The sequence below is a fragment of the Dyadobacter sp. Leaf189 genome, from assembly GCF_001424405.1.
Lineage (GTDB): Bacteria > Bacteroidota > Bacteroidia > Cytophagales > Spirosomataceae > Dyadobacter.
Genome location: NZ_LMPS01000007.1, coordinates 173,014 through 288,356 on the forward strand (window position 1 = coordinate 173,014; position 115,343 = coordinate 288,356).

A 115,343-nucleotide genomic window follows, 5' to 3' on the forward strand; every position below is an offset into this window, starting at 1 on the left:
TTAACCTGGTAACAATGCTATTGTTGAGGGCTTTCCGAAAGGGGAAAGCCTTTTTTTTATAACTTCTTTTCAAGCATGCGCAGGATCTTGCCAAGTCCGTCTGCATCTGCCTCGCTGAAATTATCCAGCTCGTCGCTATCAACATCCAAAACCATTGCCACGGTGCCGTTTCGATGAAATACAGGCAATACAATCTCGGATTTTGACGCAGAGCTGCAAGCAATATGTCCTGGAAACTGCTCTACATCGGGGACAATGATCGTTTCTTTTCTAGAATAACTGGCTCCGCAAACGCCTTTGTGAAAAGGAATACGGGTGCAGGCAATTGGCCCCTGATAAGGACCGAGTACGAGCTGTCCTTCTTTCGCAATGTAAAATCCAACCCAGAAAAACCCGAAAGTTTGTTTTAATGCGCCTGCAATGTTCGCGAGGTTGGCAACCAGGTCACTTTCGTCATCTATAAGTCCGGCAATTTGCGGAATGAGCGCTTCGTAAGCACCGGCGCGGTCGGAATCAGCTGGTATAATCAGTTCTTCTGCCATTGAATATTGAATTATGGAAATTAGCTAACAGAAATTTTCAGATATTGGTTACCGGATTAGACAGTAAACAAAGCTAAATGATTCAAAAACATATTCTTTTAATGGACGGCCCTGATCATAAAGGGTTGATTTACCAGGTAACACGCATTCTTTTTACACATAATCAGAATATCATACGAAATGACGAATATGTGAGCCCGTCGAGGTACTTCTTCATGAGGACAGAATTTGAAGGTGAAACGGACGTAAACGAACTTTTAAAAATATTGCAGAGCGAGTTGCCTGCCGGTCTGAACCTAAGGATCAATCCCAAGAAGAAGAAAGATATCGTTATTTTAGTGACTAAGGAGCATCACTGTCTGGGCGAGCTGCTGATCCGGTATGCATTCGATGAGCTGGATGCAAATATCCTCGCAGTAGTGAGTAACTACAATAAGTTACAGCCGCTTGTTGGCAAATTTGGCATTCCATTTCACTTTATCTCTCACGAGGATAAAACAAGGGAGGAGCATGAAGAAGCAATACTGAGAACTCTCGATGTATACCGGCCGGAGTTTCTCGTTCTTGCCAAGTATATGCGCATTATTACACCCGCATTTGTGGATCACTTCCCTAATAAAATTATCAATATCCACCATTCTTTTCTTCCTGCATTCGTGGGAGCAAATCCGTACAGGCAGGCTTATGAACGTGGTGTAAAAATCATCGGGGCGACCGCCCATTTTGTGAATAGCGATCTTGACGAGGGGCCTATTATTGCGCAGGATGTAAAATCAGTGGATCACCGACAAACGGCTGCTGATATGGCTACTTTGGGGAGGGATACTGAAAAAGCGGTTTTATCGAAGGCGCTGAAACTCGTTTTTAACGACCGCGTTTTCATTCACAACAACCGCACCATTATCCTTTAAACAAGAAAAAAGCCCTTAGTCAGAATCACCGAGGGCTTTTTGCAATCTGATGGATGTTATTGAATATGTAACATTACAAAAATTTCTTTAAAACATCAAATTCAGATTCAAGGAGTTAAGCATTTCTAAGCATATTCTAATCAAGCCGGAATAGCAGTTTTTGCTAAATCAACCAGGTCAGCGTCATTTACCTCTTTTTTCAAATCAGCGACTTCAAGAAAACGCGTATATAGTTCATCCAGGCTTGATTTTTCAAAACTGAAACCCAGGAGCTCAAAACGATGCTTTAATGCATGACGTCCGCTTCTTGCCGTTAAGACGATGTCCGACTTATCTACTCCCACGTCCTGCGGGCTCATGATTTCGTAAGTCAGGTTATTTTTAAGAAAACCATCCTGGTGAATTCCCGATGAATGCGCGAATGCATTGCGACCGACAATCGCCTTGTTAGCCTGCACGGGCATACGCATCATTTTTGAAACCAGCTGACTTGTCGGGTAAATAAACTGCGTGTTAATGCCAGTTTCCAAGCCGAGCTCATCCTGGTGGACACGCATTGCCATAACAACCTCTTCGAGCGAAGTATTACCGGCGCGCTCGCCTATTCCATTGATCGTGACTTCTACCTGCCGGGCGCCTGCGGAAATTCCGGCAAGGGAATTGGCAGTGGCAAGACCAAGGTCATTGTGACAATGGATCGAGATAGTAGCTTTATGAATATTGGAAACGTGTTCAAAGATGTACTTGATTTTGCCGCCGTATTGCTCAGGAAGACAATATCCTGTTGTATCAGGAATGTTGACAACGGTCGCGCCTGCTCCAATTACTGCTTCAACGAGCTGCGAGAGGAAAACCAAATCCGCGCGGCCTGCATCTTCGCAGTAAAATTCTACGTCTTCAACCTTGGATTTGGCGTATTTCGTAGCTGCTACTGCTCTTTCCAGGATCTTCTCGCGCGTCGTATTGAATTTGTGCTGAATGTGAATGTCCGAAGAGCCGATGCCGGTGTGAATGCGTCCGCGTTTTGCATATTGCAATGCATTTGCCGCTGCATCAATGTCACCTTGTACTGCCCGCGACAATGCGCAGATAATCGGTTCGCGAACTGCTTTTGAAATTTCTACCACAGAGCGAAAGTCGCCAGGGCTTGATACAGGAAATCCGGCCTCAATAATATCTACTCCCAGCTTCTCGAGTTGACTCGCTACAACAATCTTTTCTTCGGTGGTCAATTGGCTGCCGGGTACCTGCTCGCCGTCTCTCAAAGTTGTGTCGAAGATCTGAACTCGATTACTCATTGGTGGGAATTAAAAATTAATGGATACGAATTTAATAATTTTTAAGCAATATAAAACCCCTTCCTAAGCAGGAAAGGGTTCGAAATGAAATCACAACATAACCTTTTCCCGTGTCACGGAACTATCTGAATGAGAAGATTTGAATTTCTTTGAAGTGCGTTCATTAGTACCTGGCGAAAATTCGCTGACAACTGGTTTATATTGCAAAGAAAGCAGAAGTTTTGATTGCAACAAATATTCTTTGGCAAAACTTCGGTTAGTTTATAATCTTTTCAAAAGTTCAACTCCTGCCGCCTGCGTATTCAGGATTTTGTCTGCTGCGGTAGTTGAATCAGCAATATCTTTGGTCCTGAACCCGTCTTTAAGCAACTGGTCCACAGCCGCAATGATCGAATCCGATTCTTCTTTCAACCCGAAAGAGATATCCAGGAGCAATGCTGCTGACAATACGGATGCAAGCGGATTGGCAATTCCTTTACCGGTAATGTCATGTGCGGAACCATGAATCGGTTCGTAAACACCGGTACTGTCACCAACCGAAGCCGATGCAAGCATACCCATTGAACCCGCAATCTGGCTTGCCTCGTCTGTTAGTATATCACCAAACAAATTGGCAGTTACCACCACGTCGAAACGGCGCGGATCTTTGATAAGCATCATCGCAGCAGAATCCACAAACTGGTGCTCTACTTCGATATCAGGATACTCAGGAGCAAGTGCCTGCACAACCTCTCTCCAAAGGCGGCTGGTTTCCAATACGTTCGCTTTATCTACCGAGCAAAGCTTCTTTCTTCTTGTGCGCGCAGCCTCAAATGCCTTACGGGCAATTCTTTCTACTTCATAGCGGCTGTATTCAGCGATATCATAAGCAGTATCATTGTCGTTTTTACGCCCTTTTTCGCCAAAATATATATCTCCAGTCAACTCACGGAAGAAGAGAATGTCTGATCCTTTTAGAATTTCAGGCTTAATGGAAGACGCGCCCAGCAGCTCGTCAAACAATTTAATAGGGCGCAAATTGGCGTACAAACCCAGCTCTTTACGCATTTTCAGCAGACCTTGTTCCGGGCGGACTTTGGCTGTCGGATCATTATCATATTTGGGGTGACCTACTGCGCCGAAAAGGATTGCATCCGAAGCGCGCATTTTGGAAAGTGTTTCGTCAGGAAGCGGGTTACCTGTCGCTTCAATTGCAGCGTGGCCCATTAATGCTTCGTCGTAAATGAATTCATGCCCAAACTTCTCCGCTATCTTCACCAGGACACTCTTTCCAACCTCAGTAACTTCCTGCCCGATTCCATCACCGGGTACAATAAGGATATTTTTTTTCATTAAAGTATTTAATTGATAATCAGTATAATATTGGATTTAATTTTGAAAGAAGCTGTGGAAGGTCTTCCTGAACAGTCGCAAAAATACTAGCAGGTGAAATCCCGAAATATTCGTGGATCAGCTTATTACGCATTAATTTCATCAGTCTCCATTCGACTGCGGGATGTTCTTTTTTAAACTGTTCAGAAACCTTTGAAGCCGCCTCACCTATTATTTCAAATCGCCTGTAAACAGCATCTTGTAATAGTAAGCTTCCTTCAAAATCCTGTTCAGTTTTGCCTTCTAAATGCTCCTGTATTATTTGTATGGATTGAATTATATCTTCAATATATACTTTGTCATCACGAATCATATCAGTTGGACGACATGTTGGAAAACATGCTGCCTGATAGAAGGTTTAATAGCTTTGTATTCCACCAGATCTATTTTTCTATTATAAATTGATCCTAATTCGTCTTCAATGCGAAGTATATCAAACATGGTCAGGTTTTCACCTTCGATAAGTAGGTCGATATCACTATCGTCGCGCTCTTCATTTCGCGCGAACGAACCGAATACAGCAGCTTTTACTATCTTTTTTTGCAGGAGATAGCTTTTCAGATGATGATATAAACTCGACTTGTCCATACTTCAAATCTACGCATTTAATCCAGAGGAGAAACTAATGGGACATTGACCGGCACACCAAGCAAATTCAGCATTTTCTGAGTAGCCATAATGGCGGAGAATGTCTGGTCAGAATCGAGCCCCCTGGTTTTTACTTCTTTTCCATTGATCTCCCAGGTAATGATTGTCTCGCAAAGCGCATCGGTTTTTCCGCCTGGCGGAATGCGTACCGTATAGTCAGTCAGCATTGGTAAGCTGATCCCTTTTTGGCAATATATCTTTTTTAACGCATTCATAAATGCATCGTACTGCCCGTCTCCCTGCGCATTTTCTTCAAAAACCTCTTCTCCAAACTTGATTTGCAGTGTTGCCGAAGGTTTCAGGTTTTTCGAATGCGTGAGAACATAATTCACAATCACTACTTTCTCTTCAATCGCATTGCTGTCGAGGATATCAGAAATGATGTAGGGCAAATCCTCCGGTGTTACCGCCTCTTTCCTGTCGCCAAGCTCGATAATCCGCTGAGTTACTTTTTTAAGATCAGCGTCGGAAAGTGTAATGCCCAGGTCACGCAGATTGTTTTCGATGTTCGCCTTACCAGAGGTTTTTCCCAAAGCATACAGCCGCTGGCGACCGAATCTCTCGGGCATTAACTTGCTGAAATACAAGTTGTTCTTTTTATCTCCGTCAGCGTGAATCCCCGCAGTTTGGGTAAAAACACTTTCACCGACTATCGGCTTGTTGGAAGGAATGCGGATCCCTGAGAAGGTTTCGACAATCTTACTTATTGTATAAAGCGACCTTTCATTTACCGAAGTTTTGTATTCCGGCATCAAATCATTCAAAACAGCAATGGTACTTGCAAGAGGCGCATTGCCGGTGCGTTCTCCCATTCCATTCACAGTTAAATGCAACCCGTGAGCGCCTGCGCGCAGTGCCTCCATTACGTTGGCGATACTCAGGTCATAATCATTATGTGCATGGAATTCAAAGTGCTGCTTTGGATAGCGATCGACGATTTGTTTAACAAAATTGTACGATTCAGCAGGCGTGAGAATGCCCAGCGTATCGGGTAGCAAAATCCGCCTGACAGGCTGTGTGGAAAGGAAATCCAGCGATTGGAAAACGTATTCTGGAGAACTTCGCATTCCGTTACTCCAGTCTTCCAGGTACACATTGCATTCAATGCCCTTTGATTCGGCAAGCTCAATGACGGCCCTGATATCTTCAAAATGAGCGGCAGGTGATTTTTTGAGCTGGTGGGTTAAATGGTTGAGCGAACCTTTGGTAAGAAGGTTCATCACCTTCGCGCCGGCTTGCAGCATCCAGTTGATAGAAGCGTCGCCATCGACAAAAGTGAGTACTTCTATTTTGTCAAGAAAACCGTGTGCCTTCGCCCAGTTTGTGATCTGTTTGACTGCCTGAAATTCCCCCTCAGACACGCGTGCCGAGGCGATTTCAATGCGATCGACCTTTACTTCCTGAAGTAGGACCTGGGCAATGGTCAGCTTTTCTGACGCAGAAAACGACACGCCGCTGGTTTGCTCACCATCGCGCAGTGTCGTATCCATTATTTCTATGTAGCGACTATCCATATTTGGCTGTCGGCATTCGGCCGTCAGCTATCGGCCAATCAAAAGTATGATAGCCGAAAGCCGAAAGCTGATAGCCCGTTAATACATTCTTTCGAGCTCAAAACCTCTGATTTCTTCCTTCATAGCCTGCAGATAATCAATATCGTCGAAGCCATTCGTCAGATTATGTTTTTTGTAGCCGTTTATGTCAAAGGATTCCTGTTCTCCGGTTGCGACGATCGTGATCGTTTGTTCAGGAAGGTTAACTTCCAGTTCAGCTTTTGGATCGGCTTCGATTGCAAGGAAGATTTTGTTTAAAAAGCCTTCACTTACCTGAACTGGCAAAATGCCGATGTTTAGTGAATTACCTTTGAAAATATCAGCGAAAAAGCTGGATACTATGCAACGGAACCCGTAATCGTAAATCGCCCAGGCAGCATGTTCGCGGCTGGATCCGCTTCCGAAGTTACGTCCGCCAACCAGGATTTTTCCTGAGTAAATTGGGTTGTTGAGGATAAAGTCTTCTTTTGGCGTATCATCGCCATTGTACCGCCAGTCGCGGAAAAGGTTATCGCCAAATCCCTCTCTTTTCGTCGCTTTCAAAAAGCGCGCAGGGATAATCTGGTCGGTATCAACGTTCTCAATCGGCAGGGGAACTGCGGAGCTTCTCAGTATGGTAAATTTGTCGTAAGCCATTTTATTATATGCTGTTGTCTTATCAGTACTTCAGCTATTAAGTTTTCGATTTGATTTTATGACACAGAGTTTAGAAGAGAGAATGGAGAGCCACGGAGGTTTATTTTACGAATCTTTTTAGTCCGTTTTTTAAGATCAGAACATAGAAGTTGATGAGTAGTCCAATTTTCTTTTCCGCGAATTTCATATAAGTCAAGATCTGGGCTTCGTGAATTGGATTAAGTGTTTCGACACTTTTTAATTCAACTACCACTGTATTCTCGACTACAAAGTCCATTCGATAGCCATATTCCAAATACACTTCTTTATAATGAACAGGTACTGGTTTCTGCCTTTCGAAAAACAACCCAGCCCTCTTTAACTCGTAAGCCAGGCATTCTTCATAAGCAGATTCCAACAACCCTGGCCCAAGCTCGCGATGGATCTCGATGCAACAGCCAATAATCTTTCCCGTCACATCACTTAACTCCATTCTCCGTGGTTCTCCTTTTAAAACTCAGTGCGTCTCCGTGTAATTCCTTTCATTGCATCAACTCCCGAGGATCCGTAACGACCCCCATCACCGCCGCCGCAGCAGCCACGAGTGGGCTGGCGAGTAAGGTACGGGCTCCCGGTCCCTGACGGCCTTCGAAGTTTCTGTTGGAAGTACTTACTGCGTATTTTCCTGCAGGTATCTTGTCATCGTTCATCGCCAGACAAGCTGAGCAGCCAGGCTGACGGAGTTCAAAACCCGCATCAGTCAGAATATCCAGGATACCTTCTTCTTTGATCTGAGATTCAACGATATGTGAACCTGGCACAATCCAGGCGGTAACATTATCAGCCTTTTTACGTCCTTTTACGATAGAGGCAAATGCACGAAAATCTTCAATGCGGCCATTCGTACAGCTGCCGATGAATACGTAATCAATTTTCTTGCCGATCATCGATTCATTTTCATGGAAGCCCATGTAATTCAATGACTTGTCGAAAGTTGCTTTGCCGCCTTCCACCTGATCAGCAGTCGGGATTGTTTTGGAAATACCTTGTCCCATTCCAGGGTTGGTACCATATGTGATCATCGGCTCAATTTCCGACGCACTAAAAGTATATTCTTTATCAAAAACAGCGTCCGCATCAGTTTTGAGCGTTTTCCAATACGCCAGCGCTTTGTCCCATTTCTCGCCTTTTGGTGCCTGCTCACGACCTTCGATATAATCAAAAGTTGTCTGGTCAGGAGCGATCATACCGCCGCGCGCACCCATTTCGATGCTCATGTTGCAAACGGTCATGCGACCTTCCATACTCATGTTTTCAAAGACATCACCTGCATACTCCACGAAATAGCCCGTAGCGCCAGCAGTTGTCAATTTTGAAATAATAAACAGGGTAACATCTTTCGGGGTAACTCCCTTGCCCAAAGTTCCATTTACGTTTACACGCATTTTCTTTGGCTTAGGCTGCATAATGCATTGCGAAGAAAGTACCATTTCTACTTCGGAAGTACCAATTCCAAAAGCAATGGCGCCAAACGCACCGTGGGTTGAGGTATGCGAATCGCCACAAACAATCGTCATTCCCGGCAGTGTAATCCCGTTTTCCGGACCAACTACGTGTACAATACCGTTTCGTGCATTGCCTAATCCCCAGTGAGAAATGCCATATTTGGCAGAGTTCGTTTCGAGTGCTTTCAACTGGTTTGCAGAAAGCGGATCGGCAACTGGAAGATGCTGGTTGATCGTCGGGGTATTATGGTCTGCTGTCGCAAACGTGCGCTCAGGATACATAACACCGATATTTCGGGTTTCGAGTCCGAGAAATGCAACCGGGCTGGTTACTTCGTGGATAAAGTGACGGTCGATGAAAAATACATCCGGGCCATCTTCGATTTTGCGGACAACGTGTGCATCCCACACTTTGTCAAACAAGGTAGTTGCTTGGTTACTCATTTTGATAGATTGAAATTTCGCCTATTCAACACTGGCATTAAAGAACAAACTATGGTCGTAGCCACTTCTTTAAGGGAGAATTGATATTACAAATTACCACATATTCAAACGAATAATGATAACGGTAAAGGGTCAAAAAGTAATGATTTTAGTTTGAAGGCGCGATTTGAGCGGAAATCTTTATTTGCTTACCTTGCAGAACATGTACCGGTAAATTATCCTGTCTGGAAAAAGGGATATTTCCAGCTTCAAGAAGGCAATTACTGCTTGTTCCTAAGCTTTTGACGGATATACATGCAGAGTTTCAATGGTGTGTAAGTTCAGTTAAAACATATATAATAAAATTGATTGAGATCGGCGAGGGCTCAAATCATCCCTGCTTCTTCGGAGTTACCCCGTATTTCTCCTTGTAGGTCTTTATAAAATGGGAAACGCTTTCGTAACCAATTTCCGTACTGATTTCAGAGACATTCTTTGTACTGTTTCGCAGCAGGAAATCTGCGTAATCCAAACGCTTATTTTTAAGCCAAAGCGCGGGAGAGGTATGGAATTCATCCTGGAAATCGCGTTTGAAAGCCGAAAGACTTCTTCCCGATAGCCGGGCAAGTTCGTCTAAAGTCAGTGGTTTGAGATAGTAACTGTTCATCAGAAATGGCAGATCAACCTTCTCGCCTTTGTATAAACTGTACAAAATCGCCCTCAACTGCCTGGAATGATCCAGTTCAAGCAAATGCAAAAGCAACTCCTGAAATTTAAGTCTGAGGAAATGATTTTTTAACTCTGTACGTGAACGGAAATAGGGAAAAACAGACTGAATGAACTTCTCAAAGTTTTCATCTGACTTCAACAGCAGAATGGGATTTTCAAAAACGGTTTTTTGCTCCTGACTATCAAACAGCTCGGGATGTAAACCCACAAATTCTTTCAACAATTTCTCGTCAAAAAAGAAAACCAGGCTCTTGTAAGACTCATTAATAGACTCGGACATTAAATAAAAACCTCGCTGTACAAACAGGATATCCCCTTTTTCAACATGAACTTCCTGGCTCGGGCTAGTGAATTTTTTCTCCCCTTCCAGGACTACAATCACGGCGTGCTCCTCGAAGAACACGTCGTATTTGGACGGATATACTTCATTGCGGTAAGCAACAAAAGTCATATCCTGAATTTTCAGGGACTCAAATTCGGAGGAACTGATATCAGAAGGAACGCGGAGCATATCTAAACCATAAACTGAAACAAATCCGGCTGATCATTGAGGTATTCGTACACAACCCTGTTCGCGTCCATTCGTTCGATGAGCGGCGCAAAATCTTCGCGGTTCTTCAATTCAATTCCTACCAATGCAGGGCCCTGCTCCCGGTTGGTTTTCTTTACGTACTCAAAACGCGCAATGTCGTCATTGGGTCCTAGGACATTCAAAAATTCACGGAATGCACCGGAACGTTGTGGGAAACGGATGATGAAGTAATGCTTTAATCCTTCAAACAAAAGTGATCTTTCCTTGATCTCTTCCGTTCGCGTAATATCATTATTGCCGCCGCTGATCAGTAAAACCACATTCTTACCTTTTATCTCTTCCCTGATCAGGTCGAGTGCCGCTACGGTCAGTGCGCCCGCAGGCTCAGCTACGATTGCTTCCTCATTATAAAGCTGCAAAATGGAGGAGCAAACTTTGCCCTCAGGAATAAGCAGGATTTTGTCCAGGCTATCGCGACATATTTGGAAAGTCAGATCACCTGCCCGACGCACAGCAGCGCCGTCGACAAACTTATCAATATGGTCCAAAGTCACGACCTGGCCTTCCTCGATGGACCTTTTCATGGTGGGAGAACCTTCGGGTTCGACGCCGATCAGCTGCGTTTTGGGAGATAATTGTTTAAAAACAGTCGAAATGCCGGAAGCCAGGCCGCCGCCTCCGATTGCCATTAACAGATAATCTATTTTAAAATCCGCATCCTTGAAAATTTCCAGCCCTACGGTCCCCTGGCCTTCAATCACCTGTAAGTCGTCAAATGGATGCACGAAGACTGCATTGTTGGTTGTCTGATAATCTTTGGAAGCGTAGTAAGCATCATCGTAAGTATCGCCTACCAGGTGAATTTCTATCCATTCTTTACCAAAAAGTCTTACCTGTTTGATCTTCTGTGCGGGCGTTGTAGTAGGCATGAAAATCGCGCCTTTTACTTCCATTTTCCGGCAGGCATAAGCAACTCCCTGGGCGTGGTTACCTGCGCTTGCGCACACAATCCCATTCGCCAGCTCAGCAGCAGACAAGCTTGCCATTTTGTTATATGCACCGCGAATTTTGTATGAGCGTACCGTTTGCAGATCTTCCCGTTTGAGGTAAATATTAGCCTCATACTGCTCCGACAAATGTGCATTATACAATATTGGTGTGTGATTAATGATCCCGCGCAACCTTTCGGCAGCCAGAAATATATTATCTAGTGTAGGAGTTGAATGCACTGTTTCCATTGCTTGTAAAGAAAAAAGCCTTGCAATCGCAAAGCTCTTGTTTTTTCGGTACCGCCGGCTAGAAGCCAACGGTAATTGATCTCGTTTAATCAATTGCCGGCGGCTTCAGCCGCCGGTTCTCGATTGAGTTTTGATTAGTTATTTTCTGGGCGCAGGCTGCGAACAGTTGTGCCGGCTTTCCACATTTCAGATTCGCGAAGCTCAGCCAATTCCTCTTCCAGTTTCACGCGGTAATCTGGTTGAGAGTTACGTGTGATGGAAATATTAGCTTGCTCGCCGCTTTTTACCGAGTTGTAAAGTTGCTCGAAAACAGGCTTGGTAGCGTCACGGAAAGGTTTCCACCAGTCCAATGCACCGCGTTGCGCGGTAGTTGAGCAGTTGGCATACATCCAGTCCATTCCATTTTCAGCAACAAGCGGCATCAATGATTGTGTCAATTCTTCAACTGTTTCGTTGAATGCTTCTGATGGAGTGTGTCCATTGGAACGAAGTACCTCATACTGAGCAGCGAAGATACCCTGAATAGCACCCATTAAAGTACCACGCTCGCCAGTAAGGTCGGATGTTACTTCACGGTAGAAATCAGTTTCAAACAAATATCCTGAACCTACACCGATACCCATTGCGATGCATTTCTCACGCGCTTTGCCGGTTGCATCCTGGAATACAGCGAAAGAAGAGTTCAAGCCTTTGCCTTCTACAAACAGGCGGCGAAGTGAAGTACCTGATCCTTTTGGAGCAACAAGGTAAACATCCACATCAGCAGGAGGAATAATGCCAGTCTGATCTTTGTAAGTAACACCGAAGCCGTGTGAGAAATAAAGTGATTTTCCCGGAGTCAGGTGCTTTTTAACAGTTGGCCAAAGTTCAATCTGAGCGGCGTCAGAAAGCAGGTAGCAAATGATAGTTCCTTTTGAAAGCGCTTCTTCGATATCGAAAAGAGTTTCACCAGGCACCCAGCCGTCAGCAACAGCTTTGTCCCATGATTTACCACCCTGGCGCTGACCAACGATTACATTGAAACCGTTATCACGCATATTCAGGCTTTGGCCCGGACCTTGTACACCGTAACCGATTACAGCTATAGTTTCACTAGAAAGTACTTCACGCGCTTTTTCAAGAGGAAATTCTTCACGGGTTACTACTTCTTCTTCGACCCCGCCAAAATTTAATTTTGCCATTGATTATTGGTTAAATTGATTTATTACGATTAAAAAAGGATAATTATAAAGAGGTAATGCTATTGGTAATACTCCCACTCCGCCTCCGGAAGATAATCCACCAGCGTCTGAGGTGATTTACTTACCGCTACTCTGCCGGATCTTACAAATTCAAGAATCTCATGCGGTTTGATGTAGTCGAAGAATTCAAATATTTCTTCCTCGGTACCGGTTTTCTGAATGATTACATAGGTAAGGTGCCAGTAAACAACCCACGCTTTGTAAACCTTGTTAATGGTTTCTATATCAATGGGTTTTGCCCCAATCGGTGTAGAAACCTTGAACAATGCGATTTCATTATAAGCGATATCATCGTTCAAATATCCGAAAACAGCGAGTACTTCTACTACTTTCCGGATCTGGCGGACGAGCTTTTCAACAGCTTCTCTCGAATCATGCCGGATAACGATAGTAAAGCGGGAGATACCCTTTCGTTCTGTCTCAGAAACAGTTAAACTGTCGATGTTGATCCGCCTGCGTGTTAGGATAGTGGTAATCTTGTTAAGAATACCAATCGTATTTTCCGTGAAAACGCAAATGGTGTATGTTGTCATAGTTGCGATATTTTCCTGTTTATTCTAATCTGATATCCGACACACAGGCACCGGTAGGTACCATAGGAAACACATTTTCTTCATTTTCAACAATCACCTCCAGAAGATAAGGTTTGTCAGAAGCGAGCAGTGTATCCAGTGAATCCTGCAGGTTGTCGCGGCTGCTGCATGTATGTCCATTTATTCCAAAACCTTTTGCAATGGTGATGAAATCCGGGTTTTGCAGCTCTACGAATGAGTATCTTTTCTGATGGAAAAGCTGCTGCCACTGGCGTACCATTCCAAGGAAATTATTATTCAGAATGATAATCTTCACAGGAAGTCCGCTTTGCGCAATGGTACCCAGCTCCTGGATTGTCATCTGGAAACACCCGTCACCAATGAATGCAACGACCTCACGATCAGGAGCTCCCACCTTCGCTCCGAATGCGGCTGGTAATGCATAACCCATTGTACCCAAACCGCCCGAGGTAATAAACGAATTCGGCTTTTTGAATTGGTAGTATCTAGCAGTCATCATCTGATGCTGGCCCACATCTGCCAAAACTACAGCCTCTCCCTTCGTTTTATCTGAAAGTGTACGGATTACCTCCGCCATTTTGATTTTCTCTGTGGTGGGAGCGAGCTCAGGTTGTGTGATTTTTTCATTTTCAATCACATCAAACTTCTTGAACTCAGCAATCCAGCTTTTGTGATCATTCTCCTTTACCAACGGGAGCAGCATTTCGAGCGCAAGTTTCGCATCTCCAACTACGGGTGCATCTGCCTTGACGATTTTATCAATTTCTGCGGGATCTATCTCGATATGGACCACTTTCGCCTGTTTGGCATAACGGCTTACATCGCCTGTTACCCTGTCATCGAAACGCATTCCGACAGCAATGATCAAATCGCATTGGTTTGTAAGTACGTTGGTACCATAGTTACCGTGCATGCCCAGCCAGCCCACATAATTAGGGTGGTCCACCGAGACAGACGAGAGGCCCAGCAGGGTTGATGCGGCAGGGATATCAGTTTTTTCAATGAATTGGATCAATTCGTTTTCCGCGTGTGAAATCCGCACGCCGTGACCCACAAAGAGAAACGGCTTTTTGGCTTCATTGATCAGTTTTGCAGCAGCTTCTACCTGCTCCGTTTTCGGCGCGAGGCGCGGGCGGTAGCTGATCAGGTTTTCACATTTTTTATAAGAAAACGCTTTCGACATCAGCTCGTTTTGAGCATTCTTGGTAATGTCGATCAGAACTGGTCCCGGACGTCCTGATTTGGCAATGTAAAATGCTTTGGCCATGATCTCCGGAATTTCATCCGCCCGGGTAATCTGGTAATTCCATTTAGTAATGGGGATCGTAATACCAATTACATCCGTTTCCTGGAATGCGTCGGTACCAAGCAAATGCGCAGCTACCTGTCCAACCACGCAAACCAGCGGCGTTGAATCGATAATCGCATCGGCAATGCCGGTTACCAGGTTTGTGGCGCCAGGTCCGGACGTAACAAGGCAAACCCCAACCTTACCGCTCACACGTGCATATCCTTCTGCAGCATGCGCCGCGCCTTGTTCGTGACGTACGAGAATGTGGTCAATGCTTTCCTGATAGTCATAAATCGCGTCGTAGACAGGCATGATCGCTCCACCAGGGTACCCGAAAATAGTGTCAACTCCCTCTTCGATTAATGACCTGATCACCGCGTGAGATCCATTGATCAGTTCCGGCTTGGCAACAGTCGCCGCCGGTTCCGCGATCTGGACTGTTTCGGTTTGATTTTCATTAAATTCCATGACTCCTCTATTTATTTGTCTGACGAATTTTCAAGATTTTCAATATCATTAATATCTCTTGGCCTTCCTGCCGCCTTTTTCGCTTTAATTAAATCGTGGTAATTGATCAACCTGATCTTCAAATCTTCCACTAAATAATCCGAAGCATTTTCGTTCGCAGTTTCAAATTCCAGTCCCTTCAAATTTGTGATAATGTCAATTGAAACAGGAACTCTGCCGAACGTAAAAACATCAAAATCAGGATTTTCTAAAAAATTTTTCTCTGTCATATCAAACAAAGGCATTCCGAATTTCCTAAAAGCCCTGGTCAGTTTTGAATGATTTTCCTTCGTTTTCCTGACCCAGATATCCATATCACCTGTAGTACGTGAATACCCGTGAAGAATGACAGAATAACCCCCAACCAATATGTATTCAACCTCTGTTTCATTGAGCGATTTCAGAAACTCCTGAAAATCATCGTTGAAGATATTGGCCATTACAAAGTATGTTTTCTCATTGAAAAGGCCGTTCGGTCCAATTTCGGCGGATTTTTCAAGTCAAATTGAAAAGCAATGCTATTCAGATAATGGGCAGCCTCCAATCTCTCTTTTCCTGTTTTAGGCTGCATTTTTGAATAATATTGTTCCGTTTCGCAATGTGTTCCGGCGTGAAATGCTGTCCTGTCCAACTTGAATTCTTCCGCTGCCATACTCTGCAAGTTTAAGCCTCGTCGGTCACGCAACCTTCGCTGGCTGATTTCACTGTGCGGATATATCTTCCGAGCATTCCCTTGGTAAACTTCGGTGCAGGTTGTACCCATTCTGCTTTCCGGGCGGCCATTTCTTCATCGGAGATATGCAGGGTCAATTCACGCGTGTTTGCGTCAATAGTAATCCGGTCACCATCTTTTACCAATGCAATTGGCCCTCCGTCAAATGCTTCCGGTGTAATGTGACCTACCACAAACCCGTGTGTACCTCCAGAGAAACGTCCGTCGGTAATTAATGCAATTTTATCACCAAGACCCGCGCCCATTACAGCAGAGGTAGGTTTAAGCATTTCCGACATTCCAGGTCCGCCTTTCGGTCCCGCGTTGCGGATCACTACTACGTGTCCGGGCTTTATTTCGTGGTTCGACAGCATGGTAATGATTTCCGATTCATGTTCACATACTTTCGCTTCGCCGTCAAAGGTTAAGCCCTCTTTACCGGTGATCTTGGCTACTGCGCCGGTGGGTGCGAGGTTACCATACATAATCTGGATGTGTCCCGTTGGCTTAATTGCCTGTTCAATCGGGAAAACCATTTTCTGTGCTTCAAAATCAAGATCCGGCGCTTCTGCCAGGTTTTCTGCCACCGTTTTTCCGGTTACAGTAATGCAGTCGCCGTGGATCAGGCCCTGAGAGTATAAATACTTGGTGATAGCAGGTACTCCGCCTATTGCAAGGATATCCTCCATATAATATTTACCGCTTGGTTTCAGGTCGGCGATAAATGGAGTTCTGTCGGAAATCTCCTGAATGTCATTCAATGTCAACCAAAGTCCGGCCGAGCGTGCAATTGCAAGGAAGTGCAGCGCTGCATTCGTAGAGCCGCCGAGCGCCATTACTACCGTCAATGCGTTTTCAAGGGACTTTTTAGTAATAATTTCCTTAGGTGTAATATTGAGTTCAAGAAGCTTTTTCATTGCTGATCCGATCTTCTTGCATTCCTCCTGCTTGCCTTCGTGGGTGGCAGGGTAAGAGCTGCTGAAAGGAAGACTAAGCCCCATTGCTTCAATCGAAGCTGCCATGGTATTAGCGGTGTACATTCCGCCGCAAGCGCCTTGCCCCGGGATCGAGTTCTGGATTACACCTTTGAAATCTTCGTCAGAAATGTTGTTCGCAAACTTCTTACCCAAAGCTTCAAATGCCGAAACAATATCCAGCTTTTGACCTTTGTAGTGGCCTGAGCGGATTGTTCCGCCATAAACCATAATAGCCGGGCGATCCAGGCGCGCCATCGCCATTACGGCACCAGGCATATTTTTATCACAACCCACAACTGCAATTACGCCGTCGTACCATTGTGCCGAAACCACGGTTTCAATAGAGTCTGCAATGATATCGCGGCTCGGTAGTGAGTAACGCATACCGTCATTTCCATTGGTCATACCATCAGAAACTCCAATCGTATTGAATATCAGACCCACCATGTCATTGGCAGTTACGCCCTGCTTTACATACACGGAAAGTCCGTTTAAGTGCATATTGCACGGGTTTCCTTCGTAGCCGGTACTTGCAATCCCGATTTGCGGTTTGGCAAAATCTTCTTCTTTCAGGCCAATTCCATAAAGCATTGCCTGTGCTGCCGGATTGGTAACTTCCTGCGTCAGGGTTTTTGAAAATTTGTTCAGTTCAGACATGGTGATTTATTGTATTAAATAAAAACACCTCACTCTGTTGTGAGTGAGGTGCCGAACTATATAGTCTTTCCTCACTCACGCAAAGAGCGTGACAATTCGAAGACTTAGAATGATTGTTGTGTTTTTCATAGCGGAATTTACAAGCGCAGCGAAATTTCGCTACTTTCTGCTTGGTGACACAAATTAGAAGGGTATCTTTCTATTTTCCAAACATTAAGTCACTTTTTTGTTCATAATCTTCAATAAGTACCAAATTTGTTGGAACAAAAGCTTTGTAATAGGAAAACTTTTAATTTTGAAAAGAAACAATCCCGAGCATCATGCTAACTACCGAATCTTCATCCCATTACCACGACCTTGAAAAAATGAGTGTCAATGAACTGCTGACATCCATTAACGCTGAGGACCAGACAGTACCGTTTGCTGTCAATAAAGCAATCCCCCAGATAGAGGCGCTGGTTGAGCAGATCGTACCAAGAATGCAGGCGGGAGGCCGGTTGTTCTATATTGGAGCAGGTACGAGCGGGAGGTTGGGAGTAGTGGACGCATCTGAATGTCCGCCTACTTTCGGCGTTCCTTTCGACCTCGTGGTCGGGATTATAGCCGGAGGTGATACCGCGATCAGAAAGGCCGTTGAGAATGCGGAAGATGATAGTGAGCAGGCATGGAAAGATCTTGCACCGTATAAACCATCTGAAAATGATACATTAATAGGGATTGCTGCATCAGGCCGTACACCTTATGTAATTGGCGGATTGAATGCAGCACGTCAGGCAGGTTTGCTGACTGGCTGTGTAGTTTGCAACGCAGGTTCCAAGGTGGCCGAAGCAGCGGAGTTCCCCGTCGAGATAGTAGTAGGTCCGGAGTTTCTGACCGGCAGCACGCGCATGAAATCGGGGACTGCACAAAAGTTGGCATTGAATATGATCTCGACTGCCGTAATGATCCGGCTGGGAAAAGTGAAAGGCAATAAAATGGTAGATATGCAGCTTACGAATGAAAAGCTCGTAGATCGGGCTGTGCGTATGATTATAGAAGAACTCAATATTTCGCCCGACGAAGCTGAGTCACTGTTAAGCAAACATGGAAGTGTGCGTGCGGTGATTAATGCAGTAAAAGGTTGATCCAGTAAAAACGAAAAGAGGGTGCAATTTGGCTTCATACCAACTGCACCCTCTTTTTTATATGATTTCTGATCAGATATCTGAATAATCAGTAGGGAACAGGAACAATGTTACGTTTTTAGATACATTATTCTGGTACTCAGGCATTGATTTCACTTTTCCCCATTCAGCATCATCGCTGAACGATTTCCAGTGCGCATCCCGTGAAGCTTTGTCAGAAAATGTAGTCAGGTACATCAGGTTCGGCATGGTCGATCCGGCGATTACTTCACCATAAAATACCGCATTGAAGCCCAGGCGCGCAAAAATCCCAATTTCGTTACCTGCATTGAATTGCTTTACCTTGTTCCAGTAGATCTTTTCTGTGTGACCTTCATAGCTTCTCAGCTCATAGATCCGCTCACTTTTTGGTGAAGTAAGATCCGGTTTTTTCATCATCGGGCTGTTTTCAAAAGCTCTCAATACAGTCGATCTGATCCGAATGTAAGGCGGGTTCTTGTATTCAGCATCGATATAATCCTTTCCGGCTGCGAGATAAGCGGCATCTTTGCCAAGTACTTTCGGAAGGTCCACCAGTTGTTCCAGCGACTTCAACGGAGTGAATACGTAAATAAGTTTACCGGCTGCGGTGTCGCTTGCCACTGGCTTAAATACACCCACGTTTTTGATACCGGCCCGGTGCATCGCTGGGATGTATGCATCTTTCAGGTAGTTGTCTATTCGCGAAGCCTGATCAGCATCTTTCACATGGTAGATTTTGATCTCGTAAAATTCTCTTTTCGGGGCAGCTGCAAATAGAATTGTGGTACAAAAAAACAGGCATAATGTGACGTATATGCCATTTTTAGAAACTTTGAACATGATGAAATGATAGGTTAATATATAGTAATTGTTACACAGGAAAGACCTGCGGGTTTCATCTATACCCACCGGTTTCCCGCATTATTTTACCAAAAAATGGAGTTAGAATTTCGGGCAGGAAAGCTGCTTTTTGCTGCTTCTGCTTCGCCTCTGCTTAGGTTCAAGAGGAGGGAAAACGTAGGAGAGTGAAATCTCGTGCGCACCGCCACTGCCAGCGCCAAGTGTAGAGATTGTCAGGTCATAGCTGTAACCAATGGAGAATTTATCCTGACGGAAACCGGCGAGAAATATCAGCGACTCGTGGTTATTGATGTTCTGTGCATACTTTTTAAAAGGTATCCCGCGGTACCAGGCGCCCAAAACCAGCGGCTCGAGTGTCACATACAATCCCGCGTCAAACTGATCGTACTTACCCTGCTTTTTGTACATAATAGCAGGAGAAATGGTCTTTTCTTTATCAATTTCGTCTCCCAGGAAAGTGTATCCGGCAAAAGGAATGCGCAAACCAGCTTGCAAGCTCGCCTTTACAGGCAGCCTCGCATCTGTCAATCCTGAAAATGCCTGATTGGGCCTGTTCAAATGGTGGGCCGAAATACCTGCCCAGTACCAGTCCGAGTAAAGCATTGCCCCGGCGCCGAAATCTGCATAAAAAACGTTCGGGCCGCCCTGTGCAAAAGGATCCCCGGAAGGATTTCCCGTCAAACCGCCATTATCATATTGATCGCCAAACGTAAGTCCGAAGTAATCAAGTGTACGTGAAGCAAATCCTCCCTGTATCCCCAACCTGAGCGAAGTCAGCTCATTAAACTGGATCTGATAGGAATATTGCAGTGCGGCTTCCGTCGATTTCAAATTACCCAGTCCCTGGCTGTCCATTGTTACAAGCACACCAACTCCGCTGTTCACATTAGAAAAAAATGCATCAGCCCCGAAAGAAGTTGTAACGAAATTGGCTGAAAGGGAAGGCCACTGGTTCCGGTAGTTTACCGTAGCCCGGGGCGCAAGCGCTCCACCCGCCAGTGCGGGGTTAAGGTACAATGGGTTTGCATAAAACTGTGAAAATTGTGGGTCCTGACTCCAACCATCAATGCAAACCAGTGTCAGTATAAAAAGGCAAAGTAAACGCTTGATCATATATTTAACTTGCATCCGCCACGCGGGTGGCAGTTAGGTTAAGGGCCGTAAATATTTGCCCGATTTAATTTTCACAAAATGTCTTCTAATTGCGTATTAATATTCAAATTAGAGTGGTTTTTACGACTTTCCCGCACAAAATTTTAACATTTTATTTTCGTTAGTATTGTCGGGTAATCTGAATATCGAATGTGGTGGACAGGGGTGTTTGAACAGTTAACGAAACATGGGGCGATTTTATAATAGGTACCAACAAATTTTTTGTGCTTTTTTCTTCCTTACGCTGCTCTCAACAGGGTACGCAAAGGCACAGGCGCAATTTTTGGTGGAAGGTCAGTGTATGCAAAACCCCGACTGTGAAGCAGATTCTACTTCATTCAGGGATACGTTAAGTACAGCCACAGCGTGGCGGTGGAGTTTTGGCGAAGGTGCGGCGACAGATACGCGGCGTAACCCGCAGCATTCGTATATGGCGCCCGGCGCTTATACAGTTACATTAACCCGCACAATCAGAGGCGGTACGCAGCAAACGGTTTCGCAGGTTATTCAGATCGGCGAGCTCCCTCCGGCTTTCCAGGAATGGAAAACGGATACTACCATTTGCCCGGGAGATACCCTCATTCTTGATCCTTATCCGAACGGCGCGCCTGCGGGGGCCAGATTCGTCTGGTATCCTAAGGGCGATACGACGCAGACATTGAATGTCGACAGCTCGGGTTGTTACTCTGTCGAGGTAATTTTGCCCAATGGATGTAAGATACAGGACCGTGTCAATGTGAAGATTTGTATGGAGCCTTCTGCTCAGGAAGGTGCAAAATGGTATTTTGGTGGAAATGCGGGCCTTGATTTTTCAAATTCTCCCCCTACACCAATCACAGACGGGAAAGTCAATACACCCGAGGGTACATCCTCCATTGCCAACTCGAAAGGACAACTGCTGTTTTATTCGGATGGTATAACGGTCTGGAATAAGAATGGCGACGTTATGCCGTGTTTTAGTCCGGGGAATTGTGCGCCTTTAAAAGGAAGTCCGAACTCGACACAATCGGTACTCATCGTCCCGCAGCCTACCTGTAAGGGTTGTGAATACCTTTTTAATGTGTTTACAACATCAGATATCAATGGTGAAAAGCTATTGACGGTAAGTGTAGTAGATATGCGCAGGAACAACGGACTTGGCGCAATTATCGAGCAGAATACCACACTTCAAACGCCAACTACTGAACGTATAGTCTCCGCACGTAATGATCGCGACTCGACTTACTGGGTTATTTCTCACGATTATGGCACCAATAAGTTCCGCGTTTTTCACGCAACTGACGGCGGGTTGAACGAGAGCGGAACGTTCGATCTTGGAATGGCGCACGACAGTCTGCATAAGGCGGAAGGTTACATGAAATTTTCATCACCCGACAGCTCAACCGGTCAAAGGAGGCTTGCTGTGATTATCCCCGGGCCGCCCAAAAACTATGTCGATCTGTTCTATTTTAATGATTCGACAGGTACGCTTACGCACGACAAAACAGTTGACCTCGGGCCTGCGCCTCCAACCGCCTACGGAATTGAATTTTCGCCCAGCGGTGAAAAAATGTACATTTCGTTCACTGGCGAGAATGGGACAAGTTCTTATCTGAAGCAATACGATCTCACATTGCCGGACAGCTTGCTCACGGAAACAGCAATAACGATCGACAGCTCGGCAACACGGAAATTCGGGGCGCTCCAGTTCGGGCCGGACGGGCGGATTTATATGGCTATCCAAGGCAGTGAGTACCTGGCGGTGATAGGTGAACCTGAGGGAAATTCGCTGACCGGCGTGGAATATGAACGGGACGGAGTAAATCTGGGAGGGCGGAACAGTCAGCTCGGGCTACCTAATATGGTTCAGGATTTTACCCAGGAATCATCTGGTCCTGGCTTTGAGGCAGATGGTTTTTGTACCAATGAGCCTACAACTTTTCAGGCCAGCCCTATTTGCGACCCGATAGAAGATACGTATCAATGGGATTTTCTGGGAGATGGCAGTTTTACAGCTCCCTCCAAGGAAACACAGGCTACTTACACTTATACGCAGCCAGGTACTTATATGGTCCGGATGCGCGCTGCCAACAAATGCAAGGACACGATCATTGTGCAGGAAGTAACCATTTACGAAACACCTCCACAGATCAATCTGGGCGCTGATAAAGATACCTGCGGCAGTTATGTTCCGTTGGATATGGGCGTCGAAGCAGAAGTTTATGCCTGGATCAGCAGGGGAAGAGTTGTATCCCGTCAAAAAACTTACAGAGCAACTGCAACCGGGCAGTACATTGCGGTAGCATTTAACGGACCTCAGGGAGAGTGTTATTCTGCTGATACCATCCAGATTACCCTGCGCCGCCCACCCGCATTCTCCATCGGGCCTGACACTACACTTTGCCGCGACAGTTCCATTGTACTCGGTGTTGTGAGTGACAGGTGGATCGAATTTAACTGGAGCAATGGAGAAACAACCCGCGACGTGACGATCAGCCAGCCAGGAACTTATACCGTGATTGTAAAAGACAGAAATGATTGCTACAACTCTGATACCATTCGGGTAGGAGAGCTTCCTTCGCCGATCCTCAATCTGGCGCCAGAAAATGCGATATGTATTCCTGATGGACAATCCGTAATCCTGGATGCAAACGGGCAGGGGCAACTTTCCTACCTGTGGCCTGCTTCCGGCGATACTACGCGTACGATCACCGTAAATGTGGAGGGTACCTATGTTGTACGCGCTACTAACCCCGAAGGCTGCGTCGCCGAGAAGTCGACCGAGGTTGTTGATAAGTGCGAGCCGCGGTTCTTTATTCCCGATGCATTTACCCCGGATGGAGAGGGGCGCAATGAGATTCTCGAGATTTTCGGGGCTTATTATACCAACTTTTCAATACGGATTTATAACCGTTGGGGGGAAGTGATTTACGCAACCAACAACCTGGAAGACCGCTGGGACGGTACTTACAAAGGGCAGAAAGTACAGCCTGGCGCTTATCCTTATGTACTTTCATACGAGAGCCTGTATTATCCCGAACGCGCCCCAACTGTAAAGCGCGGATCGGTTATGGTGATCCGCTGATCCTTCTTTTTGCAGATTAAAACAGCTATTTTTGGTTATACTAAATACCCGGCGCATAAACAGCGGCGGGTATTTTTGAACAATACTATTATATTCTATTATGCGCCAGGACTATTTGTCAGGAGATAAAGAGGGGCTTTCCAATACTGAAAAAGAAATTGAACGTGCATTGCGCCCGCTTACTTTTGACGACTTTGCAGGGCAGGATAAAATTCTTGAAAACCTGAAAATTTTCGTTCAGGCGGCACGGCAGAGGGGTGATGCTTTGGACCACGTGTTGCTGCACGGACCTCCGGGACTGGGCAAAACCACACTATCGAACATTGTAGCCAATGAATTGGGTTCGAACATCAAGATTACCTCGGGCCCGGTCCTTGACAAACCCAGTGATCTGGCCGGCTTGCTGACTAATCTCCAGGAGCACGATGTGTTGTTTATAGATGAAATTCACAGGCTCAATCCGATTGTCGAAGAATACCTTTACTCGGCGATGGAGGATTACAAAATCGATATCATGCTGGACAGCGGTCCGAATGCACGCAGCATTCAGATCGGCCTGAACCCATTTACATTGATAGGCGCAACTACCCGGGCGGGAATGCTGACTTCGCCGCTGCGGGCCCGTTTCGGGATCAATGCGCGGCTGGAATATTATGACGCGAAATTACTGTCATCTATCCTGAAACGCTCAGCAGCAATTTTGGGAACGCCGCTTGAAGAAGATGCAGCATACGAAATTGCCCGTCGAAGCCGGGGTACTCCCAGGATTGCCAACAACCTCCTCCGCCGGACAAGGGATTTTGCACAGGTCAAAGGCAATGGTCGGATCACAGTAGCGATTGCAGAAATTGCATTGCAGGCGCTTGATGTGGACCAGAACGGTTTGGATGAAATGGATAACCGGATTCTGAGTACGATTATCCAGAAATTCAAAGGCGGACCAGTGGGGTTATCCACCATAGCAACAGCCTGCGGCGAAGAAGCGGAGACGATAGAAGAAGTTTACGAGCCTTTTCTGATCCAGGAAGGCTATCTGAAAAGAACCTCGCGGGGCAGGGAGGTGACTGAAAAAGCTTTTAAACACCTAGGGATTCTTCCTACTTACAGATCAGGCGAGCTGTTCTGATTCTTGTAATATATTTAGTTTCAGGATGTAGATGTAAAATAGGAACAGAAGTAGTAAATTTGCGGTAAATTTACTAACCGCCTCTATGATTGAAGTGCTCGTTCCGGAAAAATTGGTTGTGAGAGTGCCCTGTGCAGTGATTGAACACGAAGGAAAGATATTGGCGGGCCAACGCAATGCTGCGCTTTCATTCCCTTTGAAGTGGGAGTTTCCAGGTGGTAAAGTTGAACAAAACGAATCCGACGAAGAGGCGCTTGTACGCGAAATCCGTGAGGAACTGAATGTCGAAATTGACATTTTATACAAGCTGCCGGTTACTTCAAAAGATCAGGGCTGGCGCGAAATCATCCTGGTACCCTTTGTTTGTAATCTTCAAACCACCCAGATAACCCTCACAGAACACGAACAGATCGTTTGGCTCAAAGCCGAAGAGTTACCTACTCTCGATTGGACCGAAGCCGACCTGAATGTAATCCAAAGCTACTTCAATTACCTAGCGGTTAAAGAGTAACCGTTCTCCTTTTACTTCTTCGTTAAATTTCCCGTTTTCATAAACCAGGTGCCCCGACACAAATGTGTGGGTAACCAGCGAGCCAAACTGCATTCCTTCGAATGGCGACCAGCCGCATTTAGCATAAATATTTTCAGGCTCAACCAGGGTTGTTGCATTCGTGTCTACCAGGATCAGATCTGCCTTATATCCCTCACGCACATAGCCGCGGTCTTTGATCTGGAAACAATCCGCCACCGCGTGGCTCATTTTCTCAACTACGCGCTCAATGGAAATCTTGCCTGCTGCGCTCAGTTCGAGCATTACATTCAGGGTATGCTGTACTAATGGAAGTCCGGATGGTGCCTGCCAGTAAGGCTGGGCTTTTTCTTCAATGGTATGCGGCGCATGGTCGGTAGCAATTACATCGATCCTGTTGTCCAATACCGCCTGCAAAATGGTCTCTTTGTGATGTGGTGCCTTAATGGCAGGGTTGCATTTGATCTTGTTGCCCAGTGTATGATAATCTTCTGCGTCGAACCACAGGTGATGCACGCATGCTTCGGCGGTTACCAGTTTCAATTCTCCATCAGGCAGCCAGATCCTTCCGTCCCGCCGGATACCGGTCTCAAAAAGTGGCACTTCATCGCCGGTCGAGATATGCAGAATGTGCAGCCGGGTTGTATGTTGGTGAGCCAGTGAGGTAGCAAATGAAGAAGATTTCAGGCAGGCTTCTTCGTTCCGGATCAAAGCGTGAATATTGTAGGGAACATGCTCTCCGTACTTTTCTTTAAACAGCTCCATCCGGTGACGTACTGTTGGTTCATCTTCGCAATGCGTTGCTATAATACAGGGTGCATTCGCAAAAATCTTCTCTAAAACTTCGGGTGCATCCACGAGCATGTTACCGGTGGAAGAGCCCATGAATATTTTAATCCCACAAACCTGCGTCGGATCCGTTTTCATCACTTCGTCATAATTGTCGTTCGAAGCGCCCATGAAAAAGGAGTAGTTCGCGAGTGAAGTCTCGGACGCGATCTGGTACTTATCTGCCAGCAATTGCTGTGTAAGCGTGTTGGGTACCGTGTTCGGCATTTCCATGAAGGAAGTAACCCCGCCGGCGACTGCGGCCTTTGATTCTGTGTAAATGTTTGCTTTGTGAGTAAGCCCTGGTTCCCGGAAATGAACCTGATCGTCGATCACACCCGGCATCAGGTACTGGCCACGTGCGTCGATAACCTTGTCCGCAGGAATGTGCTGCAGATCTTTTCCTACACTTTTAATGTGACCATTTTGAATTAATACGTCTAATTCCTGAACCGTATTTTCATTTACTACGCGTGCATTAACTATCAATGTTGTCATATCAGTGTAAGAATTTCTTTCCAAAGTTATTTAGTCAGATCAAATAACCCCATCTCAGACCAAAAAATAGATGCTAAATCAATTTTTCAGGGACTTACTGGATCTTATTTTCCCACGCTGCTGTGCAGGTTGTGACAAGCCGCTAATCGGATCCGAACAAACTTTGTGTACGATCTGCCGTATTTCCCTTCCCAGGATCGGCGCACAGGGTTTGCAGAAAGAGATTCTTCAAAACAAGTTTGTCAATGAGCCGGCAGTGGTTTTTACGCATTCATTTTTACTTTTTACCAAAAAAGGTAAAGTCCAGAAACTGTTACACGCACTCAAATACCGGGGAAACCAGGAGGTAGGGTTAGTACTGGGAGAAATGTTCGGACAAGAGATGAAGGATTCCGAGCAGCTATCCGGTGTAGACCTCATCATCAGTGTGCCGCTTCATGCCCGTAAAAGGAAATCCCGCGGCTATAATCAAAGCGATTTGCTGGCGGAAGGCTTTTCCAGAGCGACCGGCATTCCGTGGTCCGCTTCTGCATTGAAGCGTTTGAAGTTTACAGAAACACAAACAGGAAAGAACAAGATCGAACGCAGGGATAATGTAAAAGGGGTATTCGAAGCGGATAAGAACCTGCAAGTTTCGAAGGTGATCATTATCGACGATGTACTTACGACCGGCGCGACACTGGAAGAATGTGTACAAACACTTACCAACGCGGGTTGCCGGGAGTTTGTAATACTTACCATTGCATTGGCGCAGCATTAAACGAAAAAGCCGCTACCTGGTGAGGTAGCGGCTTTTTTGCATTCAATTTAAATCTTATTCTTTGTGGCTGCCGGTCGCGATCATCGCGCAACGGAAACCAACCATTGCAGTTGCAGAATCCTGATCCATGTAACGGCGTGTTCCGGGAGATAACCAGTAAGCAACGTCTGACCACGAACCACCTTTGTAAACTCTCAGCTTATCATCAACAAGTGAGTTGTAGTTTTTAGTATCGTATCTTTTCGCTTCATCCTGGTAACCGTCACGACGGAAGGAGTTCAAATCGTTCACGTCAGAGTTTGACAATGGACGGTAAACGTCATAAACCCATTCGCTTACGTTACCTGCCATATCGTACAATCCATTGTCGTTTGCAGGATATGAACGAATTTCTTGCGTAATAATAGCACCGTCATTTGACTTACCTGCGATACCCGCGTAATCACCAGGACCACGTTTGAAGTTGGCAAGCATAGTTCCCTGTTTACGGCCGCGAGGCTGGCGCATTGTTGAACCATCCCATGGGTAAATTCTTGAATTCGACTGGTTTTCGTCAGAATACTGAGTACCGATCATCGCCATCGCCGCATATTCAAATTCCGCTTCTGTTGGTAGACGGTAAGGCGGCATTACGTAACCACTTTCAATTCTGAGTTGTGGAGCTGGTGCTGCTTCGGCAGTTGCAACTGCTTCGCCCTCAGCTTTTTTCTTCTTACCAAAAGAGAATCCCTTTTTCTTCTTGCCACCTGCTGCTGCTGCGCCTGCTGTGTTGTTAGCCTGGCTCACTGCCGCTGTACGCCAAGCACAGTAATCATTTGCCTGAACCCATGAAACACCAACTACCGGATAAAGACGGAAGCCAGGGTGACGAAGGTACATGGTTACATAAGAGTCGTTGAATGACAGCTCATTAAACCAAACATTTGTATCAGGTAAAGCTTTTGTGTAAAATTCTTCTGATGAATCTCTTTGAACTGCATTTAAGTATTCGAGATAGTGGACGTTAGCCACTTCTGTCTGGTCCATATAGAAAGATTGGATACTGACAGTTCTTTTCGGGTTATCCCTTCTTGTCATTACATCCTCTTCCAGAGAACCCATCGTAAAGCGGCCGCCTTCAATGTAAACGAGGTCGGGGCCAGCGGGTAGCGCTTTGTACTGCTTTACTTCAAAACCATCTTTGCCATTATAAGCCAATCCTGTTTTCGAACTTGTCTTACCGGGCTTTAAGCTGGTAGGTCTCTTGTTCTTACTACATGAAGTAGCCGCTAACAACACAATCAACATCAACGCGATTGACCGGGTACCCATCTTTTGCATGCAAATCATTGCTTAAAGTGACTTAATAGTTTGGCTTTTTATAGTATGCGAAACCGCAAATTTATGAAATGAAACGAAAATATTTTTAAAAATCAATCAGCGGGTCATCTCCGCAAGTACATTCCTCGCCTGATCTATACTTTGTACATCTTCGCAGATCAGGATCAGCTTGCCTTTCTGGTCCTTTAATGAGATCTTCTGAGGATGTTTTTTAATGTAATCGATCACCTGTCCGAACCGGGCTGACTGAAAGAATTCGTCATTCTGCGAAGTAACGAAGTATCCTTTCATTGTATTGCTCTTCAAAGTCAGTTTTTCGAGGTGCAAAGTCTCTGCTTCCCAGCGCAAACGAACGGTTTTTAACAAATCCTGAACTTCCTTTGGAATCGGTCCGAAACGGTCCAGTATCTCCTGTTCAAATTTCGAAAGTTCGTCTTCTGTTCCGATGTTGTCGAGGCGGGTATATAACGACAGTCTTTCTGAAATATTTTTAACATAACCGTCGGGAATCAAAGTCGCAAAATCGGTTTCGATCTGCGTATCCGGTACCAGCTTTTTAGGCAGTCCCAATGCATTTGCAAACAGGTCTTTAAACTCGTTATTTTTCAATTCCTGAACTGCTTCGTCGAGCATTTTGTGGTAAAGCTCATAGCCGAGATCATTTACAAAACCGCTCTGCTCTGCACCAAGCAGGTTACCCGCCCCACGAATATCCAGGTCGCGCATCGCAACCTTGAAGCCGTCGCCCAGATCCGAGAATTCTTCCAGCGTCTGCAAACGTTTACGCGAATCGCTGGCCAGTGTCGAAGCATTTGGTGTAAGCAAATAGCAGAATGCCTTCCGGTTAGATCGTCCTACCCGGCCGCGCATCTGGTGCAGGTCCGAAAGTCCGAACATATGCGCAGAGTTGATAATGATGGTGTTTGCATTGGCAATGTCAATCCCGGATTCAATGATGTTGGTTGAAACCAGCACGTCATATTCCCCTTCTATAAAGCCCACCATCACTTTTTCAAGCTTGTCGCCGTCCATTTGTCCGTGTGCTACTCCAATTCTTACATCGGGAACAAGCCTCAGGATAATATTCGCAATTGACTCAATGTCATTTACACGGTTATGTACAAAAAAGACCTGACCGCCGCGGTTTACCTCGAAGCTGATCGCATCACGGATAAACTCTTCGCTGAAAGTATGTATTTCGGTAGTTACCGGCTGTCTGTTTGGCGGTGGAGTGGCGATAACAGAAAGGTCACGCGCTCCCATTAACGAAAAGTGCAGCGTTCTTGGGATCGGCGTAGCCGTAAGTGTCAGCACGTCCACATTGACGCGCATTTCCTTCAAGCGATCTTTGGCTTTCACACCAAACTTCTGCTCTTCGTCGATAACCAGCAGACCCAGGTCCTTGAATTTTACATCTTTATTCAAAATCCGGTGCGTACCGATCAGGATATCAATTTTACCTTCCTCGGCTTCTTTCAATGTTTCCTTGATCTGTTTGGGACTCTTGAAACGATTGATATACCCAACCCGCGCCGGGAAATCTGACAAACGCTCGCTGAATGTTTTATAGTGCTGCATCGCCAGAATGGTAGTTGGTACCAGTACGGCAACCTGCTTGCTGTCACAAACTGCCTTAAATGCAGCGCGGATTGCGATTTCAGTTTTACCAAAACCAACATCACCGCATACCAGCCTGTCCATCGGATGCGCCTTTTCCATATCCTCTTTCACATTCGAAGTTGCAGTCGCCTGATCGGGCGTATCCTCATACAAAAAGGAAGATTCGAGCTCCGCCTGCATATAGTTGTCTGGCGAATATTGAAAACCAGGAGCTTGCCGGCGCTTTGCGTACAATGCAATAAGCTCGTGCGCAATATCTTTAAGCTGCTTTTTAACTTTCGATTTTTTCGCCTCCCATTCACCAGAACCCAGCTTGCTCATGGAAGGAGGGTTACCTTCCTTTCCAGTGTATTTGGCGATTTTGTGAAGGTTATGCACACTTACATATAGCAAATCATTGTCCCGGTAAATGAGCCGGATCGCCTCCTGTTGCGTTCCATTTACATCTTTACGCTCCAAACCTGCAAACCGGCCGATACCATAATCCACGTGCGTAACGAAATCGCCGGGTTGAAGGGATTTGAGTTCTTTTAAAGTGATTGCTTTCGACTTGGAGAACTTATCCTTTAAACGGTATTTATGAAAACGTGCAAAAATCTGGTGATCGGTGTAACAGGCAACTTTTACATTTTCGTCTATAAAACCTTCCCGCAGCGAAATATGCATGGGTTGAAACTTGACAAATGGGTCAAGGTCTTCAAAAATGCGTTCAAGCCGGTCCAGTTGCTTCGGTTGCTCGGCTACGATTACATTTACAAACCCTTTACTCTGGTTTTCAGACAAATCGTCGAGTAACCTTTTGAAATCTTTGTTAAACGAAGGCTGCGGCTTGGAAGAATAGGGGATTTTAACCTCTGTTTTAAAATAAAACTTCCGGCCAAACTCGACGGTCTTGTACTTCTTCACCTGAGCAAGAAACCCGCGCCTTGTTTCAAACAGTGCCTGCGGGTTGGAAACGATCTGAACACCGCCGCCGGTAGCGTCTTGCAGTGCTTTTTCAGCTTTTTCAAAGCATTTCTCGATTACTTCCAGCGTCAGCTCCGCATCTTTGAACCAAATAGTGGTTTCCCCGGAAAAGAAATTCAAAAAGGACTCTCTTGTTTCGTGAGACAGTCTTTGCTGAATGTCCGGTACAATGTTGATCTGCTTCGAACTTTCAATGGAAAGCTGCGTATCGGGGTCGAAAGAACGGATACTTTCAACCTCGTCGCCAAAAAGCTCGATACGGAACGGATGTTCGTTGGCAAATGAAAATACGTCGATAATACCTCCGCGCACAGAAAACTGTCCTGCCTCAAAAACGAAATCGGTTATTTCAAATCCGTAGCTCGTCAAAAATTCGGTAAGGAACGAGGGGTCCAGCTTTTCGCCTACTTTCACCGAGAATGTATTCGCGATCAGCGAGCGTTTGTTGATAACTTTCTCAAACAGCGCCTCCGGATAAGTGACAACCTGAATGGGGGTAGACCGGCCCGTATTAAGCTTGTTCAGGATTTCACCCCGCATCAGCACATTGGCATTGTCCACCTCTTCGTAATGGTAAGGCCGTTTGTAGGATGTGGGGTAGAAAAGTACTTCAGAGCCAGCCAGCAGGTTTTGCAGGTCGTTCTGAAAATAAGCAGCCTCGTCACGGTCGCTTAATATATAGAGTGCCGGACTTTTTTTGCGTTGCTGTACTGCCGCAGATACCACTGCGTCCAGGCTTCCAACAAGTCCTTTGATTTGGATATGGGAGGATTCCGGGCTCTTTGAACCGATCTGCTCCATCAACAGATTCATGTATCCGTCGCCCCCGTATAGTGTTAATAAGTCCTTAACTTCCAAGTATTTTCAAATTAATCGCGGCTGTTGCCGACTGTGAATTTAAACGCAAAAAGCCGTTTCGGGGATTTTCCCGACCGGCAAGCTTCATAACACCAGCTTCGGAAATTTCGTTTGCAGTTGTTCGTGACTACAAAAATAAGACCAAAGGTCTGAGCTTACAAGTTACCGTTTCGTTAAGAGCCCTGGCATTTCGTGTCTATATTCGCATATTCTCCATGCATTTCAGGTGTATCAATGCGATAAAAATGATCGACTGGCTCAACAAAATGGTATCCCTCGGGATATTTGTAACCACACCTCTGGAAATCCTTGGCTTTGTGACTGGTGCGATCTGTGTTTATCTCAACACCCGGCAGAATGTACTCGGCTGGTTTTTTGGGATCATCAATGCCGTTTTATATGCCGCTGTTTTCTGGCAGGTAAGATTGTATGCCGATATGGGCTTGCAGGGTTACTACTTTCTTACAAGCATTTACGGCTGGTGGATGTGGAAGTTCGGGGGAGTTGACCGGAACGAGTTACAGGTAACATTTACCCCACGCAGGCTGTACCCAATTTTTGTTATTATCTTCATCGTTGCCACCATTTCCTGGGGATTTTTACTCGAAAAATTCACCAATGCAAGTTTTACCTATGTTGATTCTGCATTGACAGTTGCGAGCCTGATCGGGCAATGGATGATGGCGAGAAAGTACCTGGAAAACTGGCTGGTGTGGATAGCCGCAGATGCCTGTTATGTGATTATGTACTTCTACAAATTCCTGAACCTTACCGCATTACTCTACTTCGTCTTTCTTATACTGGCGATGATGGGATATGCGAAGTGGCGGAGGAGTGTTTTGGAAAATGGAAGATCTTAGGGCAAAGGTGTCAATTAATTGACAACCAATGCCAATAATTCCCCTGTCTAAATTTCCCCAAATGGTATCTCCTGCTCTTCCAGCAGCGCTTTAATGCGGTCGGATTCCTGGAAAACAATTCGTAATTCCTTTTTTTCAACGCCTTCTTCATCGTCAAGCCACTTCCAGTCTTCGGCAGTAGCGTCGAGTATGTCGATAACAGTAAGGATTTTGTCCCGTGATTTTTCTTTCGACAGCCACTCAGCCGAGCTGCTGATGTAAATGATGATTTGCTTTGAACCAATCCACGAAAGGTCATTCAGCATTTCGTCCAGATCTTCCAGGCTGGTACCCTCGTAATCAGGAAACTGCAAAGCTTCTGCGAGTTGGGCATTAAAATCTTTGAAAGAGAGCGCTCTTGTCCCGTCGATATGGGCTATCACTGCCGCGTGGAAGGTTTTCTGGACTTCCGTTTCGTCCGCTGCAACCAGAAAGTGTGTGTTCTTCATACCTATTTTAAATATCGTTTTCTGAATAAATGCATCATATGCACATTAATAGCCCATTGATCCGCGATCGGCTGGTGTGTAAAAGGAACTGTGGGCAGATAATTAGGCGGACCGAACTCTGTCAGAACAGTCAACGTTTCGCCGCTTTTTATTTTTTGTTCCACCACCGCATCCCACCACGCTAAATGCGCCTTCACAGCCGCTTCCCACTCCGGTGCCCGCGGATCATTTACCTGCGGTCCCTCCTCGTGCCCGATGCGCGAGTGAATGTGTCCGGTGCGGGATAATGCGAGTTTAACAGTTTCCTGTTGATCCTGCAACAAACTTTCATGCACATTACACCAATGTGAAATATCCAGTGTCAATCGCAATTCGGGATTTTTCTCCATAAACTCCCTCGCAATATGCGCAGCGAAAAGCATTCTGCCTCTATGCGTTTCGTGGTAAATGGGAATGCCCGTTTTGGCAGTTGCAGCAGTAGTATGGTCTATAAAAGCCTTGTTTTGTTCATAAGTGAAAAAATCCTTTCCGCTGTGGCAGTTGATATAAAGGGGTTTTTGCTCATACTCCGTGGTCGCTGCATTGATCTGCCTTTTGAATATATCCAGATGAGCGGCGTACTCTTTCTCCGCCGAGCCGCACAGGAAACCCACATCCAGACTGTACTTTTTCAAAGCTGTAAAAAGGTCTTTTTGCTTTTCTTTAGTACCAGGCCACCAGATTTCCAGTCCATCATAACCTTCTTTTTTGATCGCTGCGCAAAAAGCGTCCGTATTTCCAACAAAGCCCCAATTGGTGCCAAAAATTTTGAGTGAAAGTTTATTATCAAACTGAAATGGCGCTTTTTCTGCATCTGAGATCGCCTCAAAGCCTGTTAAAACTCCTGCGGTGGCAATGGCACTGCTCATAAATTTCCGACGGTTCATGTTATTGTTTTTTGACTTCTTCTTTGCCGGTCGAATCACCAGCTTTTAAAAACTGCGCTACCGCCGCCTCATTGAATCCATTTACCACCATTAAATTGGGATTTTCTCTCCCCGTCTGGCTCACGGCACTGTCCGTCACTGCCGACTGCCAGACGTAAACTGACTTTACAGATTTCATCCCGGCAATCATTTTCAAACCCGCGTCACCTACTTTGGTATCTACAATATTGACGTATTCGAGGTAAGGGAGCGGCTTTAATGCAGCTATACCTTTGTCGGTAACCGAGGTATGTTCGAGATGTAGCTTGCTGAGGTTAGGAAATTTGGCAATCTGCTGAACCCCGGCGTCGGTGATTTGGGTACCGCCCAGTTTCAGCCAGGTGATTTGTTGAGCTACCGGTTGCAGAAGCTCCATTTGTTTGTCGCTGAACGCAGGCAGGTTCACCGCGCTTATTTCGAGTAAGTTCTGGTCTTGCGACAAAGTGTTTACAATCAGTCCGGTTTTCCGGAGATTTTCGATCGCCTGCTCATTTGCTTTGGGCACTTTCAGGCTAAGTACTGCAGATCCCTGCGCCTGACTCGCCCCCGCCGGAGCCTCCTTGCCCAATGACGCCAATGCAGGTTTAACTGCCTCGGACACGGTAAGCTGTGCTACTTTCTTGTCTGCCGATGCACCCTGGTCGATCCACCAGGAAAGCAATGCGATCTGGTCAGTCGTGAGCTGCGGCTTGCCTTTGGGCGGCATGTGATCGTCATCATTTTCGGGTAAAAGGCACCGCCTGATCATATCACTTTCAGCGCCTTTGCCAGCCACCAAAGCCGGCCCGCCTTCCCCGCCTTTCATCAGCAATGCAAGCTGGTCCATTCGCAAATCGCCCTTGCTCTTGCTCGCGCTGTGGCATTGCACACATTTCGCTTCCAAAATGGGTTGTACAATGTCGGTGTATACAACAGCCTGCTGCACATCTGCAATCGGTTTGATTTCAGTACTTTTTTCTTGCAAGGGCGGCAAGCCTGCAAGTCCGCGGAATGGTTCGGGAGTATACTGCGTCAGGTAACCTGCGCCGTGCGTAAGCGAGCCGCCGTCGTGCCCGGCGCTCAGTGTCAGGATCGTAGCTATCAAAATAGCGGGCAGGTAGATCATCTTTCCCGAAGGTACCGCTTTTGATAGCCGGTCGGACTTGACGAGCCAGGCTGCCCAGGCAAAAATCGCGACACCGATTCCTTTCCACATGTGGTTGTTCAGCAAATCCACGTCATAACCGCCGCTTAGGGAGAGGAGATAACCCGCAATGCAGGCGATGGTGGCGGTAACAGCAGACCAAAACAGGATGAAAACGACAGTACCCTCGCTCACATTGACCTTACCCCATCGCCGACCAATTTCAAGGACAGCGGCAATCAATAAAAAACCGATAGGGAAGTGGACGATCGCCGGGTGGAACCTGCCAATGAAGGTAACCCACGACGAATCCTGAAGTAGAATGTAGTGCATTTATAAAGGGTTTAGTATCAATCCTGATGCTGCGTATAACCGGCTTATTGGAGCCTGAAAACCTCGGGCAATGCAAATACCTGAGGGGAATTGTCTCCATTTACATCCATGATATCTGCCATATAGTCCCACCATTTTTTCATAATCGGCAATGCGGCCAGTCCGGAGGTAGTATCACCTTCTTTCAACTTCTGAAAAGCAAAGAGGGCCAATGTTTTTTCGTCAAGAAATATATAGTATTCCAACAATCCGGCATTTTTCAAAAGTGCTGTAAGCTCCGGCCAGATTTCATCGTGGCGCTTTTTATATTCTTTTTCAAAACCCGGTTTTAGCTGCATCCGGAAAGCCTTAATCGTTGTATTTTCCATTATATCAAAAAACCTAAGCGATAACTTCTTTAACTACTTTTCCTTCCGTATCAGTAAGCCGGAAGTTCCTGCCCTGAAAAGGATAGGTGAATTTTTCGTGGTCAAAACCCATTAAATGCAGGATAGTAGCTTGCAGATCGTGTACGTGGACCCTGCCTTTTGTACCATAATAACCCAGCTCGTCTGTTTCCCCGTGCGAAAAGCCCTGCTTCACACCGCCGCCCGCCATCCACATTGTGAATGCATCCAGATGATGGTCGCGACCCATAAACGGCATTACCAGCCCATTCCGGTTTTCCTGCATTGGTGTGCGGCCAAACTCCGCGCCCCAGATGATCAGCGTTTCTTCCAAAAGGCCGCGCATCTTTAAATCTTTGATCAATGCGGCTACCGGCTGATCAGATTCCCTGCATTTCTGGCGCAAGCCTCCTTCCACGTTATGGTCTTTCGAGGTACCGTGCCCGTCCCAGCCCCAGTCAAACAGCTGAACAAAGCGGACATCGTTTTCAACCAGCTTTCTTGCAAGAAGACAGTTCATTGCAAAAGTACCCTCGCCGGGCTTTACCCCGTACATATCCAGTATAAATTGCGGTTCCTTGGAAACATCCATCACTTCCGGTACTGACATCTGCATCCGGAAGGCCATTTCATACTGGCTAATCCGCGTCAGGATCTCAGGATCTTTTACTTCTTCGTAAGTCTGTTTGTTAATCTCGTTGATCGCCTCAATGGTCTGCTTGCGCATATCGCGGTTCATTCCGCTTGGGTCACTCACATATAAAACGGGATCTCCGCCTGTGCGACATTGTACACCCTGGTATACAGAAGGTAAAAAGCCGCTTCCGTAAACACTTTTACCCGCGTCAGGCTGCTGCCCACCCGAAGCCAGTACAATAAACCCCGGCAGGTTTTGATTTTCAGATCCTAATCCATAAACCGACCACGCTCCCAAACTGGGCCGGCCGAGCCGTGCGCTGCCGGTATGCATTAAAAGCTGGGCAGGGGCATGGTTGAACTGATCGGTATGCATTGCTTTGAGAAAGGTAATCTCATCAGCGACGGTCTGCAGGTAAGGTACATAGTCGGACATCCAGGCGCCAGACTGTCCATATTGCGCAAAATGTCCCTGCGGACCCAGCATTTTTGGAACCCCCTGGATAAAGGCAAACTTCTTTCCTTCCAGGAATTCGGCGGGACAATCTTTTCCGTGGTATTTGAGCAGTTCGGGTTTATAGTCAAAAAGCTCCAGCTGAGAGGGCGCGCCTGCCATGTGAATGTAAATCACGCGCTTCGCCTTGGGTGCAAACTGTGGGATTCGTGCCTTTGCAGCTTCGTCCGGCCGCGTGTTTGCTGCATTGGATGGGCCGCAGGAATCCAGCATTGTTCCCAATCCCAATGCGCCCAGCCCAAACCCGACCGACTGCAAGAAGTGCCTGCGGGTTTGATGCAGCAAAGAAGCATGTTGCAATTCTTTTATCAGCTTTTCCATCTTAATCTTTTAATCCCCGGGCTGAAGCCCGGGGCAATGGATTTTTTGTTGTCCTGTTTTGGGATTTTCGGGCTGTGCCCTGAATCCTAAAATCTATTTCCGTTGACTTCAGTCAACGGAAACCGGAAAATCGCCCGGAAAATCGCCCGGAAAATCGCCCGGAAAATCGCCCGGAAAATCGCCCGGAAAATCGCCCGGAAAATCGCCCGGAAAATCGCGGAAAATCGCCCGGAAAATCGCCCGGAAAATCGCCCGGAAAATCGCCCGGAAAATCGCCCGGAAAATCGCCTTACTCTTTCGTGATTACATTATCCAGATTCAGCATCACATTCGCGGAAATGGTCAATGCAGCCAGCTCAGGTGTTCTTTCTTTCCCGTAGGCCAGAATACTGTCGGCATCTACCGGCTTCGTTTTATAAGCATTCAATGCCTGCTTGTATACCTTTACAAGTACATCGAGGTTTTTCTGTTCAATGGGCTGGAATGTCAGCATCCGATAACCTTCTGCGAGCTGTTGTTCGGGTGTTTTGCCTCTCTTCTGCATTTTACCCGCCAGACTTTCCGCTGCTTCCAGGTACACAGGGTCGTTGAGGGTAACCAGCGCCTGTAAAGGAGTATTGGTCAAAATCCGTCTAGATTGACAAAACTCACGACTTGGTGCATCAAATGTAACCATCGACGGATAAGGCGCGGTCCGCTTCCAATAGGTATACACGCCGCGACGGTACTTGTCCTCGCCTTCACTCAGCACCCACTTCTCGCCGCTGTAAGGCGACTGCCAGATCTTGTCGGGCTGAGGCGGCATTACACCGGGACCGTACATTTTGTCTGATATCAGACCGCTGCACGCCAGTGCCTGGTCGCGCACCTGTTCCGCACTGAGGCGGACGCGTGGCCCGCGCGAGATCCAGATATTATAAGGATCTTTTTCAAGCTTGTCTTCATCGGTTTTGGAGCTTTGCCGGTAGGTCGACGACATAACAATCGTTTTCAGCAGCTTTTTTATACTCCATTGATCATCTTCCATAAACTTGACCGCCAGCCAGTCAAGCAGCTCGGGATGAGTGGGCTCTGCACCCTGGGAGCCAAAGTCTTCCACAGTTTCAACAATTCCTTTTCCAAACAGCTGCTCCCAAAACCGGTTTACGATCACGCGGGAAGTCAGTGCATTGTCTCGGCTAACGATCCATTTTGCCAAACCAAGTCTGTCCCGTGGCGCGTCACCGGGTAATGGTGCCAGTAATTTCGGCACATCAGGTTTTACCTCTGCGCCCTTCACCATCCAATTTCCGCGTACAAAAACATGGGTTTTTCGCGCAAAATCCCCCTTTCCTTCCCATATCACAGGCATACTTTCCGTCTGCCGAGTCAGTACCGTCGCATAATCCGCAAGAATGTCCTTATACTCCGGTTTGTCACTCCCCGGCAATGCTTTTTGAAATGAAATCCAGGTGATACGAACCCATTCTTCGGGCGCTTTGGGGCTTTTAAGTGTGAGATATATGTCGTGCTTACCCAATGTTTTAACAAGCGGCGCAATGATCACAGAATCTCTAACCGGCACTTTGGTCTCGGAAATCACAGGTCCGTCCAGTTTGTCAAGGTGTAACGAAAGCACTGCATTCTCCGCTTTGGTGGCAATATTCATTACTACATTATCAGCGCCGGTGAGGTTAACCTGCGAAATTCGGGCATTCCCATTATTTTTTACACCATAATAAGAGATCGTCAGTACGGTCGACTGGTCGCCTTTTACAAAGTTGTGGGCATTGATCTTCGGCTCCATTACCTTCATAAACTGCGTGACCTCCGGCAGCTGCTCCGGTTTGTTTTGCCGGATCCAGCTTTTCACCCGTTCCACACGCATTGAATCTTCTCCTTTATAAAACCGCATCTTTGGCCATTCATCCCACACATCTTCATCACGTGTGTTGTTGAAGAACGCCATGTACTTATAATAATCTTCGTGCGGAATCGGATCGTAAGGGTGGCTGTGGCATTGAATGCAGGCGAAAGTGGTACCCTGCCAAACTTCCCAGGTTGTATTCACGCGGTCAATTTGCGCAGCTGTACGAAACTCTTCGTCATCGGTGCCGCCCTCATTGTTCGTCATTGTATTCCGGTGATAGCCGGTGGCGATCATATTGTCTTCGAGCGGGAAACCGTCCTTATCCTTTTGAAGCAAATCTCCCGCGAGCTGCTCAATGGTGAATTGGTCAAAAGGCTTATCCTGGTTGAAAGATTTAACCACATAATCGCGGTAGCGCCACATAGAGCGGCCACCATCGCTCTCGTATCCTTTTGTATCTGCGTACCGGGCCAGGTCCATCCACATGGAAGTCCAGCGCTCGCCGTAACCAGGCGATTGGAGCAGCCGGTCAACTACCTTTTCATAAGCATTTTCAGATTTGTCATTTACAAAGTCAGCTACCTGCTTTTCGGTAGGAGGAAGGCCGGTCAGATCCAGACTTACGCGGCGGATCAACGTGGCGCGGTCGGCTTCTGGCGATACTTGAAGATCTTTGCTTTTTAACTTGTCGAGGATAAAATGGTCAATTTCATTGGTCGCCCACTTTTTGTCACCGGTGTTCAGCAAGCCGAACAAATTACTAAAACTGTTGAGGGAAGGTACTTCCGGTTTTTCTATCTTTTTGTAAGACCAGTGGGTTTCCCATTCTGCACCCTCATTGATCCATTTTTTAAGAATATCGACTTCCTGTTCATTTAGCGGCGTGCCGTTTTTAGGCATTTTTTCATCCGGATCGTCGCTTAATATCCTTCGGATCATCTCACTCGCGTCCGCGTCGCCCCTCACCACTGGTATCTTGCCTGATTTACCAGGTTCCAGCATTTCATGCTCAAACAGGAAACTCACATCACCTGCCTTTTTTACACCTCCGTGACAGCCCATGCAATGCTTATTCAGGATAGGCTTTACGTCGGTATTATAGTCTACCGCAGAGGAACCCGAGCCCGAAAGCCAGAAAAAGGAAGATATAACAACGATCAGAGCTCCCGCGCCAATAAATATTTTGTTACTCACCATCCTTTGACTATTCTGTTTGTTCTAAACATCAATATAGCGAATTATAACCTTTAAAAGTATTTATGGTCAGGGGTTTACTTACAGCTGCATCTGCAATAGCTTACAGGTTGCTGGTAACTGTTTTTCAATGCAGGCGCTCCGGTTAGTTGTATTTAGTTCATACTGTGTTTGATAATGATCGGATACTTTCCTTCTGGATTATCTGTTGAATAAGGAAAAAATAGTTTGCTATTCTAAATTTTTCAATCCTAATTTGCGGTTCATTTTCGACCCCCTACTGCATATAGTGAAGACTCAAAGAGTTATCAATCAGACAATCAGCTTCATGCTTGCCGCCTTGCTTTTGGTGGTAGCAGGCGCCCGGTCGTGGTCTGATCATGCAATTGGCGGGGAGAAATTCGTTTCCAAATCGAAAGAAATAACAAAGGGTGCTGCTGCTGAGCAGGGTTCCCTGCCTGTTGAAGCCAAAGTGAGCGCGCTTGCGCTGGATGCGGTTATTACTCCCGCTATTTCGTTTGACTTTTCGCATTACTTCTATTTTTTACCTCAGCCTGTCTGGCATTTTGTTGCCAAAGAACTGGCAGTCAGGTTTACTTTTCAGGAATCGTTTTTCCTGTTCTCCTACTTCCACCGGATCTTCGGAAGATTCATAGTCACCAACGCTCCCTGACATTCCGGGAGATCTTTTCCGCATTACTGTAATACTTTCATCGAGAAGTGCTTCGTAACCTGTCATCAGGTAGCAAATCCGTATTTTTTATCAAGAATCCCAATTAATTTTTTCATTTAAGAAAATGACCAATAAAAATGGAATAATAGGGTTGACCATCGTGATCGCCCTTATTAGCGTTTATTATCTGTCTTTTACTTTTGCTTCAAGAAGCTTTAAAAGCAAGGCGATTGCTTATGCAACCGACGCAAAAGGAGAGGTAGATGTCGCCAAAAAACAACGTTACATTGATTCATTGTGGCGTGAAGAAGTGTACCTCGGCCACACATTGCAGGAGGTTACCGAACGTGAGCTGAACCTGGGTCTTGACCTGCAAGGTGGAATGCACGTGGTGTTGGAGGTAGCACCTGCCGACATTTTGAGAGGAATGGCAGGTGGAAATGCACGCAGCGCTGCTTTCCAGACTGCATTGAAAAAAGCCGGCGAAGACAAAGCGGCCAGCAATAGTACATTCATCAACCGTTTTGCGGCAGCATACAAAGAAGCAGCGCCTAACAGCAGCCTCGCTTCCCTGTTTGCAACCAGCGCCAACCGTGGTAAGATCAGCAGTAGTTCATCTGATGCAGATGTAGTTAAAATGCTGAATACGGAGGTAAACGGTTCTATTGATCGCGCTTTCCAGATTACCTCTGCTCGTATTGATAAGTTTGGCGTAACTAACCCGAACATTCAGCGTCTGCCTGGACAAAACCGGATTTTGGTAGAATTGCCAGGTGTTGATAACCCTGAGCGTGTTCGTCGTCTGCTTTCAGGTGCTGCGAAACTGGAATTTGCAGAAGTGTACCTGACTCAGGAACTGGGCGCAGGTCTGGAAGGATTGGGCCGGTATCTGACCCAGCAAGCTGAGATTGAGAAAGCAAAAAAACCTGCTGCTGCTGGAACAATTGCAACAACTGATTCAACCAAGAAAACATCAACTGGCGGACTGGCTGAACAGCTGGCACAGAAAAGCGATTCTACTGCAAACGATTCGGCTGCGGTAGCTGCACAAACTGCTGCATTGACGAGCCTGTTTGTTCCAATGCCACAAGGATTGGGTGTTTATTTGAAAGACACTGCACGTGCCGGAGAAATCCTGCGCCGCCCGGAAGTACGCTCATTGTTCCCTGCTGACCTTGTTTTCATGTGGGACAGAAAAGGAACAGCTGCCGGAGATAATCAATTGATCCTGCCTTTGTATTTTATTAAAAAGGCAAACGGCGAAGCTGCCATGGAAGGTGATGTGATTGTAGATGCAACACACGATTATGACGAAAGAGGCCGGCCGGAAGTTACCATGCGTATGAATGGAGAAGGTGCTCGTAAATGGCGTTCATTGACTGCCCGCAGCGTAGGTCGTCCGGTAGCGATTATCATCGATAACCTGGTTTACACTGCACCAACTGTACAAGGTGAAATTCCAAATGGTAACTCAAGCATTACCGGGAACTTTACTGTGGAAGAGACAAAGGATATGTCAAACGTGCTGAAAGCGGGTAAACTGCCTGCTCCGACTCACATTGTTGAAGAAGCGGTAGTAGGTTCGTCACTGGGCGCTGAGGCGATCAACGATGGTTTGCTTTCATCTGCGGTTGGTTTGCTGATCGTACTGGTCTTCATGGTAGCTTATTATAACAAAGCAGGTTGGATCGCAGATATCGCATTGCTGATCAACTTGTTCTTCCTGCTGGGAGTAATGGCGTCGTTGGGCGCAGTATTGACGCTTTCAGGTATCGCCGGTATCGTACTTTCAATTGGTATGGCGGTAGATGCGAACGTACTGATCTACGAAGGTATCAAGGCAGAGCTGGAAGAAGGTAAGCCATTTGGACAGGCTATTCGTGATGGTTTCAAACATTCATTAAGCGCGATCATTGACTCCAACGTAACTACTTTGCTGACGGGTATTATCCTTTATACGTTCGGTACAGGTCTGGTACTTGGTTTTGCAACGACGCTTGTACTGGGTCTGCTTACTTCATTGTTCAGCGCCATTTTCATTACACGTTTGCTACTAGAATACCAGATCAAAAAAGGCAAGGCATTTAACTTCTACACAGGCCTGACCAAGAATTGGTTTAAAGACAACGATTTCGACTTCGTTTCACAACGTAAGCGTTTTTACCTGATTTCCGGAGTGATTATAGCGATTGGTATCGGTTCATTCATTTTCAAAGGTTTTGGACTGGGTATCGACTTCAAAGGCGGTCGTTCTTACGTGGTTCGTTTTGAAAATAATGTTGATGCGGACGATCTGCGTGACAAAATGGATCAGACACTTGGATCTGCAACGGAGGTAAAAACTTTCGGTGGTCAGGACCAGGTTAAAATTACAACTGCTTACCTGATCGAAGAAACCACAGCGGATGCAGATCAAAAAGCGGAAGCGAAGATCATGGAGGGTGTGAAGAAAATCGGTAATAACCCTGCCAAAATCGTGAGCTCAAACAAAGTAGGGCCAACTATGGCGCAGGATACACTTTGGTCGGCTGTTTACGCGGTACTACTTGCGCTTGCTGCCAACTTTGTATACATCCTGATCCGGTTTAAAAGAGTTGCATTCAGCTATGGAGCGGTTATGTCACTTGCCCACGACGTTGTGATTATTCTAGCGATATTCTCGCTGTTCAATGGCTGGTTACCATGGTCACTGGATATCGACCAGGCATTTATCGGTGCGATCCTGACGATGATCGGTTACTCTATGAACGATACCGTTGTAATTTATGACCGTATCCGGGACTACCTGGCGGATGATAAGTCACGTGGACAGAGCCTTCCTACAGTTATCAACAATGCGTTGAACAGTACATTGAGCCGTACCGCGGTTACGGGTATTTCGGTAATCCTGGTACTGATCGTTCTGATGATTTTCGGAGGCGCAGTAATCCGCGGATTTACATTCTGTATGTTGCTTGGTGTAATCGTAGGTACTTATTCTTCGCTTTTCGTAGCGGCACCAATCGTGGTTGACCTTCTGCAGCGTGACCAGAATAAAACGCCTTCACTCGCAACAGCGGAAACTGTACCGGCAGCGCCAAAGAAAGTAAAAGCATAATTAAATAGAAGAAAAGAGGGCTAGCATTGTGCTATCCCTCTTTTTATTTTGCCTTCGTACATTCTTAGCGAATTTTCTTTTAGTTTTATAAGATGTTAATATAACTACAACAAACAGCTTATGGCAAATCAATTATGGGCTAAAAAGCCCATTGAGAAATTATTGAGTGAATCAACAGGCGAAGCTAACCAGCTAAAAAGATCGTTGGGGTCAGCTAGTTTGGTAGCATTAGGAATTGGCGCCATTATCGGTGCGGGACTCTTCTCTTTAACAGGTATTGCCGCTGCGGAACACTCAGGGCCAGCAGTAACCATTTCATTTGTACTTGCTGCATTGGGCTGCGGTTTTGCGGGCCTCTGCTACGCTGAATTTGCTTCCATGATCCCCATTGCGGGAAGTGCCTATACCTATTCTTATGCAACAATGGGTGAGTTCGTAGCCTGGATCATCGGCTGGGACCTCGTACTTGAATATGCGCTTGGCGCCGCCACAGTTTCGGTAAGCTGGTCGAGGTACCTGCTCGAATTGCTCAGCAAATTTGACGTACACCTTCCCACTCAGCTGGTTTGTTCTCCATTTGAAGTGGTAACACTGAGTAACGGAACGGTGATCGATAATGGGATTGTCAATCTGCCTGCCATTTTCATCGTGTGCATGCTGTCGTTATTGCTAATCCGTGGTACCGAAGGTTCTGCATTTCTGAACAACTTCCTGGTAGTACTGAAAGTAGCTGTTGTATTGATATTCATCGCATTGGGTTGGAGCCACATCAACCCTGATAACTACGTTCCTTACATTCCTGAAAACACAGGCGCTTACGAAAACTTTGGATGGTCGGGTATTGCAACCGGGGCCGCCGTGGTGTTCTTTGCATTCATCGGGTTTGATGCGGTATCTACTGCCGCGCAGGAAGCTAAAAACCCGCAAAAAGGAATGCCGATCGGTATCCTGGGCTCTCTCGTGGTTTGTACGATTTTGTACGTGCTTTTTGCACACGTAATGACAGGTCTGGTGAAATACACGGACTTCCTGAATGATGCAAAACCTGCTGCAACTGCATTCGCAAAAACAGGCTATGATTCGCTGCAGACTGCATTGATTATCGCGATTTTGGCGGGTTATACTTCGGTAATGCTGGTTATGCTATTAGGCCAGAGCCGCGTATTTTATTCGATGAGTAAAGATGGTTTGCTGCCGAAATTTTTCAGCGCGGTGCACCCAAAGTTCGCAACGCCATTCAAGACAAACTTGTTCTTCATGGTTTTCGTGAGCATTTTCGCGGGATTGGTTCCGGTAAGTGACCTGGGCCACATGGTAAGTATCGGTACCTTGTTCGCATTCTGTCTGGTTTGCGTGGGCGTATGGATGCTCCGCGTAAAAAGACCTGAGCTGCACCGCTCATTCCGCACGCCGCTGGTACCATTCGTACCGATTATGGGGATTGTCGTTTGTGTGTACCTGATGTACTCTCTACCGGTAGAAAGCTGGTATCGTCTGGCCATCTGGCTGGCGATTGGCTTAGCGGTTTATTTTGGATATGGTAAGAAAAACAGCAAAATAGGACAGTACTAGTTGGCTGTCGGCTTTCGGCCGTCGGCTATCAGCCTTCCTCTTTTGTATTAATATTTTAAAGCCGTGGTTGTTTCAGTAGAAGCAGCCACGGCTTTTTTTTTAGCCGACTGCCGACTACCGACTGCCTCAAATCCTCGCTAAAACCCTTTCCGAAACCGTTTGCCCAATCGAAAGCGACGATGTGGCTGCGGGGGAAGGCGCGTTGCATACGTTTACTGCATTTTTATTTTCGATAATGGAGAAATCGTCGAGCAGGCCGCCATCGTAGTCGCAGGCCTGTGCACGTACTCCCGAGCCACCAGGAACCAGGTCTTCGATCCGTACTGCCGGGATCAATCCCTGCAATGCTTTGGTAAAAGCAGCTTTTGAAAACGACCGGTAATATTCGCCCATTCCTGTTTTCCAGTATTTGGTTGCTACCTTCCTGAATCCAGGCCACGCGAGCGATTCCATGAGCTCGGGCACATTGATGTCCAGCCGGTTGTAACCTTCGCGTCTGAATGCAAAAACTGCATTGGGACCAGCTTCTATGCCACCTTCGATCATTCTTGTAAAATGTACACCCAGGAAAGGAAAGTTGGGATCAGGCACAGGGTAAATCAGGTTCCTGACCAGGTAATGTCGCTCTGGCTTGATCTTGTAGTACTCGCCACGGAATGGGATAATGCGGACTTTGATGTTCTCCGGCTGGGTTAGTTGTGCAACTTTATCGGAATAAAGTCCGGCACAGTTTACGATCAGTTTGGTCTCAAATACCTTACCACTTGCCGAGACCACTTCTGAATGCGAAGTTTTGCTTCGAACATCGTCCACTTTCTCACCAAACCGGATTTCACCGTCCAGCTTTCGAAAGCATTCCGCATATTTTTCACAAACCCTTTTGTAATCAATAATACCAGTATAAGGTACCCAAATTCCCTCTAAACCAACTACATAAGGTTCTTTCTCGCGAATTTCTGCCTGAGTTATCATACGGTTTTGAATAAGTCCATTCTGATTGCCGCGCTCAAAAAGGTTACGGAGTAATGGGCGTTGCTCTTCGGTAGTTGCAACTACTATTTTGCCGCATAAATCATAGGGTACTCCTTCTTTGTCGCAAAAATCAAGCAGCATTCTGTACCCGCGAATGCAGTTGGTAGCTTTCAGGCTCCCCGGTTTGTAGTAAAGTCCGGAATGGATCACACCGCTGTTATGGCCTGTCTGGTGCTTTGCCACTTCGTTTTCTTTTTCGAGTAAAAGCACTTTCAATCCCTGTCTTTGCTCTTTAATGCGCAGGGCAGTAGCCAGGCCGACTATTCCCCCTCCTATAATTGTAATATCGTACATGACAGCTCAGTGATTTTTTTAGTTATAAATGGAGGTTTAGCCCGGAAAGGAAATTTTACCCATAGATACAGAAGGAACTCCTTCTTTTTTACCAAAATCGGATTGTACCCCAGCCACTGTTTCATTAGCGAGTACAGCAAACAAAACAGCTTCTTTGGCATCACCGGAAATGCCAAGTTCATCGATCAGGCCCACCGGCTGATTCAATCGATTGCTGATCGCCTGCATGAGCACCGGATTGTGTGCTCCGCCGCCGCTTGCATATATTTTGTAAGCGGCGCCAGCTTCAATGGACTTGCCGATTGCGTCAACAATGGTATCTGCACTAAGTTGCGTAAGCGTCGCAATCAGATCCTCATTCAAAAGGGACCGTGTTCCTGCTTTTTCTAGCGCGCTTTCCACGTATGTGGCATTAAAAACTTCCGGACCGGTTGTTTTGGGAAATGGCAGATTAAAGAAAGCGAGCGATTTAAGTTCTCTTAAAAGGGCCGTATTTACATTCCCGCTTGCCGCGATGCGTCCATTCTCGTCAAAAGGCTTGTCAAAAAGCTTCCTGACAAAATAGTCCAGCAATGTATTTCCCGGGCCGGTATCTGTGGTAAAAACGGCAGCTGCATTCAAATGCCCGGGGAGGAATGTAAAGTTGGCTATACCGCCCATATTGAGCAGAATGCGGTTTTCGTCCTTTTGGGAAAACAAATAATAGTCTCCGTAAACAGCCAGCGGCGCGCCTTCTCCGCCCGCAGCAATATGCTTCTGTCTGAAATCACTGACTGTGATAATGCCTGTTTGAACAGCAATATGGTCACCGTCGCCAATTTGAAGCGTCGCATTTGGATAATGCGGAAGCTGGTGTTGCTTTTGGGGGGCGTGAAAAACGGTTTGTCCGTGGCTTGCGATCAGGTCGATTTCCGAAACCGGAATATCCCAGCTTTGCAGACATTCCACGATCATTCGTCCGTGAGTAGTCCCGATGTAAGGATTGAGGAGACACAGCTGCTGAAAGTCAATCTCGCGCTTTGCAAATATGGTTCTGATCTCTTTCCGGAAAGCGTCTTCGTAGGGGACTGTGGTGAACTTTTCCAGCGACAGGGAAGTAGCAGTTCCGCTATTACGGATATTACAAACTGCGATGTCCAGACCGTCCAGCGAGGTTCCCGACATTAACCCGATAATGCGCCTGGACTCGCTATGCGCGATTTGATGTAGCCGCTCTATGTGTTCTCTCATAGAATCAATCGAAAAAAGAAGTCAAGTCTGGGACGGGGACGCCTAGTCTTGACTTCTTGTATAATTCGCAAAAATCCGGGCAATTTACTTACCTGCGGGCTGATTTGGTGAAGCAGACTGCGGTTTGTTCTGCGCGTTCGGATTGTTCTTGTTTTGTCCTGACCTGTTTTTCTTTTTCTTCTTTTTCTTCTTCTGCTCCTCGCTGTATTTTTTGTCGAGGTTTTCAAGGTCGCTGTTCAATTTGCCAGCGGCTTTATCGAGGCTCTTTTCCGGTTCAGGAGTCAGGATTTCCAGTGATTCCGGAATGATATCTTTTTTATTGAGATCGATGATCTGCAATACTTTATCAATCGCAACCGGGTACCAGTTGGTATCCTTATCAAACCCAAACCACATGATCTTTTTGAAGATATCCGTTTTTTGCAGCGTAGCAATCCCTTTTTTGGTTTTCAAAGGCGCATCTACCGTCGGGATATCCCTTAATGCATCAATGTAAGTTTCCAGCTCGTAGTTGAGGCAGCATTTCAATCTGCCGCATTGGCCTGATAGCTTGGCCGGGTTGAGCGACAGGTTTTGATAACGTGCGGCTGAGGTTGAGATATTTTTGAAATCCGTCAGCCAGGTAGAGCAGCAAAGCTCGCGACCGCAGGATCCCAATCCACCCAGCCGGCTCGCTTCCTGGCGCAGGCTGATCTGCCGCATTTCAATCCGAACCTTAAATTCAGAAGCCAGACTCTTGATCAGCTCCCGGAAATCCACACGCTCCTCAGAAGAATAGTAGAATGTTGTTTTAGTATTATCAGACTGAAACTCTACGTCCGACAACTTCATATTCAACTTCATCTCCCGAATAATCTCGCGGGTACGGTACAAGGTCGGCATTTCGCGGGCCATGGCTTGCGTGTGCTTATCCAAGTCTTTTTCAGTTGCAATGCGGTAAATAACGTGCATATCATCGCTGATCACCACGTTTTTCCGCTTCATCTGAAGCCGCACCAATTCTCCCTGCAGAGAAATAGTACCTATATGCTGGCCCGAGGCCATTTCACAGACCACATAGTCGCCTGTTACAAATTCCAGCTGGTTGATATTGCGGAAATACTCTTTTCTTCCCCCCTTGAATTTCACCTCGACAACGTCAAAACGCTGCCCGGCAGGAACGTCCATGTGGCTAAGCCAGTCAAAGACATTCATTTTGTTACATCCTCCGGTTCCGCAATTTCCTTTACTTCCACATCCTGATACTGCTGTACCGCCGGTACCGCATCCCCCGGATGAACATGATCCGCATCCCATAGTTACTCCTCCTCATCAATCGTTATAACGTATTAAATCAACACCTATATCGTGACGGAAATACTTCCCTTCGAACTGCACAACCTGGGCTGCGCGCTGCGATTTGTGAACCGCATTTTCGAGCGAATTGGCCAGGCCTGTTAATGCCATAACCCTGCCTCCATTCGTCACAATCTCGGTATTAGCGTTAAAAGTAGTGCCAGCATGGTATAAGTATACATCCTCTACTTTTTCGCTTCCGGAAATTACCTTTCCTTTTTCATAATCCCCGGGATAGCCGCCGGAAACAACAACTGTTGTAACCGCTACCTGCGGAGATATTTGTATATCAAAATCATTCAGCGTTCCTTTTGCAGTCGAGGCCATTAACATAGCCAGGTCGGACTGGATCCGCGGAATTACAACTTCTGTTTCAGGATCTCCCATACGCACGTTGTATTCGATCACGTAAGGTTCACCTTTTATATTCATTAATCCAATGAAAATAAAACCGACATATTTAATGCCTTCGCTTTTTAGCCCATTAAGCGTCGGTTTGACCACTTTTTCATCAACTTTCCGGAGAAAATTAGCATCGGCAAATGTAACAGGCGACACTGCGCCCATTCCGCCGGTATTCAAGCCGGTATCGCTTTCGCCAATGCGTTTGTAATCTTTCGCCTCGGGCAAAATTTTGTAATGCTCTCCGTCTGTTAACACAAACACAGAAAGCTCGATACCTTTCAGGAATTGCTCAACAACTACTTTATTTCCGGCGTCGCCGAATTTTTTATCCACAAGCATTTCCCTGAATGCAGTTTCTGCTTCGGAGAATTTTTCAGCGATGATCACACCTTTTCCGGCGGCCAGTCCGTCGGCTTTCAGTACGATAGGAAGCGGGTGGGCTTCCAGGTATTCCACACCGATTTCCAGTGTTTCAGCAGTAAAAGTTCTGGATGAAGCAGTTGGGATTCCGTACTTCTGCATGAATGCTTTTGAAAAATCCTTGCTGCCTTCCAGCTGCGCGCCGGCTTTGTTCGGACCGATGATCTTCACATGCGCCAGGCTTTCTTTTGACTCAAAATAATCAACAATTCCGTTTACGAGCGGCTCTTCCGGGCCTACGATCACAAGCTCGATCTTATGCCCGATTACTGCGTCGGCAATTGCGTCAAAATCATTGTAAGAAATAGAGAGGTTCGTTGCTACACTTGCCGTACCGGCGTTTCCGGGGGCCACAAACAAGCTGTCACAAAGAGGGCTTTGGGAGATTTTCCATGCGAAAGCGTGTTCTCTCCCGCCGGATCCCAATATAAGTATATTCATAAGTTGGTTAAAAAATGCAAATTGGTGGTTGCTACGGATCGTATTGTCAGGAACTTAGTTAGCCAACTCCGACAAGAACTTAATACGCATCAGCCTCAATTCTTCTTCACTGATTTCATCGTTTGCAAATTCGTCGAGCGCAACGGCAATATTATCAGTTTCAGCGGTCATAAAATAATCGTATATATCCTGTTGCCGCTCACGATCGATCACCTGATTGATATAGTAGTCCAGGTTCAGCTTCGTTCCCGAGTAGCAAATGTGTTCAACTTCTTCAATCACGTCCGCCAGTTCGAGGTCTTTCACTTCCGCTATTTCATCCAGACTGACTTTCCGGTCAACCTGCTGAATAATGAAAATCTTGATCTTCGACTTATTTACTGTGGATTTGATAACAACATCTTTGGCAGTTTCGATTTCATTCTCCTCTACATAGCGGGTAATCAGGTCGATAAACTGCCGGCCAAACTTCTGCACTTTCCCCATTCCGACACCGTTGATCTGCGCCATTTCCTGCTGGGTAGTAGGGTAGGTCGTGGCCATTTCTTCCAATGACGGATCCTGGAAAATAACGTACGGAGGAAGATTTTTCTCTTTGGCAACCTTCTTGCGAAGCGCTTTCAGCATTCCAAGGAGTGCCTCGTCGTACGCATGAGCGCTTCCGCCGGTTGCAGCGGCTTCTTTATCGTCGTCTTCCGGCTTTACCTCTTCTTCTTCGAAATTATGGTCTTTATAAAGCGTTACCTGATAAGGATCGTTCAGGAAGTTTGCTCCCTTCGTACTTAACCGGATTACGCCGTAATTTTCAATGTCTTTTTCAAGGTAATTCAGGATCACCAGCTGGCGGATGGTAGATACCCAGTAGTCGCGTGATTCATTCAGCTCCAACCCTTTTCCGTACACATCGAGCTGATCGTGCTCATAGCTTTTTACATACTGGTTTTCGGTCGCGGTCAAGAGATCTGCAATGTGCTCGCAGTCAAAACGCTGCTCTGTTTGCAATACCGCTTTTAGTACCAGGATCACATCTTCCTGAACCTTCGTTTTTTCAGTTGGTTTAACGCAGTTATCGCAAAAACCGCAGTCTTTTTCGAGGTACTCTCCAAAATAGCTTAGTAATTGCCGCCGCCGGCAAACTCCCAGCGTGGAATAAGCTACCATTTCATTCAGCAAATGGCGCGCATTATCTCTCTCGGTAACAGTTTTGTCTTTGTTAAATTTTTCCAGCTTCTGGATATCGTCGTAGCTGTAAAACATCAGGCAGTTACCTTCCAGTCCGTCGCGGCCAGCGCGGCCAGTTTCCTGGTAGTATCCTTCCAATGATTTTGGAACATCGTAATGGATCACAAAACGAACATCCGGCTTATCAATACCCATTCCGAATGCGATTGTTGCAACAATTACGTCGCATTCTTCATTCAGGAATGCATCCTGGTTCGCCATTCTGGTATTGCTATCGAGACCGGCGTGGTACGGTAATGCACGTACGTCGTTCACATTCAGCAGCTCGGCTACTTCTTCCACCGTTTTGCGGCTGAGGCAGTACACGATACCCGACTTCCCTTTGTTATTGCGGATATAGCGGATCAGCTGCTTTTTAACGTCCTTTTTCGGACGGATTTCGTAGTAGAGATTCTTTCTGTTGAATGAAGATTTAAAGGTTTCCGCCTCTTCCATCTGCAGGTTTTTCCGGATATCCTGCTGCACTTTCGGTGTAGCAGTTGCGGTTAATGCGATAATGGGAAGCTGTCCGATATTTTCAATAATGCCGTAAATGCGGCGGTATTCAGGCCTGAAATCGTGTCCCCATTCAGAGATACAATGTGCCTCGTCTATCGCAACAAAGGATATTTTTACCCTTTTCAGGAAATCAAGATTATCCTCTTTGGTCAGGGATTCAGGAGCAATGTAAAGCAGTTTGAGGCTACCGTCGAGCGCGTCTGTTTTAACGCGTGTCATTTCAGCCTTTGTCAATGTGGAATTCAAAAACTGTGCATTAATCCCGAAAGCGGTCAACTGATCGACCTGGTTTTTCATCAATGCAATTAGAGGGGAAATAACTATCGTCAGTCCATCGCTGACCAGGGCAGGTAGTTGATAGCAAAGAGATTTGCCCGCTCCGGTAGGCATAATTACGAATGTATTTTTGCCAAGAAGTATGTTTTGAATAATTACCTCTTGGTCTCCCCGGAACTGACTATATCCAAATATTTCTTTAAGTTTTTCTTTTAACGTGTCTAGTACGACATGATCAACCTGCTTTACCATACTCTGTTAACAAAATGGTTATTCCAAACTTCTATATCTTTGTTTTTGAATTGAATATCCACAATTGTATTCCCTTTAAACTGTGTTTCAGATTTGAAATTAATAAAAAATATCCAGTCAATAGCAAAAGAAGTAATACGGCAGGAGGCAGAAGCTTTGCACACAATTATTGAACTGATTGATGATGAATTTGAAAGCTGCGTATATGCCATTTTAAATTCGGGAGGCCGTGTCGTGATTTCCGGAATAGGCAAGAGCGCAATCGTAGGGCAGAAAATCGTAGCTACTTTAAACTCAACGGGAACGCCCGCATTGTTCATGCACGCCGCCGACGCGATCCATGGAGACCTTGGTATGATACAGAAAAATGATACCGTACTTGTGATTTCAAAAAGCGGCGATACGCCGGAGATTAAAGTACTGGTCCCGCTGGTAAAAAGAACAGGTGTCAAAATGATCGCAATGGTAAGCAACAGGGATTCTTACCTTGCCAGAAATGCAGATTTTGTATTGAATGCATATGCAGCCAAAGAGGCGGACCCACTGAACCTGGCGCCTACTACAAGTACTTCTGTGACAATGGCGCTCGGTGATGCGCTGGCTGTTTGTTTGCTGGAAGCGAGAGGTTTTACACACGACGATTTTGCCAAATATCACCCGGGAGGCGCATTGGGCAAGCGACTTTACCTGAAAGTCTGCGACATATATCCGTACAATGCGATGCCCAAAGTTTCGGAAAGTGCTTCTTTGCAGGAAATTATCCTTGAAATGACTTCAAAAAGGCTGGGCGCTACGGCAGTAGTAAAAGCTGAAAATCAAATGGCGGGTATTATCACCGACGGCGATCTGCGCCGGATGCTCAAAGAACACAAAGGCACGGAGCTGCTGGACCTCAAAGCAAGTGATATTATGACAGCCTCTCCGGTGACAGTTTCACCGGACGAATACGCTGTGAATGCATTGGAAATTATGCAATCGCGGAGTATAACCCAGGTTATCGTGGTTGAAAACAACGAAGTACTTGGCTTCGTCCACCTGCATGATCTGCTGCGCGAAGGATTGGTTTAATTTTCCTTTGTCGCCCTGAGCGTAACCGTTGGCAAAGCAGTATGTTAGTGACATCGTACCTGCCCTTCGACCGCCCGGCGGCCCGGTGCGCTCAGGGGTGACAAAGGGCCTACCTGAATCTCTTAGACTGCTGAACTGTACGCTCGTCTTTGCGGATAAAGCGATTTGCAAAAACATTCGCGAGCATTGCACCTACTAGTCCGTAGAAGCCAAAATCATATTTTCCAGGCAATTCCGGATCAAACAATTTGGCTGCCTTGTAGAAAGTAAAATAGATCACAAGTCCCATTAAAACGGTCATCAGAATGGAATTCACTGCGCAAAGTGCAGATTGCAAAACGCGGTTTTTATACTGGGAAACAGCATAAGCGGCCACGCCGGCAACGAGAATCGCCAGGATGATAAGGTAATAAACGGGCTGGATATTGGCTTGTACGGGATCTATCTGGTGCGTCAGCTTTGTCGCGGTCAGTACAGCGCTTTCTTCTCCTGAAAGTGCAATTTTACTCCAGATCGGAAAGGCAAGGAACAAGCCCATTCCTACAATGGTAATGGCTAAAAAAACAGTCTGTATTCTTTGTAACATTTCTTTAAATATTATTTCTACAAAAATCTGAAAGGCAAGTCGAAAAACACAGGAACGTGGCAAAAAATCAGGAAACAATGTCACCGTACAAATCGAACTCCTCAGCTGCATTGATCTTTACATTCGCAAAATCACCCAAACGCACGTACTGACTGGCTGGTACCAGCACTTCATTATCTACTTCCGGTGAGTCAAATTCAGTCCGGCCAATAAAGTGCCCGCCTTCTTTCCGGTCGAACAGTACTTTGTAAGTGTTGCCGATTTTGTTCTGGTTCAATTCGTAAGAAATGCCCTGCTGCAATTCCATTATCGCATCTGCACGCTCCTGTTTGATCTCCGCAGGAACATCATCTTCCATTGTAAATGAATGCGTATTGTCCTCATGTGAATACTGGAATGCGCCAAGGCGGTCGAAACGCATTTTTTCCACAAACTCGTAAGTTTCATCAAAAAGGGATTCTGTTTCGCCGGGGTGACCGACGATCAATGTGGTACGCAAGGCAATTCCAGGTACTTTTTCACGAATGCTGTAAATCAGAGATTCCGTTTTGTCGCGTGTTATCCCTCTTCGCATCGATTTCAAGATCTCTGTCGAGCCAGCTTGCAGCGGCATATCCAGGTATTTGCAAACGTTACTCCGCTCATTCATAATGTCGAGAATGTCCATCGGAAAGCCAGCCGGGTAAGCATATTGCAGCCTGATCCATTCGATTCCTTCCACATCTGAAAGCTGGGCGATCAGATCTGATAAATTTCTCTTTTTATAAATATCAAGACCATAGTAGGTCAGGTCCTGCGCGATGAGGATCAGCTCCTTGGTGCCACGTTTTGCAAGTGATTTCGCTTCTTTAACCAACTCGTCGATCGGACGGGATATGTGGCCGCCGCGCATAATTGGTATCGCGCAAAAGCTACATGGACGATCGCAACCTTCGGCTATTTTAAGGTAAGCATAATGCGTCGGCGTTGTCAGAAGGCGTTCCCCAACCAGCTCGTGCTTGTAATCTGCTTTCAAGGTTTTGAGCAAACGGGGCAGTTCATTGGTGCCGAACCAGGCGTCAACAGTGGGGATTTCTACCGAAAGTTCGTCTTTGTAGCGGTGCGACAAACAGCCAGTAACATATACTTTGTCCACCATTCCGGCTGCTTTTGCATCGGCATAGCGCAAAATGGTATTGATGGATTCTTCCTTGGCATTATCAATAAAGCCGCAGGTGTTAATTACTACAATCTGCGAATCATCTTTTTTGGACTCGTGCGCGACCGTAAAACCGTTTCCTTTAAGCTGCGTATACAAAACTTCCGAGTCAACCACGTTTTTGGAACAACCGAGCGTGACAATATTGACTTTGTTTTTTACTATTCCTTTGGTTTTCATTGGGATTAGCTATTGGCGGTTAGCTTTTAGCTATTTGCTTTATGAATGGAAAATTAAATGGATGCTGTCACCAGCGAAGTGATTGGTTATGAACCGTAAATTGGGGTGCAAAGTTCGGGAAAAATATCAGAATAGCGACTCTTGAAAGTTAGGGTATCTTGATTTGCCGCGCCGTTTTTATTTTGGACACACTTCGGCTGGAATGAATGATTGTAAGAACTTCAATCCTTGTCTTCGAAACTCGGTAAATGACGAGATGATTTTTGAATCGAAGATTACGGTATTTCTTTGAAGTTGTTTTTAGATATCGACATTCTGGATGATGTAGGTGGCTCGATGAAAGCTTTAATATCTCTGCATAGAGCTCATCCAGAAAATCAGTTGCTGAACTGTACGAGAATGTTTCCATTCCATACACATAAAGTTCTTCAAGATTTTCGTGTGCTACTTTGCTGAATACAACTTCGCGTATTTCGACTTCCAATTTTCGATTATTTGAGCTGTTTCGCTCGCACTGTAAAAAGGTCCCTTCTCAGCCTTTTGTACGATATGCAAGAATTCTTCTTCACTCAAAGGAACGCCAGGAGTAGCTAAGTTTTTTTTCGATGGTTGGATTTTGCCCATAACCAAAATTACCTAAAATGTCGAATTACCCAATTTTCTTAAACAAAGAATCTACAAATTCACTTCTGTCAAATACTTGTAAATCATCTATTTTCTCTCCTACACCAATGTATTTTACGGGAATTTTAAATTCATCGGAGATACCGATTACTACGCCGCCTTTGGCAGTTCCGTCGAGCTTGGTAATAGCCAGAGCCGTAATTTCAGTGACTTTGGTAAACTCGCGTGCCTGGATCACTGCATTCTGACCGGTGCTTCCGTCCAATACGAGCAAAACTTCATGCGGCGCGTCGGGGATGATTTTCTGCATGACCCTTTTGATCTTTGAAAGCTCATTCATCAGATTGACCTTCGTATGCAAACGACCTGCGGTGTCAATGATAATTACATCTGCGCCTATTTCCCCGCCCTTTTTCAATGCGTCATAAGCAACAGCCGAAGGATCAGTATTCATTCCGTGGTCGATCACGGGAACATCAACTCTTTTGCCCCAGAGTTTCAGCTGGTCTACCGCCGCAGCACGAAAGGTATCTGCTGCACCCAACACAACTTTGTGGCCCCGCTGGTGAAACTGGTGGGCTAGCTTTCCGATAGTGGTTGTTTTGCCGACTCCATTCACACCTACCACCATAATTACGTAAGGTTTAGGCAGGTGCTGTGTTTCAAAGCTGTCTTTTATATCAATGGATTTATTCTCTGTGAGCAACGCTGCTATCTCTTCACGCAGAATGCTGTCGAGCTCAGCTGTGGTTGCATATTTGTCCCGGGCTACACGCTCTTCAATGCGCTTGATCACCTTCACGGTAGTTTCAACTCCTACGTCGGAGCTCACCAGAATATCTTCCAGTTCATCAAGAACGTCTTCATCAATAGTGGTTTTACCCACAATAGCGCGTGAAAGTTTACCAAAGAAACTGTCCTTGGTTTTTTCAAGCCCTTTATCTAGTGTTTCTTTTTTCTCCTTTGAAAAAAAGCCGAATAAACTCATAATCCAGAAATGTTAATGGATCAAAAATAAAACAAAAAAAGTCCCAAAAAGGGACTTTTTAATAACTTCATGTTTAAAACCTACCTTTTACCCGCTTAGGGTGACAATCATAAGGTTGTTGTCAATCTAAGCGTACCAGGCGGCCGGGCAGTCGAAGACTAGTTTTTCAATGCACCTTGAACACCGTCAAGGGGTACGATTTCTTCTTTGAAGGTATAAGCTCCTGTTTTAGGAGATTTTACGGCTTTAATCACTTTCGCGAATGCTTTACCGCCTTCTTTTTTCAGGGTAGCAACTACTTTCTTTGCCATGTCTGTATATCGTTAAAGTTTTAAAACTTATTTAATCTCTTTATGTATAGTATAGCGTCTCAGGAAAGAATTGAATTTTTTCAATTCCATACGGCCTGGCGTATTCTTGCGATTTTTTGTAGTCACGTAACGTGACATTCCTGGAACACCGCTATCTTTTTGTTCTGTGCATTCCAATATAACCTGCACTCTATTACCTTTCTTAGCCATTGCTTTAAATCATTTTTACAAACAGGAGTGCAAAAGTAACAACATTTAATTTAAACACAATAATCAAGTCAAAAATATCAGCAGAAATTTTGGGCATTTTTTACAAACAACCGATTGCTTAACAGATTGTCATACAAACCGGTAACGTGTATAAAGTTGCCTCTAAAATCTAATTTATGCCCGTTAAATGAAGGAAATATGGAGCAAACATGCTTTCTTCGTGTGGATGTTTGCATAAAATCCTTAATCTGGCGGAAATTTAAAATTGAAAACAATGACTATCAGTAAAAGCACTTCTTTGGCGGTTATGGCCTTGGCAGTTTACTTCATTACAGGCTGCTCTTCAAAGGAAGATCGCGATAAATACGATCATTATTATGGTTCAGGCAGTAAGTCAAGAGAAGAAACAGCACTTGTAAAGCTGGCTAACGACAGAAAAAATCAACCTGAAACACCGGCGGCAGCTCCTGCCGCAGCAGCAACACCTGCTGCTCCTGGCGATTCTGCAAAAGCCGGCGACTCGGCAGCAGCACCAGCTGCGGCGGCTCCTGCAGTAGCAGCGGCTCCAAAAAGAAAGCCGGTTCCAGCCGACGTATCTGCGTTACTTAACAAACACGCTTGTTTTGCCTGCCACCAGGCTTACGATAAAGTAATCGGACCAGCTTACTCCGAAGTTGCCAAAAAGAAGTACTCAGCTGACGAGATCGTAGCGCTTGTACACAGTCCAAAACCTGAGCACTGGCCTGGTTATCCTCCAATGGCGCCTCTGCCTCATGTTCCAAAAGCAGATATCGTTGTGATTGCCAACTGGATCAACTCATTATAATATCCATTTCGAGTCTTTTAAAATACGGGCCGTTCATGCTATGGACGGCCCGTATGCATATCTTTGTTATAGCATTTTACATTAATTATGACCAATACCACACTGCAACCTGCTGATATTACGGATGAATTGCTCGCAACCTATGAAACGGTGATCGGGCTTGAAGTGCATTGTCAGCTGTTGACAGAATCGAAGTTGTTTACCAGGGATGTCAATCTTTTTGGAACAGAACCCAATACGAACATCGGTCCGCTGACACTCGCGTTGCCTGGGACACTGCCCAAAATCAACAAAAAAGCAGTAGAGTATGCAGTTCGCCTTGGGCTTGCATGTGGCTGCTCCATTAGCAGAAAGACAGTTTTCGACCGTAAAAACTACTTTTACCCTGATCTTCCCAAAGGATACCAGATATCACAGGATAAAAAACCGATTTGCGAAAACGGTGGTGTAACTATCTCGACTAAAGACGCAACAGGTAAGATAACAGAGAAATTAATCCGCTTTCACCACATTCACCTCGAAGAGGATGCGGGAAAATCTGTTCACGAGGGCGATCAGGTGGAGACTTTGCTGGATTATAACCGCGCAGGAACTCCGCTGGTAGAAATGGTTTCCGAGCCGGATCTAAGGTCTGCAGAGGAAACCGGCGCATTTGTTACTGAGATAAGAAGACTGGTCCGCTACCTTGGAATCAGTGATGGAAATATGGAAGAAGGCTCCCTCCGTTGCGACGTGAACGTTTCTGTTCGAAAGAATGGCGCAGCGGAATTTGGGACAAAGGTTGAGATCAAGAATATGAACTCAATCCGAAATATGATGCGGGCGATCGGCTTCGAAGAAAGAAGACAGGTGGCTCTGCTCGAAAGCGGCGGAACAGTGCAGCAGGAAACACGGATGTTTGACGTGGATAATGGCCAGACTTACGGAATGCGTGTTAAAGAAACCATGAACGATTACCGCTATTTCCCCGATCCGGACCTTTCGCCCGTGATCGTCTCGGAAGAGTGGCTGAATGATATAAAAGGCAGCATGCCCGCATTGCCTCATGAATTGCGGGAGAAGTTTGTAAACCAGTACGGGATTCCTGCTTACGACGCAATGGTACTGACAGATACAAAGGAAGTTGCGGACTATTTCGAAGCAGTGTGCAGTAAAACATCTGCCTACAAAGCAGCTTCGAACTGGTTGATGGGCCCGGTGAAATCATTTCTGAACGATAATGGAGGAAACATCGCCTTGTTCCCGGTCAGTGCGCAAACGCTGGCCGAGCTGATCGAGCTTTCGGAGTCGGGTACGGTCAGTAACTCTGTTGCCACACAAAAAATATTTCCGGTACTCCTGGCTGAGCCGCAAAGGGTGCCGCGGGACATTGCTTCAGAGAATAACTGGCTGCAAAACAGCAATACAAACGAGCTGGAATCGTTGGTAGAAGAGGTAATTAATTCAATGCCAGACAAAGTAGCTGCTTACCGGAAAGGTAAAAAAGGACTGATCGGATTGTTCGTCGGAGAAGTGATGAAGAAGTCGAACAATACTGCAGATCCCAAGCTGGTCAACCAGTTACTGGCGCAGAAATTATCATAAAACAGTTTCTTAACAGAAATTTTCAGGCTTATGAAGGGGTTTTTAAAAGGGGGTATATTATCTGTGTTGCTCGTTGCCGGAGTACAATCCTGGGCACAGCAGCTTGATCCCAAAGATTTTACCGTTACCGGGAAAGTTAAAAACGGCGCGAAGGGTGAAAAGGTCATTCTTTCCAAATCCACGGCAGCCGGCTCGTCGGTTAAGCTGGATTCCACGCAACTGGCCGCTGACGGTAGCTTCTCGTTAAAAAGTACCGAAAGAGACCGCGGAAGTTTCTTCACGCTTAACATTGCCGACAGACAAAAAGTAGTACTGCTGGTTGAAGGAGGCGAAAATTTGAATGTCCAGGCGGATGGTACCACCCGTGATGCCAAGGGAAATGGAGGAAAAGCCGAGGTTTCCGGCTCAAAAAATATGGAGTACTACGCGCAGCTTGACAAGCTGATGCAGGCTTTTGCCGCCAAGGTGACTGTTTGGAATGAAGAATATGCGGCCGCAGAAGAAAAAAAGGATACCAAGAAAATAGCGGAAATCCAGCAGAATTTTACAAAGGCGGATCAGGAACGCTTGACAGCTATTAAATCAATGCTGCCTGAAATGGGTACTTCGTTGGTTGCATTGTTTGCAGCGAACAATTTCCTGAACCCCGAAACTGATCTTGAAACATTGAAAAAGCTGGCGGCCGACTATGAAAAGGTGCAGCCAACTCCTACGCTTGCCAAAGGTTTTATCGGTCAGGTGAAACGTTTTGCAGGTGTGTCAGTGGGGCAGGAGGCGCCGGATTTTACGCTCAACAGTCCGGAAGGAAAGCCTGTTTCACTCTCGTCGCTTCGTGGAAAATATGTGTTGATCGATTTTTGGGCTTCCTGGTGTGGACCGTGCCGAATGGAAAACCCGAATGTGGTCAGAATGTATGATAAGTTCAAGGATAAAGGTTTTGACATTTACGGAGTATCTCTGGACGATAATGAGAAAGCCTGGAAAACGGCCATTTCAAAAGATAACCTGAAATGGCAGCACGGATCGGAGCTGAAAAAATGGAATTCGGGCGTGGCGCAAACCTACGGGGTGAATGCAATACCAGCTACGTTCCTGATTGATAAAGACGGAAAAATCATCGCTAAAAACCTGCGGGGGCCAGCTCTTGAAAGTAAGCTGATGGAATTACTGGGTGCCCAATAATATCTTTTTGGTTATATCATAATAAAACCCGCGGGGATAATCCTGCGGGTTTTTTGTTGTTAATGGTATCAGATCGGATCTTCAAGAGAATAAAGAAACTGTAATGGATCCGGATATAGGAAGTCGTACTTATATGTTTCAGTTAATTTACGATTTGAAACAATCTTGAAATCAGGCTGCCGTCCGTCAGCAAACGTGGGCGCTTCCCAACCAAATTGCGCACAGGTATCTATGTATATTTCGCTTCGGGTTGGGTGAAGCGGGGCAACTATGTTGAAAGTCTCATTACAAACTCCCTGTTTGAGCATTTCCAGGGTAATCGCGGCCCCATCGTCCCTGTGAATGTAGTTGACCGGAACTGTGCCGGTAGTCATATCTTTTTTCCCCTGTACATATTTTCCGGGAATGCGATTGTAGCCCAGGAGCCCGCCGAAGCGAAGAATACTTGCTGTGCATTGTGGCCGCAGAGAAGTGATAAGCTGCTCTGCCTGCACCATTTCGGAATAAGCTGATTCTTCCGGAGTGGTTACATCTTCTTCCGTAACCGTTCGGTTGAGATCCGGGTAAATGCTGGTCGAACTGATGAAAAGGACTTCTTTCACCGGAGATTCCCTGACGGATGAAACAACCGCCTGTATTTGCTGTGCATAAAAGCCGGGCTCGTGCTGACTTGAACGCGGCGGAAGCGAGACAACCAGTGAATCCACATCAAAGAATGCATTTACCTTCTCCGAATCTGCCGTAAAACCGGGAGTAAGATCGAGCAGGAAACCTTCGAACCCCAGCGCATTGAACTTTGCCAGTTTGGATTCAGAAGTGGTACTGCACTTGATTTGTGATGTAATAGGATCACCAACCAAACGTTGTGCTAGTGCAATTCCCAGCCAACCGCAGCCAAGAATGCTTATTCGTTTTTTTTCTATTTTTGAAGCTTCACCTGACATATATTTCCCGATAGTCGAATGATTTATTTAAAACAGATCAGTCTTATTGCGCTACTGGCAGTCTTTTCATTTTCCTGCAAGCCTGACAACAGAGCTGTTGCTGATATAAGTGATATAGATTTAAAAGTTGTTTCTGAAAATCTCGACGAGGAGCTATTTGCCTGCAAGTCGGAGACAGAAGTACAAAATTTTTTGAACAAACATCCGAATTTAGGCAGGTATTACTTTTCAGATGCACCGGTTGAGCCTGGTAAACTGGCAGGTTATCTCTTTAGTATTCTTCAAAATCAGGATTTCAGGACATTCAAGACGCAGCTCGACTCGCTGATTGGCGACCGGCAAACTGTAATTGTAGATTCACTCACGAAAGCATTCAAACACATTAAGTACTACTACCCTGCATTTACCGCACCAAAAGTTGAATTTATGGTCTCCGGTTTCGCAGGTAATGATCTGTACATTTCAGACTCTCTTATCATCATTGGTCTCGATTATTTCGGCGGCCCAAATGCAATGTACCGTCCTGATGTATTTGATTACCAGTTACGCCGCTATCAAAAAGAGTATATTGTTCCTTCCATTATTTTCTTTATTTCAAACAGGTTCAACAAAATCAGTCCGGGTGATCAAACCTTACTGGCCGATATGATCGGGTATGGGAAAGGGTATGAATTTGTGAGACACATGATGCCCGGAACGCCGCAAAGTCTGATTATCGGCTACTCGGAGGATAACCTGAAAAAGACCTATAACAGTCAGCAGGATATCTGGGCGTACTTTATCGCGAGCAAGTTACTTTATGAAAAGAATGTGTTGCAAAAGCGTAAATTCATCGAAGAGCGACCATTTACAACAGAAATCGGGCAGAAAGTGCCGGGTGCTATCGCCCGCTGGGTAGGATGGCGCATTGTGAATTTGTTTATGAAAGAAAACAGGGAAGTATCTATTGTTGAGTTGATGGAGATTGAGAATGCAAGCCGGATCCTGCAGGAATCGGGTTATAGCGGCCAGCCGGACAAAGTAGAGTAGATTTTATTTACTTTTGCCAAATCCTGTTAACTCAACCAGCCTTTAATGCCATTTACCCTCCTAATATTCCTGCTCCTGGTACCCGGCTTTGTGGTAATCGGTGTCTATCTTGAAAGAAAGGTATCCGCCTTTATCCAGGATAGAATGGGGCCAATGGAGGTAGGTAAGTGGGGTCTTTTGCAACTTTTTGCAGATTTGCTTAAACTGTTGCAAAAAGAAGACATTGTTCCCAAAGCAGCCGACAGGCGCCTCTTTCTGATGGCGCCTTTTATTATTTTCATCTCCGTATTTGCAGGTTTTGCAGTAGTTCCGCTGGCGCCGGAGCTTGCAGGTTCGGGTGCGGCAGTCGGCGTTTTCTTTCTTTTGACGATCGTTTCCGTAGATGTTGTCGGGCTGTTAATGGCTGGCTGGGGCTCTAACAATAAATTCGCATTGTTCGGGGCAATGCGCGCTGTGGCACAAATCATATCCTACGAAATACCACTTGGTTTGTCAATTCTCTGCGTAGTAATGTTAACGCAAACACTTGATCTGCAAGTGATCAGCTTTCAGCAGGGCATTTACTCGACTGAGCCCGTTTACCTCTTTGGAATGAAACAATTGGGCGTGGATGTAACCCAGGTAGGCGGGATACTGACCTGGAATATTGTCAGAAATCCTTTCTTGTTGATAGCCTACGTCGTGTTTTTCATAGCCTCTCTTGCAGAATGTAACCGTGCACCGTTTGACTTACCTGAGGGAGAATCTGAATTAGTAGCCGGTTTTCATACAGAGTATTCCGGAATGCGCTGGGCGCTTTTTATGCTCTCCGAATATGGAATGATGTTGCTGGTATCGCTCCTGGGCGCTATTCTCTTTCTTGGAAGCTGGAACACACCGCTTCCTAATATCGGCCCGCTTCGTTTGGCAGATTGGACAAGCGGAGAACCCGGAACCTGGTTTGGATACATTACCGGGATCTTCTGGATTTTAAGTAAGGCGATGTTTGGTATTCTTCTGCAAATGTGGGCCCGGTGGACTTTGCCCCGGCTTCGCGTGGATCAGCTGATGTATTTAGGCTGGAAGGTACTGACGCCGGTTGGTCTGGTTCTCTTCTTTATTTCCGGCGTCTGGCGTTTGATCGGTATCAGTTAGTAATTTCTGCTCCGTCAAGAATGTAGTTCATCTGGTAAATATCATCTGCATTCAACTTCAATGTTCCCGTAAAAGTAAGCCGCTCATCGGTTTTGAACTTCCGGCCATCTTTTTTCTTGAAGTTCAGGGTCATTACCGTTTCAGGTCCGGCACCTCCGCAAAAAAAGCATGCGCTGAATGGAAATGCGGAAAGCACGTACAAGTTTGCATCCAGGTCAACCGGGAGAATATAGCCGGTAATAGCTACCTGCTGATTTTTCAACTTCTGAACACTTGGGCCAAAAGTAGGGTGGAGCATGTAAATGGATTCTTCTGCATACCACTTTTTCTTGAAAGTCACATCGCGTAAAGTCTCCCAGGTCACCTTAACGGGTTCGTTGGCCGGCTTGAATGCCAGGAGTGTGGTAATGCAAAAAAATAAGATGGCCGCTTTCAACGATTTCATTTGCTCTTCTATTTAAAAGGGATTGAACCTGATAAACAAATTTAAGCAGATTATCATTCCTCTGCCAGTGTGCGGGATATATTCAGCCGGTAAATTCCTGCCGAAGGAAGCGCCGCCGCAATTGCCCCAACTGCCAATGCGGCAAAAAGAAGGTAGATTTCCTCAGGCAGAAGCGCGAACCTGCCAAGGGTATAATGGAAATCCTGCTCCGCTGCTTTCGAGAAAAACCACAACCCGACCCTGCTGAGAATAATACCGGACAAAAAGCCGATTACCGCCAGGAACAATCCTTCAATTAGCAACATCAGGAAAAGGAAAGTTCGTGTAGCGCCAAGGGAAAGCATCAATGCCATTTCGTACTTACGTTCTTTCAGAGAATTGTAAAGCGAAACAAAAACGCTTATTCCAGCAATGGTAATAATAATAATGGCGATCGCCCGCAGTGTTTCGATTCCTACACCAAGCAGCGAAAAAAGCCGGTTGATCTCGATGCTCGGCAATGCAGCCTGCATAGATGTATTCTGGTTGATCTGCCACGGAATTGTCATTAAACCCATCGGATTACGAAACTGGATTAATGCACTGGTAACATCCTTTCCATCTTCGTCGGGCTCGCCGCCAGCGTGTTCCCCGGCATGGTCCTCATGCTTTTCAGTGGTGGGTTTTTCATGATCGTGGATATCCCAGATACTGGATAACCTGGTCAGGATCAGCTGATCTACTACCGAGCCACTAGGTTGGAAGATACCTGTGACCTTGTACTTACGATCGCCATGCACATCACCTGCTCCGTCCAGTCCGTGAGAGCTTGCGAAAGTATCGCCGATTTTAAGTCCTGATACCCGGGCCACCTTGCTGCCGAGCGTTACTTCCATAGATGCATTATATACGTGCCCCTCGGCTACCTTCACCTTATAATGCTCAATGTACTTGGGCGTGGTTCCCAGGATCCTGAATCCCTGGTAATTATCTCCCATTGAAAGTGGGATCACTGTTTTTACAAACGGATTTTTTCTTAATGCATCTACTTCTGCCAGTGGTACATTGCCTGTGGGCGCGTCGATCTGGTAAATGCTGGACAGGATCAATTGCAAGGGGCTGCCTTTCGCGCCTACTACCATGTCAATTCCTTTGATATTCTTCCGGAACTGCTCGTCAAGCTGCTGGTTCAGGAGCAGAAGCAACGAGATCATGCCAATACCGAGCGCAAGTAAAAGTGCACTCAGGAAGCTGTTAAGCTTTTTTTCTTTGATATTGGCGATGCTGATTTTGAAAAGGTTCATTGCGTTGATTTTTGCCACCCGGAGAGCAGCCTTGATCCGTTATAAAATGACCTGGTTGGAAAATTCATCTTTCAGCCGCTGGTCGTGCGTAACCACCACGAGGCTTGCACCTATTAATGCAGACTGCATTTTGAGCAGCTCGATAACACGTTGGCAGTTGATGTCGTCGAGGTTTGAAGTAGGTTCATCGGCGAGGATTACATTGGGTTCATTCATCAATGCACGCGCGATACTTACCCGCTGTTGCTCGCCCTGGCTCAGCTGTGCTGTTTTTTTGTTTAAATGCTCCGCAAAACCCAGTTCGTTCGCGAGGAAAATTGCTTTCTTTCTGTCCTGTGGCTTTTCGGCAAGGAAATTGGAGAGCAGCAGGTTATCGATCACCGACAATGCACTAACAAAATGCGCGCGCTGGTAGATGATCCCGATGCTTTTAGCCCGGATCAATGCAATCTGCTCCGCCTCCATGTGGCTGATGGACCTGCCGCCTACGGATACTTCCCCGCTTTCGGGGCGGAGCAGGAGGGCAAGAAGATGAAGTAATGTGGTTTTACCTTTCCCGGACTGGCCTAAAATCAGTAAAGTTTCCTTGTCACCGCAATTGATATCAGGAAATTGGAAAGTTTTTTGGGGAGAGTACGAAAACCTGAGATTGTGACTCGTAATCATTTCCTGGATCTTTTTTAGTCTGCAATGATAGCAAAGTTTTTTTGGCCGTCAATTTAAAACGTGTGTTAATGCACGGTTGTGGTCCACATCAGCTGATTTCCGGGTACCGGAATTTGGCAGACCGGCATTCATTCTAAAAAAATTCCCAGCTACAAATAAATCTATTGTTAAAACGTTGAAATGGTGTTGAAGCCGTAATAAAACCGACAACTATCCTATTTTTGCAAAAAAACGATCTGAAAATGCGTAGACATTTTGAATTCAAAAGAGTATCCGGGGCGCTTGCAGTGATCATGACTTTTGGACTTTTATTAACAGGAAAAGATGCCAGCGCGCAGAGCAGAGGCATTTTCGTTCCTTACTCTACAGCAGGCTTTGGCGTAGGTACATCCAGCTATTTTGGCGATTTCGCTCCATACAGAAGGCACGTAGCTTCTGTATTTAACATGATGCGTTGGAGCATCGGCGGCAATTACACAAGGCACTTTACACCACGTCTGGCAGCCAGGGCTAGCTTCATTTATGGTCGCATTGCTGGCGACGACTACATTATGAACCGGAGGCCGAAATACGAAACAAACATTTTCTATGCCAGGAACCTGCATTTCAGAAATGATCTTAAAGAGTTTTCGGTACAAGGTATTTTCAAGCTTATTCCTGATAACAGAAGCTACGATAGAAGGCCCCAGTTTGGAGCCTATCTTTTTGCAGGTGTAGCATTAACCGCTCACAACCCTAAGGCGCTGGATTCATTGAATGGTGACTGGGTAAAGTTGCAGCCGCTCGGAACAGAAGGGCAGGGTAATGAAGGTTATGCGAAACCATATTCACTTGTTCAATTTGCAGTCCCTGTGGGCATTGGTTTGAGATACAAAATCAATCAGCGATTTGATGTTTCGGTGGAGCTGGGTTTCAGAAAAACCTTTACGGATTATCTTGATGATGCGCACGGAAATTATGCCGATCCGGCAGTTTTTGCAGACAATCCACTTGCATTGGCACTGTCCAACAGATCTACGGAGCGTGTCGCTGTCAGAAAAGGTGCAGATCGTACGGGATCTTTGGTTAAGTTTTTACAAGTCAATTATCAGGTTGAAACCAACGATCCTTTTGCAGCTCTTCCGGCGACCGGCTTTGCAGCACCAGGTACACAGCGCGGAAACAGTCCTACATTGACTGACAACTACCTTTTTGGAATGATCCACCTGAATTACATGCTGCCTTCGCAGATCAAATGTCCTCCGCTCAAATAAAAGCACACATTGAAATCATTATTTTCAAACAGGATTGATAAATACTTGCTTCGTCTCTTCGTTGCAGGTATTTATTTTTTTGTCTCTGTAAATTCCTCCAAGGCTCAGAAAATCGAGCTGGGCGCGGGCATTGGCGGTTTCAATTACAAAGGAGATATTTCCCCTTCACAGCGGCTGCGCTTTGTTAAGCCGGGCGGCAGCCTGTTTTTTCGTTTTAACCCTACTCAGGCATTATCACTGCGGGCAGAAGTGGCAGGCGGGATCATAGGCGCGGCGGACAAGCATAGCAAAGACCCTTTTCAGGTTGCGCGCAACAAGTCTTTCAGGTCAGGCATTTTTGAAGGCTCTGCGGTAGCGGAGTATAACTTTCTCAATTTCCAGGAGCGCCGTTTTGCGGTTAACTGGAGTCCATACCTTTTTGGTGGAGTAGGTTATTCCAGGTTCAATCCTCAGACCAAAACCAGCGACTATAAAACATCGTCGTTCATTCTGCCGTATGGCGTTGGTATCAAATATCAGATCCGGCGGCCATGGAATATCGGACTGGAATATGGTGCCAGAAAGACTTTTACAGACTACCTGGATGATCTTGGTGGAAAGCCGGTTAACACAGACAAATTACAGCAGGGAGATCCTTCTCTGAAAGACAACTATTACTATATTAGACTTTCGGTAAGTTACACATTTTACAAAATCGTTTGTCCCTGATCCTATGAAGAAACCTCTCCTGATCATTCTGGGCGTTGTTATTGCTGCGCTGATAGGATTTGCCGGTATGCGGATGTATACCAAATCATTTAGCCCCGAAGCCGTTGCTGAAACAAATAAGAATGGCGTCAGCGTAAAGGTTACTTACAGCAAGCCAAGCAAGAAAGGCAGGCTCATTTTCGGGCGCGAACAGGATAATGCATTGCTGCCTTACGGAAAGGTTTGGAGAACAGGCGCTAACGAGGCTACTATCATCGAAATCGGCAGCGGACTTACAATTGCCGGAAAGCCGGTGCAGGCTGGTACCTATTCACTTTACTCAGTTCCCGGCCAGGGAAGCTGGAAGATCATCCTGAATTCCGAGGTAGGTCAGTGGGGAACCAATTATAACGATGGGAAAGATGTGCTACGGGTAGAAGTTCCCATTCGCATCCGCTCCTCTGTGCAGGAGTTGTTTGATATCTACTTCGAGGAAATCCCCAATGGTGTCAATATGATCCTTAGCTGGGACCAGACAGAAGCCATTGTTCCTTTTTCACACAAATAAGATTGGTTTGCTACCTTTGCCCGCATGTTTGTTGGAGCCATTGAAAAAGTAGACCAGTTTACCCGTCCGATCCATTTTATATTCCGTTACTACACGGGCAGCGATATCGTACCCGGTACAGCCACCTTATTTTTTGTAAACGAAGAAGGCTTCGCAATTACCTGCAGGCACGTAGCGCGACAGATACTTTACGCGAATTCCATCTACGAGAATTATCTCAAATTTCGGGGCGAACTCAGGAAGTTTGAGAAGGATCCGGGATTTGAAACACAGCGGACGAATCTTGAAAACAAATACAAGATATCCGCAGCTAACCCCATTCGCGTTCTTTTCAACTTCATTCAGTGTGTCTCTGCCTATAAAGCGATGACCATACATCTGCACCCCACACAGGATCTCGCAATTATACAGTTTAGGGAATTTGAATCGGTGCAGTACCAGGGGTATGCACAGTTTTTGAAAGATTCACGGCTTGTAAAGCAAGGCAGGTACCTGTGCAGGTTAGGTTATCCTTTTCCGGAATTCACCAATTACCAATACAACAAAGTCTCCGGCGATATTGAATGGACTAAGGAAGGTCGTTCCAAAACGCCGAGTTTTCCAATCGACGGCATTATTACCCGCCATATCGGAGAAGGCAGCGAGGTTACCGGGATAGAAATGAGCACGCCGGGACTGAGAGGTCAAAGCGGCGGCCCACTATTTGATCCAAGCGGGACCATTTACGGAATGCAAAGCGCGACCCGGCACCTTCACCTCGGATTTGATCAGGTTAACAGGGAAGTAGTATCCGACGGACAGCGAAGAAGAGTATCCAATTATCCCTTCCTGAATGTAGGTCAATGCGTGCATGTGGATGTGATCAAACAATTTTTAAGGGAGAAAAAAATCAAATTCTACGAACAGGATTAACCAGGTAGTTTTAAGAAAGTCAAATCTTTTAAAAGCATAAAGATCCTGACTATGACTGACCTGCAATACGATCTGATCCAAAGCGAACTTTCGGAACCATTTGTTCTTCCCGAAGGAGCTGTCGCACATTTTAATACTTACGGATACGTAAAGCTTAAAAATGTTCTGAGTGAAAATCTGCTCGCTTATTACGGAGAGTTGATCACCGACCTTGTTTTCAGGCTGAATAAACTGACCAAGCCAATGGAGGAGCGTACAACTTATGAACGCGCTTTTCTGCAGGTGATGAATTTGTGGCGGGAAAGCGAAAAGGTCAAAGAGTTTGTATTCTCAAAAAGGCTCGCAAAGATTGCTGCCGACCTGTTGCAAAGTTCCGGCGTCAGGTTATACCATGACCAGGCGCTTTACAAGGAGTCTTCTGGCGGTATTACTCCCTGGCATGCAGATCAATTTTACTGGCCGCTCTCCTCGCCAAAAACGGCAACGGTTTGGATACCGCTTCAAGCAACATCAATGGAAATGGGCCCGCTTGCATTTGCAGAAAAAAGCCACCATGTTGAAATAGGACGTGATTTGGAGATCAGTGATGAAAGTGAGGCACTGATGAACGAGGCGCTTAAACAATTTGAGCTGAACGAAACGCCATTTGAACTCGGTGAAGTCAGCTTTCATGCTGGCTGGCTGTTTCACCGCGCCGGGGCCAATACGTCCGGAAGTCCGCGTAAAGTAATGACGATGATTTATATGGATCAGGATCAAAAAGTGACGCAACCGAGAAATGAGTACCAGCAGGCCGACTGGGAAACCTGGCTGCTGTCCCGGCCTGTGGGTGGCGCGGCAGACAGCGAGCTTAATCCTGTACTGTTTACTTATTGACCATCATAAAATAAGAAGCAGCTCTTCCAGTCTTGTGATGTCGTAGGTAGGTTTTTCATCAAATTGCAGTCCCGCCGGATTAAGGTAAACAGTATCAATTCCGATCTGTTTGGCACCCAGAATGTCCGCAATCCAGTTATCGCCTACCATTATGCATTCCCCGGGACTTGCCTGAGCTGCATTCAATGCGAATTCGAAAATTTTTGGATCCGGCTTTTTGGCGCTGGCATTTTCAAAAGTGATCACATTTTCAAAAAAGTGCCCGATCTGAGAACCCGCGAGCTTTCTTGCCTGAATTTCATTGAAACCGTTGGTGATAATGTGCATTCTGTAGCCGGTAGCGACTGCATAATTGAGCAGATCGAGTGCGCCTTCCAGTAAATGCTTCTTGTCAGGCAGGGTATTCAGATACAACTCGCCAATTTCTTCATGATTTTCCGGACATTGAATGCCCAGGTCTTCAAAAACGAGCCGGAACCTGTTTTGACGTATATAGGTATGGTGAATCTGCCCGCGGTCGAACATGTCCCATAAAGACATATTAACTCTCAAAAAACATTGTATAAAGTCCTCCATAGAGCTTATTCCATGATTCTGGAGTGTAAGCTTATGGAAAATTTCTTCCAGAGACTCGGATGAATTTTTATCAAAATCCCACAGTGTGTGATCGAGATCGAAAAAAATATGCTTGTACTTCATTCTGTGAAAAGTTCAATATTTATCAAAAAAGTGAAATTTCAATTTTTGTCGGCTGCGCAATAAAGATAATGTGAACAAATAAGTCGATCTCCCCGGAATAAGCGTATATTTATATGATAAGTTCTATTAAATATTTTAAAAGGGACATATATACGCAGTAAATCACGATTAAGGCTTAAAAAGCTGCCTGGTTGTTAACATGTGTTAATGAAAATCGATTTCGAAAAAAAAGAAACTCAAACATTTGCAAATTATTTGCTAAATCTATTTCTTTGATTCGTATAATTTGAAATACAGATAATTACTTCAATTTTTTCACCAGACAGAAAGGAGAAACAATATCGACGAACCGCTCTACGTTAACTAAATCGAATAATAAAAATGGAGAAAGTCCAAGTTAGCGACAGTGAGTTGGTGACGTTGTATATCCGCGGGAATGAGAAAGCTTTCGAAAAACTCGTCCAGCGCCACAAATCAAGAATATACACCACTATTTATCTAATTGTTAAGGACCAGTATGTAGCCGAGGATTTATTACAGGATACATTTATTAAGGCCGTCGATACGATAAAGGGAGGTAGATATAACGATGAGGGCAAATTCCTGCCATGGATTATACGGATCGCACACAACCTCGCCATTGATTATTTCAGACGCGATAAACGCTACCCCAATGTAGTGTTCGAAGATGGAAGCAGTGTTTTTAATACGCTGGATTTTTCGGAAGATTCCGTTGAGTCAATCCAGATTCGTCAGGAAACACATGAACAACTGCGGGAGATGATCCAGCGGTTACCCGATGTGCAAAAGCAAGTGCTGATCATGCGTCATTATGAGGACATGAGCTTTCAGGAAATTGCGGATGCAACGGGGGTGAGTATTAATACGGCATTGGGGAGAATGCGTTACGCGTTGATAAACCTGCGTAAGCAATTTAACCAACGTGCCCCACAGTATGACAAAAACTTTTACCTACGATGATGTTGTAAGGTATTTATATGCCGAGACAACAGAGAATGAAAATGAACTGATTGTTGAGGCGCTTGCACTTGACGATAATTTGATGAACTTCTATCTGGATTCATTGGAGATTCAGACGCAGATGAACAAAATAACCCGGACTCCTTCCGATAAGGTGGTTTCAGAAGTTTTCAAATATTCCCGGCAATTCTCATCAAAAACACCTGCTGCTCTTCACTATTAAGTGAAGCAGCAGGTGTTTTTTTGCCCAGCTATTCATCGGATAGCTGGATTTTGTTGTTTGTATAAGAGTATGTTTTCCCTTTATGCACAGACAGGAGCGTTTTAAATTATTTCTGGATTATTTCACTGAAAACTTTCCTGAACCCGAAACCGAGCTGCAATATTCAAGTCCGTATGAACTGCTGGTAGCAGTGATATTGTCGGCGCAATGCACAGACAAGCGTGTAAATATTGTTACCCCGCCTTTGTTCGAGCGTTTCCCTGATCCGGAGTCGCTTGCAGCTTCCAACGCGGAAGAAGTTTTTACTTACATCCGCTCCATTTCTTACCCAAATAATAAAAGCAAGCACCTCGTAGGAATGGCGCGAATGCTGGTGGAGCAGTTTGGATCGGAAGTGCCTGCATCTGTGGAGGAGTTACAAAAATTGCCAGGTGTAGGGAGAAAAACGGCCAATGTGATTGCTTCCGTTATTTTCAACCAGCCTGCAATGGCGGTGGATACGCATGTTTTCAGGGTGTCACACCGGCTTGGACTGGTTCCTAAAACTGCCACTACGCCGCTCAGTGTTGAGAAAGTACTGGTAAAGTATATTCCAAAACAGCTTGTGCACAAAGCACATCACTGGCTTATCCTTCACGGTCGTTATATCTGCATAGCGAGAAGCCCTAAATGCATGCAGTGCCCGCTTTCTTCCTTTTGTAAATTCTTTGAAAAAAATGTACTTACAGAAGTTTCGAAATCGTAGTTACAACCAATATGCTTTTTGCAGAGTCTATCGTTTAAAATATCAATCCCATTAAATTTAAGAAAGGAAGAAAACAAATGAAGCGTACGAAGTTAGCATTGTTTATTTTACTGGCTATGGTGGTAAGTCTGTCCGGCTGTATGAATTCGGATAAGAACCAGGATGAAGAGAAAATTACCGAAAACGAAAACGAGATCAAGGAATGGCTGAAAACTGACAGCCTTGGTACTTCGGCACTGCGCGACAGTACAGGACTTTATTACATTATCAGAAAGTCGAACCCGAGCGGGCAGAAAGCGAAGAGAGGTGAAGCAGCGACAGTACGGATCAATGGTTACCTGCTAAATGGAACCAAGGTGCTTTCAATAGAAAAGGATTCAACATTATCCTTTCCTGTTGACGGATTTTCTACTCAGATCTACGGTCTGGAATTTGGAATCAAGTTAATGCGGACGGGAGAAAAAGCAACATTTCTGCTCCCGTACTATCTGGCTTTTGGGAATGCAGACAGAGTTAACATCCCCGCCTATTCTGTGATCAGAATGGAAGTTGAATTGATTAAAATGCGCACGGAGATACAGCAGATTGACGAGTTCCTAGCTAAAAAGCAGTTTCCGGTATCAGAACGTACAGCAGACAACCTCGTTATTATTAGAACAAATACTGTTACTGGGGACACGCTTGGACCTGGTAAGTCAGTAAGTGTAAAGTACGTTGGCAAGATGTTGAACGAAAAAGAGTTCGACAAAAACACCATTCCGATTACGACAGGAACAAATGGTACAATTCCAGGTTTTGACAGGGCGATACGCAAACTGCGCAAAACTGAGAAGGCAATCATTATTTTCCCTTCTGCATTAGGCTACAAAGAGCGTGGATCGGGTTCAATTCCGCCTTATACACCAATTATGTTTGAAGTTGAGGTATTGCCTTGATCATTGCTGAAAGCATATTGAAAGAGCTGCCGGAGACTTCCGGCAGCTCTTTTACATTCCGGCAAGTGTGAGAACGCTTTCACATATCTCACCAATATTATCTTCATTCAAGGCCGAGCCAGAGGGGAAGCAAATTCCATTTGTGAAAACATACACTGCCACATTGCCGCCAAAATACTGTGCGTCTTTGTACAAAGGCTGTAAATGCATTGGCTTCCAGACTTGTCTGGCTTCAATTCCATTACCAGCCAAATGCAACCTGATCTGATCTACTGCCAGCTTTGACTTTTCTGGATCAAACAGGAAAGTGGAAAGCCAGCGGTTTGAGAACATACCTGCTTTTTCCTCTTGCAATGAGAGCCCTGGGATAGTTTCAAACGCATTCAAATAGCATTTAAAGTTCCTGCGTCGCTGCGCGACTCGCTCGTTCAATATTTCCAGCTGACCGAGCCCGATCGCCGCACAGATATTGCTCATCCGATAGTTATAGCCCAATTCCGAGTGCTGGAAGTAAGGTGCCGGATCTTTGGCCTGACTTGCCAGAAATCTGGCTTTCCGCGCATCCATTTCATAGTATGTAAACAATGCGCCTCCTGCAGAAGTTGTAATGATCTTGTTCCCGTTAAAAGAAGCAACTCCCATTTGCCCGAATGTACCCAGATGCTGTCCCTGGTAAGTAGAGCCCATTGCTTCTGCGGCATCTTCAATCAAAACAATACCGTACTTATCACATATCTCTGTTACTTCTTTCAGCTGACATGGCATTCCATAAAGATGCACGCAAATCAATGCTTTGGGCTTTTTACCCGATTTCAATAGTTGCGTAACAGCTTGTTCAAGCGCATCGGGACAGATATTCCAGGTTTGTGGTTCGCTGTCAATAAAAACCGGCGTAGCGCCTAAGTAGAGAATGGGGTTAGCCGAGGCAGCAAACGTAAGCGATTGGCAGAGTACAATATCTCCCTTCTTAACACCAGAAATAACAAGAGCCAAATGGAGCGCGGCTGTACCTGAAGAGAGCGCGACAGCATGCTTACTGCCTGTGTAAGCACAAAGTCCTGATTCGAAATGATCTAAATGTGGGCCTGCTGACGCAATCCAGTTGCTTTCAAATGCATCCTGAATGTACTGCAATTCCTTCCCTCCAAGGTGCGGAGGCGATAGCCAGATTTTGTAATCCATTTGTGTGTGTTAATAAGTCAGTTTTCTTGCCGGGTTGCCTGCAACAGTTGTGCTATCCGGCACATTCCTGGTTACAACGCTGCCGGCTCCTATAATGCAGTTTTTGCCGATTGAAATTCCGGGTAAAACAATGCAGCCCGCGCCCAGCAACGTATTTTCTCCAACCCGTACATTCCCGCAAAGCGTAGCTCGTGGCGCAACATGTACGAAGTCACTGAGCCGACATTCATGCTCGATGATAGCACCTGTATTCACAATAACGTGTTTGCCGACCTGCGCTTCCGTCTGGATAATAGCCCGGTGAAAAACCATTGAACCTGCACCAAGGTTTGCATCAGCACCTACCAATGCAGATTTGTGAATCAACTTTCCAAATTGATGCTGTACGTTCTCAGCGACTGCGCGTCTTGCGTAATTATTGCCGATTGCAACAAGAAGCAGGCTTTCAGGAAAGATTTCAGGATCATATAATGTGACCTGATGATAGTGGAAAACCGATGAAAACTGATCGTCAAAAACAGCTTTGACCTGAAATCCCTGCTCCAAAAGCATCTGATATACGACCTTCGCGTGGCCGCCAGCACCGTATAGCAGCATATCAGTTTCCTTTAAATTCTTCCACAGAAATTTCCGCTAAATCAACCTGCTTTCGATTGAGCATCTTTGAAAATGTCTGCCAGAGAATTTGCAAGTCCAGCTTAAAGGAAACGTTTTCAGTATACCAGACGTCGTACTGAAACTTCTCATGCCAGCTGATTGCATTGCGCCCATTCACCTGCGCCATTCCTGTGATACCTGGCAATACAGCGTGTCGCCGGTTTTGAAATGAATTATAAAGCGGAAGATAATGCGCCAATAGCGGCCGCGGACCGACGATGCTCATTTTGCCGCGAAGCACATTCCAGAGCTGCGGGATTTCGTCAATGGAAGCTTTTCTGAGTACGAGACCAATGCGGGTAGGAACTCCGTCACGCATGGTGCGGAATTTTATCAATGTAAAAAGCTTTCCATTCAGCCCTGGCCTTTGCTGGAAGAACAGGGGTTTGCCGCGCGAGTCCATGCTGACAATGAACAGTATCCAAACAAAAAGCGGCCACAGGAGTAAAATCCCTGTCGCCGCTATGGTGATATCTAAAATTCTTTTTCCTGATTTTTGATACATGTAATCAAACGCTAAAACAGTTCCGGATAGATCTCGGGCTCTGCTTCGCGCATGATTTGATAAACAGTTTCAAATATATCGTCCATATTAGGTTTGGAAAAATAGTCACCGTCGGACCCGTAAGGCGGGCGGTGGTCTTTGGCAGAAATCGTAACTGGCGCTGAATCCAGCCATCGGTACGCATTCTGTTTTTCTAAAACCTGCTGCATCATGTAACCTGACGCGCTACCTGGCAAATCCTCGTCAGCGAAGATCACCCTGTTCGTTTTTTTAATGGATTCTACAATGCTGCTGTTTATATCAAACGGTAAAAGTGTCTGTACGTCAATTACTTCAACTTCAATACCTACACTTTGCAATTGAGAAGCGGCCTCCATTACTATACGACACATTGAGCCGTAGGTCACAACGGTAATATCCCTTCCTTCCTTTAAAATTTCGGGTTGCCCCAGCGGAATGCAGATTTCGCCGATATTATCAGGTAAAATTTCTTTTTGGCGATAAGAATTAAGTGGTTCGACGATTAATCCCGGATCGTCACCGCGCAATAATGTATTGTAAAAACCCGCTGCCTGTACAAAATTCCTTGGCACAATCACGTGCAAACCGCGCAAGCTGCTGAGCATAGTGCCCATTGGCGAGCCCGAATGCCAGATACCTTCCAGTCTGTGGCCTCTCGTTCTGATGATCAGCGGCGCTTTCTGGCCACCGGCAGTGCGGTAACGCAATGAAGCGAGGTCGTCGGTTAATGTAGCGAGTGCGTAGTAGATGTAGTCAAAATACTGGATTTCAACAATCGGCCGCAAGCCGCGCATCGCCATTCCTATTCCCTGGCCGATGATCGTCGTTTCGCGGATACCTGTGTCTGTTATACGTAACGCGCCGAATTTTTCCTGCAAGCCTGCAAATCCCTGGTTTACGTCACCGATCATCCCGATATCTTCTCCCAGTGCAACTACCTTTTCATTTTTCTCGAAAGTTGCATTGAAAAAGGTACGTATCACCTCGCGCCCGTCCACCACCGGACTGTCTTCCGAAAACGCCGGTGCTACCGGTTGTACATGTAAAGGAGATTCCGAAGTTTCACTGTAAAGGTGCGTATTGAACCGCGCCTGATTTTCCTGAATGCTGTTTTTCAGGGAATCTTTCAGCGCCGTTTTAAAAGGATTATCTTCTTTTCCGATGATCCGGAGCACTTTTCGGACGCTGGCGATCATATCCCGGCGCACAGGCAGGTAAGTGCGCGACAGCTCGTTGACCACATTGCTGAGCTCCGTAGTAAACCGGCTCTCGCGTCCTGCATTCTGGATCAGCTGAATGGTTTCCAGGTATTCTTTATCCAGATCTTTCCGGTAAGCCTGCCACGCTTTATTCCGTGACTGAGAAGCTGTCTCTTTTGCCTCGGCTTCAATCTGTTCCAGTTCTTCGTCTGTTGCGTAGCCGTTTTTGAGGATCCAATCGCGGAAACGCAGGTTGCAGTCGCGTTCGTTTTCCCAATGCAGCCTTTGCTTGGACTTATACCGCTCGTGAGAGCCAGAAGTAGAGTGGCCTTGTGGCTGGGTCAGTTCAGTAACATGTACCAAAACCGGCACGTGCTCGGTCCGGCAGATATTCGCGGCTTTCTCGTAGGTTTCAATCAAAGCCGGGTAATCCCAGCCATTTACGGTCAGTATTTCGATTCCTGGCTCATCTTCATTCCGCTGTAAACCTGCCAGTGCTTTGGAAATACTGCCTTTTGTAGTCTGATATTCAATCGGTACAGAAATTCCGTAACCATCATCCCACACAGAAGTGAGCAATGGAACTTGCAGTACTCCGGCCGCATTCATGGCTTCCCAGAACATGCCCTGAGAAGTAGAAGCATCGCCAATAGTTGCGTACGCGATTTCATTTCCCTGCCGTGAGAACCTGGTCAGGTTATGCAGCTGCTTATTCGATTTAAATAATTTGGAAGCGTAAGCAAGGCCCACAGCGCGAGGCATTTGTCCGGCCGTGGAAGAAATATCACAAACAGAATTGTAGAGCTTTGTCTGGTCGAGCCACTGCCCGTTTTCATCCAGCCAGCGTGTTGAAAAGTGGCCGTTCATCGACCTTCCACCTGTATTAGGTTCGTGTTCGAGGTCTGCGTGCGCGTACATTTGCGCAAAAAATTGCTGCCAGGTCAGGTTACCTACTGCTGCTTCGATCGTCTGGTCCCTGTAATAGCCGGACCTGAAATCGCCTGGCCTGAAAGTGCGCGCGAGCGCGATCTGGGCTACCTCTTTACCGTCTCCGAAAATGCCAAATTTAGACCGCCCGCCCATAGTATCCTTTCTGCCCAGCAAACTTACCTGGCGACTCTCACATGCAAGACGGTAGTCACTGATAATGTTTTCTTTACTTAAAATACCGGCACCAGTCAAACTATCATTTTGAAGCATAAGCAAAATTTTCGGGTATGAATCCGTAGTTAAATTACGTTTTTTTGAATGCAAGCCAAAATTATGTGTCAAAATAATAATCGCCTCAGGCACGATCAATCAATGCCTTCTGTTAATATTGGTTAACGATTATTAAATTTAATTTTTAAACATTAATCTTGTTTGCTAAATAGTTTTTCACCACTTAATGTATAGTCAAAGTTATGAAAGTATTTTTTTCAGCGCTGGTTCTATTGGTAGGCCTAAGTACCGTTAGTTTTGCTCAGAAAGGTGTTTTGAAATTCAAAGAGGAAACGCACAAGTTTGGTAAAGTACCTCAGGGAACACCAGTTACGCACGAGTTCGTCTTTACAAACACGGGCAGTGATCCGGTGGTTCTATCCAATGTGACTGTGTCTTGCGGATGTACTACTCCGGTTTGGTCAAAAGAGCCGGTACTACCAGGAAAAACAGGATCTGTAAAAGCTACCTTTAATGCAGCAGCAGCTGGTCCTTTCAATAAGCCTGTTACTGTTTTCAGTAACACAGAAGGTGGTTCAATTACTTTATACCTGAATGGTGAAGTTGTTCCGAAATCGGCAGCTAAACCTTCTTCCAAGTAATCAGGCCAGAAGATCTTTTGGAGGGCTGCCTTTCAGGCGGCCCTTTTTTGTGCCCAATGCAAACTTCAAAGGGAAGCCAAATTGCCAATTAGTAAGCTGATCTGTCGTAGAATGAGCGGCGGCGGGTCACTTTCAAATCCTGCAGAATAGCTGATTTCACTTTCAATGTGAAGCTGTAATTGCTCATACGCGCCGCGCTACCGGCAAAGGGGGTCCAGCTGAAACTCATATCCCAGCAATGCAAATCCCTGTAAAGCGTAAGTTGTGTAATAGTGGGGGAGAATGCGACAAAGTCAAAACCACTGCTCACGCTGACCTTGAAGTTCTTGGACAAGCTCAGGTCGCCCGTCGCTTGTACCGCCTGGATCAGCGTTGCCCGTGATAAGCCCGGCTTAGTCAGACCAAAGTTATAGTTAAGAGAAAGCGTCCAGGGTACATTAAAATCCACGTATAGCTCCGGATTTTGAGCGATAAATTCGCGCTGCTCTTCTGTGGCGGTATTAGCAGGATCGGTAGTCGGGCCATTTACTACGGGCTTTTTGGTTTTGTCAGAACCTTTCGGCGCGAAGCTGGTACCTAATGTAAATCCGAGGTTTTGAAGATTGGCCAAACCTTGCCCCTGCGTAATCGCGTATTTATTCACCTTATATCCAACCTGATTAGTCAGAATGTTCGGATTGGCCTCGTACGCGTAGGGATCGAGGTTCATATTAAAATTCAGGTTCAGGTTACGCCCGATCCTTGCATTGGCATTGACCGTAATATTGGACAGGTTCAATGAATCGGCCAGCAGGTTGTAGCTTCCACCCAAACTTAAATTGTCGAGTAAGGACACCTTCTCAAACTGTTGCGCAGCCGTGTCACTCTTTGACTTGAGTTTCATTTCAAAAGAGTTGTTCAAGCTGAATGAAACGACGCTGCTGGCGCGCCCGTTACCGATGTTCTGCCCGATTCCCCTGAACCTTGAAAGTGAATAGTCTTTTATCTCCCCCTCTCTGTCCCGCACATTGATTTTTTGATAAAAACCAAAAGCGTCACCAGTGAAGTCTGGCGTATAAGTGAATGAAAGCGAAGGTATAACTGTGTGCCGGATCGCTTCCAGGCGCCGCCCCCGGATAAAGAATGTGCCGTAAAAACGGGTGTTAATACCCGCCCCGAAATTATAAGAATACTCAGTGCCAGCCTGCTTCAGTGTATCTATGCGCACCTTGTTTGTTAGCGTATCGACCGAATAGGCATATTGCTTTGTAAAAACTTCACCTTGCAGCGAAAGGCTCGGTGTTACGTTTACAAAACGCAATACCTTGAAGTTGGGCAGCGAAATAGGCAGGCTGTACCGGCCTGTAAACTGCGCATCTTTCAACATATCCGGTAATGTACTCAGATTGAAAGGTACCACCTTCGTTACACCTACGCGGGTGGTGTCAACCGTATTGGAGATCTGAAAACCAAGCCGGGCGGAAGAAGTATCAATTGCAGTCAGGGAGTTCGTCAATGCGTAGTTTCCGCTGAAATCCAGACCCAGGCGGAAGCTCTCGTACCAGCGACCACGCCCACCTTTTAAGGCAAACGGCGCAATTTGGTTGATACCAAAACTGAAATCGGTGGAAACGTTCGTCTTTCCGTTCTCGCGTCTTTGTGTCTGAGGATTGATCTGACCGAAGTTTTGATTCACACGCAAGCTGGCCGCCGCTCTCGCATACTGCCCGAAAGTACGGTTATACTGTACCGATGAGCTCGCCACATTGGATGTATATCTTTCTGTATCAAACGCCTGTAATTGGTTATAGCTGTTACTACTCACATTCACATTCGCAGAGAATTGCGAATTCCCTCTCGGCTTGGGAGAATGCGACCATACCACACTGAAATCGTTTGTTACGCCCCGACCAAGAAGTCTGTCTATTTCATCACTTGGCTTATTTTTATTAAACCTAAATGAAAAGTTACCGCTGTACTGGTAGCGTTTGATGTATGTGGAAGCTACGCCCAGCCCCCAGCTTCCGGAAGAATAGATCTGCCCGGTCACAATTGCATTTACATATTCATTGATTGCAAAATAGTAGCCGCCTTCACGAAGGTAAAATCCGCGCCCGTTCGGCTCTTCGCCGTAAGTAGGGACAATGATCCCGCTTGTACCACTTTCTTTTTTCTTTGGAAACGGGAAAAAACCAAAAGGCAGCGCAATGGGCAATGGAACGTCGCTGATGACCAGGTTGAATGGCCCTGATATCACCTGCTTTTTGTTTACCATCTTGATTTTCGGCGCATTGATAAAGTAATGCGGGTGGGTGAGGTTACAGGTGGTGTAAATGGAGTGACGAATGTAAAAGTTACCCTCAGCGTCCTTTTTAACCTTTTCCCCGCGGATATTACCGTCACCTTCCTGCGTCACAATCCCCTGGATCAGCGCTTTCTGTGATTTGAAGTTGTACCTGATCTCCTTTGTATTGTAAGTCTCGGGCCCATCCTGAAAGATAGGCTCGCCTGCCATTTTCTTGGCCGTGGAATCGTAGGTGCCTATTGCATATACTTCATTGGTAACCCAGTTGAGCCGGATGTAATTGGCTTTCAGGTTGATCGTCCCGTAATTTACCTCCGCGCTTCCATACAAATGCACCTGTTTGAGGACCGCATCCATAATGGTGGAATCTACCGCGCTGTATTCAACGGTGTTTTGTAAATCGTCAGGATTTGAAATAGTATCGGCAGCAACAGAGTCGGCCTGCGTGGAGTCGGCAAGATTGACGCGCAAAGAATCTGCGGCCGTAACTAGCTGGGACGTACGAGGCTTACCGGTACCTGAAGAGTCAGTACCGGCTTTTTGTTTATCGGTAAGAAGAGGATCGGTTGATTGCTTTTCAGAAGATGAAACATTCTGCTTACTCTGTTTTTTCCCGGACCCCTTGGAGCGTTGCTGCACACAGGCTAAAGTGCTGAACAGGAGAAACGCCGCAACCACTGACGATATAATAATCGCCTTTCTTTTCAGTTTTAACAAATAGAGTATTTTTGCATAACGATTTTCAAAATTAGCAGAGAAACCTCGAACGAGTAACGCCCCAATTAAAAAATAATGTTAAAAGTTCTTAAATCAGTAATTGCTGCAAGTTTCCTGCTGGCAAGTCTTGCTTTCGTATTTCAACAGGAACCTGCGGCTTCCAAATCAAGTAGAGTAAATACAGTGGTGATTGATGCGGGTCACGGAGGAAAAGACCCGGGAACAAGAGGACGTAACACGAAGGAGAAAGATGTTGCATTGAGCGTCGCGCTGGAACTGGGCCGGAAGATCAAGGATGCAACGCCGGATGTGAAAGTACTCTACACCAGGTCCACTGACGTTTTTATCGAATTGGGCGAGCGTTCCGCATTTGCTAACCGCAACAACGCCGATCTTTTTATCTCCATTCACTGCAATGCAACCCCACGGTCCAAAACGGTCCACGGTACCGAAACCTTCGTCATGGGTTTGCACAAAACAGAAGGTAACCTCGAAGTAGCGAAAAGGGAGAACTCGGTAATTTTGCAGGAAACCAACTACAAACAGAAATACAAGGGTTTTGACCCTAACTCTCCGCTAGCCCATATAATGCTGGCCAACTACCAGAGCGCTTTCATTTCCAGTAGCTTGCGCCTTGCCGACCTGATCGAGAAAAAATTCCAGTCTGTATCTGACCGCGAAAGCCGGGGAGTTAAGCAGGCGGGATTTCTTGTTTTGTGGCGCTGCGCTATGCCCAGTGTGCTGATCGAAACAGGCTTTTTGTCCTCACCTGATGAAGAGGATTACCTCAGCTCGAAGGACGGACAAGAGGAAGTAGCCGAGTCGATCCACCAGGCATTTATGGCGTATAAAAAAGATATGGACCGTTAAGTAACCGGCTCGCCGATGTTTTGAATTGTCAAAACAATTTTTGATAATTTGATGTTTGACCTTTAAGCAACCGATTTAAACTTAGTACTGCCCATACCTGCCCGCTGATTGATGCAGGAAATTATTTAGTCCATGAAATTATCAAGAGAAGCAAAAGTTGGAATAATGGCAATTGCCGCAATGGTGATGCTGTATTTCGGCTTCCATATCCTCAAAGGTTCCGACGTTTTCTCAAGAACCAAGCAGTATTATGTGATTTATGACAATATCGATGGCCTCACGGCCTCTAACCCGGTGCTCCTCAATGGACTGAATATTGGTCGGGTGCGGGAGATCAGGTTGTTGCAGGACCGTCAAAATCAACTGCTGGTTTCACTGGATATTCAAAAAGGCATTGACGTCCCGGGTGGAAGTGCTGCCATTCTCGCGGACGGCGGTTTGCTTGGCGGGAAAGTAATCCATTTGTCAGCTGGTACCGGAGCTCCAATGCAGGATGGGGACACACTTCTGGCCAAAAAGGAGGCAGGTATTACAACCGTTTTGCAGCAACAGGCATTGCCGCTTGTAACCCACGCCGACTCGCTGATCAAAAACCTGAACCAGGTAGTGGCGGGTTTTGAAGAAACGGGACTTATCTTAAATCAGGTACTTAAAAACTACAATCAGACAGGCAGCAGCCTGCAGGGATTGTTAACTGAAAACCGCACCAATCTGCTCGCACTTACTTCCAATCTCAATAAGCTTTCAACTTCCCTGGTAGAAACTGAAAAGGAGATCAAGCCGCTTCTGACCAAAACGGGCACGTTGGCCGATTCCCTGAATGCATTGCAGCTTGGAGAAACAGTCCGCAATGCAAACCGCACGATCGGCGAGCTGCATAACCTGCTCGCAAGTGTCGAGTCGGGAAAAGGTACCGCGGGTAAGCTGATCAAGGATGAGACACTTTACACAAATATCGACAGGACGATCGTGAGCCTTAACAAGTTGCTGACCAACCTGAGAGAACATCCCAAACGATATATCAACATTTCGGTTTTTGGCAAAAAGGACAAAGGCCCGTCTGAATCCCCGCTGGATACCGCGACGGTGATCAAATAGAAAAGTAATTTCTCAATAAGTGTGAAAGTCGTTTGCTTGCGGGTAAACGACTTTTTATTTTGTGAAACAATCCACACTTGATCTGCCTTATGACTACACAGGAAAGTCTCCCGCAATTGCTGCAAATACTCCATCAGAAATATGATCAGGTAAAACTGGGCGGCGGAATCAAGAAGATCGAAGCGCAGCATAAAAAAGGAAAGCTCACTGCCCGCGAAAGGATTGATTATCTTATTGATCCGGAATCACACTTCGTGGAGATTGGTGCATTCGTAGCAGATAATATGTACGCCGAGGAGGGCGGCTGCCCCTCAGGCGGCGTGGTGACGGGTATTGGGATAGTCTCAGGAAAACAATGCATGATCGTAGCCAACGACGCGACTGTCAAAGCAGGCGCCTGGTTCCCGATTGCAGCCAAGAAAAACCTGCGTGCACAGGAAATTGCAATGGAAAACCGCTTACCTGTGATCTATCTGGTAGATAGCGCCGGCGTTTATCTTCCTATGCAGGCAGAGGTATTCGCTGATAAAGAGCATTTCGGGCGGATTTTCAGGAACAATGCCCAAATGTCTGCAATGGGAATTGTACAGCTCTCGGCGATTATGGGAAGCTGTGTCGCAGGCGGCGCGTACCTGCCGATTATGTCCGACGAAGCCTTTATTGTGGAAGGTACCGGGTCTGTTTTTCTGGCAGGGCCCTATCTTGTAAAATCATCCATTGGGGAAGATGTAGATGCCGAAGTACTTGGCGGTGCAGCCATGCATTGCGAGATCTCCGGAGTAACTGACAACAAGTTTCCAGACGATAAATCGTGCCTGGACGCAATCCGGAGGCATATTGATAAGATCGGAAGGCCACTTTCGGCCGGATTTGACCGGAAACCTGCAACAGTTCCAGGCCGCAACCCCGAAGAAATATACAACCTGCTTCCTGTCGACAGGCTAAAACCGTACGATGTACTTCCTATTCTGGAATGTATCGTGGACGGCTCCGAGCTGGACGAATACAAACCCGATTACGGCAAGACATTGATCTGCGCTTACGCCCGGATTGACGGCTGGGCAGTGGGGATAGTGGCCAATCAGCGGAAAATGGTGAAGTCAGGAAAGGGTGAAATGCAAATGGGCGGCGTCATCTACGGAGAGTCTGCCGATAAGGCGGCGCGGTTTATCATGAACTGCAACCAGAAAAAGATCCCGCTGATCTTCTTCCACGACGTAACCGGATTTATGGTAGGCAGCCGGGCTGAGCAGGGTGGTATCATCAAAGACGGGGCCAAAATGGTAAATGCGGTAGCCAATTCTGTAGTGCCGAAGTTTACCTTCATTATCGGTAACTCTTATGGGGCGGGAAATTATGCAATGTGTGGAAAGGCATATGATCCCCGACTGATTTTTGCGTGGCCAACAGCACAAATGGCCGTTATGAGTGGCGCTACTGCGGCCAAAACATTGTTACAGGTGCAAACAGCCACATTAAAAGCAAAAGGAGAAGTGATCACACCTGAGCAGGAAGAGAAATTGCTTCGGGAAATCACCGATCGCTACAACGAGGAGCTGTCTCCCTACTATGCTGCCGCGCGGCTTTGGGTTGACGGAATTATAGATCCTGTGCAGACGAGGACAATCATTTCAGCAGGGATACAGGCCGCCGACCAGGCGCCGATCGAAAAACCCTTCAATGTTGGAATTATGCAGGTTTAAATCGCATTCATTAAGTATTCATATCCACATTTCAATTGTATTATGGCTGAACAAATTGCATTTCTTGGTCTTGGTAACCTGGGAGCACCAATAGCAGAAAGATTGATGGATTCGGGTTTTGAGCTGACAGTCTGGAACCGAACCAGCTCGAAAGCAGAGCCACTCGCCAAATCGGGAGCGAAAGTGGCAGATAGCCCGGTAGAAGCGATTCTTCCCGGCGGAATTGTATTTTCTGTACTTGCAGATGACAATGCGGTGGAAACGACATTTTCTGAGGAGCTGCTGGCAAAGTTGGGCGAAGGTGCACTGCATGTTTCGATGAGTACGATCTCACCCGATTGTTCGCGGAAACTGGCCGAGACACACAAAAGGCACGGTGTAAGCTACGTAGCGGCACCGATTTTCGCGCGTCCTGATGCGGTACGTTCGGGAATGGGCAATATTGTAATTTCGGGAGAAGCTTCGGCGCGGGAGCGGGTGAAACCTTTGGTGCAAAACTTTGTAAAAGGTGTTTTCGACTTCGGGGATGATCCGGGCGCCGCTAACGTGATCAAGCTTTGCGGAAACTTCATGATTGCTGCAAGCCTTGAAATGATGGCAGAAGCATTTACACTGGCTGAAAAAAGCGGCATTCCGCGCCAGAACATCTATGAAATGCTCACATCCACCTTGTTTGCCGCACCGATTTTTCAAAATTATGGTAAGATGGTGGCACAGCATACCTACGAGCCGGTACTGTTCAGTCTTCCACTTGGCTTGAAAGATATTAACCTTACGTTACAGGCTTCGGCCAAGGTAAATGCACCCATGCCGCTCGCTGATCTGGTCAAAAACCGTTTTGTATCCGCATTGGCGAAAGGCCGGTCTAAACTGGATTGGGTAGCTCTGGCAAAAGGCGCTTCCGACGATGCCGGACTTTAACGAAATACGCTTTAAGACAAAAAAAGCTGCTCAATGCAGCTTTTTTTGTCTTAAAGGAAGTATGAGATTACTCTCTGATTTCCATTAACATCTCATCAGTAATGTTGTTTTTCTCTTTGAAATCCGAAACGGTTTCCGTGAAAGAATTATGGAGTGTTTCCACATTTTCCAGGTTTTTGTAAGCACCGTCATAAATCTCGTTGAGTGATTTATCAAGGTCCTGAATGTTCAGGTTCATATTCTCTGTTTCAATCTGTCCGATCTTTTTAATAACGGCAGTTTCACTGTTTTTCAAATCTTCAATTTCACGGAGAATCTTCTCCATGGATTTAAACTTTTCGATCTTATCCATAAGTTCTTAGCTTGTTTTTAGAAACAGTACACTCAAATATCATACCATGGAGCCGGCGAATGCGGTAAATTCCGCGCGATCTCAACTTTATCGGTTATGGTAAAAAAATATGCAAAGTGGCTCTTTATAGGTGTTTTGACGCTTGCGACGCACATTATCGTCGCACAACAAGCCGAGAAAAGCACTTCCTGGAAAGGATTTGAAAAGGTAACAATCACATTTGAGAACCGCGAAGCCTGGTATGTAAAGCCGATTAAGGAAATACCGGGCAAACCGTGGGTTTGGCGGGCACATTTCCCCACCTGGCATACCGAAATGGATAGTATCCTGCTGTCGCGCGGGTTTCACATTGCTTATGTAAATACCAACGATCTCTTTGCTCATCCCAAAGCGATGCAGGTGTGGGATGCTTTTTACGATTACCTGGTCAAAGAAAAGCAGTTTGCTCCCAAAGTAGCATTGGAGGGAGTTAGCCGCGGAGGCTTGTATGTGTATGGTTGGGCAAAAAGGAACCCCGACAAGGTAAGCTGCATATACGCCGAGGCACCGGTATGTGATCCCGGAAGCTGGCCGGGAGGTAAAGGAAAAGGTGCCGGTTCGGAAAAGGATTGGGCTGAGTGGCTCAAACTCTTTGAAAAGAATGAGGAAGAAGCAGCCAAATTCACTGATATCCCATTAAATGATCTTGCCGGATTAGCGGCCTACAAAGTACCGGTAGTTCATGTGATTGGTTTAAACGACAAGCTGGTTCCTCCTTCCGAAAACAGCGATTTGCTTATCAAAAATTACCAGCAACTCGGCGGTCCTAGTGTCGTTTACCCGATGACACGCGGTGAGCAGACCCTGGAAGGGCACCATTTCCCAATCGAGCACCCCGAATTTTTCGCCAATTTCATCGAGCAGAACAGTGTTCCGGTAACAAAGCCGCTTTCGCATGAACCTTACATGGAGGTTAATGCGGGATTGGGAAATGCGTTTGAAAAATTTAAGACAACTAAAAAAGGTACCGTCGCGTTTCTAGGCGGCTCGATTACGCACAACCCCGGCTGGCGGAACAAGACCTCGCAATATCTGCAGGAACGTTTTCCCGACACTGAATTTACATTTATTACGGCAGGTATCCCGTCACTGGGAAGTACCCCGCACGCATTCCGGTTCAGCCGCGATGTTTTAGCCAAAGGCACCCCCGATCTGCTGTTCCTTGAATCGGCAGTCAATGATCGTGGAAATGGATTTAGTGAAAAAGCGCAGGTTCGTGCGCTGGAAGGGATTGTCAGACAAATGCATACTGCAAATCCCAAAGCAAATATCGTGTTAATGGCTTTCGCGGAACCACTGAAAAACGCCGATTATGAAAAAGGTAAGGAGCCTAAGGAAGTGGCCGTGCATCAGCGCATTGCCAAGTATTATGGCGCTTCATATATTAATCTTGCCAAAGAAGTTTACGACCGGATTAAAGCAGGAGAGTTTTCTTGGGAGTACGATTTCAAGGATTTACATCCGTCCCCATTTGGACAGGAAATCTATTTTCAGACGATAAAGGAGCTGTTAAAGAAAGATTTCGCCGCCGCAGAAGCAACGACCCAATTCCCAAATGCAATTGATAAATTCTCCTACGAAAAGGCAGGTTATCATTCCATCGAAGAAGCTAAAAACCTTAAAGGGTTTGCATTGGATCCAAGCTGGAAGCCGGCAACAAAACTGTCTACCCGCGGAGGTTTTGTGAATGTACCAATGCTTGTTGGCGAAACTGCAAATGCTTCATTCGAGCTTTCGTTTAAAGGTCGGGGAGTTGGGATCGCGATCATTTCCGGTCCGGATGCGGGGATCATTTCCTATTCTATCGACGGCAAGAAGCCGAAAACGATGGATTTGTTTACAAGGTGGAGTACGCAGCTGCATTTACCCTGGTACCTCATGCTAGACGACGAGTTATCTTCCGGCAAACACAAGTTGAAACTGACAATATCTTCTGAAAAGAACAAAGAAAGCGCTGGTACCGCCTGCCGGATCGTGCATTTCCTGGTTGCGGAATAAAGGTTATTTTTGGGGAGTTGTTTTAACACACTATCCCCTGAACTTATGCCAGAGATCTCCCGTTTTTTCGGAATTGTAATTTTCATGTATTTCAAAGACCACCTGCCTCCGCATTTTCATGCGGAGTATGCAGGGCAGGAAGCGCAGTTCTCGATTGAGACGGGTAATGTAATAGCAGGAGATTTTCCTCGTAAACAAACTCGTCTCGTTCAGGCTTGGGTTGAACTTTATCGTGAAGAGTTGTATCTTAACTATTTCGAATCTCAGAAAGACGATGCTCGATTCAGGAAAATTAGACCGCTGCAATAATGAATCCCAGAGTTAAAAAAATCATTTCAGTCAAACCTTTCGTTATTACGGCTCTGTGGTCGGATAACCAAATGCGTATGATTGATTTTGGCGTTTTTCTTGCGGAGTACTTTCAGAAAGAGGATACTGTTTTCTTTAAAATCTTACAACCTGAAACATTCAGCAAAGCCAAGTCTGACGGAAGGACAATCTATTGGGATAATGTGACTGAAATGCTGGATTATGATGGAAAGCCAATTCCCGCTCCACTCGACTTCGATCCTGATGTACTGTTCGACCTGTCGCAACTGGTTTGACGGTGTTACGGTGTAGACTTTTTTGATTTGTTTTAGTCACGCAGATTTGAAAGCGTCTTAATTTAATTAATGCTAAACTGGTAAAGTATGAGTCAAAACGATCTTAAATCCAGCCTGCATGCATTGATAGATTTTATCGACGATACCGCAGTTTTGCAGGCGTATCTTATTCTGCTTTCTCGCGAGGCCAAATCGCAAGAAGATTTCTGGGAAGGTCTTGACGATAAAACAAAAGCAGCGATCGGGGAAGGATTATCTGATTTCGATTCTGGAAAACATTCTAATTTCTTTGATCATATGAAAGCTTTTACTTCCCAGTCTGCGTAGTATAAGTACTTTCAAAGATCTTGTCTGCATTACCTGCTTCGAAACCGTCCCTGCGGTGTTTTCTTTGAATTTGTTCAGCGGGGATATCTTTAAATGCCGGCAAGACTTTCCGCTCAGCAAATTCGACGTAGGAACCTGAAATTCGCAGCTTTTCGCCATTCGCAAATTCCGCCTCGATCATTTCCGCTACTGTCGAGCTTTGCAGCAAACCGCCGTCAGGACTTTCTTTTACCTTTCCACCCGACGTATTGAGTTTAATCCCGTTCTTTTCTAAAAACACATTGAAATCAGCAACTGTATTATAACCTTCTGGCAGGTTATGTACGCTGATCGTGAAGTGATTGAGGTAATATCTGTTGTAAATCACCCAGGCTGCATATTCACTTTCTTTCAGTAAAGTCTGATAGTCCGATACAGTCGGCGTGCGCCAGAGCGGCTTGTGGAGAAATGCATCTACCTCCAAACCATTATCCAGATCCAGCGAATCGGCAGGGTCGCTTGTTACTTCGTCGGTATAGCTGCGGATAATGCGTTGCGCCTCTTCCGAAAGATCACCTACACGCAGCTCGCTGACAAAAATGCGCGGGTCTGTCTCGCGTGGCGGACTGTACCACCAGGCATCAAGCTTTTTCCCTTCAAAAAAATAATGGTCGCGCTTTTCATAACCATAATGCAGGAAGATCTTTTCAAAAGACTGCACGCCGAGCTGGGGTACACCCATGGTCCGGAATGCAATGTGGTCGTTTTCAATCTCGCCGGCATTTTTAACAATACCTGTGTTCACCATCGCATTCAGGATAGTGCCCACATCGGGAACACGCTCTTTGTACCTCCGCATCAGCCCGTCCAGGACAATGTCCAGTGTGGCCAGCTTGTCTGATTTTGCTTCCATTATAGTTGATTGAATGTGTGTAAAAATTTAAAAAGCAGTTTAGCCTTTCGATAGTTCGGTTGACCGTACCTGCGCCGCAATAATGCCCTTTTTCAAAGTATCGTCCAGTTCGCCGCCTTCAAACTCCCGCAATGCCGCCTCTGTCGTGCCACCTTTTGAAGCTACTGCTTTGATCAGGTCGTCGAGCGATTTGTCGGCGGTGTTGATCAGGTGATAAGAGCCGAGCATGGTTTGTTTTACCAGCAATGCAGCTACTGACTCTTCAAAACCCATTTCCTTACCCGCCTCGATCATCGCTTTGACCACATAAAAGAAATAAGCCGGCCCGCTGCCGCTTAATGCAGTTACCGCATTGAGCTGTTCTTCATTTTCCAGGAAAACCGATCTGCCTGTCGCATTGATCAGGTTTTCGACTCTTCTTAACTGCTGTATATCTACTTCCGGCGAAGCTGCGTAGGCGGTAATGCCCATTCCCAGCATCGCAGGTGTATTCGGCATCGCACGGATCACCGCTTTGTGTTGTAATGTATTTTGAATGCTCTGGATCGTAATACCGGCCATAATCGACAATACAACCTGATTTGGCTTCACTACTTCCTGCAAGCTCTGGCCCACCGACGCAAAATCCTGCGGCTTTACAGAGAGTATAATCAGATCATATTCTCCGATTTGCGGCCCGATCACGCCTGTAATCACGCCGGGCTGAAAACTGGTCAGGCTCTCCATCCTGTCTACGCTTTTCTCTACCAGTAAAAAGTCTTCTTTTTTAACAAGGTCAAATTTGAGAAAGGCACGTGCAAACGCCATTCCCATGTTGCCGCAGCCGATAATCGCGATTTTCATTTGAAATTAATGACAGATAAATGGTTAGGATGAAGGCGAATTACGCAACTTTTGGAGGAATTATCAGCCTGGCCCTGCTATTTAGGGCTTATTTGTTTTGGAATGAATTAAGCCGTCTGCACGTTCCTAACATTGTCTCCTGTGATGGCCGCAAAGGCATACCCGATTCCCCTCCATTTAATATGAAAAATAAAATTTTGCGCTTATTATTTAATGCAGGTATATATTTTGAAAAACAACTATAAACCGCTTTTTTAGGATCAGGTATAATCCTGAATACCAAATTACTTTGATTTATTGTAATACTCCAACTATGGCTATAAAAGTTGCAATTTCGCACAAGACTAAATATCAGTTTGACCGGAGTGTTTCACTTTCCCCGCATATTTTCAGGCTGCGCCCAGCCCCGCATTCCCGCACACCTATTGAAGGTTATTCGTTAAAAATTACCCCTGAAAACCATTTCATCAACTGGCAGCAGGATCCATTTGGAAACTACCAGGCGAGGGTTGTTTTTCCTGAAAAAACGACTGAACTCAGCATTGACGTGGAAGTGATTGCCAAAATGCAGGTAATCAATCCTTTCGACTTCTTCGTAGAGGAATATGCAGAAATGTTTCCCTTCCAATACGATCCTACGCTCAAAATGGAGCTTGGCCCGTACCTCGAACCGAGAGAATCGGGGCCGATGCTGATGGATTTTGTTGAAAAGTCGAAGGTTCACAGGGATATCAAGACAGTCGATTTTCTGGTGCATTTGAACCAGGAACTATATAAGGCGATCCATTATAATATTCGCATGGAAGCCGGGGTGCAAACCTGCGAGAGTACGCTGAACATCAAAAGCGGCTCCTGCCGGGATTCGGCCTGGCTGCTCGTGCAGGTATTGCGGCATTTGGGTATAGCGGCGCGCTTTGTGTCCGGGTACCTTGTGCAGCTTACTTCCGATATCAAGTCGCTTGACGGACCTTCTGGCCCGGAGGCAGATTTTACCGATTTGCATGCCTGGACAGAAGCTTATGTTCCGGGCGCAGGATGGATCGGGCTGGATCCTACTTCGGGTCTGTTTGCCAGTGAGGGGCACATTCCACTTTGCTGCACACCTGATTACGCAAGTGCGGCGCCGGTTTCCGGTGCGACTGACATTGCGCAGGTTACCTTTGAGTTTGACAACAAAGTTTACAGGATTCACGAAGACCCGCGCGTTACCAAGCCCTACACCGAAGAGCAATGGGCCTCGGTTATGCAGGTAGGGTACGATGTGGAAAAGGATTTGCAGGAAAATGATGTCCGCCTCACGATGGGCGGCGAGCCAACATTTATTTCAATAGACGATTTTGAATCACCTGAATGGAATACGGCGGCCGACGGTCCCATGAAGCGCCAGCTGGCTTACGATCTTTCACTCAGATTAAAAAAACGATTTGCTCACGGCGGGCTGCTGCATTTTGGACAGGGTAAGTGGTACCCGGGCGAGCAGTTTCCGCGCTGGCAATATGCACTGTACTGGAGAAACGACGGCGTGCCTATGTGGCGCAACGATGAGCTGGTAGCCAAAGAAAACGGGACGAAATATACTTTTCGGGAAGCCGAAGCTTTTACGACCGAGCTTTCGAAATACCTCGGCATTGATACCAACAATATCACACCTGCTTACGAAGACCCAATTTACTGGGCAATGGAGGAAGGCAAGCTGCCGGTCAATGTGGATCCTTTAAAGGTTAATCTCAAAGATTCTATTGAAAGAAGAACACTGGCGAAAGTGCTGGAAAGAGGCCTGAACAATCCTGCCGGATTTGTATTGCCGATTAAATGGGATGAAAAGCGAGATCACTGGACGAGTTCCGTGTGGCAGTTCAGGAGGAACAACTGCTTTCTGATCCCGGGAAACTCTGCAATGGGGTACAGACTCCCGTTGAAAGCATTGCCGGAAGTTGCAAAGGAAAAGCGGGAGCAGCCCGTCGAACGCAGTCCGTTTGAAGATCTGCCTGCATTGCCTGATTATAAATATGCTGTGCAAAACCGCTACGGTTCGGTAGCGCCCGCTTACGAGTTGCCTGTGAATAAGGAGGAAAGCCCTTCGACTGCCCGGCGGCCCGGTGCGCTCAGGGTGACAAAACCTGGGGAAGGGCCCTTCGATAATGCTCAGGGTGACAAGGAGGAGGGGATTTTGTTTGATGTTCCTGTTGTGACGACTGCGATTTGTGTGGAAGAGCGGGATGGGATTATCTATGTTTTTTTACCTCCTACTGACTATCTCGAACATTACCTGGACCTGATCGCCTCTATCGAAGCGACTGCGGAAAAGCTGAAAATGCCTGTTCGCATTGAGGGTTATCCTACACCTTCCGATTACCGGGTGCAAAAGCTGATCGTTACCCCCGACCCGGGAGTGATTGAAGTGAATATACATCCGGCGAAAAACTGGCAGGAGCTGGTCGATAATATCAGTGCATTGTATGAGGAGGCATTCTTTTCAAGATTAGGTACTGATAAGTTCATGGTCGATGGTCGCCACACCGGAACTGGCGGCGGTAACCACGTTACGATCGGAGGCGCGAAGCCGGCCGACAGTCCGATCCTGCGCCGGCCCGATCTGCTCCGCAGCTTACTTACCTACTGGCAGCATCACCCTGCATTGAGTTACCTTTTTGCAGGTCCGTTCATCGGCCCCACCAGCCAGGCGCCGCGTATCGATGAAGGCAGAGATGAAAGATTGTATGAAGTTGAAATTGCATTTGATCAAATTCCGGAAGACAAAGAAGTGCCCTTCTGGATGGTCGACAGGATTTTCAGGAACCTGCTGGTTGATATAACGGGCAATACGCACCGGTCGGAGTTTTGTATGGATAAGCTTTATTCCCCTGATTCGTCAACGGGAAGATTGGGGATCCTCGAATTCCGTGCATTCGACATGCCGCCTCACAAGCATATGAACCTGGTTCAAACGCTGCTGATCCGCGCATTGATTGCCAAATTCTGGAAAAATCCTTATAAACATAAGCTGATCCGCTGGGGTACCGAGCTGCACGACCGCTTCCTGCTGCCGCATTTTGCCTATCTCGATATGGTAGATGTGGTGAATGACCTGAAAGAAGCCGGATACAACTTTGATATTTCGTGGTTTGACCCATTTTTCGAGTTCCGCTTTCCGCATTACGGTGGTATTACGGTAGACAATATCCAGCTCGATCTCCGGCTGGGCATTGAACCCTGGCACGTGCTAGGGGAAGAATTGTCTAATTCCGGCACTGCGCGTTTCGTCGATTCTTCACTGGAACGATTGCAGGTAAAAGTGAGCGGATTTGTGGAAGGAAGGCATATTCTGGTATGTAACGGCTGTCGCGTGCCGCTGCGTAGCTCGGGTATCAAGGGAGAATATGTATCCGGGATCCGGTACAAAGCCTGGAACCCGCCGTCGGCATTACACCCCACGATCGGGGCCGATGCGCCGCTCGTTTTTGATATTGTGGATACCTGGAATAACCGTATATTGGGCGGATGTACCTACTTCGTTTCGCATCCCGGCGGACGTGCCTTTGACACACATCCTGTAAATGCATTTGAGGCAGAATCGCGTAAGATCAGCCTGTTTCAAGGTTTTGGACACACGCCTTCTTCGCGGCAGGAAGTGCAGATCATGGAAAAATCGTCGGGTACGGTTTCGCGTTTCATTGCAGAAACCAAGAAAGAAATGAAGGCGGATACACCCATTGAATTAATTAATCCGGAGTATCCCAATACGCTGGATTTACGTAAATACTGGAAATCGAAATAGTTTCCGGTGTATATCCCTGACATTTATGCTTACCGAGGCTTCCGTGAATCTTTTGCAATCCTATAAAAGTGGCCTGAGCTCTTACGATGAGGTGCTCGATTTGCGCGGGAATGTCAAGCCACATTGGAATGCATTGTTCTCGACGCTCGAAAAGCTGGGTCTGGAAGAACTGAAAAGCCGCAATCAGGAGATCATCGGCAAGCTGCGTGAGAATGGGGTTACCTACAACGTTTACGGTTCCCCCGATGGAATGAACCGCCCCTGGCAGCTTGATCCCATTCCGTTTTTGATCGAACAAAAAGAATGGAATCACATTGCCAGGGGTTTGCAGCAGCGGGCTGTCTTGCTGGATCTGATGCTGAAAGACCTTTACGGTCCCAGAAACCTGGTGAAAGACGGGATCATTCCTGCCGAGCTCGTCTTCGATAATACCGGCTTTTTTCGCCCTTGCATTGATATCAAAGTCCCAGGCGCCAACCAGCTCACATTGTATGCCGCAGATATGGCACGCGGCCCTGATGGACAAATGTGGATTGTCGATAACCGCACCCAGGCTCCATCAGGTTCGGGTTATACCCTCGAAAACCGGGTTGTAATGAGCAAGCTGCTGCCCGAGCTGGCCGATGGAATGTATGTAAGCAAGCTGGCGCCTTATTTTAATAATCTTCAAAACACTGTTCTGCGCCTTGCCGATAAAAGCAAGGATGCTCCCAATATCGTTTATCTGACGCCCGGGCCTAGTAACGAAGCTTATTTTGAGCATGCCTATCTGGCTTCTTACCTGGGTTACACGCTCGCTCAGGGCGACGACCTGCTGGTTCGTAACGGCTGTGTGTGGCTGAAATCCATTGACGGTTTACAAAAAGTGGATGTGATCCTGCGCCGTATTGACGATGACTGGTGCGATCCCCTCGAACTGCGTGAAGATTCGCGGCTCGGTGTTCCCGGATTGTTGCAGGCGATCAGAATGGGAAATGTGCAGGTAGTCAATGCACCTGGTTCGAGTGTTTTGGAAAACCATGCATTTCTTGCATTTATCGAAAATATCAGTCAATACTTTTTGAGTGAGAAACTGATCATGCCCTCCGTCGCGACTTGGTGGTGCGGGCATACCAAAGAGCTCAACTACGTACTAGACCACCTGGACGAGCTGATCATCAAAAAGGCCAACCGCAAAACAAAATTCCGGTCCATTTATGGCCGGTTACTGAGCTACCAGCAAAAGGAGGAGGTAAAGCGGATGATCTCGCAAAGTCCGCACGAGTTTATAGCGCAGCAGGAAGTCAGCCTGTCTACCACACCTTCATTGGTCGACGGCAATATTGAGCCCCGATACGCAGCATTGCGCGCATTTATGGTGGCCGACGAAAACGGGTATCACGTAATGCAGGGCGGACTGACGCGCAGCTCGCCTGTGAAAGACAGGTTTGTGATATCCAATCAATACGGCGGCTTGTCGAAGGATACCTGGATTGTTTCGGACAAAACAGAGGATATCCAGGATAAGATCAGTTTGCCGAGCCCTGCGGCGGTTAACAAGCACGTTTCTCTGCCTAGCCGCAGCGCCGAGAATTTGTTCTGGGTAGGCAGGTATTGTGAGCGCGCAATGGCGGTAATCAAGTTTATGAACATTACCATCAACGTACTTAATCTGGACCGTAACTTTGGCGGGTCTGCCAAGCAGGAGCATATTAAGGTCTTACTGCAATCGGTAACGCATTTGTCAGCGACTTACCCCGGCTTCCTGGATGAAGAAACGGACCATTTTCAGGATCCATATATTGAAATTATTGATCTGATTTCCAATACAAACCGCCCAGGCTCAATTGCCTCCAACATTGGCGCGTTTCTGAATGCGGTGGGCGCAGTCCGGAACCAGTGGGACCTGGAAATCTGGCGGATCGTGGACCTGATTGATAATGGATTCCACGAGATCAGGAATGCGTCGAGCATGAACAGCAACAATATCCAGAAAACGCTCGACGGGCTTTTCAACAACATGTTCACTTTCCTAGGCGTAATTGCGGAAAGTATGCCGCGCGACAATAGTTTTCTTTTATTAGAAACGGGTAAACTGATCGAGCGGATTTTGTCAAGGATCAGTGTGATACAGTCTAATTTCGGTGTTCGAAACTCTCAGGCTGTTGAAAATGAGTTGATCGAGGCTACCCTGATCAACCACCATTCGCTGGTAAACTACCGGCAGATCTATAAATCGCATTTGAGTGCAGAGGCAATGCTGGATATGGTTTTGTTGGAAAAAACATTGCCTTATTCGCTGGTATATATGCTCGACGAGCTGAAAAAAAACCTGGCCCAACTGCCGGTTACCACACGTGGCGACAGGCTGAATGAAGCAGAAAGGTCCGTTTTGAAGGCGGCCACGCTGGTAAAGCTCGCGAATGTGGCGGATTTGTGTAAAAGCAATGAGGTTCTGGAACGGACAGAATTGTTCAACCTGCTCTCGGAAGCTGCCAAATTGATCAGCTCTGTATCTACCAGCCTCACCAACATGTATTTCAGTCACGCGATCATGCATCATTCTTTCTTTGAACCGGCCGATTACAACACCGATGAAATATAAGCTGGTACATAAAACGAAGTACAAGTACGCGCAGGCAGTGAATAACTACCACAGTCTGCTTTGCCTCACCCCGCGGAACCTGCCGAATCAATCGTGCAGCAATTTCAGCATTCAGATCAGTCCGGAGCCTTCACAGATTGTAGAGCGCACGGATTTTTACGGAAATAAAACGCATTACTTCTCGCTGCATGCGCCGCATAAAGAGCTGACGGTACTTACAACAAGCATTGTGGAAAGGTCGGAGGCGAATACAGGTACGCTGTTTATGCCTTCTGACATTACCTGTTCGGCGGCCCGGCATCGGCTGGTCAGTGACCGGTCTTTGAAGATCGCATTGCTTGAATACATGCTGCCAAGTCCATTGGTGAAATGGGACGAGGAGATCGTCGCATTTGGCCGGGATTGTTTTGTAGACGGCGTTCCGCTTTATGAATGCGTCCGGAATCTTTGCCGTAAAATTTACACGGAGTTCGACTTTGTACCTGATTTCACGACAGTCCACACGCCGATTAAGGAGGTACTGGCTGCAAGAAAAGGCGTTTGTCAGGACTTTTCGCATTTGGCGATAGCCTGTATCCGAAGCTTCGGCTTTGCCACGAGATATGTTAGCGGGTACCTCGAAACCCTCCCGCCTCCCGGCAGGCCCAAGTTGCAGGGTTCTGATGCATCGCATGCCTGGATATCGGTTTTTATACCCGATTGTGGCTGGTGTGATTTTGATCCCACCAACAATGTAGTACCCGGCGAGCGGCATATTGTGACGGCCTGGGGACGTGATTACAGCGATGTGCCGCCATTGAAAGGGATCATTTTCAGCTACGGCAAACATACGCTTACCGTGGAAGTGGACGTAATTCCTGTTTAATGCACAGCCTGCTTCAAATAAGGGCGTGATATTTGCCTGAATGGGTTTTTAAACATTTGAGAATTGGCCTTGTTTCTCTAATTTTACCAGACGTTTTGAAAACTAGTTTATCAAACCTCTTTTAATGTAACCGGGCAAAGTAGTTGATTGAATTAGCTGGATTTTGCGAAGGTTTCTTCTAAGATTAAATAATTATATAATTACGAATGAAAGAATTAGCATTCAGAGATGCCATTCGCGACGCAATGTCGGAAGAGATGCGCCTTGACAAAAGTGTCTTTTTGATGGGGGAAGAGGTTGCAGAATATAACGGAGCTTACAAAGCCAGTCAGGGAATGCTGGACGAATTCGGGCCGGAACGCGTGATCGATACACCGATTGCTGAGCTTGGTTTCGCAGGTATCGCGGTAGGAGCAGCCGGTAACGGACTTCGCCCGATCGTTGAATTCATGACTTTCAACTTTTCGCTGGTTGCAATTGATCAGATCATCAACAGTGCGGCTAAAATTCTTTCGATGTCTGCCGGTCAGTATGGTTGCCCCATCGTATTCCGCGGACCAACCGGAAATGCAGGCCAGCTGGGTGCGCAGCACTCTCAGAACTTTGAGAACTGGTATGCCAACACGCCGGGCTTGAAAGTAGTTGTTCCTTCCAATGGTTACGACGCAAAAGGACTTTTAAAATCATCCATTCGTGACAATAACCCGGTGATCTTCATGGAATCCGAGGTTATGTACGGAGATAAAATGCAGATCCCTGACGAGGAATATCTGATCCCGCTTGGCAAAGCTGATGTGAAGCGCCAGGGAAAAGATGTTACCATTGTTTCGTTTGGTAAAATGATCCCGAGAGTGGTAATGCCGGCGATCCTGCAACTTGAAAAAGAAGGGATCGATGTGGAATTAGTGGATTTAAGGACTGTTCGTCCGATCGACTATGCTACTGTCGTTGAATCTGTTAAGAAAACAAACCGTTGCGTGATTGTGGAGGAAGCCTGGCCGCTGGGCTCTATTGCCACAGAGGTAACTTACCACATTCAGCGTCACGCATTTGATTATATGGATTCACCTGTAATCCGCGTAACAAACCGGGATGTACCACTTCCATACGCACCGACCCTGATCGAAGAAATATTACCAAGCACGAAGCGGGTAGTAGATGCCGTGAAGTCGGTTATGTACAAGTAAAAATGCATTGTTATACAGCAAAGCCATTTCCTGAACAGGTTGTGGCTTTGTTGGTTATAACCCTCATATCAGTGTTAGTAAGTTTCTTGTAGGAAAGCGGTTGCGGATTTTAAATGTGCATAAATAGCTGGAATACTCGTATTTTTGTATTTGAAAACGCTCCTTCATATAGATAACATAATTCATTAAGATCATGCAAGAAGAACGCACAAGATATTCAGAGGAAGAATTAAAGGAGTTTGAAGAGCTTATTCGTGGAAAATTGGATGCTACTATGAGCGAGCTCAATTACATTAAAGGAGGATTGAGTAAAAAGAATGACAGCGGAACTGATATAACTGCGGGTTCGGCGAAGTTGGTGGAAGATGGAGCAGATGCAAGTGAGCGTGAGAACCTGAGCCAGCTGGCAGCCCGTCTTCAGAAATATTCTGTTCAGCTTGAAAATGCATTAATCCGCATTAAAAACGGCACCTACGGAATTTGCATTGACACAGGCAAACTGATTCCGAAAGAGCGTCTTCGCATTGTACCGCACACGCAGCAGACTATCGAAGCGAAGCTGAGGAGAGCGAGTTAAGATATAAAGAGCGTTAAACATAAAAACAGGCTATTTCCAAAGGAGTAGCCTGTTTTTTGTTTTTTTTCGCTGTTTTTATTTTTTGTCATGCTGTTTTTCTTTTTGTCATGCTGAGCGGAGTCGAAGCATAAAGCACAATGCTTCGACTCCGCTCAGCATGACAAACCCCCTTAGTCCTCCTCCGATCCCAACACCTCCCGAAAAACTTCCAGCAAACCTTCCGAAGGCTCCTGGCCTTTGTTTTTGCTTTTGAAATACTCCGCAAACAGCTTTTCCATACTGAGTGAAAGATCGATTTCAGAAGTACTGTCAGCCAGTTCGGCTTTTTTGATTTGAGGAATAATCTGAATGATACCCGGGTGTGCTTCCATTAACCGCTTTTTATCAGAAGCTTCCAGGTAATTATCAGAAATGATAGTGAGCTCCATTAGATCCTCCGGGTATTCAGCAAGCCACACAAGCGCCTCATCAATACTGTGAAAGCTCTTTCTTCGCAGCTTTTTTCCCTTCGTTAGCTCAACAGGTTGGTAGCTGACCAGTTTTCCGGCTGCGGCTTCAATCAAAACCACATACTTTGTCTGATTGGCTTCTGAAAAGCTGTAAGCCAGCGGACTGCTCGAATACACCGCCGGTGCAGGCTTTTTATCAACAACCTGGAACCGATGCAAATGTCCGAGTGCGATGTAATGCACCTTATCTGGGAAATTTTCGGTGTAAATGGCCTGAGCGCCGCCAATATGTAAAATCGGCCGTTCTTCTTCCGGCTCTTCGGGTACCGCGTCGCCTTTTTTCATGACAAACAAATGTGTTGCCAAAAGGTTAAATCCGTTTTCATCCAGATATTCATCTGCCAGCATCTGCCAATGTTCCTGCAAATGCAGCCGGAGCAATTCTTCTGAATCTTCCACGCCCAGAAAGGTTTTCAGGCGCTGTTCATTGGCGTAAGGCGTATGTAAAATTCGTAGCGGGAAGTCGCAGTTTGGTAAGTTTATTTCGATAAATCCCCGTGCAGTGCGGATAACGTCGACCTTCCCCTGGGTGCAGAATGGTTTTACCTCCGTGTTTGGAAATCCGACAAACAAGATGCCGCATACCTTGGCCAGTGCGTCGGGTACCTGAATGCGTTCGGGGGAATCGTGGTTGCCGGCTATTGCGATCACCGCGCGTGCTCCGTTAGCGGAAAGTCGGTGTAAGGTGCTGTATAGTAACTCCGTGGCTTCGGAGGAAGGATTGAAATTGTCAAAAAGATCACCGGCGATCACTACTGCATCAACCTGCTCGCGCTCTGCTATTTCACAGATTTCTTCCAGTACCAGCCTTTGTTCATCAAGCCGCGAATACAGATCAAGCTTTTTGCCGATATGCCAGTCGGCCGTGTGCAGTATTTTCATTTGTGTGATTAATTTAGCGAAAATAACATTTCATTCCCGAAGTATTGAAACAGCTCATCGCCGGAAATAATGCAGTAATGCTTTTTGTCCTTGTCTGCATCTGGGTAACTGCCGCGGGCTGTCAGCAGAAGAAAAATGCGGACCGCCGGGGCGGGATTGCAATTTCTTTTGACGATCATTTTATCAATGAGTGGTACAACTTGCGGCCGCTTTTTCAGAAGTACAATGCGAAAGTTACATTCTTTATCACTTGCCCCGATAGCTTATCCGCTGGCGAGATAACCAGGCTACGCCAGCTTGAAAAGGATGGTCACGAGATCGGCTTTCATGGGACAATCCACGGCAGATCTACCCAGCTTATTGAAGCGGAGGGGCCGATGGGATATCATGAAACGGAAATCAAACCTGGAATGGGGTATATGTCAGCGGCGGGATTTAAACCCACTTCTTACGCGCACCCTGGCGGAAATCATAATGCGCAGGTGGACTCTGTACTGTTTGCAAATGGTTTTAACATCATCAGAGACGTCGCCATTTCAAAACGCAAGCTGCTCGGATTTCAAATGTATGCGCTGGCGCCCAGGCTAATGCCTTGGATTTTTTATGATTATGACAAGCAAAACGCAGTAGATGCGCTATTGATAGATACTGACTCAGGTCTGACGATCCAGGAAATGAAAGAGGCCATGCAAAAGGCGAATGCAACAGGCACTTGTTTAATGCTTTTCGGCCACGAACCATTGTATAAAGCGCCTGAGAATGGAGCGTATGGATTCAGTGTGCGTTTTTTAGAGGCAATTTTGAAAGAAGCCCAAAAGGAGAATCTCGATTTTTATACAATGTCGGAGCTGGTCGAAAAGTAAGGCTTACCTGCCAAATTTCCTGTCTTTGAATTCCAGTAAGGGTTTTTCAAAATAGGAAAATGAGAACGAAGCTACTGCAACTGAGCCGATGAATGTGAGTACGTATAATGCGATATGATAAGTTGTTCCACTCCAGTCGGGCAGGTATTTATTCAGCAGGTTGATGATCAGGACAATGACAACCACGTGGTAAATGTAAAGTCCGTAGGAGATTTTACCTAAATGATCCATTACCGGGTTTTGCAGGCTTATAATGGACTTCGGGTTGCAGGAAACATTGAGGATAAAGAACGCAAAAAAGAGTGCGTACACTTCCAGAAAGCCGAAAAAGTGGACACCTGACAGGAACAGTGCTGCAAGCATGATATAGGCAACCACCTGTACATCTTTCCTGAAAAGCAGATCGAGTATCGCATTTTTTTCATTGTAGACCAGCCAGGCACAAACCCCGCCAAGCGCCATTGTCTGAATACGAAATTGTCCCAGGAAAGTAGAAATAATCGCATTCCTTGATTCTTCGGAAGGATCCAGCAGCGTAATGCCGGCATAAAGCAGTAGCGCTGAGATAGCAAGAAAGGCAATGATGATCGGAATGCGCCTTTTCGGGTATTTAATTAACCACGGCCATAAATAGTAAAATTGCTCTTCTACCCCGATAGACCAGGCTTGTGCACACCAGTAAGGCAGATCGTACAGCACGAATGCATAATTGGGCAAGACCAGAAAAAGGAGCGTTAATCTTTCAACCGAGTTTGTGCTCAGCTTTTCGTCAATCCCCGGATAGTCAAGAATATCAATGTGGGGGAAAACGAAAAAGGAAAGGATAATGATCAGGAAATAAATGGGCCAGATCCGGAATATGCGGCGGAGATAGAACTTGCGCGCGTCCACATTGCCGAAACGGCCTCTTTCGTCAAGTAGCAGGTAAGTGATCAAGAATCCGCTGAGGACGAAAAACAGACCGACACCTAACCTTCCTGCGTGCTGAATAATTGGCAGCTCGTACAAATTGGCAATCCCCAATGCATGCTTTGCCTGTTCCAGGTGATGGAACACAACCAGAAGTGCCGCAATGCAGCGAATGCCATTGAGATTAGGGAAGTACCGCCTTTTTTCCACTTGGATGTATTTATTCAAACCAGGCCATCCACTTTCCCTGCACTTTCATCACCTGCTCGATCAGGTCACGGACCGCGCCATGGCCGCCGTTTTTCGGGGAAATATAGTCGGACAATGCAAGAATTTCGTCAGTAGAATCGGCGGGGCAGGCGGAGAGTACGCCGGTGCGCATTACCTCGTAGTCGGGCAAATCGTCGCCCATAAAAACAATCTCAGATTCACTCAGGCCGCTTTCTGCAAGATATTTTTTGAAAACCGGGAGTTTTCCGTCAGGAGAGGTGCCAATGAAAATGTCTTTTACTCCGAGGTACTCGAGCCTTTTCCGTACGCCCATTTGGTTCTGGGCTGAGATAATAGCTACCCGGTAGCCCATCTTAATGGCGCGGTTGATTCCGTAGCCGTCTTTTACATTGAAGGACCTGGGTTGTTCTCCGGTTTCCAGTGCGATAACACTTCCGTCGGTCATCACACCATCGATATCGAAAATAAAAGTAGTAATCTGTTTGAACCGCTCGGTCAGGTTAGCGCTCATGAAATGGTGAATTGGGAATGCTGCAAATATAGGCTAACTTTTTTCCCGCCCGCAGGATTTGCTACTTTGAGATGTATGTATTCCTGATTTTGTCTGTCAAAAGCCGGTATATCTCAGTCCAGTCTTCATTGGTTTCCTGTAGGTATTCAAGGTGCCTGGCGGTTGTTTTCCAGTCGCCGCGCCGGGCCGGTCCGGTTTGTCCCAGTGAAGGGTCGTCGGAGGCAAGTGCTTTATAGATTGTGGTTTGGATCAAAGGTTTCAGCAGGTCGAAATTGAGCTGTTCTCTTTCCAGTATATCATTTGAAACGGTTAGCATGTAATTGGTGAAATTACTGGCAAAAACCGCGGCTACGTGCAGGATAAAGCGCTCATCCGAATCCATTCTGTTGACCTGATCGCTGATACTCTGGGCGAGTTGCATCAGCTTGTTTTCAATCAGCTCCGTTTTTGATTCAATGCAAAAAGGTATTTCACGGTAATCCATTTCGACTTCTTTGGTAAAAGTTTGCAAAGGATAAAATACCCCGGTATGCACAAATACGTCACTGTAAATTTCAACCAGGTTCTGGAATTCCACCAGGGAGCGTGTGCCTGAGGTATGAACCAGTATCACTCCTTCGGGAAGCACAATGCGTTCCAAAACACTTTCAATCGCGTCGTCGCTCACAGCTATAACGATTACTTCTGCTTCGCTTTCGGAAAAGTTAAGGTCCGGCTGGATATTGGTATCGTACAGGTAAGAAGCAAGCTGCCGGGCTTTTTGCGTGTCGCGGCTATATACCTCACAGATCCAGTGGCCGGCATCTTCAAAAGCCTGAGCAAGGTGCCAGGCCACGTTCCCGGCTCCGACGAAGGAGATTTTCATGTAAAAGAAATGTTATAGCTGTCGTAAGTTAATCCAGAAAATCAAGTTCGCAATCAATCGACAAGCGGCGCGGTTTGTTCCGGCGAGGTAATGCCGCCCGGCAGCTCCATGATTTTCATATTTCGAAAATGGATCTCGGCACCTTCTGCTTCAAGGCAGATATAGCCTTTCTTTCTTTCTGAATTACGAAGCCCGTTTACAAACTTTCCATTGACCGACAGCTTTACGGTACCATCTACACACACCACCACGTATTTATTCCATTCTCCCTTGCCTTTACACCGTTTTTCGAGCGACTTGCTGCGGATACCACGCGGATTATCAGGAATGGCGGTCATGCCCATTGTAGGGAAGAGTTCTCCGTGAACATAATCTTCGGTCGCATTGTGTTGCGGCGCATATTCCAGTTCCAGCATTTGTACTTCAATTGCTTTTGTCAGCGGATCGTGTTCCTGCGGTGTTCCCTCACTCCAAACGAATATGCCCGAATTGCCGCCGGCTTCCATGTGTTTCCATTCAACCTCAAGAATGAAATTTTCATATTGCCGGTCAGACCGCATGACGCCGATCGGCTTCCCCGAGCAGATCAGCGTTCCGTTTTTTACTTTCCAGGTTTCTTTGGAGGTGTTTACATCCACCCAGCCATTCAGGTTTTTTCCATTAAACAATGGCCTGAATGCAAGTTCACCGGAGTCCTGGGCAACGAGCGTTTTGGAACAGAAAATAAGAATAAAGACAGCGCATAAAGCTTTGCTCAGTAGGGTTTTGGTGAAATGTGTTTTCATGGGTTTAGTTTTAAACTTGTGATCAGGAAATGGAATGCGGCTCGAAATTTGCAATATCGCAAATCTTCTGGTGCTGCAAGTTATATTTGCCTGTCATAACTTTGAGGCTGTAAAAATCATCACTTATCCAGTTGCATTTGAATGAGAACTATTCACATACTACCGCTTCTGATTCTCACACTAGCCAGCAGCATTGCTTTCGGGCAGCGCCAGTCGCAGGTAAGCGCGGGGGTGGATGTCGGATCAGGATTTAACAGCTCTTCGTGGGCAGCTTCGGTTCTTTACCATGAAGAAATCAGTCCGAACAATGTGCCCTGGCTGCGCGCGGGACTTGGGTTCAGGGCCTGGGGATATTATGCAGGACGTACTAATCTATACTCAAAGAAATCGGACAGCGACTTTCTTGAATACACCGATGTTTCTGCAAACGGAGTCAGTTTTGTGATCGGCGCTAATTTCAGGATCTGGCGGGTAGACCTGGGTGTAAATACGGACTTGATCGGTGCATCTTACGGTACGAAGCGACGCGGTTTTTACGATAAAGAGCCCAGTATAGAGCCGACTGTCGGAGCACCTTATTATCAGCAATGGATATCAACTTCTCCGGTAATTTTCAACTTTGCTCCTCTGGCTTTGAAGAATTTCAATGGTCAATCAGAGGTTTATGCGAGAATTTTCCTTTTTAAAAGACTTGGTGTAAAGCTGGGTTACCTGCATGGGCAAATCGCATATGTTACGCGCAAGCAGAATGACCGTAAGGTGTTGCTGGATAACAGACAACGTCGCATTTACAACTTGTATAATATGCCTTATGTGGCACTTAGCTTCCCCATCTATTGATCTCTGCCGGAAATTTCCAATACATTCTTGTAATTCAATTTGTTAAACTCTATATTTGCACTCCCATTTTGCGATGGGACTGTCTTGTTACAGTGTAATATATTGAAAATCAATTAAATTTTTTGTTAATCGTGGATACGTTAAGCTACAAAACCATCTCGGCGAACAAAAACACAGTGAACAAGGAGTGGGTTGTTGTGGATGCTCAGGATGCAATTTTAGGCCGTTTGGCTAGTGAAGTTGCTAAAATTATCAGAGGCAAACACAAAGCAAGCTACACTCCTCATGTGGACTGTGGTGATAATGTTATCATTATCAACGCCGACAAAATTAAGTTGACAGGAAAGAAGATGACTGACAAAGTTTATGTTCGTCACACCGGATATCCAGGAGGTCAGCGTTTTCAGACTCCCCGTGAGTTGCTCGAAAAACACCCAGAGCGTGTAATCGAGAAAGCCGTAAGAGGCATGCTTCCAAAGAATCGTTTGGGACGTCGTTTGTTTACTAATCTGTTTGTTTACGCTAAGCCGGAACATCCGCACAGCGCGCAGCAACCAAAAGAAATCCAGTTGTAATTCATGGAAGTTATCAACACAATAGGTAGAAGAAAAACAGCCGTGGCCCGTATTTATATGACGCCCGGTAAAGGAGATATCAAAGTAAACGGTCGCGATTACAAAGAATACTTTCCATTTGAAGTTCACCAGATCGTTCTTCAGCAACCTTTTGCTGTGATCAGCGGAGGTAATGGTTATGATCTTAAAGTAAATGTAAGAGGCGGTGGAATTTCAGGACAGGCGGAAGCAATCCGTATGGCTGTTTCCCGCGCACTTTGCGAATACAACGGAGAATTCCGTGGCGCGTTGAAAAAAGAAGGATTCCTTACCCGTGACCCTCGTATGGTTGAACGTAAGAAATACGGTCGCGCTAAGGCTCGTAAGAGATTCCAGTTCTCGAAACGTTAATATTCAAATGTCCAGACAGTACTTATCGTGCCCGATGTTCTGTGCTGCGTAATTTTATCAAGACATTTTTCAAAAACATTAATCTGTAATGGCACAAATAGAATATAAAGAACTATTGGATGCAGGTGTCCACTTTGGTCACCTTACCCGCAAGTGGGATCCACGTATGGCTCCATACATCTTCATGGAGAAGAACGGGATCCACATCATTGACCTGAACAAAACTTTGAGCTGCATTAACGACGCTGAGGCTGCGTTGAAGCAAATCGTTCGTTCAGGACGTAAGATCATGTTTGTTGCTACTAAAAAACAAGCGCAGGAAATTGTAACGGAAGAGGCGAAACGCCTTAAAATGCCTTACGTAACTGATCGCTGGTTGGGTGGTATGCTTACAAACTTCGGCACAATTCGCAAGTCTTTGAAAAAAATGCAGACTCTTGAGAAGATGCTAAAAGACGAAACCACGGTTAGCAATATTGCGAAAAGAGAACGCCTGATGCTTACACGTGAAAAGGATAAATTGGAGCGAGTGTTGGGTGGTGTAGCTGACCTAACGCGCCTTCCTGCTGCCCTTTTCATCGTTGATGTAAAACGCGAGCACATTGCAGTTTCAGAAGCAAAAAGATTGAACATCCCCATTTTTGCAATCTGCGACACGAACTCAAACCCAGAATTAGTTGATTTCCCAATCCCAAGTAATGACGATGCTTACAAAGCAATCTCGTTGATCACATTGGCGATTGGAAAAGCAATCGAGGAAGGTTTGATGGAACGCAAACAAGATAAAGACGATCAGCGCATGGTAGAGGAGGAAGAAGCCAAACGTCAGGTTGACAAAGGCAACGAGGAAGCTGCTCCTGCTGCACCACGCGCAGAAGTTGCTGAAGAAGCAGTAGCCGAAGGTGATGACGAATAAAAATTAGGGCGATATGGCTTGGGTTTTGAAATCCATGTTTGTATCTGATTAGATAAAATAGCCCATAGCCATTTCGCTATGGGCTATCATTTTTTAAACGAGTTAATAATTCATATTAAATAAAATCATGGCAATTACCGCACAAGATGTAAACAAACTCCGCCAAATGACCGGGGCGGGCATGATGGATTGTAAAAAAGCACTGCAGGAAGCTGATGGTGATTTTGACAAAGCCGTTGACATTCTTCGTAAACAAGGACAGAAAGTAGCTGCGAAACGCGCTGATAATACAGTTTCCGAAGGTGCAGTACTGGTGAAAATCAGCGAAGATGGTACCAATGGTAAATTGATAGCGCTTGCATGCGAAACTGAGCCAGTTTCAAATGTTGAAGACTTCAAAAACCTTGCTCAGAGCATTCTGGACAAAGCTGTTGCAGATAACATCGCCGACAAAGAAGCACTTCTTTCAGCTACTTTGGCTGACGGCCGCCCGGTAAGCGAGCATATCGTTGACCTTGTTGGTAAATTGGGAGAGAAACTGGAAATCACTGCTTACGAAAATGTAACTGCTGACCAGGTTGTTCCTTACATCCACTCAAATGGCAAATTGGGAGTATTGGTTGCATTCAATGGTGTGAATGGAACTGATGTGACTGAACTTGGTAAAGATGTTGCCATGCAGATTGCCGCAATGAAGCCGATCGCTTTGGACAAAGACGAAGTGGACGCTGCTACTATCGAGCGCGAAATCGAAGTTGGTAAAGAGCAGGCACGTGCAGAAGGCAAGCCAGAAGCAATGCTAGAGAAAATTGCACAAGGCAAGCTGCAGAAATTCTATAAAGACAACACATTGCTGAACCAGGAATTCGTGAAAGATTCTTCTTTGACAATTCGTCAGCTTTTGGAAAAAACAGCCAAAGGATTGTCTGTTACATCTTTCAAGCGTGTATCGATTGGAGGATAAAGATTTTTCGAAATAAAATAATGTTGACAACGCCTGGTATCTATTTGTATACCAGGCGTTGTTTTTTAATATTTACGGAAAATTAATATACCCTCTTAGTTTTTTACACACGCTATCAGCGAATTGCGAACCAGGATGATTGAACTTTTATTTGAAGATTATGCGCAGCATAATGTATCGGACGAAGAGCTAGTCAAGCTTTTTTTGGATTCTCAAGACAACCGCTATTTTCAGAAACTTTACGAGCGCTACGCTTTTAAAGTCTACCAAAAATGCCTTTCCTTCACCAAAGACATCTCCCGCTCGGAAGACCTCACTCAGGATATATTTCTTAAGCTGCTCTTCAAAATGAGCTCGTTCAAGGAAGACGCCAAATTTGCCACCTGGCTTTTTTCAATTACTTACAATCACTGCATGGATACAATGCGATCAGGCAGGCGAAGAATCGTAACCATTTATGTAGAAAACGCCGATCAGGAAGACGATTTCGATATTCAAAGGATATTTGAAGTGGAGGAGGTCAACACGATCAGCCTGAAAGCAGCACTCACTCATTTAGACCTCGAGGAGAAGTCGCTGCTGTATCTTAAGTATCTCGACGATCGCACGATCAGAGAAATTGCCCACATTTTTAAAATGACTGAAAGCGCTGTGAAAATGCGTTTAATGAGGTCCCGTGAGAAGCTTAGAAAGAAGTATCTGGAGACAGTTCTGTTTCATTGATCTGGCATAGTTTCGAAAAAATCCTTTACTTTATCCGACTTAATGTCGGCTCAATGCCCTTTTACTCAATTACCTCACTCACCAAATCCTTTGATAATGAGCAGCAAACTGCGTGGTTCACACTATGTCGTCTCCCTGTTTTTTCTTTTCATCTCAGTACAGGCATTTTCACAGAATAATGTCGATTTATCAAACCCAATCAACGCAGGCAGGCTGAAATTGCCTGGCGACACGATATGGAAAAAAATAGAATTTGGCGCCAATCTCAACCAGGGATCATTCAGCGGAAACTGGACGGGCGGGGGCGTCAATTCGGTTGCACTCGGGCTTTTTTTTAATGCATTAAATGAAAAGAAGAAGGGTAAAAACGCCTGGCGAAATGATTTTCAATCTCAGTATGGTATTGTAAGAAACAAAGGCCAGCAAAGCAGAAAGAACGTCGACAGAATATTTTTCGACACCAAATACAATCGTGAACTTACCGCTACATGGAGCCTTTTTGCGAATGTAAACTTCCTGTCGCAGTTCGGGGCCGGCTATACCTATGACGATAATCCAGACTCAGCAAGCATTAAGAGAAAGGTTTCCGGCATTCTTTCCCCTGCATACCTCACGGAGGCAATTGGTATCGAATACCGGCCGGTACCTTATTTCTTCGTTGATTTCGCGCCGGGTGCATTGCGTCAGACGATCGTCATAGACACAGATTTGTACGTAAACACGCCGGACCAGAATAATTATGGCGTACCTATAGGCAGGCGCGTGAGAACAGAGGTAGCGCTGATCCAGGTGGTTGCCAATTTTGATAAAGATATCGCCAAAGATGTAAACCTGAAATTCAGGTATCTGATGTATTCCAGCTTCAAACATCCATTGAATATAGATAACCGTTTGGACGCGCAGCTTACAGCTAAGATTAATAAGTTTGTCAATGTAAATCTGGGCGCAATCCTGGTCTACGATGCGGACCAAAGTAGTAAAATCCAGTTTGCGCAGGCACTTAGTATCGGATTTTTGTATCAGTTTTAATCACCAACTAACCTCAACTTGTTATGCTTCAGGAATTCAAGATTTTTATTGCCAAAGGCAATGTGCTGGATCTGGCTGTCGGCGTAGTTATTGGCGCCGCTTTTGGAAAGATTACAACATCTTTGGTTGAGGACATCATTAATCCAATTCTAGGATTGATCATCGGCGGAGTAGATTTTACGCAATTGAAAATCGTGTTGAAGGAAGCTGTAGGGGACACGCCCGAGGTGGCTGTAAAGTACGGTAACTTTATTCAGGTGCTGATCCAGTTTGTTATCATCGCCTGGGTGATCTTCCTGATCGTTAAGCTTGCCAACCGTTTAAGGCTTTCTGAATCGATGAAAAAAGAGTTGTAAACACTAAATTATTGTTGCAAAGAGGCATATCTGATATGCCTCTTTTTTATTCGCCTTAATTGCTGGAAGAGTAAAAAAAGTTTTCTGTAAAAGATTTACCTTCGTAGTTAAGGCGATTTTTAATATTTAATTCTGATTCCTGTGCAAGAAAAAGTAGTCATTTTGGGAGGCGGGGAAAGTGGCGTTGGGGCAGCTATTCTCGCGAAGTCCAAAGGTTTTGATGTTTTTTTGTCAGATAAAGGTAAGCTCCAGGACAAGTATTCGCAGGTTCTTTTAGAGGAGAACATTGCATTTGAACACGAAAAACACACCACAGAAAATATCCTCGATGCCCAGCTGGTCGTAAAAAGTCCCGGTATACCTGACACGGCACCGTTGATCGTCGCGCTGCGTAAAAAGGGAATTCCTGTGATCTCCGAAATTGAATTTGCCTCGCGTTATACCCGTGCAAAACTGATAGCAATTACAGGAAGCAATGGGAAAACAACAACAACTTTATTAACCTACCACTTATTAAAAAATGCCGGCTTACATGCCGGCCTCGCCGGGAATATCGGCGATAGTTTTGCGTGGCAGGTTGCAACGCAGGATTTCGACTATTATGTTCTGGAAATAAGCAGTTTCCAGCTGGATAATATCGTCAGTTTTCATCCCGCCATTTCCATTTTATTGAATATAACTCCGGATCATTTAGACCGTTACAGATACGATTTCCAAAACTACATCGACTCGAAATTCAATATCATCCGTAATCAAAATGAGGACGATTACTTTATCTATTTTGAAGACAGTGAAGTAATTAAAGCGGAGCTGAGCAAAAGAAACCCGCCGGTAAAAAAAGTAGGATTTTCATTGACCCGGCCGGTGATTCCAGGTTCCTGGCTGCGTGATCACGTGATTGTTTCTCAGGTGAATGATGAGGTATATGAAACGGATTTCAGCCAGCTACCTCTGAAAGGCCCGCACAATGCGGTTAATTCAATGGCAGCTATCATAGTGGCGCAGTTGTTGCACATTGATCACGTTAAGATCACCGAGGGACTTAAATCCTTCAAAAACGCTCCGCACAGGCTGGAAGTAGTGGAAGAAATTGATGGCGTTACCTACGTTAACGACTCTAAGGCGACCAATGTTGATTCTGTTTTTTATGCATTGGGCAGTTATAGCCAGCCAGTGATCCTGATTGCGGGAGGTGTTGATAAAGGGAATGATTACAGTCAAATTGAAGCGCTGGTAAGTAATAAAGTAAAGGGTTTGATAGTTCTCGGTAAAGACCGTGAGAAACTCGTGCAGTATTTCACCGGGATAGTTCCTACAATTTTTGAAACTGATAATATCCGGGAGGCAGTTGAAAAAGCCCGTGAATGGGCAGTAGATAAGGATAT

Annotated in this window: 108 protein-coding genes (2 of these 108 only partly in view); 52 read left to right on the plus strand and 56 right to left on the minus strand. The window is 46.0% G+C overall.

The genetic code is table 11. The features are described 5' to 3' along the window. Positions 1-4, plus strand: the end of a protein-coding gene (locus ASG33_RS22285) for a muconolactone Delta-isomerase family protein (protein WP_056290925.1). 293 nt of this gene lie to the left of the window's left edge; 4 of the gene's 297 nt are visible here — the last part of the coding sequence; the start codon falls outside the window, past its left edge; its stop codon occupies positions 2-4. A 52-nt stretch (positions 5-56) separates the two neighbouring features. Here the strand turns inward: ASG33_RS22285 and ASG33_RS22290 are convergent, their stop codons facing one another. Continuing rightward, positions 57-542, minus strand: a complete 486-nt coding sequence (locus ASG33_RS22290; protein ID WP_056290926.1) for a GAF domain-containing protein — start codon at positions 540-542, stop codon at positions 57-59. A 77-nt stretch (positions 543-619) separates the two neighbouring features. On the opposite strand from ASG33_RS22290, the gene purU reads away from it, so the two are divergent. Next, positions 620-1,453 (plus strand): formyltetrahydrofolate deformylase, encoded by an 834-nt coding sequence (purU, locus tag ASG33_RS22295; protein WP_082489375.1) that lies wholly within the window; start codon positions 620-622, stop codon positions 1,451-1,453. Positions 1,454-1,593: 140 nt separating this feature from the next. On the opposite strand, the gene ASG33_RS22300 is transcribed toward purU, so the two are convergent. The 15 genes from ASG33_RS22300 to ilvD all read right to left on the minus strand — a co-directional run bounded on the left by ASG33_RS22300 (position 1,594) and on the right by ilvD (position 17,304). Then, the gene (locus ASG33_RS22300) at positions 1,594-2,751 is read right to left on the minus strand and encodes a 2-isopropylmalate synthase (RefSeq protein WP_082489376.1); all 1,158 of its coding nucleotides are present in this window, start codon (positions 2,749-2,751) and stop codon (positions 1,594-1,596) included. Between the two features lie 261 nt (positions 2,752-3,012). After that, complete coding sequence (gene leuB, locus ASG33_RS22305; protein ID WP_056290930.1) at positions 3,013-4,083, minus strand: 3-isopropylmalate dehydrogenase; 1,071 nt, start codon at positions 4,081-4,083, stop codon at positions 3,013-3,015. 19 nt (positions 4,084-4,102) lie between these two features. Next, positions 4,103-4,435 carry a DUF86 domain-containing protein gene (locus ASG33_RS22310; RefSeq protein ID WP_056290932.1) on the minus strand — a complete coding sequence of 111 codons (333 nt, stop codon included), beginning with the start codon at positions 4,433-4,435 and terminating at the stop codon, positions 4,103-4,105. Next, the gene (locus tag ASG33_RS22315) at positions 4,432-4,710 is read right to left on the minus strand and encodes a nucleotidyltransferase family protein (protein WP_056290934.1); all 279 of its coding nucleotides are present in this window, start codon (positions 4,708-4,710) and stop codon (positions 4,432-4,434) included. The genes ASG33_RS22310 and ASG33_RS22315 overlap by 4 nt, the downstream gene beginning before the upstream one ends. A gap of 17 nt (positions 4,711-4,727) precedes the next feature. Further along, positions 4,728-6,284 carry an alpha-isopropylmalate synthase regulatory domain-containing protein gene (locus ASG33_RS22320; RefSeq protein WP_056290935.1) on the minus strand — a complete coding sequence of 519 codons (1,557 nt, stop codon included), beginning with the start codon at positions 6,282-6,284 and terminating at the stop codon, positions 4,728-4,730. Positions 6,285-6,362: 78 nt separating this feature from the next. Then, a complete protein-coding gene (gene leuD / locus ASG33_RS22325; RefSeq protein WP_056290938.1) occupies positions 6,363-6,959 on the minus strand; it encodes a 3-isopropylmalate dehydratase small subunit in 597 nt (198 codons plus the stop codon). A 100-nt stretch (positions 6,960-7,059) separates the two neighbouring features. Then, positions 7,060-7,431, minus strand: a complete 372-nt coding sequence (locus tag ASG33_RS22330) for a GxxExxY protein (RefSeq protein WP_056290940.1) — start codon at positions 7,429-7,431, stop codon at positions 7,060-7,062. A gap of 49 nt (positions 7,432-7,480) precedes the next feature. Continuing rightward, entirely contained in the window at positions 7,481-8,887 is a 1,407-nt protein-coding gene (gene leuC / locus ASG33_RS22335) for a 3-isopropylmalate dehydratase large subunit (protein ID WP_056290941.1), read from the minus strand. 370 nt (positions 8,888-9,257) lie between these two features. Continuing rightward, on the minus strand, positions 9,258-10,106 hold the full coding sequence (locus ASG33_RS22340) for a response regulator transcription factor (protein ID WP_056290943.1): 849 nt from the start codon (positions 10,104-10,106) through the stop codon (positions 9,258-9,260). A gap of 2 nt (positions 10,107-10,108) precedes the next feature. Next, positions 10,109-11,365 carry a threonine ammonia-lyase gene (gene ilvA / locus ASG33_RS22345; protein WP_056290945.1) on the minus strand — a complete coding sequence of 419 codons (1,257 nt, stop codon included), beginning with the start codon at positions 11,363-11,365 and terminating at the stop codon, positions 10,109-10,111. Positions 11,366-11,499: 134 nt separating this feature from the next. Further along, positions 11,500-12,546, minus strand: a complete 1,047-nt coding sequence (gene ilvC / locus ASG33_RS22350) for a ketol-acid reductoisomerase (RefSeq protein ID WP_056290947.1) — start codon at positions 12,544-12,546, stop codon at positions 11,500-11,502. Positions 12,547-12,605: 59 nt separating this feature from the next. After that, positions 12,606-13,139, minus strand: coding sequence for an acetolactate synthase small subunit (gene ilvN, locus ASG33_RS22355; protein ID WP_056290949.1), 534 nt, complete (start codon positions 13,137-13,139; stop codon positions 12,606-12,608). A 19-nt stretch (positions 13,140-13,158) separates the two neighbouring features. Continuing rightward, the gene (ilvB, locus tag ASG33_RS22360; protein ID WP_056290951.1) at positions 13,159-14,919 is read right to left on the minus strand and encodes a biosynthetic-type acetolactate synthase large subunit; all 1,761 of its coding nucleotides are present in this window, start codon (positions 14,917-14,919) and stop codon (positions 13,159-13,161) included. An 11-nt stretch (positions 14,920-14,930) separates the two neighbouring features. Next, positions 14,931-15,398, minus strand: coding sequence for a nucleotidyltransferase (locus tag ASG33_RS22365; RefSeq protein ID WP_056290954.1), 468 nt, complete (start codon positions 15,396-15,398; stop codon positions 14,931-14,933). A 223-nt stretch (positions 15,399-15,621) separates the two neighbouring features. Next, entirely contained in the window at positions 15,622-17,304 is a 1,683-nt protein-coding gene (gene ilvD, locus ASG33_RS22375; RefSeq protein ID WP_056290958.1) for a dihydroxy-acid dehydratase, read from the minus strand. Positions 17,305-17,624: 320 nt separating this feature from the next. Between ilvD and murQ the strand changes: the two genes are divergently transcribed. Then, entirely contained in the window at positions 17,625-18,428 is an 804-nt protein-coding gene (gene murQ / locus ASG33_RS22380) for an N-acetylmuramic acid 6-phosphate etherase (protein ID WP_056290960.1), read from the plus strand. A gap of 72 nt (positions 18,429-18,500) precedes the next feature. Here the strand turns inward: murQ and ASG33_RS22385 are convergent, their stop codons facing one another. Further along, positions 18,501-19,289 carry an NIPSNAP family protein gene (locus ASG33_RS22385; protein WP_056290962.1) on the minus strand — a complete coding sequence of 263 codons (789 nt, stop codon included), beginning with the start codon at positions 19,287-19,289 and terminating at the stop codon, positions 18,501-18,503. Between the two features lie 102 nt (positions 19,290-19,391). Beyond that, positions 19,392-20,423, minus strand: a complete 1,032-nt coding sequence (locus ASG33_RS22390; protein WP_056291193.1) for a type IX secretion system membrane protein PorP/SprF — start codon at positions 20,421-20,423, stop codon at positions 19,392-19,394. Positions 20,424-20,763: 340 nt separating this feature from the next. On the opposite strand from ASG33_RS22390, the gene ASG33_RS22395 reads away from it, so the two are divergent. From ASG33_RS22395 to ASG33_RS22405, 3 genes are all read left to right on the plus strand, one after another. Then, positions 20,764-23,526 carry a PKD domain-containing protein gene (locus tag ASG33_RS22395; protein WP_229238809.1) on the plus strand — a complete coding sequence of 921 codons (2,763 nt, stop codon included), beginning with the start codon at positions 20,764-20,766 and terminating at the stop codon, positions 23,524-23,526. A 100-nt stretch (positions 23,527-23,626) separates the two neighbouring features. Next, positions 23,627-24,652 carry a Holliday junction branch migration DNA helicase RuvB gene (gene ruvB / locus ASG33_RS22400; RefSeq protein WP_056290964.1) on the plus strand — a complete coding sequence of 342 codons (1,026 nt, stop codon included), beginning with the start codon at positions 23,627-23,629 and terminating at the stop codon, positions 24,650-24,652. An 85-nt stretch (positions 24,653-24,737) separates the two neighbouring features. Beyond that, on the plus strand, positions 24,738-25,163 hold the full coding sequence (locus tag ASG33_RS22405; RefSeq protein WP_056290966.1) for a (deoxy)nucleoside triphosphate pyrophosphohydrolase: 426 nt from the start codon (positions 24,738-24,740) through the stop codon (positions 25,161-25,163). Here the strand turns inward: ASG33_RS22405 and ASG33_RS22410 are convergent. Then, positions 25,146-26,507 (minus strand): dihydroorotase, encoded by a 1,362-nt coding sequence (locus ASG33_RS22410; protein ID WP_056290968.1) that lies wholly within the window; start codon positions 26,505-26,507, stop codon positions 25,146-25,148. The two genes, ASG33_RS22405 and ASG33_RS22410, sit on opposite strands and share 18 nt — an antisense overlap. Before the next feature lie 70 nt (positions 26,508-26,577). Between ASG33_RS22410 and ASG33_RS22415 the strand changes: the two genes are divergently transcribed. Then, on the plus strand, positions 26,578-27,267 hold the full coding sequence (locus ASG33_RS22415; RefSeq protein WP_056290971.1) for a ComF family protein: 690 nt from the start codon (positions 26,578-26,580) through the stop codon (positions 27,265-27,267). A 54-nt stretch (positions 27,268-27,321) separates the two neighbouring features. Here ASG33_RS22415 and gldJ read toward each other — a convergent pair whose 3' ends face one another. Together gldJ and mfd are read right to left on the minus strand one after the other, a co-directional pair. Then, positions 27,322-28,587, minus strand: a complete 1,266-nt coding sequence (gene gldJ / locus ASG33_RS22420; RefSeq protein ID WP_056290973.1) for a gliding motility lipoprotein GldJ — start codon at positions 28,585-28,587, stop codon at positions 27,322-27,324. Positions 28,588-28,683: 96 nt separating this feature from the next. After that, positions 28,684-32,031 (minus strand): transcription-repair coupling factor, encoded by a 3,348-nt coding sequence (mfd, locus tag ASG33_RS22425; protein WP_056290975.1) that lies wholly within the window; start codon positions 32,029-32,031, stop codon positions 28,684-28,686. 215 nt (positions 32,032-32,246) lie between these two features. Between mfd and pnuC the strand changes: the two genes are divergently transcribed. After that, positions 32,247-32,891, plus strand: coding sequence for a nicotinamide riboside transporter PnuC (pnuC, locus tag ASG33_RS22430; RefSeq protein WP_229238810.1), 645 nt, complete (start codon positions 32,247-32,249; stop codon positions 32,889-32,891). A 47-nt stretch (positions 32,892-32,938) separates the two neighbouring features. Here the strand turns inward: pnuC and ASG33_RS22435 are convergent, their stop codons facing one another. The 5 genes from ASG33_RS22435 to ASG33_RS22455 are packed head-to-tail and all read right to left on the minus strand — an operon-like array spanning position 32,939 to position 37,657. Continuing rightward, positions 32,939-33,379, minus strand: coding sequence for a barstar family protein (locus ASG33_RS22435; RefSeq protein WP_056290977.1), 441 nt, complete (start codon positions 33,377-33,379; stop codon positions 32,939-32,941). 2 nt (positions 33,380-33,381) lie between these two features. Then, positions 33,382-34,305 carry a sugar phosphate isomerase/epimerase gene (locus ASG33_RS22440; protein ID WP_056290979.1) on the minus strand — a complete coding sequence of 308 codons (924 nt, stop codon included), beginning with the start codon at positions 34,303-34,305 and terminating at the stop codon, positions 33,382-33,384. A 1-nt stretch (position 34,306) separates the two neighbouring features. Beyond that, positions 34,307-35,800: a c-type cytochrome domain-containing protein gene (locus tag ASG33_RS22445; RefSeq protein WP_056290981.1), complete on the minus strand. Its 1,494-nt coding sequence runs from the start codon at positions 35,798-35,800 to the stop codon at positions 34,307-34,309. A 44-nt stretch (positions 35,801-35,844) separates the two neighbouring features. Continuing rightward, positions 35,845-36,168, minus strand: coding sequence for an L-rhamnose mutarotase (rhaM, locus tag ASG33_RS22450; RefSeq protein WP_056290982.1), 324 nt, complete (start codon positions 36,166-36,168; stop codon positions 35,845-35,847). Between the two features lie 13 nt (positions 36,169-36,181). Beyond that, positions 36,182-37,657, minus strand: a complete 1,476-nt coding sequence (locus ASG33_RS22455; protein ID WP_056290984.1) for a DUF1501 domain-containing protein — start codon at positions 37,655-37,657, stop codon at positions 36,182-36,184. Positions 37,658-37,759: 102 nt separating this feature from the next. Between ASG33_RS22455 and ASG33_RS22460 the strand changes: the two genes are divergently transcribed. Further along, positions 37,760-37,960, plus strand: a complete 201-nt coding sequence (locus tag ASG33_RS22460) for a hypothetical protein (RefSeq protein WP_056290986.1) — start codon at positions 37,760-37,762, stop codon at positions 37,958-37,960. On the opposite strand, the gene ASG33_RS22465 is transcribed toward ASG33_RS22460, so the two are convergent. Then, positions 37,947-40,703 (minus strand): DUF1553 domain-containing protein, encoded by a 2,757-nt coding sequence (locus ASG33_RS22465; RefSeq protein WP_056290988.1) that lies wholly within the window; start codon positions 40,701-40,703, stop codon positions 37,947-37,949. The two genes, ASG33_RS22460 and ASG33_RS22465, sit on opposite strands and share 14 nt — an antisense overlap. Before the next feature lie 286 nt (positions 40,704-40,989). Here ASG33_RS22465 and ASG33_RS22470 point away from each other — a divergent pair, with 286 nt between their 5' ends. From ASG33_RS22470 to ASG33_RS22480, 3 genes are all read left to right on the plus strand, one after another. Beyond that, positions 40,990-41,373 (plus strand): hypothetical protein, encoded by a 384-nt coding sequence (locus ASG33_RS22470; RefSeq protein WP_229238811.1) that lies wholly within the window; start codon positions 40,990-40,992, stop codon positions 41,371-41,373. A 124-nt stretch (positions 41,374-41,497) separates the two neighbouring features. Then, the gene (gene secDF / locus ASG33_RS22475; RefSeq protein WP_056290991.1) at positions 41,498-44,470 is read left to right on the plus strand and encodes a protein translocase subunit SecDF; all 2,973 of its coding nucleotides are present in this window, start codon (positions 41,498-41,500) and stop codon (positions 44,468-44,470) included. A gap of 120 nt (positions 44,471-44,590) precedes the next feature. Continuing rightward, positions 44,591-46,042, plus strand: a complete 1,452-nt coding sequence (locus ASG33_RS22480) for an amino acid permease (RefSeq protein ID WP_056290993.1) — start codon at positions 44,591-44,593, stop codon at positions 46,040-46,042. A 126-nt stretch (positions 46,043-46,168) separates the two neighbouring features. On the opposite strand, the gene lhgO is transcribed toward ASG33_RS22480, so the two are convergent. The 5 genes from lhgO to recQ all read right to left on the minus strand — a co-directional run bounded on the left by lhgO (position 46,169) and on the right by recQ (position 53,467). Then, positions 46,169-47,368, minus strand: coding sequence for an L-2-hydroxyglutarate oxidase (gene lhgO / locus ASG33_RS22485; RefSeq protein WP_056290995.1), 1,200 nt, complete (start codon positions 47,366-47,368; stop codon positions 46,169-46,171). A 36-nt stretch (positions 47,369-47,404) separates the two neighbouring features. Then, a complete protein-coding gene (locus ASG33_RS22490; RefSeq protein ID WP_056290997.1) occupies positions 47,405-48,598 on the minus strand; it encodes an anhydro-N-acetylmuramic acid kinase in 1,194 nt (397 codons plus the stop codon). Positions 48,599-48,682: 84 nt separating this feature from the next. After that, positions 48,683-49,792, minus strand: coding sequence for a regulatory iron-sulfur-containing complex subunit RicT (locus ASG33_RS22495; RefSeq protein WP_229238812.1), 1,110 nt, complete (start codon positions 49,790-49,792; stop codon positions 48,683-48,685). A 117-nt stretch (positions 49,793-49,909) separates the two neighbouring features. Further along, complete coding sequence (gene purD / locus ASG33_RS22500) at positions 49,910-51,199, minus strand: phosphoribosylamine--glycine ligase (protein WP_056290999.1); 1,290 nt, start codon at positions 51,197-51,199, stop codon at positions 49,910-49,912. A 54-nt stretch (positions 51,200-51,253) separates the two neighbouring features. After that, positions 51,254-53,467 carry a DNA helicase RecQ gene (gene recQ / locus ASG33_RS22505; RefSeq protein ID WP_056291001.1) on the minus strand — a complete coding sequence of 738 codons (2,214 nt, stop codon included), beginning with the start codon at positions 53,465-53,467 and terminating at the stop codon, positions 51,254-51,256. 93 nt (positions 53,468-53,560) lie between these two features. Between recQ and ASG33_RS22510 the strand changes: the two genes are divergently transcribed. Then, entirely contained in the window at positions 53,561-54,535 is a 975-nt protein-coding gene (locus ASG33_RS22510) for an SIS domain-containing protein (protein WP_056291003.1), read from the plus strand. Positions 54,536-54,644: 109 nt separating this feature from the next. On the opposite strand, the gene ASG33_RS22515 is transcribed toward ASG33_RS22510, so the two are convergent. The 6 genes from ASG33_RS22515 to rpmG form a co-directional block, all read right to left on the minus strand. Continuing rightward, complete coding sequence (locus ASG33_RS22515; RefSeq protein ID WP_056291005.1) at positions 54,645-55,121, minus strand: DUF4293 domain-containing protein; 477 nt, start codon at positions 55,119-55,121, stop codon at positions 54,645-54,647. A gap of 67 nt (positions 55,122-55,188) precedes the next feature. Further along, positions 55,189-56,499 carry a 30S ribosomal protein S12 methylthiotransferase RimO gene (rimO, locus tag ASG33_RS22520; protein ID WP_056291007.1) on the minus strand — a complete coding sequence of 437 codons (1,311 nt, stop codon included), beginning with the start codon at positions 56,497-56,499 and terminating at the stop codon, positions 55,189-55,191. Positions 56,500-56,647: 148 nt separating this feature from the next. Further along, on the minus strand, positions 56,648-56,983 hold the full coding sequence (locus ASG33_RS26325) for a type II toxin-antitoxin system RelE/ParE family toxin (protein WP_082489379.1): 336 nt from the start codon (positions 56,981-56,983) through the stop codon (positions 56,648-56,650). Positions 56,984-57,148: 165 nt separating this feature from the next. Next, complete coding sequence (ftsY, locus tag ASG33_RS22530; protein ID WP_056291010.1) at positions 57,149-58,111, minus strand: signal recognition particle-docking protein FtsY; 963 nt, start codon at positions 58,109-58,111, stop codon at positions 57,149-57,151. Between the two features lie 158 nt (positions 58,112-58,269). Further along, positions 58,270-58,422, minus strand: a complete 153-nt coding sequence (locus ASG33_RS25650; RefSeq protein WP_015813059.1) for a DUF4295 domain-containing protein — start codon at positions 58,420-58,422, stop codon at positions 58,270-58,272. Between the two features lie 27 nt (positions 58,423-58,449). Then, on the minus strand, positions 58,450-58,632 hold the full coding sequence (gene rpmG / locus ASG33_RS22535; RefSeq protein WP_031528413.1) for a 50S ribosomal protein L33: 183 nt from the start codon (positions 58,630-58,632) through the stop codon (positions 58,450-58,452). 274 nt (positions 58,633-58,906) lie between these two features. Between rpmG and ASG33_RS22540 the strand changes: the two genes are divergently transcribed. The 3 genes from ASG33_RS22540 (at position 58,907) to ASG33_RS22550 (ending at position 62,224) form a co-directional block, all read left to right on the plus strand. After that, entirely contained in the window at positions 58,907-59,458 is a 552-nt protein-coding gene (locus tag ASG33_RS22540; protein WP_056291012.1) for a hypothetical protein, read from the plus strand. Between the two features lie 87 nt (positions 59,459-59,545). Continuing rightward, entirely contained in the window at positions 59,546-61,042 is a 1,497-nt protein-coding gene (gene gatB, locus ASG33_RS22545) for an Asp-tRNA(Asn)/Glu-tRNA(Gln) amidotransferase subunit GatB (RefSeq protein WP_056291014.1), read from the plus strand. A gap of 30 nt (positions 61,043-61,072) precedes the next feature. Beyond that, the gene (locus ASG33_RS22550) at positions 61,073-62,224 is read left to right on the plus strand and encodes a TlpA disulfide reductase family protein (protein ID WP_056291015.1); all 1,152 of its coding nucleotides are present in this window, start codon (positions 61,073-61,075) and stop codon (positions 62,222-62,224) included. A 68-nt stretch (positions 62,225-62,292) separates the two neighbouring features. Here the strand turns inward: ASG33_RS22550 and ASG33_RS22555 are convergent, their stop codons facing one another. Next, positions 62,293-63,168 (minus strand): NAD-dependent epimerase/dehydratase family protein, encoded by an 876-nt coding sequence (locus ASG33_RS22555; protein WP_056291017.1) that lies wholly within the window; start codon positions 63,166-63,168, stop codon positions 62,293-62,295. Positions 63,169-63,186: 18 nt separating this feature from the next. On the opposite strand from ASG33_RS22555, the gene ASG33_RS22560 reads away from it, so the two are divergent. Next, positions 63,187-64,197: a hypothetical protein gene (locus tag ASG33_RS22560; RefSeq protein WP_056291019.1), complete on the plus strand. Its 1,011-nt coding sequence runs from the start codon at positions 63,187-63,189 to the stop codon at positions 64,195-64,197. Between the two features lie 45 nt (positions 64,198-64,242). Further along, a complete protein-coding gene (locus ASG33_RS22565) occupies positions 64,243-65,331 on the plus strand; it encodes a complex I subunit 1 family protein (RefSeq protein ID WP_056291021.1) in 1,089 nt (362 codons plus the stop codon). Here the strand turns inward: ASG33_RS22565 and ASG33_RS22570 are convergent. Genes ASG33_RS22570 through ASG33_RS22580 form a run of 3 tightly spaced genes read right to left on the minus strand, consistent with a single transcriptional unit; the run spans position 65,324 to position 67,725 of the window. Next, positions 65,324-65,776, minus strand: a complete 453-nt coding sequence (locus ASG33_RS22570; protein WP_056291023.1) for a hypothetical protein — start codon at positions 65,774-65,776, stop codon at positions 65,324-65,326. The two genes, ASG33_RS22565 and ASG33_RS22570, sit on opposite strands and share 8 nt — an antisense overlap. 53 nt (positions 65,777-65,829) lie before the next feature. Continuing rightward, positions 65,830-67,059: an ABC transporter permease gene (locus ASG33_RS22575; RefSeq protein WP_056291200.1), complete on the minus strand. Its 1,230-nt coding sequence runs from the start codon at positions 67,057-67,059 to the stop codon at positions 65,830-65,832. A gap of 39 nt (positions 67,060-67,098) precedes the next feature. Next, a complete protein-coding gene (locus ASG33_RS22580; protein WP_056291024.1) occupies positions 67,099-67,725 on the minus strand; it encodes an ABC transporter ATP-binding protein in 627 nt (208 codons plus the stop codon). A gap of 242 nt (positions 67,726-67,967) precedes the next feature. Here ASG33_RS22580 and ASG33_RS22585 point away from each other — a divergent pair, with 242 nt between their 5' ends. Genes ASG33_RS22585 through ASG33_RS22605 form a run of 5 tightly spaced genes read left to right on the plus strand, consistent with a single transcriptional unit; the run spans position 67,968 to position 72,021 of the window. Further along, positions 67,968-68,978 (plus strand): hypothetical protein, encoded by a 1,011-nt coding sequence (locus tag ASG33_RS22585; RefSeq protein WP_229238813.1) that lies wholly within the window; start codon positions 67,968-67,970, stop codon positions 68,976-68,978. A 9-nt stretch (positions 68,979-68,987) separates the two neighbouring features. Continuing rightward, positions 68,988-69,686: a DUF6089 family protein gene (locus ASG33_RS22590; RefSeq protein ID WP_056291027.1), complete on the plus strand. Its 699-nt coding sequence runs from the start codon at positions 68,988-68,990 to the stop codon at positions 69,684-69,686. A 4-nt stretch (positions 69,687-69,690) separates the two neighbouring features. Continuing rightward, positions 69,691-70,233 (plus strand): DUF2911 domain-containing protein, encoded by a 543-nt coding sequence (locus ASG33_RS22595; RefSeq protein ID WP_056291029.1) that lies wholly within the window; start codon positions 69,691-69,693, stop codon positions 70,231-70,233. Positions 70,234-70,257: 24 nt separating this feature from the next. Continuing rightward, entirely contained in the window at positions 70,258-71,145 is an 888-nt protein-coding gene (locus tag ASG33_RS22600; protein ID WP_056291031.1) for a trypsin-like peptidase domain-containing protein, read from the plus strand. A gap of 51 nt (positions 71,146-71,196) precedes the next feature. Further along, positions 71,197-72,021: a phytanoyl-CoA dioxygenase family protein gene (locus tag ASG33_RS22605; RefSeq protein WP_056291032.1), complete on the plus strand. Its 825-nt coding sequence runs from the start codon at positions 71,197-71,199 to the stop codon at positions 72,019-72,021. A gap of 3 nt (positions 72,022-72,024) precedes the next feature. On the opposite strand, the gene ASG33_RS22610 is transcribed toward ASG33_RS22605, so the two are convergent. Beyond that, complete coding sequence (locus tag ASG33_RS22610) at positions 72,025-72,720, minus strand: YjjG family noncanonical pyrimidine nucleotidase (RefSeq protein ID WP_056291034.1); 696 nt, start codon at positions 72,718-72,720, stop codon at positions 72,025-72,027. A 381-nt stretch (positions 72,721-73,101) separates the two neighbouring features. On the opposite strand from ASG33_RS22610, the gene ASG33_RS22615 reads away from it, so the two are divergent. From ASG33_RS22615 to ASG33_RS22630, 4 genes are all read left to right on the plus strand, one after another. Continuing rightward, entirely contained in the window at positions 73,102-73,701 is a 600-nt protein-coding gene (locus ASG33_RS22615; RefSeq protein WP_026632052.1) for an RNA polymerase sigma factor, read from the plus strand. Beyond that, positions 73,676-73,924 (plus strand): hypothetical protein, encoded by a 249-nt coding sequence (locus ASG33_RS22620; RefSeq protein WP_056291036.1) that lies wholly within the window; start codon positions 73,676-73,678, stop codon positions 73,922-73,924. Before ASG33_RS22615 ends, ASG33_RS22620 begins: the two co-directional genes overlap by 26 nt. A gap of 82 nt (positions 73,925-74,006) precedes the next feature. After that, a complete protein-coding gene (gene nth / locus ASG33_RS22625; RefSeq protein WP_056291038.1) occupies positions 74,007-74,669 on the plus strand; it encodes an endonuclease III in 663 nt (220 codons plus the stop codon). Between the two features lie 77 nt (positions 74,670-74,746). Continuing rightward, positions 74,747-75,604: an FKBP-type peptidyl-prolyl cis-trans isomerase gene (locus ASG33_RS22630; protein ID WP_056291039.1), complete on the plus strand. Its 858-nt coding sequence runs from the start codon at positions 74,747-74,749 to the stop codon at positions 75,602-75,604. Positions 75,605-75,655: 51 nt separating this feature from the next. On the opposite strand, the gene ASG33_RS22635 is transcribed toward ASG33_RS22630, so the two are convergent. Genes ASG33_RS22635 through ASG33_RS22650 form a run of 4 tightly spaced genes read right to left on the minus strand, consistent with a single transcriptional unit; the run spans position 75,656 to position 80,368 of the window. Further along, positions 75,656-76,786, minus strand: coding sequence for an aminotransferase class I/II-fold pyridoxal phosphate-dependent enzyme (locus ASG33_RS22635; RefSeq protein ID WP_056291041.1), 1,131 nt, complete (start codon positions 76,784-76,786; stop codon positions 75,656-75,658). 9 nt (positions 76,787-76,795) lie between these two features. Next, on the minus strand, positions 76,796-77,383 hold the full coding sequence (locus tag ASG33_RS22640; protein WP_056291043.1) for an acetyltransferase: 588 nt from the start codon (positions 77,381-77,383) through the stop codon (positions 76,796-76,798). A 1-nt stretch (position 77,384) separates the two neighbouring features. Beyond that, on the minus strand, positions 77,385-77,948 hold the full coding sequence (locus ASG33_RS22645) for a sugar transferase (RefSeq protein WP_056291044.1): 564 nt from the start codon (positions 77,946-77,948) through the stop codon (positions 77,385-77,387). Between the two features lie 11 nt (positions 77,949-77,959). Continuing rightward, the gene (locus ASG33_RS22650; RefSeq protein WP_056291204.1) at positions 77,960-80,368 is read right to left on the minus strand and encodes a thiamine pyrophosphate-dependent enzyme; all 2,409 of its coding nucleotides are present in this window, start codon (positions 80,366-80,368) and stop codon (positions 77,960-77,962) included. 203 nt (positions 80,369-80,571) lie between these two features. Here ASG33_RS22650 and ASG33_RS22655 point away from each other — a divergent pair, with 203 nt between their 5' ends. Continuing rightward, positions 80,572-80,970: a DUF1573 domain-containing protein gene (locus ASG33_RS22655; protein ID WP_031528390.1), complete on the plus strand. Its 399-nt coding sequence runs from the start codon at positions 80,572-80,574 to the stop codon at positions 80,968-80,970. Between the two features lie 88 nt (positions 80,971-81,058). On the opposite strand, the gene ASG33_RS22660 is transcribed toward ASG33_RS22655, so the two are convergent. Next, complete coding sequence (locus ASG33_RS22660) at positions 81,059-83,971, minus strand: putative LPS assembly protein LptD (protein ID WP_056291046.1); 2,913 nt, start codon at positions 83,969-83,971, stop codon at positions 81,059-81,061. A gap of 75 nt (positions 83,972-84,046) precedes the next feature. Between ASG33_RS22660 and ASG33_RS22665 the strand changes: the two genes are divergently transcribed. From ASG33_RS22665 to ASG33_RS22680, 4 genes are all read left to right on the plus strand, one after another. Continuing rightward, on the plus strand, positions 84,047-84,841 hold the full coding sequence (locus tag ASG33_RS22665) for an N-acetylmuramoyl-L-alanine amidase (RefSeq protein ID WP_056291048.1): 795 nt from the start codon (positions 84,047-84,049) through the stop codon (positions 84,839-84,841). Between the two features lie 132 nt (positions 84,842-84,973). Next, positions 84,974-85,939, plus strand: a complete 966-nt coding sequence (locus ASG33_RS22670) for an MlaD family protein (protein WP_056291049.1) — start codon at positions 84,974-84,976, stop codon at positions 85,937-85,939. 89 nt (positions 85,940-86,028) lie between these two features. After that, positions 86,029-87,642, plus strand: a complete 1,614-nt coding sequence (locus ASG33_RS22675; RefSeq protein ID WP_056291052.1) for an acyl-CoA carboxylase subunit beta — start codon at positions 86,029-86,031, stop codon at positions 87,640-87,642. Positions 87,643-87,684: 42 nt separating this feature from the next. Continuing rightward, the gene (locus ASG33_RS22680; protein ID WP_056291053.1) at positions 87,685-88,563 is read left to right on the plus strand and encodes an NAD(P)-dependent oxidoreductase; all 879 of its coding nucleotides are present in this window, start codon (positions 87,685-87,687) and stop codon (positions 88,561-88,563) included. A 67-nt stretch (positions 88,564-88,630) separates the two neighbouring features. On the opposite strand, the gene ASG33_RS22685 is transcribed toward ASG33_RS22680, so the two are convergent. Next, positions 88,631-88,915, minus strand: coding sequence for a hypothetical protein (locus ASG33_RS22685; protein WP_031528384.1), 285 nt, complete (start codon positions 88,913-88,915; stop codon positions 88,631-88,633). Positions 88,916-89,011: 96 nt separating this feature from the next. Between ASG33_RS22685 and ASG33_RS22690 the strand changes: the two genes are divergently transcribed. From ASG33_RS22690 to ASG33_RS22705, 4 genes are all read left to right on the plus strand, one after another. Continuing rightward, a complete protein-coding gene (locus ASG33_RS22690) occupies positions 89,012-90,952 on the plus strand; it encodes an SGNH/GDSL hydrolase family protein (RefSeq protein ID WP_056291055.1) in 1,941 nt (646 codons plus the stop codon). A gap of 45 nt (positions 90,953-90,997) precedes the next feature. Continuing rightward, on the plus strand, positions 90,998-91,261 hold the full coding sequence (locus tag ASG33_RS22695; RefSeq protein ID WP_056291057.1) for a DUF4160 domain-containing protein: 264 nt from the start codon (positions 90,998-91,000) through the stop codon (positions 91,259-91,261). Beyond that, a complete protein-coding gene (locus tag ASG33_RS22700) occupies positions 91,261-91,557 on the plus strand; it encodes a hypothetical protein (RefSeq protein ID WP_056291059.1) in 297 nt (98 codons plus the stop codon). Before ASG33_RS22695 ends, ASG33_RS22700 begins: the two co-directional genes overlap by 1 nt. 87 nt (positions 91,558-91,644) lie before the next feature. Continuing rightward, the gene (locus tag ASG33_RS22705; protein WP_056291061.1) at positions 91,645-91,884 is read left to right on the plus strand and encodes a hypothetical protein; all 240 of its coding nucleotides are present in this window, start codon (positions 91,645-91,647) and stop codon (positions 91,882-91,884) included. On the opposite strand, the gene ASG33_RS22710 is transcribed toward ASG33_RS22705, so the two are convergent. Beyond that, on the minus strand, positions 91,865-92,776 hold the full coding sequence (locus ASG33_RS22710) for a DUF1338 domain-containing protein (protein ID WP_056291063.1): 912 nt from the start codon (positions 92,774-92,776) through the stop codon (positions 91,865-91,867). The two genes, ASG33_RS22705 and ASG33_RS22710, sit on opposite strands and share 20 nt — an antisense overlap. A 39-nt stretch (positions 92,777-92,815) precedes the next feature. Further along, positions 92,816-93,619, minus strand: a complete 804-nt coding sequence (gene proC / locus ASG33_RS22715) for a pyrroline-5-carboxylate reductase (RefSeq protein ID WP_056291064.1) — start codon at positions 93,617-93,619, stop codon at positions 92,816-92,818. A gap of 29 nt (positions 93,620-93,648) precedes the next feature. On the opposite strand from proC, the gene ASG33_RS22720 reads away from it, so the two are divergent. The 6 genes from ASG33_RS22720 to ASG33_RS22745 all read left to right on the plus strand — a co-directional run bounded on the left by ASG33_RS22720 (position 93,649) and on the right by ASG33_RS22745 (position 102,610). Continuing rightward, positions 93,649-93,864, plus strand: coding sequence for a hypothetical protein (locus ASG33_RS22720; RefSeq protein WP_157474911.1), 216 nt, complete (start codon positions 93,649-93,651; stop codon positions 93,862-93,864). Positions 93,865-93,932: 68 nt separating this feature from the next. After that, positions 93,933-97,397: a DUF2126 domain-containing protein gene (locus ASG33_RS22725; protein WP_056291068.1), complete on the plus strand. Its 3,465-nt coding sequence runs from the start codon at positions 93,933-93,935 to the stop codon at positions 97,395-97,397. Positions 97,398-97,422: 25 nt separating this feature from the next. Then, positions 97,423-99,981 (plus strand): circularly permuted type 2 ATP-grasp protein, encoded by a 2,559-nt coding sequence (locus ASG33_RS22730; RefSeq protein WP_056291070.1) that lies wholly within the window; start codon positions 97,423-97,425, stop codon positions 99,979-99,981. Beyond that, positions 99,971-100,846 carry a transglutaminase family protein gene (locus ASG33_RS22735; RefSeq protein ID WP_056291072.1) on the plus strand — a complete coding sequence of 292 codons (876 nt, stop codon included), beginning with the start codon at positions 99,971-99,973 and terminating at the stop codon, positions 100,844-100,846. Before ASG33_RS22730 ends, ASG33_RS22735 begins: the two co-directional genes overlap by 11 nt. Positions 100,847-101,052: 206 nt before the next feature. Then, positions 101,053-102,033, plus strand: coding sequence for a pyruvate dehydrogenase complex E1 component subunit beta (locus tag ASG33_RS22740; protein ID WP_056291074.1), 981 nt, complete (start codon positions 101,053-101,055; stop codon positions 102,031-102,033). Positions 102,034-102,223: 190 nt separating this feature from the next. Next, positions 102,224-102,610: a TraR/DksA C4-type zinc finger protein gene (locus ASG33_RS22745; RefSeq protein WP_056291076.1), complete on the plus strand. Its 387-nt coding sequence runs from the start codon at positions 102,224-102,226 to the stop codon at positions 102,608-102,610. Positions 102,611-102,780: 170 nt separating this feature from the next. Here ASG33_RS22745 and ASG33_RS22750 read toward each other — a convergent pair whose 3' ends face one another. Then, on the minus strand, positions 102,781-104,001 hold the full coding sequence (locus ASG33_RS22750) for an exonuclease subunit SbcD (RefSeq protein ID WP_056291078.1): 1,221 nt from the start codon (positions 103,999-104,001) through the stop codon (positions 102,781-102,783). 44 nt (positions 104,002-104,045) lie between these two features. Between ASG33_RS22750 and ASG33_RS22755 the strand changes: the two genes are divergently transcribed. Beyond that, on the plus strand, positions 104,046-104,864 hold the full coding sequence (locus ASG33_RS22755; RefSeq protein ID WP_056291080.1) for a polysaccharide deacetylase family protein: 819 nt from the start codon (positions 104,046-104,048) through the stop codon (positions 104,862-104,864). Positions 104,865-104,867: 3 nt separating this feature from the next. On the opposite strand, the gene ASG33_RS22760 is transcribed toward ASG33_RS22755, so the two are convergent. The 4 genes from ASG33_RS22760 to ASG33_RS22775 form a co-directional block, all read right to left on the minus strand. Continuing rightward, positions 104,868-105,983, minus strand: a complete 1,116-nt coding sequence (locus tag ASG33_RS22760) for an acyltransferase (protein ID WP_229238814.1) — start codon at positions 105,981-105,983, stop codon at positions 104,868-104,870. Positions 105,984-105,993: 10 nt separating this feature from the next. Beyond that, complete coding sequence (locus ASG33_RS22765; RefSeq protein ID WP_056291081.1) at positions 105,994-106,515, minus strand: HAD family hydrolase; 522 nt, start codon at positions 106,513-106,515, stop codon at positions 105,994-105,996. Positions 106,516-106,576: 61 nt separating this feature from the next. Beyond that, complete coding sequence (locus ASG33_RS22770) at positions 106,577-107,380, minus strand: Rossmann-like and DUF2520 domain-containing protein (protein WP_056291083.1); 804 nt, start codon at positions 107,378-107,380, stop codon at positions 106,577-106,579. A gap of 53 nt (positions 107,381-107,433) precedes the next feature. Further along, a complete protein-coding gene (locus tag ASG33_RS22775) occupies positions 107,434-108,165 on the minus strand; it encodes a DUF1080 domain-containing protein (RefSeq protein ID WP_056291085.1) in 732 nt (243 codons plus the stop codon). Between the two features lie 141 nt (positions 108,166-108,306). On the opposite strand from ASG33_RS22775, the gene ASG33_RS22780 reads away from it, so the two are divergent. The 9 genes from ASG33_RS22780 to murD form a co-directional block, all read left to right on the plus strand. Further along, complete coding sequence (locus tag ASG33_RS22780; protein ID WP_056291087.1) at positions 108,307-109,005, plus strand: hypothetical protein; 699 nt, start codon at positions 108,307-108,309, stop codon at positions 109,003-109,005. Between the two features lie 131 nt (positions 109,006-109,136). After that, on the plus strand, positions 109,137-109,580 hold the full coding sequence (rplM, locus tag ASG33_RS22785; RefSeq protein WP_056291207.1) for a 50S ribosomal protein L13: 444 nt from the start codon (positions 109,137-109,139) through the stop codon (positions 109,578-109,580). Between the two features lie 3 nt (positions 109,581-109,583). Then, positions 109,584-109,970, plus strand: a complete 387-nt coding sequence (rpsI, locus tag ASG33_RS22790) for a 30S ribosomal protein S9 (RefSeq protein ID WP_026631735.1) — start codon at positions 109,584-109,586, stop codon at positions 109,968-109,970. 88 nt (positions 109,971-110,058) lie between these two features. Next, complete coding sequence (gene rpsB / locus ASG33_RS22795; protein WP_056291089.1) at positions 110,059-110,886, plus strand: 30S ribosomal protein S2; 828 nt, start codon at positions 110,059-110,061, stop codon at positions 110,884-110,886. A 127-nt stretch (positions 110,887-111,013) separates the two neighbouring features. Next, positions 111,014-111,850: a translation elongation factor Ts gene (gene tsf / locus ASG33_RS22800; protein ID WP_056291090.1), complete on the plus strand. Its 837-nt coding sequence runs from the start codon at positions 111,014-111,016 to the stop codon at positions 111,848-111,850. A 135-nt stretch (positions 111,851-111,985) separates the two neighbouring features. Then, the gene (locus tag ASG33_RS22805; RefSeq protein ID WP_056291092.1) at positions 111,986-112,573 is read left to right on the plus strand and encodes an RNA polymerase sigma factor; all 588 of its coding nucleotides are present in this window, start codon (positions 111,986-111,988) and stop codon (positions 112,571-112,573) included. 96 nt (positions 112,574-112,669) lie between these two features. Further along, positions 112,670-113,602, plus strand: a complete 933-nt coding sequence (locus tag ASG33_RS22810; protein ID WP_056291094.1) for a DUF3078 domain-containing protein — start codon at positions 112,670-112,672, stop codon at positions 113,600-113,602. Between the two features lie 23 nt (positions 113,603-113,625). Beyond that, positions 113,626-113,958, plus strand: coding sequence for a large-conductance mechanosensitive channel protein MscL (mscL, locus tag ASG33_RS22815; protein ID WP_056291096.1), 333 nt, complete (start codon positions 113,626-113,628; stop codon positions 113,956-113,958). A gap of 141 nt (positions 113,959-114,099) precedes the next feature. Further along, positions 114,100-115,343, plus strand: partial view of a UDP-N-acetylmuramoyl-L-alanine--D-glutamate ligase gene (murD, locus tag ASG33_RS22820; protein ID WP_409012546.1) — the 5' portion only. The gene runs 100 nt beyond the window's last position; only the first 1,244 of its 1,344 coding nucleotides appear in the window; its start codon is at positions 114,100-114,102; its stop codon lies beyond the right edge, outside the window.

Excerpts from the sequence above, each read along its gene's own strand:
- ASG33_RS22685 (WP_031528384.1), bottom strand. The coding sequence starts at position 88,915 with ATGGATAAGATCGAAAAGTTTAAATCCATGGAGAAGATTCTCCGTGAA.
- ASG33_RS22695 (WP_056291057.1), top strand. The coding sequence starts at position 90,998 with ATGCCAGAGATCTCCCGTTTTTTCGGAATTGTAATTTTCATGTATTTC.
- ASG33_RS22565 (WP_056291021.1), top strand. The coding sequence starts at position 64,243 with ATGCCATTTACCCTCCTAATATTCCTGCTCCTGGTACCCGGCTTTGTG.
- ASG33_RS22570 (WP_056291023.1), bottom strand. The coding sequence starts at position 65,776 with ATGAAATCGTTGAAAGCGGCCATCTTATTTTTTTGCATTACCACACTC.
- ASG33_RS22780 (WP_056291087.1), top strand. The coding sequence starts at position 108,307 with ATGAGAACTATTCACATACTACCGCTTCTGATTCTCACACTAGCCAGC.
- ASG33_RS22495 (WP_229238812.1), bottom strand. The coding sequence starts at position 49,792 with ATGAATGTCTTTGACTGGCTTAGCCACATGGACGTTCCTGCCGGGCAG.
- ASG33_RS22490 (WP_056290997.1), bottom strand. The coding sequence starts at position 48,598 with ATGAGAGAACACATAGAGCGGCTACATCAAATCGCGCATAGCGAGTCC.
- ASG33_RS22320 (WP_056290935.1), bottom strand. The coding sequence starts at position 6,284 with ATGGATAGTCGCTACATAGAAATAATGGATACGACACTGCGCGATGGT.
- ruvB (WP_056290964.1), top strand. The coding sequence starts at position 23,627 with ATGCGCCAGGACTATTTGTCAGGAGATAAAGAGGGGCTTTCCAATACT.
- leuD (WP_056290938.1), bottom strand. The coding sequence starts at position 6,959 with ATGGCTTACGACAAATTTACCATACTGAGAAGCTCCGCAGTTCCCCTG.
- ASG33_RS22655 (WP_031528390.1), top strand. The coding sequence starts at position 80,572 with ATGAAAGTATTTTTTTCAGCGCTGGTTCTATTGGTAGGCCTAAGTACC.
- ftsY (WP_056291010.1), bottom strand. The coding sequence starts at position 58,111 with ATGAGTTTATTCGGCTTTTTTTCAAAGGAGAAAAAAGAAACACTAGAT.
- ASG33_RS22740 (WP_056291074.1), top strand. The coding sequence starts at position 101,053 with ATGAAAGAATTAGCATTCAGAGATGCCATTCGCGACGCAATGTCGGAA.
- ASG33_RS22315 (WP_056290934.1), bottom strand. The coding sequence starts at position 4,710 with ATGGACAAGTCGAGTTTATATCATCATCTGAAAAGCTATCTCCTGCAA.
- ASG33_RS22365 (WP_056290954.1), bottom strand. The coding sequence starts at position 15,398 with ATGGCCAATATCTTCAACGATGATTTTCAGGAGTTTCTGAAATCGCTC.
- ASG33_RS25650 (WP_015813059.1), bottom strand. The coding sequence starts at position 58,422 with ATGGCAAAGAAAGTAGTTGCTACCCTGAAAAAAGAAGGCGGTAAAGCA.
- ASG33_RS22665 (WP_056291048.1), top strand. The coding sequence starts at position 84,047 with ATGTTAAAAGTTCTTAAATCAGTAATTGCTGCAAGTTTCCTGCTGGCA.
- ASG33_RS22330 (WP_056290940.1), bottom strand. The coding sequence starts at position 7,431 with ATGGAGTTAAGTGATGTGACGGGAAAGATTATTGGCTGTTGCATCGAG.
- ASG33_RS22770 (WP_056291083.1), bottom strand. The coding sequence starts at position 107,380 with ATGAAAATCTCCTTCGTCGGAGCCGGGAACGTGGCCTGGCACCTTGCT.
- ASG33_RS22515 (WP_056291005.1), bottom strand. The coding sequence starts at position 55,121 with ATGTTACAAAGAATACAGACTGTTTTTTTAGCCATTACCATTGTAGGA.
- ASG33_RS22580 (WP_056291024.1), bottom strand. The coding sequence starts at position 67,725 with ATGATTACGAGTCACAATCTCAGGTTTTCGTACTCTCCCCAAAAAACT.
- nth (WP_056291038.1), top strand. The coding sequence starts at position 74,007 with ATGCACAGACAGGAGCGTTTTAAATTATTTCTGGATTATTTCACTGAA.
- ASG33_RS22465 (WP_056290988.1), bottom strand. The coding sequence starts at position 40,703 with ATGGTGAGTAACAAAATATTTATTGGCGCGGGAGCTCTGATCGTTGTT.
- ilvB (WP_056290951.1), bottom strand. The coding sequence starts at position 14,919 with ATGGAATTTAATGAAAATCAAACCGAAACAGTCCAGATCGCGGAACCG.
- ASG33_RS22550 (WP_056291015.1), top strand. The coding sequence starts at position 61,073 with ATGAAGGGGTTTTTAAAAGGGGGTATATTATCTGTGTTGCTCGTTGCC.
- ASG33_RS22585 (WP_229238813.1), top strand. The coding sequence starts at position 67,968 with ATGCGTAGACATTTTGAATTCAAAAGAGTATCCGGGGCGCTTGCAGTG.
- ASG33_RS22605 (WP_056291032.1), top strand. The coding sequence starts at position 71,197 with ATGACTGACCTGCAATACGATCTGATCCAAAGCGAACTTTCGGAACCA.
- ASG33_RS22560 (WP_056291019.1), top strand. The coding sequence starts at position 63,187 with ATGATTTATTTAAAACAGATCAGTCTTATTGCGCTACTGGCAGTCTTT.
- ASG33_RS22610 (WP_056291034.1), bottom strand. The coding sequence starts at position 72,720 with ATGAAGTACAAGCATATTTTTTTCGATCTCGATCACACACTGTGGGAT.
- rpsI (WP_026631735.1), top strand. The coding sequence starts at position 109,584 with ATGGAAGTTATCAACACAATAGGTAGAAGAAAAACAGCCGTGGCCCGT.
- ASG33_RS22670 (WP_056291049.1), top strand. The coding sequence starts at position 84,974 with ATGAAATTATCAAGAGAAGCAAAAGTTGGAATAATGGCAATTGCCGCA.
- ASG33_RS22405 (WP_056290966.1), top strand. The coding sequence starts at position 24,738 with ATGATTGAAGTGCTCGTTCCGGAAAAATTGGTTGTGAGAGTGCCCTGT.
- ilvD (WP_056290958.1), bottom strand. The coding sequence starts at position 17,304 with ATGTCTGAACTGAACAAATTTTCAAAAACCCTGACGCAGGAAGTTACC.
- ASG33_RS22680 (WP_056291053.1), top strand. The coding sequence starts at position 87,685 with ATGGCTGAACAAATTGCATTTCTTGGTCTTGGTAACCTGGGAGCACCA.
- ASG33_RS22300 (WP_082489376.1), bottom strand. The coding sequence starts at position 2,751 with ATGAGTAATCGAGTTCAGATCTTCGACACAACTTTGAGAGACGGCGAG.
- rpsB (WP_056291089.1), top strand. The coding sequence starts at position 110,059 with ATGGCACAAATAGAATATAAAGAACTATTGGATGCAGGTGTCCACTTT.
- ASG33_RS22595 (WP_056291029.1), top strand. The coding sequence starts at position 69,691 with ATGAAGAAACCTCTCCTGATCATTCTGGGCGTTGTTATTGCTGCGCTG.
- ASG33_RS22735 (WP_056291072.1), top strand. The coding sequence starts at position 99,971 with ATGAAATATAAGCTGGTACATAAAACGAAGTACAAGTACGCGCAGGCA.
- ASG33_RS22705 (WP_056291061.1), top strand. The coding sequence starts at position 91,645 with ATGAGTCAAAACGATCTTAAATCCAGCCTGCATGCATTGATAGATTTT.
- ASG33_RS22675 (WP_056291052.1), top strand. The coding sequence starts at position 86,029 with ATGACTACACAGGAAAGTCTCCCGCAATTGCTGCAAATACTCCATCAG.
- ASG33_RS22640 (WP_056291043.1), bottom strand. The coding sequence starts at position 77,383 with ATGCTGCTATACGGTGCTGGCGGCCACGCGAAGGTCGTATATCAGATG.
- ASG33_RS22775 (WP_056291085.1), bottom strand. The coding sequence starts at position 108,165 with ATGAAAACACATTTCACCAAAACCCTACTGAGCAAAGCTTTATGCGCT.
- leuC (WP_056290941.1), bottom strand. The coding sequence starts at position 8,887 with ATGAGTAACCAAGCAACTACCTTGTTTGACAAAGTGTGGGATGCACAC.
- ASG33_RS22690 (WP_056291055.1), top strand. The coding sequence starts at position 89,012 with ATGGTAAAAAAATATGCAAAGTGGCTCTTTATAGGTGTTTTGACGCTT.
- ASG33_RS22340 (WP_056290943.1), bottom strand. The coding sequence starts at position 10,106 with ATGCTCCGCGTTCCTTCTGATATCAGTTCCTCCGAATTTGAGTCCCTG.
- ASG33_RS22730 (WP_056291070.1), top strand. The coding sequence starts at position 97,423 with ATGCTTACCGAGGCTTCCGTGAATCTTTTGCAATCCTATAAAAGTGGC.
- ASG33_RS22805 (WP_056291092.1), top strand. The coding sequence starts at position 111,986 with ATGATTGAACTTTTATTTGAAGATTATGCGCAGCATAATGTATCGGAC.
- ASG33_RS22435 (WP_056290977.1), bottom strand. The coding sequence starts at position 33,379 with ATGAAGAACACACACTTTCTGGTTGCAGCGGACGAAACGGAAGTCCAG.
- ASG33_RS22810 (WP_056291094.1), top strand. The coding sequence starts at position 112,670 with ATGAGCAGCAAACTGCGTGGTTCACACTATGTCGTCTCCCTGTTTTTT.
- lhgO (WP_056290995.1), bottom strand. The coding sequence starts at position 47,368 with ATGTACGATATTACAATTATAGGAGGGGGAATAGTCGGCCTGGCTACT.
- ASG33_RS22455 (WP_056290984.1), bottom strand. The coding sequence starts at position 37,657 with ATGGAAAAGCTGATAAAAGAATTGCAACATGCTTCTTTGCTGCATCAA.
- rhaM (WP_056290982.1), bottom strand. The coding sequence starts at position 36,168 with ATGGAAAATACAACGATTAAGGCTTTCCGGATGCAGCTAAAACCGGGT.
- murQ (WP_056290960.1), top strand. The coding sequence starts at position 17,625 with ATGCTAACTACCGAATCTTCATCCCATTACCACGACCTTGAAAAAATG.
- purU (WP_082489375.1), top strand. The coding sequence starts at position 620 with ATGATTCAAAAACATATTCTTTTAATGGACGGCCCTGATCATAAAGGG.
- recQ (WP_056291001.1), bottom strand. The coding sequence starts at position 53,467 with ATGGTAAAGCAGGTTGATCATGTCGTACTAGACACGTTAAAAGAAAAA.
- ilvA (WP_056290945.1), bottom strand. The coding sequence starts at position 11,365 with ATGGAAACAGTGCATTCAACTCCTACACTAGATAATATATTTCTGGCT.
- ASG33_RS22290 (WP_056290926.1), bottom strand. The coding sequence starts at position 542 with ATGGCAGAAGAACTGATTATACCAGCTGATTCCGACCGCGCCGGTGCT.
- ASG33_RS22385 (WP_056290962.1), bottom strand. The coding sequence starts at position 19,289 with ATGTTCAAAGTTTCTAAAAATGGCATATACGTCACATTATGCCTGTTT.
- pnuC (WP_229238810.1), top strand. The coding sequence starts at position 32,247 with ATGCATTTCAGGTGTATCAATGCGATAAAAATGATCGACTGGCTCAAC.
- ASG33_RS22700 (WP_056291059.1), top strand. The coding sequence starts at position 91,261 with ATGAATCCCAGAGTTAAAAAAATCATTTCAGTCAAACCTTTCGTTATT.
- ASG33_RS22710 (WP_056291063.1), bottom strand. The coding sequence starts at position 92,776 with ATGGAAGCAAAATCAGACAAGCTGGCCACACTGGACATTGTCCTGGAC.
- ASG33_RS22620 (WP_056291036.1), top strand. The coding sequence starts at position 73,676 with ATGACAAAAACTTTTACCTACGATGATGTTGTAAGGTATTTATATGCC.
- ASG33_RS22615 (WP_026632052.1), top strand. The coding sequence starts at position 73,102 with ATGGAGAAAGTCCAAGTTAGCGACAGTGAGTTGGTGACGTTGTATATC.
- rpmG (WP_031528413.1), bottom strand. The coding sequence starts at position 58,632 with ATGGCTAAGAAAGGTAATAGAGTGCAGGTTATATTGGAATGCACAGAA.
- ASG33_RS22575 (WP_056291200.1), bottom strand. The coding sequence starts at position 67,059 with ATGAACCTTTTCAAAATCAGCATCGCCAATATCAAAGAAAAAAAGCTT.
- ASG33_RS22440 (WP_056290979.1), bottom strand. The coding sequence starts at position 34,305 with ATGAACCGTCGGAAATTTATGAGCAGTGCCATTGCCACCGCAGGAGTT.
- ASG33_RS22650 (WP_056291204.1), bottom strand. The coding sequence starts at position 80,368 with ATGCTTCAAAATGATAGTTTGACTGGTGCCGGTATTTTAAGTAAAGAA.
- rimO (WP_056291007.1), bottom strand. The coding sequence starts at position 56,499 with ATGAAAACCAAAGGAATAGTAAAAAACAAAGTCAATATTGTCACGCTC.
- ASG33_RS22390 (WP_056291193.1), bottom strand. The coding sequence starts at position 20,423 with ATGATCAAGCGTTTACTTTGCCTTTTTATACTGACACTGGTTTGCATT.
- ASG33_RS22720 (WP_157474911.1), top strand. The coding sequence starts at position 93,649 with ATGAAGGCGAATTACGCAACTTTTGGAGGAATTATCAGCCTGGCCCTG.
- mscL (WP_056291096.1), top strand. The coding sequence starts at position 113,626 with ATGCTTCAGGAATTCAAGATTTTTATTGCCAAAGGCAATGTGCTGGAT.
- ASG33_RS22410 (WP_056290968.1), bottom strand. The coding sequence starts at position 26,507 with ATGACAACATTGATAGTTAATGCACGCGTAGTAAATGAAAATACGGTT.
- ASG33_RS22480 (WP_056290993.1), top strand. The coding sequence starts at position 44,591 with ATGGCAAATCAATTATGGGCTAAAAAGCCCATTGAGAAATTATTGAGT.
- ASG33_RS22415 (WP_056290971.1), top strand. The coding sequence starts at position 26,578 with ATGCTAAATCAATTTTTCAGGGACTTACTGGATCTTATTTTCCCACGC.
- ASG33_RS22750 (WP_056291078.1), bottom strand. The coding sequence starts at position 104,001 with ATGAAAATACTGCACACGGCCGACTGGCATATCGGCAAAAAGCTTGAT.
- ASG33_RS22600 (WP_056291031.1), top strand. The coding sequence starts at position 70,258 with ATGTTTGTTGGAGCCATTGAAAAAGTAGACCAGTTTACCCGTCCGATC.
- gatB (WP_056291014.1), top strand. The coding sequence starts at position 59,546 with ATGACCAATACCACACTGCAACCTGCTGATATTACGGATGAATTGCTC.
- ilvC (WP_056290947.1), bottom strand. The coding sequence starts at position 12,546 with ATGGCAAAATTAAATTTTGGCGGGGTCGAAGAAGAAGTAGTAACCCGT.
- ASG33_RS22635 (WP_056291041.1), bottom strand. The coding sequence starts at position 76,786 with ATGGATTACAAAATCTGGCTATCGCCTCCGCACCTTGGAGGGAAGGAA.
- ASG33_RS22395 (WP_229238809.1), top strand. The coding sequence starts at position 20,764 with ATGCAAAACCCCGACTGTGAAGCAGATTCTACTTCATTCAGGGATACG.
- gldJ (WP_056290973.1), bottom strand. The coding sequence starts at position 28,587 with ATGCAAAAGATGGGTACCCGGTCAATCGCGTTGATGTTGATTGTGTTG.
- ASG33_RS22630 (WP_056291039.1), top strand. The coding sequence starts at position 74,747 with ATGAAGCGTACGAAGTTAGCATTGTTTATTTTACTGGCTATGGTGGTA.
- ASG33_RS22540 (WP_056291012.1), top strand. The coding sequence starts at position 58,907 with ATGACTATCAGTAAAAGCACTTCTTTGGCGGTTATGGCCTTGGCAGTT.
- proC (WP_056291064.1), bottom strand. The coding sequence starts at position 93,619 with ATGAAAATCGCGATTATCGGCTGCGGCAACATGGGAATGGCGTTTGCA.
- secDF (WP_056290991.1), top strand. The coding sequence starts at position 41,498 with ATGACCAATAAAAATGGAATAATAGGGTTGACCATCGTGATCGCCCTT.
- ilvN (WP_056290949.1), bottom strand. The coding sequence starts at position 13,139 with ATGACAACATACACCATTTGCGTTTTCACGGAAAATACGATTGGTATT.
- ASG33_RS22765 (WP_056291081.1), bottom strand. The coding sequence starts at position 106,515 with ATGAGCGCTAACCTGACCGAGCGGTTCAAACAGATTACTACTTTTATT.
- ASG33_RS22555 (WP_056291017.1), bottom strand. The coding sequence starts at position 63,168 with ATGTCAGGTGAAGCTTCAAAAATAGAAAAAAAACGAATAAGCATTCTT.
- ASG33_RS22310 (WP_056290932.1), bottom strand. The coding sequence starts at position 4,435 with ATGATTCGTGATGACAAAGTATATATTGAAGATATAATTCAATCCATA.
- tsf (WP_056291090.1), top strand. The coding sequence starts at position 111,014 with ATGGCAATTACCGCACAAGATGTAAACAAACTCCGCCAAATGACCGGG.
- leuB (WP_056290930.1), bottom strand. The coding sequence starts at position 4,083 with ATGAAAAAAAATATCCTTATTGTACCCGGTGATGGAATCGGGCAGGAA.
- purD (WP_056290999.1), bottom strand. The coding sequence starts at position 51,199 with ATGAATATACTTATATTGGGATCCGGCGGGAGAGAACACGCTTTCGCA.
- ASG33_RS22725 (WP_056291068.1), top strand. The coding sequence starts at position 93,933 with ATGGCTATAAAAGTTGCAATTTCGCACAAGACTAAATATCAGTTTGAC.
- ASG33_RS22645 (WP_056291044.1), bottom strand. The coding sequence starts at position 77,948 with ATGTATCAAAAATCAGGAAAAAGAATTTTAGATATCACCATAGCGGCG.
- ASG33_RS22445 (WP_056290981.1), bottom strand. The coding sequence starts at position 35,800 with ATGCACTACATTCTACTTCAGGATTCGTCGTGGGTTACCTTCATTGGC.